Source organism: Microbacterium shaanxiense (genome assembly GCF_054779995.1).
In genome coordinates, this window is sequence record NZ_BAAGXE010000001.1 from 850,640 (window position 1) to 962,549 (window position 111,910).

At 67.5% G+C, this 111,910-nt stretch carries 113 protein-coding genes, 2 tRNA genes and 1 pseudogene (2 of these 116 cut by a window edge); 49 read left to right on the forward strand and 67 right to left on the reverse strand.

The features are described 5' to 3' along the window. A protein-coding gene (ffh, locus tag ACYVG2_RS03975; RefSeq protein WP_460779776.1) for a signal recognition particle protein crosses the window boundary here: on the forward strand, positions 1–7 show its 3' end. Its footprint begins 1,544 nt before the window's first position; only the last 7 of its 1,551 coding nucleotides appear in the window; its start codon lies off the left edge, out of view; its stop codon occupies positions 5–7. 22 nt (positions 8–29) lie between these two features. On the opposite strand, the gene ACYVG2_RS03980 is transcribed toward ffh, so the two are convergent. After that, positions 30–1,742: a glycerol-3-phosphate dehydrogenase/oxidase gene (locus tag ACYVG2_RS03980; protein ID WP_460779777.1), complete on the reverse strand. Its 1,713-nt coding sequence runs from the start codon at positions 1,740–1,742 to the stop codon at positions 30–32. An 88-nt stretch (positions 1,743–1,830) separates the two neighbouring features. Between ACYVG2_RS03980 and ACYVG2_RS03985 the strand changes: the two genes are divergently transcribed. Beyond that, a complete protein-coding gene (locus ACYVG2_RS03985; RefSeq protein WP_460779778.1) occupies positions 1,831–2,796 on the forward strand; it encodes a sugar-binding transcriptional regulator in 966 nt (321 codons plus the stop codon). A gap of 106 nt (positions 2,797–2,902) precedes the next feature. Continuing rightward, a complete protein-coding gene (glpK, locus tag ACYVG2_RS03990) occupies positions 2,903–4,402 on the forward strand; it encodes a glycerol kinase GlpK (protein ID WP_460779779.1) in 1,500 nt (499 codons plus the stop codon). A 2-nt stretch (positions 4,403–4,404) separates the two neighbouring features. On the opposite strand, the gene ACYVG2_RS03995 is transcribed toward glpK, so the two are convergent. Then, positions 4,405–5,550, reverse strand: a complete 1,146-nt coding sequence (locus tag ACYVG2_RS03995) for a glutamate--cysteine ligase (RefSeq protein WP_460779780.1) — start codon at positions 5,548–5,550, stop codon at positions 4,405–4,407. Positions 5,551–5,758: 208 nt separating this feature from the next. Here ACYVG2_RS03995 and rpsP point away from each other — a divergent pair, with 208 nt between their 5' ends. Genes rpsP through trmD form a run of 4 tightly spaced genes read left to right on the forward strand, consistent with a single transcriptional unit; the run spans position 5,759 to position 7,764 of the window. Then, positions 5,759–6,190 carry a 30S ribosomal protein S16 gene (rpsP, locus tag ACYVG2_RS04000; RefSeq protein WP_460779781.1) on the forward strand — a complete coding sequence of 144 codons (432 nt, stop codon included), beginning with the start codon at positions 5,759–5,761 and terminating at the stop codon, positions 6,188–6,190. 5 nt (positions 6,191–6,195) lie between these two features. Beyond that, positions 6,196–6,426 (forward strand): RNA-binding protein, encoded by a 231-nt coding sequence (locus ACYVG2_RS04005; RefSeq protein ID WP_460779782.1) that lies wholly within the window; start codon positions 6,196–6,198, stop codon positions 6,424–6,426. Beyond that, complete coding sequence (rimM, locus tag ACYVG2_RS04010; RefSeq protein ID WP_448965465.1) at positions 6,410–7,057, forward strand: ribosome maturation factor RimM; 648 nt, start codon at positions 6,410–6,412, stop codon at positions 7,055–7,057. The genes ACYVG2_RS04005 and rimM overlap by 17 nt, the downstream gene beginning before the upstream one ends. 20 nt (positions 7,058–7,077) lie before the next feature. Next, positions 7,078–7,764, forward strand: a complete 687-nt coding sequence (gene trmD, locus ACYVG2_RS04015; protein ID WP_460779783.1) for a tRNA (guanosine(37)-N1)-methyltransferase TrmD — start codon at positions 7,078–7,080, stop codon at positions 7,762–7,764. Between the two features lie 31 nt (positions 7,765–7,795). Here the strand turns inward: trmD and ACYVG2_RS04020 are convergent, their stop codons facing one another. The 4 genes from ACYVG2_RS04020 to ACYVG2_RS04035 form a co-directional block, all read right to left on the reverse strand. Beyond that, on the reverse strand, positions 7,796–8,620 hold the full coding sequence (locus ACYVG2_RS04020; protein WP_460779785.1) for an SURF1 family cytochrome oxidase biogenesis protein: 825 nt from the start codon (positions 8,618–8,620) through the stop codon (positions 7,796–7,798). Further along, positions 8,617–8,814, reverse strand: a complete 198-nt coding sequence (locus tag ACYVG2_RS04025; protein ID WP_460779786.1) for a hypothetical protein — start codon at positions 8,812–8,814, stop codon at positions 8,617–8,619. The genes ACYVG2_RS04020 and ACYVG2_RS04025 overlap by 4 nt, the downstream gene beginning before the upstream one ends. Next, positions 8,811–9,236, reverse strand: a complete 426-nt coding sequence (locus ACYVG2_RS04030; protein ID WP_460779787.1) for a DUF3099 domain-containing protein — start codon at positions 9,234–9,236, stop codon at positions 8,811–8,813. The genes ACYVG2_RS04025 and ACYVG2_RS04030 overlap by 4 nt, the downstream gene beginning before the upstream one ends. 88 nt (positions 9,237–9,324) lie before the next feature. Next, the gene (locus ACYVG2_RS04035; RefSeq protein WP_460779788.1) at positions 9,325–9,933 is read right to left on the reverse strand and encodes a DUF4190 domain-containing protein; all 609 of its coding nucleotides are present in this window, start codon (positions 9,931–9,933) and stop codon (positions 9,325–9,327) included. Between the two features lie 130 nt (positions 9,934–10,063). On the opposite strand from ACYVG2_RS04035, the gene ACYVG2_RS04040 reads away from it, so the two are divergent. Then, positions 10,064–10,774: a beta-ketoacyl-ACP reductase gene (locus ACYVG2_RS04040; RefSeq protein WP_460779789.1), complete on the forward strand. Its 711-nt coding sequence runs from the start codon at positions 10,064–10,066 to the stop codon at positions 10,772–10,774. A gap of 63 nt (positions 10,775–10,837) precedes the next feature. Here the strand turns inward: ACYVG2_RS04040 and ACYVG2_RS04045 are convergent, their stop codons facing one another. The 3 genes from ACYVG2_RS04045 to glgC all read right to left on the reverse strand — a co-directional run bounded on the left by ACYVG2_RS04045 (position 10,838) and on the right by glgC (position 13,499). Beyond that, positions 10,838–11,530 (reverse strand): alpha/beta fold hydrolase, encoded by a 693-nt coding sequence (locus ACYVG2_RS04045; RefSeq protein WP_460779790.1) that lies wholly within the window; start codon positions 11,528–11,530, stop codon positions 10,838–10,840. Positions 11,531–11,598: 68 nt separating this feature from the next. Then, positions 11,599–12,234, reverse strand: coding sequence for a phosphoserine phosphatase SerB (serB, locus tag ACYVG2_RS04050; RefSeq protein ID WP_460779792.1), 636 nt, complete (start codon positions 12,232–12,234; stop codon positions 11,599–11,601). A gap of 20 nt (positions 12,235–12,254) precedes the next feature. Continuing rightward, positions 12,255–13,499 (reverse strand): glucose-1-phosphate adenylyltransferase, encoded by a 1,245-nt coding sequence (gene glgC, locus ACYVG2_RS04055; protein WP_460779793.1) that lies wholly within the window; start codon positions 13,497–13,499, stop codon positions 12,255–12,257. A gap of 46 nt (positions 13,500–13,545) precedes the next feature. Here glgC and glgA point away from each other — a divergent pair, with 46 nt between their 5' ends. The 3 genes from glgA to ACYVG2_RS04070 all read left to right on the forward strand — a co-directional run bounded on the left by glgA (position 13,546) and on the right by ACYVG2_RS04070 (position 15,873). Next, positions 13,546–14,730, forward strand: coding sequence for a glycogen synthase (gene glgA, locus ACYVG2_RS04060; protein WP_460779794.1), 1,185 nt, complete (start codon positions 13,546–13,548; stop codon positions 14,728–14,730). A gap of 17 nt (positions 14,731–14,747) precedes the next feature. Beyond that, entirely contained in the window at positions 14,748–15,533 is a 786-nt protein-coding gene (locus ACYVG2_RS04065) for an ABC transporter ATP-binding protein (RefSeq protein WP_460779795.1), read from the forward strand. 85 nt (positions 15,534–15,618) lie between these two features. Then, a complete protein-coding gene (locus tag ACYVG2_RS04070) occupies positions 15,619–15,873 on the forward strand; it encodes a type B 50S ribosomal protein L31 (RefSeq protein ID WP_120776192.1) in 255 nt (84 codons plus the stop codon). Positions 15,874–15,936: 63 nt separating this feature from the next. Here ACYVG2_RS04070 and ACYVG2_RS04075 read toward each other — a convergent pair whose 3' ends face one another. Beyond that, positions 15,937–16,221 (reverse strand): hypothetical protein, encoded by a 285-nt coding sequence (locus tag ACYVG2_RS04075; protein ID WP_460779796.1) that lies wholly within the window; start codon positions 16,219–16,221, stop codon positions 15,937–15,939. A 42-nt stretch (positions 16,222–16,263) separates the two neighbouring features. Further along, a complete protein-coding gene (locus ACYVG2_RS04080) occupies positions 16,264–16,989 on the reverse strand; it encodes an exonuclease domain-containing protein (RefSeq protein ID WP_460779797.1) in 726 nt (241 codons plus the stop codon). A 60-nt stretch (positions 16,990–17,049) separates the two neighbouring features. On the opposite strand from ACYVG2_RS04080, the gene ACYVG2_RS04085 reads away from it, so the two are divergent. Further along, positions 17,050–17,967: an alpha/beta fold hydrolase gene (locus ACYVG2_RS04085; protein WP_460779798.1), complete on the forward strand. Its 918-nt coding sequence runs from the start codon at positions 17,050–17,052 to the stop codon at positions 17,965–17,967. Here ACYVG2_RS04085 and ACYVG2_RS04090 read toward each other — a convergent pair. Next, positions 17,939–18,412, reverse strand: a complete 474-nt coding sequence (locus ACYVG2_RS04090) for an Lrp/AsnC family transcriptional regulator (protein WP_448965480.1) — start codon at positions 18,410–18,412, stop codon at positions 17,939–17,941. The genes ACYVG2_RS04085 and ACYVG2_RS04090 overlap by 29 nt on opposite strands. A 168-nt stretch (positions 18,413–18,580) precedes the next feature. Between ACYVG2_RS04090 and pdhA the strand changes: the two genes are divergently transcribed. The 3 genes from pdhA to ACYVG2_RS04105 are packed head-to-tail and all read left to right on the forward strand — an operon-like array spanning position 18,581 to position 22,057. Continuing rightward, complete coding sequence (gene pdhA, locus ACYVG2_RS04095) at positions 18,581–19,693, forward strand: pyruvate dehydrogenase (acetyl-transferring) E1 component subunit alpha (RefSeq protein WP_460779799.1); 1,113 nt, start codon at positions 18,581–18,583, stop codon at positions 19,691–19,693. 1 nt (position 19,694) lies between these two features. After that, the gene (locus tag ACYVG2_RS04100; RefSeq protein ID WP_460779800.1) at positions 19,695–20,705 is read left to right on the forward strand and encodes an alpha-ketoacid dehydrogenase subunit beta; all 1,011 of its coding nucleotides are present in this window, start codon (positions 19,695–19,697) and stop codon (positions 20,703–20,705) included. Then, positions 20,702–22,057, forward strand: a complete 1,356-nt coding sequence (locus tag ACYVG2_RS04105; RefSeq protein ID WP_460779801.1) for a dihydrolipoamide acetyltransferase family protein — start codon at positions 20,702–20,704, stop codon at positions 22,055–22,057. Before ACYVG2_RS04100 ends, ACYVG2_RS04105 begins: the two co-directional genes overlap by 4 nt. 62 nt (positions 22,058–22,119) lie before the next feature. Here the strand turns inward: ACYVG2_RS04105 and ACYVG2_RS04110 are convergent, their stop codons facing one another. Further along, a complete protein-coding gene (locus ACYVG2_RS04110; RefSeq protein ID WP_460779802.1) occupies positions 22,120–22,707 on the reverse strand; it encodes a TetR/AcrR family transcriptional regulator in 588 nt (195 codons plus the stop codon). Between the two features lie 94 nt (positions 22,708–22,801). On the opposite strand from ACYVG2_RS04110, the gene ACYVG2_RS04115 reads away from it, so the two are divergent. The 5 genes from ACYVG2_RS04115 to ACYVG2_RS04135 are packed head-to-tail and all read left to right on the forward strand — an operon-like array spanning position 22,802 to position 28,761. Continuing rightward, positions 22,802–24,355, forward strand: coding sequence for a carboxyl transferase domain-containing protein (locus tag ACYVG2_RS04115; RefSeq protein WP_460779803.1), 1,554 nt, complete (start codon positions 22,802–22,804; stop codon positions 24,353–24,355). A gap of 5 nt (positions 24,356–24,360) precedes the next feature. Next, positions 24,361–26,319 carry an acetyl/propionyl/methylcrotonyl-CoA carboxylase subunit alpha gene (locus tag ACYVG2_RS04120; protein WP_460779804.1) on the forward strand — a complete coding sequence of 653 codons (1,959 nt, stop codon included), beginning with the start codon at positions 24,361–24,363 and terminating at the stop codon, positions 26,317–26,319. Continuing rightward, positions 26,316–27,467 carry an acyl-CoA dehydrogenase family protein gene (locus tag ACYVG2_RS04125; RefSeq protein ID WP_460779805.1) on the forward strand — a complete coding sequence of 384 codons (1,152 nt, stop codon included), beginning with the start codon at positions 26,316–26,318 and terminating at the stop codon, positions 27,465–27,467. Before ACYVG2_RS04120 ends, ACYVG2_RS04125 begins: the two co-directional genes overlap by 4 nt. A gap of 9 nt (positions 27,468–27,476) precedes the next feature. Further along, positions 27,477–27,962 (forward strand): MaoC family dehydratase, encoded by a 486-nt coding sequence (locus tag ACYVG2_RS04130; protein ID WP_460779806.1) that lies wholly within the window; start codon positions 27,477–27,479, stop codon positions 27,960–27,962. Further along, on the forward strand, positions 27,952–28,761 hold the full coding sequence (locus ACYVG2_RS04135; protein WP_460779807.1) for an HpcH/HpaI aldolase/citrate lyase family protein: 810 nt from the start codon (positions 27,952–27,954) through the stop codon (positions 28,759–28,761). Before ACYVG2_RS04130 ends, ACYVG2_RS04135 begins: the two co-directional genes overlap by 11 nt. Positions 28,762–28,770: 9 nt before the next feature. On the opposite strand, the gene ACYVG2_RS04140 is transcribed toward ACYVG2_RS04135, so the two are convergent. Both ACYVG2_RS04140 and ACYVG2_RS04145 read right to left on the reverse strand, forming a co-directional pair. Continuing rightward, the gene (locus ACYVG2_RS04140; protein ID WP_460779808.1) at positions 28,771–29,355 is read right to left on the reverse strand and encodes a histidine phosphatase family protein; all 585 of its coding nucleotides are present in this window, start codon (positions 29,353–29,355) and stop codon (positions 28,771–28,773) included. Further along, entirely contained in the window at positions 29,352–30,191 is an 840-nt protein-coding gene (locus ACYVG2_RS04145) for a Sir2 family NAD-dependent protein deacetylase (RefSeq protein ID WP_460779809.1), read from the reverse strand. Before ACYVG2_RS04145 ends, ACYVG2_RS04140 begins: the two co-directional genes overlap by 4 nt. An 88-nt stretch (positions 30,192–30,279) precedes the next feature. On the opposite strand from ACYVG2_RS04145, the gene ACYVG2_RS04150 reads away from it, so the two are divergent. Beyond that, positions 30,280–31,095 carry a TrmH family RNA methyltransferase gene (locus tag ACYVG2_RS04150; protein ID WP_460779810.1) on the forward strand — a complete coding sequence of 272 codons (816 nt, stop codon included), beginning with the start codon at positions 30,280–30,282 and terminating at the stop codon, positions 31,093–31,095. A 7-nt stretch (positions 31,096–31,102) separates the two neighbouring features. On the opposite strand, the gene ACYVG2_RS04155 is transcribed toward ACYVG2_RS04150, so the two are convergent. Together ACYVG2_RS04155 and ACYVG2_RS04160 are read right to left on the reverse strand one after the other, a co-directional pair. Continuing rightward, complete coding sequence (locus tag ACYVG2_RS04155) at positions 31,103–31,480, reverse strand: hypothetical protein (protein ID WP_460779811.1); 378 nt, start codon at positions 31,478–31,480, stop codon at positions 31,103–31,105. A 73-nt stretch (positions 31,481–31,553) separates the two neighbouring features. Beyond that, positions 31,554–32,381, reverse strand: a complete 828-nt coding sequence (locus ACYVG2_RS04160) for an SGNH/GDSL hydrolase family protein (protein WP_460779812.1) — start codon at positions 32,379–32,381, stop codon at positions 31,554–31,556. Between the two features lie 115 nt (positions 32,382–32,496). Between ACYVG2_RS04160 and ACYVG2_RS04165 the strand changes: the two genes are divergently transcribed. The 3 genes from ACYVG2_RS04165 to ACYVG2_RS04175 all read left to right on the forward strand — a co-directional run bounded on the left by ACYVG2_RS04165 (position 32,497) and on the right by ACYVG2_RS04175 (position 36,815). After that, positions 32,497–34,239 (forward strand): DEAD/DEAH box helicase, encoded by a 1,743-nt coding sequence (locus ACYVG2_RS04165; protein ID WP_448965499.1) that lies wholly within the window; start codon positions 32,497–32,499, stop codon positions 34,237–34,239. A 144-nt stretch (positions 34,240–34,383) separates the two neighbouring features. Beyond that, entirely contained in the window at positions 34,384–35,481 is a 1,098-nt protein-coding gene (locus ACYVG2_RS04170; protein ID WP_460779813.1) for a VIT1/CCC1 transporter family protein, read from the forward strand. Positions 35,482–35,513: 32 nt separating this feature from the next. Continuing rightward, positions 35,514–36,815: an MFS transporter gene (locus ACYVG2_RS04175; RefSeq protein WP_460779814.1), complete on the forward strand. Its 1,302-nt coding sequence runs from the start codon at positions 35,514–35,516 to the stop codon at positions 36,813–36,815. A gap of 67 nt (positions 36,816–36,882) precedes the next feature. Here the strand turns inward: ACYVG2_RS04175 and ACYVG2_RS04180 are convergent. Then, positions 36,883–36,965 (reverse strand) — tRNA-Leu (locus tag ACYVG2_RS04180). Between the two features lie 110 nt (positions 36,966–37,075). On the opposite strand from ACYVG2_RS04180, the gene ACYVG2_RS04185 reads away from it, so the two are divergent. Together ACYVG2_RS04185 and ACYVG2_RS04190 are read left to right on the forward strand one after the other, a co-directional pair. Continuing rightward, on the forward strand, positions 37,076–38,371 hold the full coding sequence (locus tag ACYVG2_RS04185; RefSeq protein ID WP_460779815.1) for a M20/M25/M40 family metallo-hydrolase: 1,296 nt from the start codon (positions 37,076–37,078) through the stop codon (positions 38,369–38,371). Positions 38,372–38,399: 28 nt separating this feature from the next. Further along, positions 38,400–39,227, forward strand: coding sequence for an undecaprenyl-diphosphate phosphatase (locus ACYVG2_RS04190; protein WP_460779816.1), 828 nt, complete (start codon positions 38,400–38,402; stop codon positions 39,225–39,227). Here ACYVG2_RS04190 and ACYVG2_RS04195 read toward each other — a convergent pair. Then, positions 39,224–40,078 (reverse strand): PAC2 family protein, encoded by an 855-nt coding sequence (locus ACYVG2_RS04195; RefSeq protein WP_460779817.1) that lies wholly within the window; start codon positions 40,076–40,078, stop codon positions 39,224–39,226. The genes ACYVG2_RS04190 and ACYVG2_RS04195 overlap by 4 nt on opposite strands. 122 nt (positions 40,079–40,200) lie before the next feature. Between ACYVG2_RS04195 and ACYVG2_RS04200 the strand changes: the two are divergent. The 9 genes and pseudogenes from ACYVG2_RS04200 (at position 40,201) to lnt (ending at position 49,986) form a co-directional block, all read left to right on the forward strand. After that, positions 40,201–40,859 (forward strand): annotated as a pseudogene (locus ACYVG2_RS04200) (HAD family hydrolase). Continuing rightward, positions 40,856–41,872, forward strand: coding sequence for a tRNA (adenine-N1)-methyltransferase (locus tag ACYVG2_RS04205; protein ID WP_448965505.1), 1,017 nt, complete (start codon positions 40,856–40,858; stop codon positions 41,870–41,872). Before ACYVG2_RS04200 ends, ACYVG2_RS04205 begins: the two are co-directional and overlap by 4 nt. Before the next feature lie 10 nt (positions 41,873–41,882). Next, entirely contained in the window at positions 41,883–42,857 is a 975-nt protein-coding gene (locus tag ACYVG2_RS04210) for an FKBP-type peptidyl-prolyl cis-trans isomerase (protein ID WP_448965506.1), read from the forward strand. Next, complete coding sequence (locus ACYVG2_RS04215; protein ID WP_460779819.1) at positions 42,857–43,855, forward strand: helix-turn-helix transcriptional regulator; 999 nt, start codon at positions 42,857–42,859, stop codon at positions 43,853–43,855. Before ACYVG2_RS04210 ends, ACYVG2_RS04215 begins: the two co-directional genes overlap by 1 nt. Beyond that, the gene (locus tag ACYVG2_RS04220; protein WP_460779820.1) at positions 43,855–44,826 is read left to right on the forward strand and encodes a helix-turn-helix transcriptional regulator; all 972 of its coding nucleotides are present in this window, start codon (positions 43,855–43,857) and stop codon (positions 44,824–44,826) included. The genes ACYVG2_RS04215 and ACYVG2_RS04220 overlap by 1 nt, the downstream gene beginning before the upstream one ends. Before the next feature lie 48 nt (positions 44,827–44,874). Beyond that, positions 44,875–45,126, forward strand: coding sequence for a Sec-independent protein translocase subunit TatA (gene tatA, locus ACYVG2_RS04225; RefSeq protein ID WP_460779934.1), 252 nt, complete (start codon positions 44,875–44,877; stop codon positions 45,124–45,126). A 62-nt stretch (positions 45,127–45,188) separates the two neighbouring features. Beyond that, on the forward strand, positions 45,189–45,950 hold the full coding sequence (tatC, locus tag ACYVG2_RS04230; protein ID WP_448966145.1) for a twin-arginine translocase subunit TatC: 762 nt from the start codon (positions 45,189–45,191) through the stop codon (positions 45,948–45,950). Further along, positions 45,947–48,421 carry a DEAD/DEAH box helicase gene (locus ACYVG2_RS04235; RefSeq protein ID WP_460779821.1) on the forward strand — a complete coding sequence of 825 codons (2,475 nt, stop codon included), beginning with the start codon at positions 45,947–45,949 and terminating at the stop codon, positions 48,419–48,421. Before tatC ends, ACYVG2_RS04235 begins: the two co-directional genes overlap by 4 nt. Positions 48,422–48,432: 11 nt before the next feature. Then, on the forward strand, positions 48,433–49,986 hold the full coding sequence (lnt, locus tag ACYVG2_RS04240; RefSeq protein WP_460779822.1) for an apolipoprotein N-acyltransferase: 1,554 nt from the start codon (positions 48,433–48,435) through the stop codon (positions 49,984–49,986). Here lnt and ACYVG2_RS04245 read toward each other — a convergent pair. The 4 genes from ACYVG2_RS04245 to ACYVG2_RS04260 all read right to left on the reverse strand — a co-directional run bounded on the left by ACYVG2_RS04245 (position 49,983) and on the right by ACYVG2_RS04260 (position 52,670). Next, on the reverse strand, positions 49,983–50,366 hold the full coding sequence (locus tag ACYVG2_RS04245) for an RNA polymerase-binding protein RbpA (protein ID WP_259061815.1): 384 nt from the start codon (positions 50,364–50,366) through the stop codon (positions 49,983–49,985). The two genes, lnt and ACYVG2_RS04245, sit on opposite strands and share 4 nt — an antisense overlap. Before the next feature lie 113 nt (positions 50,367–50,479). Further along, a complete protein-coding gene (locus tag ACYVG2_RS04250) occupies positions 50,480–51,259 on the reverse strand; it encodes a glycerophosphodiester phosphodiesterase family protein (protein WP_460779823.1) in 780 nt (259 codons plus the stop codon). After that, entirely contained in the window at positions 51,256–52,188 is a 933-nt protein-coding gene (locus ACYVG2_RS04255; RefSeq protein WP_448965512.1) for an SPFH domain-containing protein, read from the reverse strand. Before ACYVG2_RS04255 ends, ACYVG2_RS04250 begins: the two co-directional genes overlap by 4 nt. A gap of 8 nt (positions 52,189–52,196) precedes the next feature. Further along, positions 52,197–52,670, reverse strand: coding sequence for an NfeD family protein (locus ACYVG2_RS04260; protein WP_460779824.1), 474 nt, complete (start codon positions 52,668–52,670; stop codon positions 52,197–52,199). A 122-nt stretch (positions 52,671–52,792) separates the two neighbouring features. On the opposite strand from ACYVG2_RS04260, the gene ACYVG2_RS04265 reads away from it, so the two are divergent. After that, positions 52,793–53,557, forward strand: coding sequence for an SDR family oxidoreductase (locus ACYVG2_RS04265; RefSeq protein ID WP_460779825.1), 765 nt, complete (start codon positions 52,793–52,795; stop codon positions 53,555–53,557). Positions 53,558–53,622: 65 nt separating this feature from the next. Here ACYVG2_RS04265 and ACYVG2_RS04270 read toward each other — a convergent pair whose 3' ends face one another. Beyond that, on the reverse strand, positions 53,623–54,225 hold the full coding sequence (locus ACYVG2_RS04270) for an HdeD family acid-resistance protein (RefSeq protein WP_448965515.1): 603 nt from the start codon (positions 54,223–54,225) through the stop codon (positions 53,623–53,625). Positions 54,226–54,367: 142 nt separating this feature from the next. On the opposite strand from ACYVG2_RS04270, the gene ACYVG2_RS04275 reads away from it, so the two are divergent. Genes ACYVG2_RS04275 through ACYVG2_RS04285 form a run of 3 tightly spaced genes read left to right on the forward strand, consistent with a single transcriptional unit; the run spans position 54,368 to position 57,581 of the window. Beyond that, positions 54,368–54,775, forward strand: a complete 408-nt coding sequence (locus ACYVG2_RS04275) for a helix-turn-helix transcriptional regulator (protein ID WP_448966146.1) — start codon at positions 54,368–54,370, stop codon at positions 54,773–54,775. Beyond that, positions 54,772–55,182 carry a VOC family protein gene (locus ACYVG2_RS04280; protein WP_448965516.1) on the forward strand — a complete coding sequence of 137 codons (411 nt, stop codon included), beginning with the start codon at positions 54,772–54,774 and terminating at the stop codon, positions 55,180–55,182. The genes ACYVG2_RS04275 and ACYVG2_RS04280 overlap by 4 nt, the downstream gene beginning before the upstream one ends. A gap of 41 nt (positions 55,183–55,223) precedes the next feature. Further along, complete coding sequence (locus ACYVG2_RS04285; RefSeq protein ID WP_460779827.1) at positions 55,224–57,581, forward strand: ATP-binding cassette domain-containing protein; 2,358 nt, start codon at positions 55,224–55,226, stop codon at positions 57,579–57,581. 35 nt (positions 57,582–57,616) lie between these two features. Here ACYVG2_RS04285 and ACYVG2_RS04290 read toward each other — a convergent pair whose 3' ends face one another. Continuing rightward, a complete protein-coding gene (locus tag ACYVG2_RS04290) occupies positions 57,617–57,925 on the reverse strand; it encodes a hypothetical protein (protein WP_460779828.1) in 309 nt (102 codons plus the stop codon). 402 nt (positions 57,926–58,327) lie between these two features. Beyond that, positions 58,328–58,951: a TetR/AcrR family transcriptional regulator gene (locus tag ACYVG2_RS04295; protein ID WP_460779829.1), complete on the reverse strand. Its 624-nt coding sequence runs from the start codon at positions 58,949–58,951 to the stop codon at positions 58,328–58,330. A 77-nt stretch (positions 58,952–59,028) separates the two neighbouring features. Between ACYVG2_RS04295 and ACYVG2_RS04300 the strand changes: the two genes are divergently transcribed. From ACYVG2_RS04300 to ACYVG2_RS04310, 3 genes are read left to right on the forward strand one after another with little or no spacing between them, the layout of a single operon-like run. Next, positions 59,029–59,409 (forward strand): DUF1761 domain-containing protein, encoded by a 381-nt coding sequence (locus tag ACYVG2_RS04300; protein WP_460779830.1) that lies wholly within the window; start codon positions 59,029–59,031, stop codon positions 59,407–59,409. Positions 59,410–59,434: 25 nt separating this feature from the next. Beyond that, the gene (locus ACYVG2_RS04305; RefSeq protein ID WP_460779831.1) at positions 59,435–59,728 is read left to right on the forward strand and encodes a DUF1905 domain-containing protein; all 294 of its coding nucleotides are present in this window, start codon (positions 59,435–59,437) and stop codon (positions 59,726–59,728) included. Between the two features lie 25 nt (positions 59,729–59,753). Then, positions 59,754–60,671 carry a phosphotransferase gene (locus ACYVG2_RS04310; protein ID WP_460779832.1) on the forward strand — a complete coding sequence of 306 codons (918 nt, stop codon included), beginning with the start codon at positions 59,754–59,756 and terminating at the stop codon, positions 60,669–60,671. Here ACYVG2_RS04310 and ACYVG2_RS04315 read toward each other — a convergent pair. Further along, complete coding sequence (locus ACYVG2_RS04315) at positions 60,649–61,167, reverse strand: GNAT family N-acetyltransferase (RefSeq protein WP_460779833.1); 519 nt, start codon at positions 61,165–61,167, stop codon at positions 60,649–60,651. The two genes, ACYVG2_RS04310 and ACYVG2_RS04315, sit on opposite strands and share 23 nt — an antisense overlap. A 120-nt stretch (positions 61,168–61,287) precedes the next feature. Continuing rightward, positions 61,288–61,608 carry a hypothetical protein gene (locus tag ACYVG2_RS04320; protein WP_460779834.1) on the reverse strand — a complete coding sequence of 107 codons (321 nt, stop codon included), beginning with the start codon at positions 61,606–61,608 and terminating at the stop codon, positions 61,288–61,290. 77 nt (positions 61,609–61,685) lie between these two features. Between ACYVG2_RS04320 and ACYVG2_RS04325 the strand changes: the two genes are divergently transcribed. Both ACYVG2_RS04325 and ACYVG2_RS04330 read left to right on the forward strand, forming a co-directional pair. Beyond that, the gene (locus tag ACYVG2_RS04325; protein ID WP_460779835.1) at positions 61,686–63,017 is read left to right on the forward strand and encodes an MFS transporter; all 1,332 of its coding nucleotides are present in this window, start codon (positions 61,686–61,688) and stop codon (positions 63,015–63,017) included. Next, on the forward strand, positions 63,014–63,433 hold the full coding sequence (locus tag ACYVG2_RS04330; protein WP_460779836.1) for a GNAT family N-acetyltransferase: 420 nt from the start codon (positions 63,014–63,016) through the stop codon (positions 63,431–63,433). The genes ACYVG2_RS04325 and ACYVG2_RS04330 overlap by 4 nt, the downstream gene beginning before the upstream one ends. 10 nt (positions 63,434–63,443) lie before the next feature. Here the strand turns inward: ACYVG2_RS04330 and ACYVG2_RS04335 are convergent, their stop codons facing one another. From ACYVG2_RS04335 to polA, 8 genes are all read right to left on the reverse strand, one after another. Beyond that, on the reverse strand, positions 63,444–63,644 hold the full coding sequence (locus ACYVG2_RS04335; protein WP_448965528.1) for a DUF6458 family protein: 201 nt from the start codon (positions 63,642–63,644) through the stop codon (positions 63,444–63,446). Positions 63,645–63,747: 103 nt separating this feature from the next. Then, positions 63,748–64,494 (reverse strand): formylglycine-generating enzyme family protein, encoded by a 747-nt coding sequence (locus tag ACYVG2_RS04340; RefSeq protein ID WP_460779837.1) that lies wholly within the window; start codon positions 64,492–64,494, stop codon positions 63,748–63,750. Continuing rightward, positions 64,491–65,120 carry a membrane protein YczE gene (gene yczE / locus ACYVG2_RS04345; RefSeq protein WP_460779838.1) on the reverse strand — a complete coding sequence of 210 codons (630 nt, stop codon included), beginning with the start codon at positions 65,118–65,120 and terminating at the stop codon, positions 64,491–64,493. Before yczE ends, ACYVG2_RS04340 begins: the two co-directional genes overlap by 4 nt. Then, positions 65,117–65,872, reverse strand: coding sequence for an SGNH/GDSL hydrolase family protein (locus ACYVG2_RS04350; protein ID WP_460779839.1), 756 nt, complete (start codon positions 65,870–65,872; stop codon positions 65,117–65,119). Before ACYVG2_RS04350 ends, yczE begins: the two co-directional genes overlap by 4 nt. A gap of 35 nt (positions 65,873–65,907) precedes the next feature. Beyond that, on the reverse strand, positions 65,908–67,260 hold the full coding sequence (locus ACYVG2_RS04355; RefSeq protein WP_460779841.1) for an MFS transporter: 1,353 nt from the start codon (positions 67,258–67,260) through the stop codon (positions 65,908–65,910). Continuing rightward, positions 67,257–68,282 (reverse strand): LLM class flavin-dependent oxidoreductase, encoded by a 1,026-nt coding sequence (locus tag ACYVG2_RS04360; protein ID WP_460779842.1) that lies wholly within the window; start codon positions 68,280–68,282, stop codon positions 67,257–67,259. The genes ACYVG2_RS04355 and ACYVG2_RS04360 overlap by 4 nt, the downstream gene beginning before the upstream one ends. 8 nt (positions 68,283–68,290) lie before the next feature. Further along, positions 68,291–69,967 carry a DUF885 domain-containing protein gene (locus tag ACYVG2_RS04365; protein WP_460779843.1) on the reverse strand — a complete coding sequence of 559 codons (1,677 nt, stop codon included), beginning with the start codon at positions 69,965–69,967 and terminating at the stop codon, positions 68,291–68,293. 48 nt (positions 69,968–70,015) lie between these two features. Next, complete coding sequence (polA, locus tag ACYVG2_RS04370; RefSeq protein WP_460779844.1) at positions 70,016–72,649, reverse strand: DNA polymerase I; 2,634 nt, start codon at positions 72,647–72,649, stop codon at positions 70,016–70,018. Between the two features lie 84 nt (positions 72,650–72,733). Between polA and ACYVG2_RS04375 the strand changes: the two genes are divergently transcribed. Beyond that, a complete protein-coding gene (locus ACYVG2_RS04375) occupies positions 72,734–73,120 on the forward strand; it encodes a hotdog fold thioesterase (protein ID WP_448966147.1) in 387 nt (128 codons plus the stop codon). A gap of 18 nt (positions 73,121–73,138) precedes the next feature. Here ACYVG2_RS04375 and ACYVG2_RS04380 read toward each other — a convergent pair whose 3' ends face one another. Both ACYVG2_RS04380 and ACYVG2_RS04385 read right to left on the reverse strand, forming a co-directional pair. Further along, positions 73,139–73,681: a GNAT family N-acetyltransferase gene (locus ACYVG2_RS04380; RefSeq protein ID WP_460779845.1), complete on the reverse strand. Its 543-nt coding sequence runs from the start codon at positions 73,679–73,681 to the stop codon at positions 73,139–73,141. Beyond that, positions 73,678–74,304: an ANTAR domain-containing response regulator gene (locus ACYVG2_RS04385; protein ID WP_033107049.1), complete on the reverse strand. Its 627-nt coding sequence runs from the start codon at positions 74,302–74,304 to the stop codon at positions 73,678–73,680. Before ACYVG2_RS04385 ends, ACYVG2_RS04380 begins: the two co-directional genes overlap by 4 nt. 101 nt (positions 74,305–74,405) lie before the next feature. Between ACYVG2_RS04385 and ACYVG2_RS04390 the strand changes: the two genes are divergently transcribed. From ACYVG2_RS04390 to ACYVG2_RS04405, 4 genes are all read left to right on the forward strand, one after another. After that, positions 74,406–74,488, forward strand: a tRNA-Leu gene (locus ACYVG2_RS04390). 59 nt (positions 74,489–74,547) lie between these two features. Further along, a complete protein-coding gene (locus tag ACYVG2_RS04395; RefSeq protein ID WP_460779846.1) occupies positions 74,548–75,663 on the forward strand; it encodes a sensor histidine kinase in 1,116 nt (371 codons plus the stop codon). Beyond that, a complete protein-coding gene (locus tag ACYVG2_RS04400) occupies positions 75,660–76,349 on the forward strand; it encodes a response regulator (RefSeq protein ID WP_448965538.1) in 690 nt (229 codons plus the stop codon). The genes ACYVG2_RS04395 and ACYVG2_RS04400 overlap by 4 nt, the downstream gene beginning before the upstream one ends. Positions 76,350–76,535: 186 nt before the next feature. Continuing rightward, positions 76,536–77,327 (forward strand): lysostaphin resistance A-like protein, encoded by a 792-nt coding sequence (locus ACYVG2_RS04405; RefSeq protein ID WP_460779847.1) that lies wholly within the window; start codon positions 76,536–76,538, stop codon positions 77,325–77,327. Positions 77,328–77,384: 57 nt separating this feature from the next. Here the strand turns inward: ACYVG2_RS04405 and pyk are convergent, their stop codons facing one another. The 29 genes from pyk to ACYVG2_RS04550 all read right to left on the reverse strand — a co-directional run. Beyond that, complete coding sequence (gene pyk / locus ACYVG2_RS04410) at positions 77,385–78,833, reverse strand: pyruvate kinase (RefSeq protein ID WP_460779848.1); 1,449 nt, start codon at positions 78,831–78,833, stop codon at positions 77,385–77,387. 60 nt (positions 78,834–78,893) lie between these two features. Beyond that, entirely contained in the window at positions 78,894–80,360 is a 1,467-nt protein-coding gene (locus tag ACYVG2_RS04415; RefSeq protein WP_460779849.1) for a glutamate synthase subunit beta, read from the reverse strand. After that, on the reverse strand, positions 80,353–84,921 hold the full coding sequence (gene gltB, locus ACYVG2_RS04420; RefSeq protein ID WP_460779851.1) for a glutamate synthase large subunit: 4,569 nt from the start codon (positions 84,919–84,921) through the stop codon (positions 80,353–80,355). The genes ACYVG2_RS04415 and gltB overlap by 8 nt, the downstream gene beginning before the upstream one ends. Before the next feature lie 89 nt (positions 84,922–85,010). Then, positions 85,011–86,036, reverse strand: coding sequence for a prolipoprotein diacylglyceryl transferase (lgt, locus tag ACYVG2_RS04425; RefSeq protein WP_460779852.1), 1,026 nt, complete (start codon positions 86,034–86,036; stop codon positions 85,011–85,013). A gap of 10 nt (positions 86,037–86,046) precedes the next feature. Beyond that, positions 86,047–86,850: a tryptophan synthase subunit alpha gene (gene trpA / locus ACYVG2_RS04430; RefSeq protein WP_448965544.1), complete on the reverse strand. Its 804-nt coding sequence runs from the start codon at positions 86,848–86,850 to the stop codon at positions 86,047–86,049. Continuing rightward, positions 86,847–88,115, reverse strand: coding sequence for a tryptophan synthase subunit beta (trpB, locus tag ACYVG2_RS04435; protein ID WP_448965545.1), 1,269 nt, complete (start codon positions 88,113–88,115; stop codon positions 86,847–86,849). Before trpB ends, trpA begins: the two co-directional genes overlap by 4 nt. Then, the gene (gene trpC, locus ACYVG2_RS04440; RefSeq protein WP_460779853.1) at positions 88,112–88,891 is read right to left on the reverse strand and encodes an indole-3-glycerol phosphate synthase TrpC; all 780 of its coding nucleotides are present in this window, start codon (positions 88,889–88,891) and stop codon (positions 88,112–88,114) included. Before trpC ends, trpB begins: the two co-directional genes overlap by 4 nt. Beyond that, positions 88,891–89,136, reverse strand: a complete 246-nt coding sequence (locus ACYVG2_RS04445; RefSeq protein ID WP_448965547.1) for a DUF6704 family protein — start codon at positions 89,134–89,136, stop codon at positions 88,891–88,893. The genes trpC and ACYVG2_RS04445 overlap by 1 nt, the downstream gene beginning before the upstream one ends. Positions 89,137–89,183: 47 nt before the next feature. Beyond that, the gene (locus tag ACYVG2_RS04450) at positions 89,184–89,774 is read right to left on the reverse strand and encodes a Trp biosynthesis-associated membrane protein (RefSeq protein WP_460779854.1); all 591 of its coding nucleotides are present in this window, start codon (positions 89,772–89,774) and stop codon (positions 89,184–89,186) included. Then, positions 89,771–90,145, reverse strand: a complete 375-nt coding sequence (gene hisI, locus ACYVG2_RS04455; protein WP_460779855.1) for a phosphoribosyl-AMP cyclohydrolase — start codon at positions 90,143–90,145, stop codon at positions 89,771–89,773. Before hisI ends, ACYVG2_RS04450 begins: the two co-directional genes overlap by 4 nt. Continuing rightward, positions 90,142–90,903 (reverse strand): imidazole glycerol phosphate synthase subunit HisF, encoded by a 762-nt coding sequence (gene hisF / locus ACYVG2_RS04460; protein WP_448965550.1) that lies wholly within the window; start codon positions 90,901–90,903, stop codon positions 90,142–90,144. The genes hisI and hisF overlap by 4 nt, the downstream gene beginning before the upstream one ends. A gap of 13 nt (positions 90,904–90,916) precedes the next feature. Further along, a complete protein-coding gene (gene hisG / locus ACYVG2_RS04465; protein WP_460779856.1) occupies positions 90,917–91,756 on the reverse strand; it encodes an ATP phosphoribosyltransferase in 840 nt (279 codons plus the stop codon). Positions 91,757–91,793: 37 nt separating this feature from the next. Then, the gene (locus ACYVG2_RS04470; protein ID WP_448965552.1) at positions 91,794–92,057 is read right to left on the reverse strand and encodes a phosphoribosyl-ATP diphosphatase; all 264 of its coding nucleotides are present in this window, start codon (positions 92,055–92,057) and stop codon (positions 91,794–91,796) included. Further along, positions 92,054–92,734, reverse strand: coding sequence for a ribulose-phosphate 3-epimerase (gene rpe, locus ACYVG2_RS04475; RefSeq protein WP_448965553.1), 681 nt, complete (start codon positions 92,732–92,734; stop codon positions 92,054–92,056). The genes ACYVG2_RS04470 and rpe overlap by 4 nt, the downstream gene beginning before the upstream one ends. 4 nt (positions 92,735–92,738) lie before the next feature. Next, a complete protein-coding gene (locus ACYVG2_RS04480; protein ID WP_460779857.1) occupies positions 92,739–94,208 on the reverse strand; it encodes an RsmB/NOP family class I SAM-dependent RNA methyltransferase in 1,470 nt (489 codons plus the stop codon). Beyond that, positions 94,205–95,140: a methionyl-tRNA formyltransferase gene (fmt, locus tag ACYVG2_RS04485; protein WP_460779858.1), complete on the reverse strand. Its 936-nt coding sequence runs from the start codon at positions 95,138–95,140 to the stop codon at positions 94,205–94,207. Before fmt ends, ACYVG2_RS04480 begins: the two co-directional genes overlap by 4 nt. A 26-nt stretch (positions 95,141–95,166) precedes the next feature. After that, entirely contained in the window at positions 95,167–97,107 is a 1,941-nt protein-coding gene (locus ACYVG2_RS04490) for a primosomal protein N' family DNA-binding protein (RefSeq protein WP_460779859.1), read from the reverse strand. A 43-nt stretch (positions 97,108–97,150) separates the two neighbouring features. Continuing rightward, positions 97,151–98,347, reverse strand: a complete 1,197-nt coding sequence (gene metK / locus ACYVG2_RS04495) for a methionine adenosyltransferase (RefSeq protein WP_460779860.1) — start codon at positions 98,345–98,347, stop codon at positions 97,151–97,153. 14 nt (positions 98,348–98,361) lie between these two features. Next, complete coding sequence (gene rpoZ / locus ACYVG2_RS04500; RefSeq protein WP_033107065.1) at positions 98,362–98,619, reverse strand: DNA-directed RNA polymerase subunit omega; 258 nt, start codon at positions 98,617–98,619, stop codon at positions 98,362–98,364. Positions 98,620–98,684: 65 nt separating this feature from the next. Next, on the reverse strand, positions 98,685–99,590 hold the full coding sequence (gene gmk / locus ACYVG2_RS04505; protein ID WP_460779861.1) for a guanylate kinase: 906 nt from the start codon (positions 99,588–99,590) through the stop codon (positions 98,685–98,687). After that, positions 99,583–100,428 (reverse strand): orotidine-5'-phosphate decarboxylase, encoded by an 846-nt coding sequence (pyrF, locus tag ACYVG2_RS04510; protein WP_460779862.1) that lies wholly within the window; start codon positions 100,426–100,428, stop codon positions 99,583–99,585. The genes gmk and pyrF overlap by 8 nt, the downstream gene beginning before the upstream one ends. Next, positions 100,425–103,712, reverse strand: coding sequence for a carbamoyl-phosphate synthase large subunit (carB, locus tag ACYVG2_RS04515; protein ID WP_460779864.1), 3,288 nt, complete (start codon positions 103,710–103,712; stop codon positions 100,425–100,427). The genes pyrF and carB overlap by 4 nt, the downstream gene beginning before the upstream one ends. Then, entirely contained in the window at positions 103,712–104,854 is a 1,143-nt protein-coding gene (gene carA, locus ACYVG2_RS04520; protein WP_460779865.1) for a glutamine-hydrolyzing carbamoyl-phosphate synthase small subunit, read from the reverse strand. The genes carB and carA overlap by 1 nt, the downstream gene beginning before the upstream one ends. Beyond that, positions 104,851–105,360: a PH-like domain-containing protein gene (locus ACYVG2_RS04525; protein WP_460779866.1), complete on the reverse strand. Its 510-nt coding sequence runs from the start codon at positions 105,358–105,360 to the stop codon at positions 104,851–104,853. The genes carA and ACYVG2_RS04525 overlap by 4 nt, the downstream gene beginning before the upstream one ends. Further along, positions 105,357–106,658, reverse strand: coding sequence for a dihydroorotase (locus ACYVG2_RS04530; protein ID WP_460779868.1), 1,302 nt, complete (start codon positions 106,656–106,658; stop codon positions 105,357–105,359). The genes ACYVG2_RS04525 and ACYVG2_RS04530 overlap by 4 nt, the downstream gene beginning before the upstream one ends. Continuing rightward, the gene (locus ACYVG2_RS04535) at positions 106,658–107,623 is read right to left on the reverse strand and encodes an aspartate carbamoyltransferase catalytic subunit (protein WP_460779869.1); all 966 of its coding nucleotides are present in this window, start codon (positions 107,621–107,623) and stop codon (positions 106,658–106,660) included. Before ACYVG2_RS04535 ends, ACYVG2_RS04530 begins: the two co-directional genes overlap by 1 nt. Further along, on the reverse strand, positions 107,620–108,150 hold the full coding sequence (gene pyrR, locus ACYVG2_RS04540) for a bifunctional pyr operon transcriptional regulator/uracil phosphoribosyltransferase PyrR (RefSeq protein WP_448965565.1): 531 nt from the start codon (positions 108,148–108,150) through the stop codon (positions 107,620–107,622). The genes ACYVG2_RS04535 and pyrR overlap by 4 nt, the downstream gene beginning before the upstream one ends. A 70-nt stretch (positions 108,151–108,220) precedes the next feature. Beyond that, positions 108,221–109,798, reverse strand: a complete 1,578-nt coding sequence (locus ACYVG2_RS04545) for a Rieske 2Fe-2S domain-containing protein (protein WP_460779870.1) — start codon at positions 109,796–109,798, stop codon at positions 108,221–108,223. A 93-nt stretch (positions 109,799–109,891) separates the two neighbouring features. Continuing rightward, positions 109,892–111,910, reverse strand: partial view of a molybdopterin oxidoreductase family protein gene (locus ACYVG2_RS04550; protein WP_460779871.1) — the 3' portion only. It continues 84 nt past the right edge of the window; only the last 2,019 of its 2,103 coding nucleotides appear in the window; its start codon lies beyond the right edge, outside the window — the gene reads right to left on this strand; the stop codon is at positions 109,892–109,894.

The following is a 111,910-nucleotide window of genomic DNA, read 5'->3' on the forward strand; positions in this document are numbered from 1 at the left end:
GAGCTGAGGCCCGGCCGAGCCGGAACGAATCAGCTCGAGGCCACGGACACGTCGAGATCGACGCCGTGGGCGTCGCGCAGCTGTGCCGACGTGTCGGCGATCTCCGTCCCGATCCGCGCGGCATCCCAGTCGAGCAGGGGAGCGAGAGCCTCGGCGATGGCGCGCACGGCCGGGGCGTCTGCGTCTCCGGTGAACGCGAGGCTCGTGCGCCGGAAGATCACGTCCGCCACGTGGCACACCTGCTCGCGCTCGACCATCCACTCGAGCTCGCGGGTCGACAGCGCATCGCCCACGACGGGTGCATCGTGCCCGTCGGCGATGAAGGCCGCAACGTCTGCGGCTCGGGTGCCGTAGCGGACGAAGAGCGTGCGACCCCGTTCCGTGTCGCCGACGTTCTGGCCGAGCCACTCCATCCGACGCCGTGGCGTACGCGGGTATCCGTTTCCGCCACCGATGCGCACTCCGACCGTGCTCGCGACGCGCTGGCGTCCGAGTTCTTCGAGGACATGATCGGCGAGGTTCTCGCCGAGAGCGCGGAACGTCGTCCACTTGCCCCCGACGAGACTGAAGACGGCGGGTGCATCGGCGTCCTTGCGTCGCTCGATCCGATAGTCGCGCGACACGAAACCGGGGGCGGTGTCGTCGTGGTGGGGAAGCGGACGAATGCCGGAGTAGCGGTACACGATCTGAGCGCGGTCGACGGTGATCGTGGGGAACACATGCCCGATCAGGTCGAAGAAGTACTCGACCTCCTCCTCGGTGCAGCGCGCCGGTTCATGCGGATCGGCCTCGAGATCAGTGGTGCCGACGAGGACCCGGCCTTTGAGGGGGTAGATGAGCACGATGCGGCCATCGGAGTGCTCGAAGAAGATCTCCCGACCCCCTGTGGCGTCGAGCAGTTCGGGGTGGTCGAGCACGATGTGCGATCCCTTGGTGCCTCCCATGAACGCCGTGTCGGTGCCGAGCGCCTCGTTCGTGAGATCGGTCCATGGACCGGACGCATTCACCACGACATCGGCGTCGATGTGGAACTCGGCGCCGGTCTCCCGATCACGCAGGCGCACACCGTCGTCATCCATCCCGACGGCCTCGACGTAGTTGAGCGCGTGCGCACCCGCGTGGGCGGACTCGCCGTCGCGCAGCACGTCGAGCGCGAGGCGCTCTGGGTCATGCACCGAGGCGTCGTAGTAGGTCGCGGTGTACTTGATCTTCGGGTCGAGCTTCGGCAGCTGGGCCAGGGACTTCTTGCGTCCGAGGAAGCGGTGCCGGGGGACGCTGCCGCCGTCGCGGGAGAACGTGTCGTAGAGCGTCAGCCCGATCTTGATGAGGAAGGCGCCTCGCTCCTGCGGCTTTCCCTGCTTGTGCGTGAGGAAGCGCAGCGGGGCGGCGAAGACTCCGGAGAAGGTCGAGTAGATCGGGATCGTCGTCTCGAGCGGCTTGACGTAGTGGGGTGCGATCTTGAGTAGACCGTTGCGCTCCTGCACCGACTCCTTCACGAGTCGGAACTCACCGTTCTCGAGATATCGGATGCCGCCATGGATCATGTGACTCGAGGCCGCGGTCGCGCCGGACGCGAAGTCCGCCCGCTCGACCAGTAGGACGTCCACTCCCTGCATCGCGAGGTCGCGGAACGTCGAGATGCCGTTGATCCCTGCGCCGATGATCACGACGCTGGTGCGACCGCTCTCGCGTGCTCGGCGCACATTCTCTCGTTCGACATGGGCGGCGTTCGCAGTGCTCATCGTCTCTCCTTGCTGGGCCTACACGGTATATCCTGATTCCGTCAGCACAACTGCGCAAGCGAGATGCACGAACGTGCAAGGAGGCCCGATGAGCAATCCGTCTCTGAGCGACCCCCGGGCCGGGACCGCACTGCGTGCTGCGCAGATGTACTACCTGCAGGACATGACGATGGATGCGATCGCCAGTGAGCTCGCGACCTCGCGGTCATCCGTCTCGCGCCTGCTCAGCCATGCCCGTGCCACGGGGCTCGTGGAGATCCAGATCCATCAGCCCCAGGGGCAGGAGCTGCGCCTCGAGGAGGCCATCCGTGCACGCTTCGGCATCGCGGCGCACGTCGTGCCCACACCGAAGAACTTGTCCGACGTGGAGCGCTTCGAGCGGGTCGCCATGAGCGCGGCACGTCTGCTGCCGCTCTACTTCGACTCGAACATGACCCTCGGCATCGCCTGGGGGTCGACGCTGGACGCGATCAGCAGGCATCTGCCGAAGAAGGAGACGCACAACTCCACCGTCGTGCAGCTCAACGGTGCGGGCAACACCTTCACGAGCGGCGTGGACTACGCCAGTGAGATCCTCCACCGGTTCGGTCAGGCCTTCGGTGCCGGCATCCAGCAGTTCCCGGTGCCGGCGTTCTTCGACGATCCGCGGACGAAGGAGGCGATGTGGCGCGAACGCAGCACGCGGCGGGTGCTCGATCTGCAGGCCCGCGCCGATGTCATCCTCTTCGGCCTGGGGTCTCCCTTCGCCGAGGTGCCGAGCAGGGTGTACATCGGCGGCTATCTCGATCGGGATGACTACCGCAGTCTGCGCGAGGAGAAGATCGTCGGCGACATCGCCACGGTGTTCTACCGATCGGACGGCAGCTGGAAGGACATCGAGCTGAACAACCGGGCGACCGGTCCGACGTTCCCGGTGCTGTCGAGGGCGTCCAGGCGCATCTGCGTCGTCGCCGGCGTGCAGAAGCTGCCGAGCCTGCGCGGCGCGATCGCGACGCGTCTGATCACCGACCTCGTCCTCGACGAGCATCTCGCCGAACAGCTCGTCGACTCGTGACGAAAGGCGGCTGCACGTTCGTGCAGCGGGACTGAGTCGCGCAACCAAGGTCTTCTAGTGTGGATCCCAGAGCAGACAACGCCGTCACCGGCTGGAGAGAACACCTATGCACATCGTCGCCATAGACCAGGGCACCACGAGCACACGAGCGATCGTCTTCGACGACAGCGGGGCGATCGTCGCCACGGGGCAGCGTGAACACGAGCAGATCTTCCCTCAGGCGGGGTGGGTCGAGCACGACGCCGCCGAGATCTGGTCGAACACCACCGCGGTGATCGACATCGCCGTGCGCAACGCCGGTGTGAAGGCATCCGATGTCGCAGCGATCGGCATCACCAATCAGCGCGAGACCGTCGTCGTGTGGGACAGACTGACCGGTGAGCCCGTGCACAACGCGATCGTCTGGCAGGACACCCGCACCCAGCCGCTCATCGACGCCCTCGCGGCCGACGGGGGAGTCCGCCGCTTCGCTGACACCACCGGGCTGCCGCTGGCCACGTACTTCTCCGCATCCAAGATCGCCTGGATCCTCGACAACGTCGACGGAGCCCGTGAGCGTGCGGAGAGGGGCGACCTGCTGTTCGGCACCACCGACACCTGGCTGCTGTGGAATCTGACGGGCGGTGTCGACGGGGGAGTGCACGCCACCGACGTCACCAACGCCAGCCGCACGCTGCTGATGGACCTTCGTACGCTCGACTGGGATGACGCCCTGCTGGAGGCGTTCGATGTTCCCCGCGCGATGCTGCCCGTCGTGCTGTCCTCCTCCGAGGTGTACGGCGAAGCGGTCGGTACGGTGCTCGACGGCACCCCGATCGCCGGCATCCTCGGCGACCAGCAGGCGGCGACCTTCGGTCAGGTCGCCTTCGACGCCGGTGAGTCGAAGAACACCTACGGCACCGGCAACTTCCTCATCGTCAACACCGGTGAGGAGATCGTCGAGAGCAACAACGGCCTCATCACGACCGTCGCCTACCGCCTCGGAGACGATGCTCCTCGCTACGCGCTGGAAGGATCGATCGCGGTCACCGGGTCATTGGTGCAGTGGTTGCGCGACAATCTGGGCATCATCAAGGACTCGCCGGAGGTCGAAGAGCTCGCACTCACCGTGGAGGACAACGGCGGCGTCTACATCGTGCCTGCGTTCTCCGGACTGTTCGCCCCGCACTGGCGTCCCGACGCGCGCGGTGCGATCCTCGGCCTCACCCGCTTCGCGAACAAGGGCCACATCGCTCGGGCCGCGCTGGAGGCGGTCGCGTTTCAGACGCGCGAGGTGCTGGACGCCGTCATCGCCGACACGAACGTGCCCCTGGAAGAGCTTCGCGTGGACGGGGGCATGGTCGGCAACTCGGCGCTGATGCAGTTCCAGGCGGACGTGCTCGGTGTTCCAGTGATCCGACCTGCCATCATCGAGACGACTGCGCTCGGCGCGGCCTATGCCGCTGGACTGGCCGTCGGAGTCTGGGCCGATCTCGACGAACTCCGCGCCATGTGGCACGAGGACGAGCGCTGGACTCCGCAGATCGACGGGGAAGAGCGCGAGCGACGCATGGCGCGTTGGCGCAAGGCCGTCACGCGCACCTTCGACTGGGTCGACGAGGACTGAGCTCAGATCACCGGCGCGCCAGGACCGGAGCGGAACTCGCGGATGAGATGTTGCACGACCGCCGGGAGGTCTGCGTCGGTGGCCTCGGCGACAGCCAACTGGCGTTCATAGCTCGCGCCGCCGTCCAGGATCGTGCTGATCCCGTCGAACTCGCTCTCGCAGCCCAGATCGACCGCGATCGGCGCGAGTTCCGCCACTGTCTCGGCGAGGTGCTCACGAACCTGCCGCTGCGTGCCGGCGGCGTCCACGATCACCTTCGCGTCCAGGCCGTACCGCGCCGCGCGCCACTTGTTCTCGCGGTGGAACCATGGCGGCATCATGGGCAGCGTCTCGCCGGCATCCAGTCTGCGTGAGAGGTGCTCGACCAGCACCTGGACGAGAGCGGCGACAGAGGCGAGCTCCGACAGCGTCGAGAGCCCGTCGCACGCGCGCACCTCGATCGTGCCCCAGCGCGGAGCCGGCCGGATGTCCCAGCGCACCTCGGTGGCGTCGGCCATCACGCCGGTGCGGACCATGTCCTCGAGGTAGTGCTCGAACTCCGCCCACGAGTGCAGGGCCCACGGCAGCCCGGCTGTCGGCAGCTGCTGGAACACCAGGGCTCTGTTGGATGCGTAGCCGGTGCGCTCGCCCGCCCAGAACGGACTCGATGCGGAGAGCGACTGCAGATGCGGCAGATAGGCGGTCAGGGTGTTGATGATGGGGAAGACCTTGTCGCGGTCCTCGACGCCGACGTGCACGTGGATGCCCCAGATCATCATGTTGCGGCCCCACCACTGCGTCCGTTCGATGAGGTGGTGATAGCGGGTCTTGTCGGTGACCTGCTGATCGAACCATTGGGCGAAGGGATGACTGCCGGCGGACAGCAGCTCTATCCCGGCGGGATCGGTGGCCGCACGCACCGCGGCGATCGCGTTGGCGATGTCGCCGATGGCGTGGGCCACGGATTCGCCGATCCCGCTCGTGACCTCGATGGTGTTCGTGAGCAGCTCGCCCGTGACGGTGTGGCGCTCGGGCGCGCTTTCGTCCTCGAGAGCATCCAACAGTTCTGGGGCGCGTCCGACGAGGTCGCCCGTCTCCGGATCGGCGAGCATGATCTCCCATTCCAGTCCCACTGTGGACCGGGGGGAATCAGTGAATTCTTGCGTCACGTGCACAGTCTGACACGCACCCGGCACGACACGGATGAGCGCGTGTCGCCCCGTTTCGCGACTCGCCTCCGAATCTGGCAGAATAGAAGGTCGGACGACGTACTCGACCCTCTATCCAGAACGCGTCCACTCATTTGAGCTTCCGCCGGGTGTGCACCCCACTCTCCAGGCGACCGGTTCGTTTCCTTCCACACAATTCAGGAGAATCGTGGCTGTCAAGATTCGTCTCAAGCGCATGGGCAAGATCCGCGCGCCTTACTACCGCATCGTCGTCGCCGACTCGCGCACCAAGCGCGACGGTCGAGTGATCGAGGAGATCGGCAAGTACCACCCCACCGAGCAGCCCTCGTTCATCGAGGTCGACTCCGAGCGTGCGCAGTACTGGCTCTCGGTCGGCGCGCAGCCGTCCGAGCAGGTCACCGCCATCCTCAAGCTCACGGGCGACTGGGGCAAGTTCAAGGGCGACAAGGACGCCGTCTCGACCGTTCAGGTCAAGGCGCCCAAGGAGCCGTTCGAGATCGACGGTTCCAAGAAGTCCGTCGTCAAGCCGAAGGCGGAGAAGAAGGAGGCTCCCGCTGAGGAGGCTCCGGCCGCTGCCGACGCGGAGGCCGCTGAGGCCCCCGCAGCAGACGTCGAGTAATCGCCGTGCTCGCCGCCGCGCTCGAACACATCGTCAAGGGGATCGTCGATCACCGTGACGATGTGCAGATCAACGCCTCCACGTCGCCGAGAGGCGACCTGCTCGAGGTGCGCGTGCACCCCGACGACCGGGGGCGCGTGATCGGGCGCGGCGGCCGCACCGCGAAGGCACTGCGCACGCTCATCACCGCTCTGGCGGACGGGCGTCGCGTTCGCGTCGATGTCGCGGACGACTGACGTGGTGTCGAAAGACCGTAACCAGGGCAAGAACCAGCTGCGCGTAGGGCGCCTCGTCAAGGCCCATGGCCTCAAGGGCGCGCTCAAGCTCGAGCTGTACACCGACAATCCCGAACGTCGTTTCGTGACGGGAGCCGAGTTCACGTTGCAGGTGCCTGAGGCATCTCCGTGGCACGGCAAGAGCGTGACGGTGCGCGAGTACCGGGTCATGAACGGCAACCCTGTCGTGTTCTTCGAGGACATCGACGACCGTGAAGCGGCAGAGGGTCTCGTACGCGCCATCCTGTGGATCGACCAGGATGTCGACGAAGTCGAGGACGACGCCTGGTACGACCATCAGCTGGTCGGTCTCGACGTGGTCCGTGATGACGAGGTCATCGGCAAGGTCTCTCGCGTCGAGCACATGCCGGCGCAGGATCTTCTGATCGTGCGCCCCACGGGTGCCGGTGCGGACGGCGACGTCATGGTCCCGTTCGTCAAGGCCATCGTCCCTGCCGTCGACGTGGCCGGAGGTCGCGTGATCGTCACTCCGCCGGCCGGGCTGTTCGAAGAACTCCCGGACGCCGGTGCTGCCGCCGACGGCGGAGAGAGCCCGGCATCCGCCCCTGAGGGCGACGCAGCGGTCGACTGATCGATCGCTACGATCAACGCATGCGGATAGACGTCGTCTCCATCTTCCCCTCGTACTTCGACGGGCTGACGCTGTCGCTGGTCGGCAAGGCGCGCCAGAGCGGCATTCTCGATCTGCGCATCCATGATCTCCGCGACTGGACGAGCGATCGTCATCGCACGGTCGATGACACGCCGTACGGTGGCGGCGCGGGCATGGTCATGAAGCCGGAGCCGTGGGCGCTCGCGCTCGACGAGCTCTCCGCGGACTCCGACCGTCCGACCATCATCTTCCCGTCTCCTGCCGGCGAGGTGTTCCACCAGACGACGGCGCGCGAGTTCTCCGAGCGCACGCACCTGATCATCGGGTGCGGACGCTATGAAGGCATCGACGAGCGCGTGTTCGAGTACGCCGCGTCGCTCGGCGAGGTGCGTCTTGTCAGCCTCGGCGACTACGTGCTCAACGGGGGAGAGGTGGCAGCGATGGCGATGATCGAGGCTGTCGGTCGCCTGATACCCGGCGTCGTCGGCAACCCTGAAAGTCTGGTCGAGGAATCGCACGAGGACGGACTGCTGGAGTACCCGTCATACACGAAACCGTCGATATGGCGTGACCGTGCTGTGCCGGACGTGCTGCTCAGCGGAAATCACGCGGTGATCGAAGCGTGGCGTCACGACCAGCAGATCGCGCGCACCCGGAGCCGTCGCCCCGACCTGCTGAGCGACTGACGACTCTCCGGTTGATCGTGCAGCCGGCGGATCAGACGCGGGCGTCGATGTCGTCGAGCAGCTCGTCTTCCGTCTCCGCATCGTGATCGCGTCGACGGCGTTGCTTCGCGGGGGCCGGGCGGCCCTCGACCTCTTCGCGATGCTTCTGGATCTCGGTGCGGATCATGTACCCGATGAAGATGAAGCCCATCAGCGCGAAAAGGATCCACTGGATCGCGTATGACAGATGGGGTCCTGGGTCCTCCGTGGGCGAGTCGAACGCGCCGAGCGGCGTCTCGGGTGCGGGGTCCTCGCTCACCAGCAGACCGTATGCGCTCGTGATGACCTCGCCCGACGAGGTCGCGGCGATGCTCGGCAGATGGATCGTCGGCACCTGGCCCTCAGGGGCGCTGCGACCTGACGCCGGCAGCGGCTCGCCCGGTCGCAGTCGCACGATGACCTCGACGGTGCCCGTCGGTGCGGCAGGGACGGCGTCCGGGGTCGCCTCTTCGCCGGGAGGCACCCACCCGCGGTTGACGATGAACACGCGCCCGTCCACATCCTGGAAGGGGACGAGCACTTCGAAGGCGCTCGTCCCGCCGTGCGGGCGATTGCGCACGAGCACCTGCTCGTCGGAGAGGTACTCGCCCTGCAGCAGGACGGGGTGCCACTCGTCCTGCGGATCGAGCGCGCCGTCCGCGGCGAACGCCTCTGACAGGGGGATCGGCTGCGCATCGTAGTTCTGCGCCACGAGCGCGAGCTGCTCCGACTTGCTCTCGTTGCGGTCGAACTGCCAGTCGGCGAGGAACGCGCAGGCCACGGCGAAGGCGATGGCGATGAGCACGTACACGCCCCAGCGAACCAGACGGTTGTTCATGCGGGCAGCCCGTCGCGCACGGTCACCGGGAAGTCGCGGGCCGCGAGGTAGTCGTGCAGGAATGCGAAGTGCTCGTCGCACGCGAGCCAGATCTTCTCGCGGTCAGGGGCGTGGATACGCGGATTGCGCCAGACGACCTGCCGGGTCGCCCGCGCGCGGCAACCGGCTCGCGCGCATTCGAGTTCCTCTGTCACGCCTTGCCGTCCTCGTTGCGCTCGTCGCGTTCGTGCGCGTGCTCGGTGCTGTCGTCGTCCGGGGCGGGGCCTTCCGGCGAAGCGCCCGGCGTCGGCGTGCTCGGGCTGCGTCGATTCTCATGGATCGTGATCGTGCTCTGATCAGAGGTGTCGTCGACCTGCTCCGCGGTACGGACCGGAGCGGACAGCTGCTGCGTCGGCGACTCGGCGCCGGGCGTGGCGGTCGGGCTGATCGCGTTGGCGAAGACGACCGCGATGTAGGGGAGCACTGCGGTGGCGATCGCGAACACCCAGGTGTACCAGCCGTACGGCGTCACGAAGATCGTGAGCCCGAAACAGACCATCCGGATCACCATGGTGAGCACGTATCGACGCACACGGCCCGTCGCCTCATCCTGCGGCGCCTGCGGCAGGGAGGTCACGGCGGGAGCATGACGAGAGCGATTCACAGTGGTACAAGCCTACGCCGCGTGCGGGGTGCCGGAACGCCGCGATGCGCCGGTGATCGCGTCAGGCGAGGAGGAACGGAAGGAACCCGATCGACCCGATGAACAGGAACGAGAAGACCGACACGACGACGACGAGCGCGAGGATCGCCAGGCCGACGTAGCCGAGGATGAGCCCTGCGATCGCCATCCCCCGACCGCCGAGCGCCGAACCCGGACGCGTCTGCTTCAGCGCCATGTGACCGGTGATGATCGCAGCCAGCGAGGCCAGCAGTGGGAAGACGGCGAAGCTCAGCACGATTCCGGCGATCCCGGTGATGAGCGACGCGACGGCGAGCCCGCTGGTCGGCAGGGGAGCGGCGTACGGCTGCGCTGGTGCGTACGACTGTGCGTACGGGTGGGGCTGCTGCGCCGCGTAGGGCTGCTGCTGGGCCGCGTAGGGCTGCTGCTGGGCCGCGTATGCCTGCTGCTGCGCCGCGTAGGGCTGCTGTTGTGCGGCTCCGTAGGGGGCAGCCGGTTGCGGTTGCACGCTGTGGGCCGGCGCGACCGGATGCCCCTGCGACCCTGAGTACGGCTGAGCGGGCGCCCCGGGATACTGCTGAGGCTGACCGTAGGCGGAAGGACCGGGGATCGCGTGACCGGCCGGAGGTGTCGTGCTGCTGTCGTCGCTCATCGCGCCGCCTTTCGTCTTCACCACAGTTCCAGCCACGCCGGACGGTGTCAATCCGGCGTCGCCGGAATCGGATGCTGCGGCCCCGATAGGATGGCTCGGGCCGACCGAGCGCCAGTGGGAGTGAGAGATCATGAGTTCAGAACGAGTCGTCCTCGTCACAGGAGGCAATCGCGGCATCGGCCGTTCGATCGCGGAGCGGTTCGTCCGCGACGGCTACCGTGTCGCCGTCACCGCGCGCAGCGGTGAAGGTCCGGAGGGCGCTCTCACCGTTCGCGCAGACGTGACCGACGCTGCATCCATCGACGCCGCGTTCAGCGAGGTCGAGGAGAAGCTCGGTCCTGTCGAGATCGTGGTGGCCAACGCCGGCATCACCAAAGACACGCTTCTCATGCGGATGAGCGAAGACGACTTCGACAGCGTCGTCTCGACGAATCTCGGAGGAGCCTTCCGCGTCGTCAAGCGCGCCTCGAAGGGCATGCTGCGGGCACGCTTCGGCCGCGTCATCCTGATCTCGAGCGTCGTCGGCCTCTATGGGTCGGCAGGGCAGGTGAACTACTCCGCATCGAAGAGCGGTCTGGTCGGCTTCGCCCGATCATTGACGCGCGAACTCGGCGGGCGCGGGATCACCGCCAACGTCGTCGCGCCGGGATTCATCGAGACCGACATGACAGCCGAGCTCCCCGAAGACACGCAGAAGCAGTACAAGGCGAGCATTCCGGCTGGCCGCTTCGCAACGCCCGATGAAGTGGCCGGCGTCGTCACCTGGCTGGCCGGCGACGACGCCGCCTACATCTCCGGCGCTGTCATCCCCGTCGACGGCGGCCTCGGAATGGGGCACTGAGCGACCGCACTGGGCGGTCGCCGCGACCTCACAGCGGCGATCAACGTGACTTCACAGCGGCGATCACTGCGATGACGCGGCGCTGATCAGTTCGGCGAGGTGCGCGGGCCGCGTGAACTGCGGCCAATGCCCCGAGCCGATCCTGGTCACGGTCACATCTCCGAGTGCGCGGTACTCGTCCGCGTACGGACCCCACTGATCGAGCTGCGCCTCGAGCTCGTTCTGGTCGATCGACCCCATCAGCATCGTGACGGGGATGCGGTGACGGTCACCGGAGAGCATGAGAGGGTCGGTGGGGACGCGAGCGGGCACGGACCTCGTCAGCGGCAGCGTGCGCGCGCGAGTCGCGTCGTCGATGTCGTACACATCCTCATCGGGGAAGAAATCCCACCCGGGGAACGGGATGACGCCGTCCACCACGGGGAACTCGGAGATCGCCGAGTCGGGCGGTGGAGGCACAGTGTCGACGAAGATCACGCGGGCGATCCGATCAGGGCGCGCATCCGCCGCGCCCCACGCGACGTTGCCGCCGCCGCTGTGCCCGACGAGCACGACCGGTTCGTCACTCGCGTCGATCTGCGCGACGACCGCGCGCACCCAATCGTCGATCCCCACGTCGGCCGATGAGTCGGCGGACGCGCCGACGCCGGGCAGAGTGAGGGCGCGAACGCGATGGCCGGCTTCTTCGAGAGGAGGAACCACGTCATCCCACGAGGACGCGTCGAGCCAGAGGCCGGGTATGAGGATGATGTCCATACGGTGACGCTACGCGCGGGCACGGACATCCGCCACAGGTGCGCAGTTGTCGCGCTACGCGGCGGCGGTCAGGGCAGCAGCGCGACGACGGCGCTGAGATCGTGCGGACCGATGACCAGACTCGCGGCCTCCCGCACCGCGGGCTTCGCGTTGAACGCAAGGCCGAGGCCGGCGACGGACATCATCTTCAGGTCGTTCGCACCGTCGCCGATCGCGACGGTGGCGTGCAGGGGCACGTCGAGCTCGGCGGCCCACTCGGTGAGCGCATGCGCCTTGGCCTCGGCATCCACGATCTCGCCGTCGACGAATCCCGTCAGGAGGCCATCGGCGACGTCGAGGCGGTTCGCGCGCCACCGATCGACCCCGAGTTCGGGCGCGATGTGATCGAGGATCTCGTGGAAGCCACCGGAGACCACCCCGACGACCCCGCCGCGTTCGTGCACCGCCGCGGTCAACTCGCGGACGCCCTGGGTCGGCTCGACACGCGCGCGAACCCTGGCGAACGCGGTCGTCGGAACTCCGGTGAGCTCTCTGACGCGCGAGCGCAGGCTCGCGGCGAAGTCGACCTCTCCGCGCATGGCGGCCTCCGTCGCACGCTGTACTTCCTCACGTCGGCCGGCCTCGTCGGCGAGAAGCTCGATCACCTCGTTGCGGATCAGGGTGGAATCGGCATCGAGGACGACGAGGAAACGCGCTGTGGTCACACGCTCGAGCGTAGCGCGCGTCAGCGTTCGATCTGCACGCCCTTGCCGACCACCGTGATGCCGGAATCGGTGACGGTGAACCCGCGCTCGAGATCGCGCTCGCGATCGACGCCGACGGTGGCACCGTCGAGCAGGACGACGTTCTTGTCGAGCACGGCGCGGTGGATCCGAGCACCCTGCCCGACGTGGACATGGTCGAAGAGGACCGAGTCGGTGATGGTCGAACCACCGCCGGCGAGAGTGCCAGGACCGACCACGCTGCGTTCCAGATGCGTGCCAGACAGCACCGAACCGAGTGAGACGATCGAGTCGATCGCGTTGCCGATGCGGCCGACCGCATCCCGGACGAACTTCGCCGGCGGTGCGTTCACGCTCTGCGTGCGGATCGGCCATAGCGTGTTGTACAGGTTGAACACGGGCAGTGTGGAGATGAGATCCATGTGCGCATCGAAGAACGAGTCGATCGTCCCCACGTCGCGCCAGTACGCACGATCGCGCGGTGACGACCCTGGCACGTCGTTCTGCTTCATGTCGTAGTACCCGGCTTCGCCGCGTTCGACGAAGTAGGGAATGATGTCTCCGCCCATGTCGTGCGCCGAGGTCGGCAGCTCGCCGTCGGATTCGACGGCCTCGACGAGCGCATCGGTGTCGAAGATGTAATTGCCCATCGACGCGAGCACCTCGTGCGGCGAATCGACGAGCCCCTCGATCTCGGTCGGCTTCTCCAGGAACGCACGGATGCGGCCGGAGCCGTCGGGATCCGCATCGATCACGCCGAACTGATTCGCCATCGCGAGCGGCTGACGGATGCCGGCGACCGTGGCCTTCGCGCCCGAGGCGATGTGCGCCTTGACCATCTGACGGAAGTCCATCCGGTACACGTGGTCGGCGCCGATCACCACCACGATGTCCGGCTTCTCGTCGTTGATGAGGTTGAGGCTCTGCAGGATGGCGTCCGCGGAGCCGGAGAACCAGCGCTTTCCGAGCCGCTGCTGCGCCGGCACCGACGTGACGTACGAGTCGAGCAGTGCCGACATCCGCCACGTCTGCGAGATGTGGCGGTCGAGGCTGTGGGATTTGTACTGCGTCAGCACGACGACCTGGCGCAGGCCCGAGTTGATGAGGTTCGAGATCGCGAAGTCGATCAATCGGTACTGCCCGCCGAAGGGCACCGCCGGTTTCGCTCGGTCGGCCGTCAGAGGCATGAGACGCTTGCCCTCGCCGCCGGCGAGGATGATGCCGAAAACCTTCTTGGGGACCGCCATGGCTCCACCATAGATCCCGAATGCTCCGCTGTACTAGCGTTCAGACATGCGCGTCGACATGATCACGAAGGAATACCCGCCGGAGATCTACGGCGGGGCCGGTGTGCACGTCGCAGAACTCGTCTCAGCGCTGCGCCGGTCGATCGACGTGCAGGTGCGCGCGTTCGGTTCCGACCGCGAAGAGGGCGGCACGAAGGCCTATCGGACACCGGCGGAGCTGATCGATGCCAACGCCGCTGTGCAGACGCTCGGGACCGACCTCACGATGGTCGGCGACATCGCCGGCGCGGACGTGGTGCACAGTCACACCTGGTACGCGAATTTCGCCGGACACATCGCCTCGCAGCTGCACGGCATCCCGCACGTCCTCACGGCGCACAGCCTTGAGCCGCTGCGTCCGTGGAAGGCCGAGCAGCTCGGCGGCGGCTATGCCGTCTCGAGCGGGATCGAGAAGCTCGCCTACGAGAACGCCGCGGCGATCGTCGCGGTCTCCGGCGGGATGCGGGCGGACATCCTGCGCAGTTACCCCGCTGTGGACCCTGCGCGGGTGAGGGTGATCCACAACGGCATCGATGTCGAGCAATGGCGTCCCATCACGGACGCCGCCTTCCTCGCGGGCATCGGTATGGATCCGGATCGTCCTTCTGTGGTGTTCGTCGGTCGGATCACCCGGCAGAAGGGGTTGCCGTACCTGCTGCGCGCCGCAGCGGAGCTCCCGCCGGAGGTCCAGCTGGTGCTGTGCGCCGGCGCACCTGACACCCCCGAGATCATGGCCGAGGTGCAGGAGGGCGTGCGCCGGCTGCAGCAGACGCGCGAGGGCGTCATCTGGATCGAACGGATGCTGCCGCGAGGCGAGCTCTCGGCGATCCTCACCGCGGCGACGACGTTCGTGTGCCCGTCCGTCTACGAACCGCTCGGGATCGTGAACCTCGAGGCGATGGCATGCGGCGCCGCCGTGGTGGGCACGGCGACAGGCGGGATTCCCGAGGTCGTGGACGACGGAGTGACCGGACGCCTCGTGCCGATCGAGCAGCTGACGGACGGGACGGGCACCCCGGTCGACCCCGACCGCTACGTCGCCGATCTCGCGCGCATCCTCACCGAGGTCGCCATGGATCCGGAGCGTGCGGCGGGATACGGAGAAGCCGGAAGGGAGCGTGCGGCGCGCGAGTTCAGCTGGGCCGCGATTGCCGACACCACGCGGGCGCTCTACGCAGACCTCACGAATTGAGCCGATAGGCTGGAAGCATGCCGAGCGCTCTTGATTTCACCGATGTCGTCGTGCGCCGTGACGGGCGCAACATCGTCGATCATGTGACCTGGCAGGTCGCAGACGACCAACGATGGGTGGTGCTCGGGCCGAACGGCGCAGGCAAGACCACGCTCCTGCAACTGGCGGACACGCTGATGCACCCGTCGGCCGGTGCAGTGACGATCCTGGGGGAGACACTCGGTCGCACAGACGTGTTCGAGCTGCGCCCGCGGATCGGCTTCGCCTCCTCGGCGATGGCGAAGCGCATCCCACGGGACGAGAGCGTGCTCAACGTGGTGCTCACTGCCGCGTACTCCGTGACCGGACGTTGGAACGAGCAGTACGAGAACATCGACGAGCGCCGCGCCCTGCGCGTGCTGGGGGAGTGGAAGCTCGATCACCTCGCCGATCGCACATTCGGCACCCTCAGCGACGGAGAGCAGAAGCGCGTGCAGATCGCCCGTGCCGTCATGACCGATCCGGAGCTGCTGCTGCTCGACGAGCCGACCGCGTCGCTCGATCTCGGCGCCCGCGAGGAGCTGCTGGGCCTTCTGAGCGGCTACGCGTCATCACCCACGACCCCCGCGATGGTCATGGTCACCCACCACGTCGAAGAGATTCCGGTGGGATTCACCCACGTGCTCCTGATCCGCGACGGCCGCGTCACGGCTGCCGGTCCCATCGCCGAGACGCTGACGGCTGAGGCTCTCACCGAGGCCTTCGGCATGCCGATCGTCCTCAGCGCGGAAGACGGCAGGTACGCGGCGCGCGCCATGTCCTGAGCATCGATCTGCTAGACTCGACCCTTGGTGCATATGCACCCTCCGACTTTCTTCCCATTCGTATCCGCAAGCCAAGGAATCAGCAATGAAGACTGACATTCACCCCGACTACCAGGCCGTCGTGTTCCGCGACCTCGGCTCGGGCGAGACGTTCCTCACCCGCTCCACCGTCTCCAGCGACAAGAAGATCGAGCTGGACGGCGTGGAGTACCCCGTCATCGACGTCGAGATCTCCTCGGCCTCGCACCCGTTCTACACGGGCAAGCAGCGCATCATGGACTCGGCCGGTCGTGTCGAGAAGTTCAACCAGCGCTTCAAGGGCTTCGGCGGCAGCAAGTAACCGCCGCGCACGAGAAAGGCCCCGCTTCGGCGGGGCCTTTCTCGTTTTCGGTGGGTCTCGAGGTCAGTCGACCTCTATGACGATGCGGCCGTCGACGTCCATCCGGCCTCCGTCGGGCGTCGGCGCGGGGGCGGATGCGCGGTGCTGACGACCGCGTTCATCGGCCGCTTCGTGCGCGGTGGGCGACCAGACGGCGTCGAAGACGCCGACGAGTCCGCCGCCCGCCATGCCGCGGTACTTCTCCTCGACGCTCCTGCGTGAGAACACATGGCGCGCACTGACGATGATCAGGACCGGGATCGTCGCGAGCACCGCCCCGATCGTCAGCCAACCCCACACGTCGCTCATGCCCCCAGCCTAGAGAAGGGGACGAGGAGACGGCATCCGTCTTCAGAGGGACGCCGCATCCGCCTGCCGTACCGGCCAGCTGCCGTCGAGAGCGTCCTCGGCATCGAGTCGGCCTATCCGGATGAAGTACTCGGTCAGGCTCTCGGCCTGCGTGCGTGCCCATCCGATCTGCTGCGTGTGCAGCTCCTGCGCCGAGGTCGCGAGCGGGAAGCTGCGCGCGATCGCCTGCGCGACGCGGCCGGCGGCGATCGCATCCGCTGCCGCCTCGTGCGCCCCGTCGAGCTGCACGGCGTAGTGCTCTGCGACGACCTCGAGGGTGCGCTTGCCCTTGCGATAGCGATCGACGGCCTTGTCGATGACATGAGGATCGATGATGGGACCGGGGGAGTCGAGCGGGGCGATGCCGTGCCGCAGGCATTCGTGAGTGAGCAGCGAGAAGTCGTACGACGCGTTGTACGCCACCACCGGCATTCCCTGGGCGAAGAGCGCGCGCAGCGACGACGTGATCTCGGCGACCACCTCATGAGCGGGCCGCCCCTGAGCGCGCGCCTGTTCGGTGCTGATCCCGTGCACGGCTGCCGCGCCTTCCGGAATCGGGATGCCGGGATCGGCCAGCCACGAACGCGCGGCGATCTCACGTCCCTTCGCATCGAGCACGCCCACGTGCGCGGTGACGATCCTGTCGGACGTGACATCGACACCGGTGGTCTCAAGATCGAAGACGCCGATGCGGCTGAGCCAGCCGGGGAGTTCGAGATCGATTGCCATGACCCCACGCTAGGGAGGGGATCGGACAACGCGCTGCAGGCACGCCCGTAGACTGGTCGCATGCCCGTTCCCTCGCCCTACGCCGAGCGATTGAGTCGCCTTCCGGTCGAACGTCACGAGGTCGACGTGGCAGGCGGCACCACCGCGTACTGGGTGTACGGGCCCTCGGCAGGTCCGAGTGCGGAACGCGATCCGATCACGGTCATCGCCGTGCACGGCTTCCGCGGAGAGCATCATGGACTGGAACCCGTGCTCGCCTATCTCCCAGAGGTGAGGGTGATCGCTCCCGACCTGCCTGGTTTCGGCGAGACCCCTCCTCTGCCCGGTCGCACCCATGATCTCGCTGCGTACGCGGATTGGCTGCGGGAGTTCGCCGACGCCGTCGCTCCCGGCGCCGTCATCCTGGGGCATTCCTTCGGCTCGATCGTGACCTCAGCCGCAGTCGCCGGCGGACTCGAGACGCCGCGGCTCATCCTGATCAACCCGATCGGCGCACCTGCACTCGAAGGCCCCAAGGGCGTTATGACCCGACTCGCCGTCTGGTACTACGACCTCGGTGCGGCGCTCCCGTCGAGGATCGGCACCGCGCTCCTGCGCAACAGGCTGATCGTCCGCGTCATGAGCATCACGATGGCGAAGACGAACGACCGCGCGCTGCGCCGTTTCATCCACGACCAGCACGACACGTACTTCTCCGACTTCGCTGATCGCGATGTGCTGCGCGATGCATTCGTGGCGAGCGTCTCGCACGATGTCCGCGCGTTCGCACCTCGGATCGCCGTGCCCACGCTGATGGTGGCTGCGCAGAAGGACGACATCACGCCGATCGAGGCCGAACGCCACCTCGCCACGCTCTTCCCCGATGCGTCTCTCGTGGAGATCGCCGACGTCGGCCATCTCATCCACTACGAGGCGCCTGCGGAAGCGGCCGGGGCGATCCGCCGGTTCCTCAGGGTTCCCGTCGCGCGAGGCCGATGAGTCCGGCCACTCGGTAGGGGATGACCTCTCCCATCGCGAGCGACGTCTCGGTGCGGTCGACGCCTTCGATCGAGAGGATCCTGGCATCCGTGTCGAACAGGTGACGCGCGTCGCGACAGGCCACCCGCGCCAGCAGATCGATGGAACCGCTGAGACCGTGCACTTGCAGTACCTCGGGGATGCGTGCGAGCTCGGCGGTGATCCGCGGGAGCTCCGTCTGCCGCAGACCGATGCTGACGAACGCCTGCAGAGGGAAGCCGAGGACTTCCGGTGAGAACGAGCGCTCGTACGACAGGAAGACGCCTGTCTGCTCGAGCCGCGCCATGCGCGCCTGGATCGTGTTGCGCGACAGGCCGAGCGTCTCGGCGAGCGACACGATGGTCGTACGGGGGTCTTCGGCGAGGACGGCGAGCAGATCGAGGTCGACGCGATCGAGAGCGGGCATAGTGCCAAACCATAGCAGGGGCGATGCCTCCGTACTGGGCAACATGCTCAAGCCATCTCCGAATGCTTGAGCGTGCTGATCACCGGACGTACCCTCGAAGCATCCGATTACGTTGTCGGTGCACGCGTGCAGCTCCTCACGAGGGAGGCACACGACAGGAGGACGATGATGTCACCGCAGACCACCCCGATAGCAGACTCCACGCAGGACCTGGAGCTCTCCGAGAGAATCCTCGCGCCTGACGGCAACCGTCAGAAGAACCCCGATCTGGACCCCTTCGTCGCCGACGTCGACGCCGCGCAGCTGCGCGCACTGCTGCGCGACATGATCATCCTGCGGCGCATCGATGCCGAGGGCGTCGCACTGCAGCGTCAGGGCCAGTTGGGCCTGTGGGCTCCGTGCAACGGGCAAGAGGCCGCGCAGATCGGCACCGCACGTGCACTCGACCCGATCGACTTCGTCTTCCCCAGCTATCGGGAGACCGGCGTCATCTACGCGCGCGGCGCGCAGCCCGGCGACTTCGTGCGGGTATGGCGCGGCGAGGAGGGGGCGCCCTTCGACCCCGCAGCGATGCGCGTCGCTCCGCTGCAGATCATCATCGGCGCGCAGACGCTGCATGCGGTCGGCTACGCCATGGGCATCAAGCACGAGAAGGCTCCGGAAGTCGCCGTCACGTACTTCGGCGACGGCGCCACCAGCCAGGGCGACGTGAACGAGGCGATGGTGTTCGCCGCGTCGTATCAGGCACCCGTCGTGTTCGTGTGCCAGAACAACCACTGGGCGATCTCGGAGCCGGTCGCGCTGCAGTCGCAGTATCCCATCGCCGGGCGCGCCCCCGGATTCGGCATCCCCAGTCTCCGTGTCGACGGAAACGACGTGCTCGCCTGCATGGCTGCGATGCGCTGGGCGCTCGCGCACGCACGGGCGGGCAAGGGGCCGGCCTTCATCGAGGCCGTGACCTACCGCATGGGCCCGCACACCACCTCCGACGATCCCACCCGGTACCGTGACCCCGCCGAACTCGAGGCATGGCGCACGCGTGACCCGATCGCACGGCTGGAGGCGCATCTGCGTGCCTCCGGCGAACTCGACGACGACCACGTGGCCGCGGCGCAGGCCGATGCCGACAGCATGGCGCGGGAGATGCGCGCTGCGTGCCTGGGCATGGTCACGCGCGAGCCGCTCGCGGTGTTCGACAACGTCTACGCCGAGCCGCACTGCGGGATCGACCGTCAGCGGGACGAGTACTCCGCGTACGTCTCATCGTTCGAGGAGGCCTGAGATGACGGAGATGACTCTGGGCAAGGCCCTCAACGCCGGGCTGCGCAAGGCGATGGGTGACGACGACAAGGTCGTGCTCATGGGCGAGGACATCGGCAAGCTCGGCGGAGTGTTCCGCATCACCGACGGCCTGCTGAACGAGTTCGGCGCCACGCGGGTGATCGACACACCGCTCGCGGAATCGGGGATCGTCGGCGCGGCCGTCGGCCTCGCCTACCGCGGATACCGGCCCGTCGTGGAGATCCAGTTCGACGGGTTCGTGTACCCGGCCTTCGATCAGATCGTGTCGCAGGTGGCGAAACTGCACTATCGCACACAGGGACGCGTGAAGATGCCGATCACGATCCGCATCCCCTGGGCGGGCGGTATCGGTGCGGCCGAGCATCACTCCGAATCGCCGGAGGCGTACTTCGTGCACACCGCGGGCCTCCGCGTCATCACGGTCTCGAATCCGCAGGACGCCTACCGTTGCCTGCAGCAGGCCATCGCCTCGGACGATCCGGTGATCTTCTTCGAGCCGAAGCGGCTGTACCACCACAAGGGCGACGTCGACCTGCAGGCCTCACTCGCCGACGCGCCGCCGATGGGTGTCGCACGGGTACTGCGCGAGGGGTCGGACGCCACGATCATCACGTACGGCGCGATGGTGTCGACGGCGTTGGATGCGGCGTCCGCCGCAGAGGACGACGGGGTGTCTCTCGAGGTCATCGATCTCCGCTCGATCTCGCCGGTCGACTACGACACGGTCTCGGCATCCGTGCGCCGCACGGGACGGGTCGTCGTCGCGCATGAGGCGTCGCGCGAAGCAGGTGTCGCCGCGGAGGTCATCGCGAGCATCACGGAGCAGTGCTTCGAGTACCTCGAGGCCCCGCCACTGCGGGTGACAGGACACGATGTGCCCTATCCGCCGGCGAAGCTCGAGAAGTTCCACCTTCCCGACCTCGACCGGATCCTCGACGCGGTGGACCGTGTGCTCGACCGTCCCAACAGCCTGACAGGAGCCGAGTCATGATCGAGGAGTTCCACCTTCCCGATCTCGGCGAGGGTCTCGCCGAGGCGGAGGTCGTGCAGTGGCTCGTCGCACCAGGCGACACGGTGACGTTGAATCAGACGCTCGCCGAAGTCGAGACGGCGAAGGCCGTCGTCGAGCTGCCGTCGCCGTTCGAGGGTGTCGTATCGACCCTGCACGCCGAGGCGGGCGAGACGGTCGCCGTCGGGGCGCCGCTGATCGCGTTCGACGTCGCCGGACCGGACGCACCCGAGGCGGGTGACACGGACGCCGCATCGTCGGCAGAGGAGAAGACGCCGCCCAACCTCGTCGGATACGGGGCTGCTCCCGCCAAGGGCGGCCGCCCGGCTCGGCGCTCGCGCAGGAGCGGCCGCGTCGACGCCGTGGCCGACACGGCGGTGCTCGAAGCGGCGCCGCACGACGTGCTGACCGAGTCGCCGGCTGCCACGCGAGTGGGGGAGCGGCCTCGTTCCACGCCCCCAGTACGCGCCTATGCCAAGCGATCGGGCGTGGACATCGTCCTGGTCGCCGCAGAGGTCGGAGACCGCGTGATCACGCGGGACGACATCGATGCGTATCTGGAGCGGGTCGGCGGACGAGTCGAGGCTGAAGCGCCCCGCACGCCCGCCACCGCAGCGGCTGTGTCCGCCGGCGAGCGCGAGACGCGCATACCGATCAGGGGTGTCCGCAAGCACACGGCGGCTGCGATGGTCCAGAGCGCCTTCACGGCCCCTCATGTCACCACCTTCCACACCGTCGACGTCACGGCGACGATGGACCTGATCGCGAGTCTGCGCGATGACCGATCGCTCGCAGAGCACCGCATCGGTCCGCTCGTGATCGTGGCGAAGGCGGTGTGCCTCGCACTCACTCGCACGCCGGGACTCAACTCGCGATGGGACGAGCAGGCCGGCGAGATCGTGCAACCGCACTACGTCGACCTCGGCATCGCCGCGGCGACCGAGCGCGGTCTGATCGTGCCGAACATCCGCGATGCCGATCAGATGACCCTGCCGCAGCTCGCCGACGCCCTGCGTGCGCTCACGGACACGGCGCGTTCGGGGCGCACGTCACCGGCAGAACTCGCGGGCGGGACGTTCTCGATCACCAACATCGGCGTGTTCGGGATCGACGCGGGAACGCCGATACTTCCCCCTGGACAATCCGGGATACTCGCGGTCGGGGCGGTGCGTCGCATGCCATGGGAGTACAAGGGCGAGATCGCTCTGCGGCAGGTGATGACCCTGAGCCTCTCCTTCGATCATCGGATCGTCGACGGCGCGGAAGGAGCACGGTTCGTCAAGGACGTCGCCGACATCCTCAAGGAGCCGGGACGCGCGATGCTGCTGCGTTGACCACGCAGGTCGGGCTCGGCGGCGCGAGGGCGCGGTCGAGTCCTGCGGGGCGTCCCGACGCTTCAGGAGGTCACGGCGGCGTGCGCCATCGCGGAGAGGATCTTCGCCGTCGACTTGTTCGAGCGGGTCGCGCTGCGCGTGCTGTGCGGGGTGGAGTTGATGAGTCCGAAGCACGCCTGCACGCGCAGCCGCAGTTCATCGGCCGGCGCCTCGTGCAGCGGGACGAGAGCGGAGATCCACAGGTCGATGTAGATCCGTTGCAGTCGGCGCACCTCGGCACGGTCCTCGTCGCTCAGATGGGCGAGGTCCCGATCCTGCACGCGGATGACATCGGCGTGCGTGAGCGCGAAGTCGACGTGGAAGCCGATGAGGGCGAGCATCCTGCCCTCGTCATCCGACGCTGCCGCGGCGACGCTGCTCCCACCGGAGACGAGATCTTCACTGACCTTGATGAGCACGGCGCCCAGCAGCGCCTGCTTGCCCGCGAAGTGACGGTACACGGCAGGGCCGGACACTCCCACAGCCGCGCCGATGTCCTCGAGGCTCACACCCGAATAGCCGCGCTCGGCGAAAAGACGTGCGGCCTCGTGAAGCAGGGAGTCCGCGCGTTCGGCCTTGGCGCGATCACGCGCGGTCGGAGGGGTTGCCATCTCAGTTAATGCTCGCTAACCTAAATTGACTGGTTAGTGAACAGTAACCGAAAAGTGTTGTTCGATGCCACCGCGAGTCGAGGAGGATGCCGCGATGCCCGCCACCCAGGAGATGCTGGCCACTGAGCTGCGCGAGCGTCTCGCGACCGCCGCAAGGGGCGGATCCGAGGCGTCCCGCAGCCGTCACGTCGCCCGTGGCAAGCTGCTGCCCAGGGAGAGGATCACGAGGCTGCTGGATGAGGGCAGCCCGTTCCTCGAGGTGTCGCCGCTCGCAGCAGACGGCATGTACGGGGGAGAGGCGCCGGGCGCTGGCGTGATCGCGGGCATCGGTCTCGTGCACGGCCGGCATGTCATGGTCGTCTGCAACGACGCCACGGTCAAGGGCGGAAGCTATCTGCCGCTGACCGTGAAGAAGCACCTTCGCGCGCAGGAGATCGCGCTCGAGAACCGGCTTCCCTGCATCTACCTCGTCGACTCGGGTGGAGCGTTCCTGCCGAAGCAGGATGAGGTCTTCCCCGACCGCGAGCATTTCGGGCGGATCTTCTTCAATCAGGCCCGGATGAGCGCGGAGCGCATCCCGCAGCTCGCTGCGGTGCTCGGATCCTGCACGGCGGGTGGCGCCTACGTGCCCGCGATGAGCGACGAGACCGTGATCGTCCGTGGCCAAGGGACGATCTTTCTCGGCGGACCGCCCCTGGTGAAGGCCGCCATCGGCGAGATCGTCACGGCCGAGGACCTCGGTGGAGGCGAATTGCACGCCAGGCGCTCGGGCGTCGTGGATCATCTGGCCGAGAACGACGAGCACGCTCTTGAGATCCTGCGTGACATCGTCGCGACGCTGCCGTCCCCGCACGCGCCCGAGTGGGAGGTGGCAGCATCGCGCCCGCCCGCAGAGCAGTCCAGCCTCTACGACGTGGTCCCCGTCGATGTGAACGCCGCGTACGACGTGCACGAGGTGATCGACCGGCTGATCGACGCCGACTCCTTCCGCGAGTTCAAATCCGAGTACGGCACGACGCTGGTGACCGGATTCGCAAGGCTGCACGGCCACCCGGTCGGCATCGTCGCGAACAACGGCGTCCTCTTCAGCGAGTCCGCGCTCAAGGGCGCGCATTTCATCGAACTGTGCGATCAGCGCGGCATCCCGTTGCTCTTCCTGCAGAACATCACCGGATTCATGGTCGGATCCGACGCCGAGGCCGGTGGCATCGCGAAGGACGGCGCCAAGATGGTCACCGCGGTCGCCACCACGCGGGTGCCCAAGCTCACGGTCATCATCGGCGGCTCATTCGGCGCGGGCAACTACTCGATGTGCGGACGGGCGTACTCGCCGCGATTCCTGTGGACCTGGCCCGCCAGCCGCATCTCGGTGATGGGCGGCAACCAGGCGGCCTCGGTGCTCGCCACGGTCAAGGAGGACCAGTTGACGGCTCGCGGTGAGAACTGGAGCACCGATGAGCGCAGCGCGTTCGAGGCGCCGATCCGCGCGCAGTACGAGACGCAGGGCGAGCCCTACTACGCCACGGCGCGGCTCTGGGACGACGGGATCGTGGATCCGGATGAGACGCGCGATCTGCTCGGCCTCGCCCTCGATGTCGTCGCCCGCAGCCCGCTGCCAGAGCCGCGCTTCGGCGTATTCAGGATGTGATGAGGATGAACGACGCCCTTTCGATCAGCACCGTGCTCGTCGCCAATCGTGGCGAGATCGCGCGCCGCATCATCCGCACCCTGCGGGAGCGGGGCCTGCGCAGCGTCGCCGTCTACAGCGAGGCTGATGCGGACGCCCCCCATGTCCGCGAGGCGGATGAGGCCGTCCTGATCGGCCCTGCGCCGGCGGCGGAGTCGTATCTCGACGTGGACGCCGTGATCGATGCGGCGAGACGCGCCGGTGCGGATGCGATCCACCCCGGCTACGGTTTCCTCTCCGAGAGCGTCGCTCTTGCACAGGCATGCGGGCGCGCGGGCATCGTCTTCGTAGGTCCGTCCACCGACGCGCTCGAGATCATGGGCGACAAGGCGAAGGCGCGCGAGCACGTCGCCGCGCGGGGCGTCCCGGTCGTGCCGGGTTTCACCGCGGCGGGATTGACCGATGCGGACATCGCAGTGCGTGCGGACGAGATCGGGTATCCGCTGCTGGTCAAGCCGAGCGCCGGCGGCGGCGGCAAGGGCATGGAATCGGTGTCCGATCCCGACAGCCTCGCGTCGGCGCTGGCATCCGCGCGCCGCATCGCCAGGGCCGCGTTCGGAGACGATGCGCTCGTACTGGAGCGGCTGATCCGCCGCCCTAGACACATCGAGGTGCAGGTGTTCGGGGACACCCACGGCAACGTGATCGCGCTCGGCGAGCGCGAATGCACGCTGCAGCGACGCCATCAGAAGGTCATCGAGGAGGCGCCGTCCGCGGGTCTTCCCGATGGACTCACCGCGCGTCTGTTCGACGCCGCCGTGCGCGCTGCGCAGAGCGTGTCGTACGTGGGAGCGGGGACAGTGGAGTTCCTCGTCGACGCGGACTCGCCGGAGGACTTCTTCTTCATCGAGATGAACACGCGTCTGCAGGTGGAGCATCCGGTCACGGAAGCCGTCACCGGGCTCGACCTCGTCGCCCAGCAGCTCGTCGTCGCCGCCGGTGGCGAAGTGCCGGAGCCGCCGAGGCCGCGCGGGCACGCTATCGAGGCCCGCATCTACGCGGAGGCACCCGAGCGGGACTTCCTTCCGTCCACGGGGCGCGTCCTGCGCTTCCGCGCTCCTCGGGGCGTGCGGGTGGATGCAGCGATCGAGACGGGCAGCGAGGTCACGGGCTTCTACGATCCGATGATCGCGAAGGTGATCGCCTACGCACCTGATCGCGAAGCAGCCATCGCCCGTCTCGACAGGGCGCTCGCGGAGACGGTGGTGCTCGGCGTCGACACGAACATCGCCTTCCTGCGGCAGCTGCTCGCGAACGAGCGCGTAGTCGGCGGCGACCTCGAAACCGGCCTGATCGAGACGCTGCTGCCCGTTGTGCCGGCCGAGGTGTCCGACGCGATGATCGCCGCCGCGAAACAGGAAGTGCGCCATGAGGCCGAGCGTGCTGAAGCACGTCTCACGCTGGAGAATCCGTCTCGCCGTTCGGGCGGTGTGTGGGCGGCACTCACCGATTCCGATGCGCAGGCCATCGCATTCCTCACGGATGCGGACGAGATCGTCGACGGCGCAGGAGCAGGCGCGGCCGCGGCAGACGCAACCGCCGCGATGGATGCCGAAGGCTCGGTCTGGGTGAGTGAGAGCGGCCGTACCGCACGTCTTCGCCCGCTGGACCGTCGGGAGAGGATGCTGCGCCGTCTCGCCGCGCAGCATCCGGTCGATGCGGAGACCCACCCTGAGGCTCGGGCACCGATGCCGGGGAGCATCGTCGCCGTGCACGTCGAGGACGGCATGAACGTGACTGCAGGGCAGCCTCTCGTCTCGATCGAGGCGATGAAGATGGAGCATCCGGTGCCGGCACCGCACGACGGCGTCGTGCGTCTGCTGGTCGCGGCCGGCGACCAGGCGAAACGTGGTCAGGCAGTCGCAGTGGTGACACCCACCGCCGCGAGCCCGACGAAGGACATCCCAGAAGGAGCAATCGCATGACCGAAGATCTCACCGCTGAAGAGGTCGAACTCGCGGCGATGGTGCGCGAGTTCGCCGACACAGTCGTCGCACCGCAGTCGTACGAGGCCGATCGCACGCACACCCTGTCGATGGACGTCGTCCGGCAGATGGGGGATCTGGGCCTGTTCGGCCTGCCGTTCCCCGAGGAGGTGGGCGGTCAGGGCGGCGACTACATGGCGCTCGGTCTCGCGATCGAGGCGCTGGCCAGGGTCGACCAGTCGATCGCCATCACCCTGGAGGCCGGCGTCAGCCTCGGCGCGATGCCGATCTTCCGCTTCGGCGACGATGCGCAGAAGTCCGAATATCTTCCCGACCTCCTCGCAGGGCGGGCGCTGGCGGGCTTCGGGCTCACAGAACCGGAAGCCGGCAGCGATGCGGGCGCGACGCGCACGATCGCGCGTCGCGAAGGCGATGAGTGGGTCATTGACGGGACCAAGCAGTTCATCACGAACTCGGGAACCCCGATCACCCGTTTCGTGACGGTCACGGCTGTCACCGGCGTCCGCGACGGTCGCAAGGACATCTCGACCATCATCGTGCCCAACGGCACGCCGGGCTTCACCGTGGAAGCCCCGTACGACAAGGTCGGCTGGCGCGCATCCGACACGCACCCGCTCACGTTCGACGGGGTCAGGGTTCCAGCGGAGAACCTGCTCGGTGAGGAGGGTCGCGGGTTCGGCAACTTCCTCAGCATCCTCGACGAAGGACGCATCGCGATCGCCGCACTCTCGACCGGCGCGGCAGAGGGCTGCCTCGAGGACGCGGTCGAGTACGCGAAGAGCCGCACCGTGTTCGGCAGCGCGCTGAGCACCCGCCAGAACGCCCAGTTCACGCTGGCACGGATGCGTGCGCGCGTGCACACGGCGCGTCTGGCGTGGCATCATGCCGCACGGCTCCGTGATGCGGGCAAGCCGTTCGCCGAGGCATCCGCGATCGCGAAGCTCGTGGCGGGAGACGCGGCGATGGACAACGCCAGGGACGCGACGCAGATCTTCGGCGGCAACGGGTTCATGAATGAGTTCTCGGTCGCGCGGCACTACCGCGACTCTAAGATCCTCGAGATCGGCGAGGGGACGACCGAGGTGCAGCTGCTCGTGATCGCGCGGGCGCTGGGGCTCACCCGATAGCGTGGCAGCATGACCGATATCCTCCAGCGCGGGCTCTACTTCGAGGAGTTCGAGGTCGGCGCTCGCTACCTGCATCGCCCAGGTCGCACGGCGACCGAGGCCGACAACGTGCTGTTCACCACGCTGACGATGAACACGCAGGCGCTGCATCTGGACGCCGCATTCGCCGGCGAGCAGGAGTTCGGGCAGCGGCTGATGAATTCCATGTGGACGCTGTCGACGATGGTGGGCGCCTCGGTCGCCCAGCTGACGCAGGGCACGCTCGTCGCGCAGCTCGGGTTGGGGGAGATCGCATTCCCGCATCCGCTGTTCGCCGGCGACACGCTGTACACCGAGAGCATCGTGACCGAGAAGCGGCTGTCATCGTCGCGACCGGGGCAGGGCATCTGCACGATCGCCCACACCGGGCGCAATCAGGACGGTGTGGTGGTCGCTGAAGCTCGACGGACGGTGCTCGTGCACTGCCTGCCGGACGGAGGCCACGATGACGTTTGAGCTCGGACCCGCGCTGCTGTTCTGCCCGGCGGATCGACCGGAACGCTTCGAGAAGGCGCTCGCCCGCGCCGATGCGGTGATCCTCGACCTCGAGGATGCCGTGGCCCCCGTGGACAAGGAGGCCGCGCGCCACAACCTGCGCAGCGCAGCGGTCGACCCGCAGCGCGTGATCGTCCGGGTCAACGCGCCGGGGACGAGCGACTTCGCGAGCGACCTCGCAGTGCTGGCGGAGACCGGGTTCCGCACGGTGATGGTGGCGAAGGCGGAGGATCCCTCTGCGCTGGATGCCTTCGACAACCGGTTCTCATTGGTCGCGCTCTGCGAGACCGCCCGAGGAATCGCAGCGGCCGACCGGCTCGCCGAGCACCCCGGGGTGGTCGCGCTCATGTGGGGTGCTGAAGACCTGGTGGCGTCGCTCGGCGGGACCTCGAGCAGGGATGCGAGTGGCCGATACCGGGACGTGGCCCGGTACGCGCGGTCACGGGTTCTCGTGGAAGCCGGTGCCAGGGGCAAGACGGCGATCGACGCCGTGCACATCGACATCGACGACGCGGAAGGTCTGAGACGGGAAGCCGCGGATGCTGTGGCATCCGGGTTCGGTGCGACGGCGTGCATCCACCCCGGTCAGGTGCAGATCATCAGGGACGCGTATCTTCCCGATGAGGAGACCGCATCGTGGGCGCACGCCGTGCTCGCAGCGGCCGAGGGGGAGCGCGGCGTCTTCAGGTTCGGCGGGCAGATGGTCGACGAACCGGTGCTGCGGCACGCACGAGCGGTGATCCTGCGCGCCGGGCGCTGATCCGCCTGCTCACGCCGGAGTGGTCTCCAGCAGCCGCAGGACGCCGGGAGCCGCCTCGAAGCGATGCACCGAGCCGTTCGGGAGCGGCACTCCCACGGCCGGCATCGTCCCTCCGGACGCGTGATCGAGCAGGGCGCGGATGACGCCGCCGTGCGCGACGACGATCACCGATTCGGCGATCGGCGCCGACCGCCGACGAGACGCGCGGGCGATGAGGTCGAGCGCACCTATCGCCCGCTGTGCCACCTGATCGAAGCTCTCAGCCCTGGGGACATCGGCGTGCCAGTCCCCGTAGCGGTCGATGTAGTCGGCGACCAGCATTCCCTCCGCCTCGCCGAACTCGCGCTCACGAAGATCGGGGACGAGCTCCGGTTCCGCCAAGCCGATCGTCTGGGCGATGATCCGCGCAGTCTCGTGCGCACGCACGAGCGGGCTCGCGTAGATCGCATGGTGGGCGGTGCCTGTGAGGAGCGCGGCGGCATCCCGGGCGTGGCCGCGGCCCGTCTCATTGAGCGGGATGTCCGTCGAACCCTGGATCCGGCGGTCCAGGTTCCAGTCGGTCTGACCGTGGCGGACGAGCGTGATGAAGGTCACGTGAGGAGCTCCTGAAGTGCGGGGAGGACGTCGCTCGTGCCGCCCGCGAGGGTCACGTGCGCCCAGGCATCGGCCCTGGTCGGTTCTCGATTGACGATGATGAGCGGGATGCTGCGGCGACGAGCGCGTTCGATCAACCGCACGCCCGAGTTCACGACGAGCGACGAGCCGGCGACGATGAGGGCATCGCTGGCGCGCAGCAGCGACTCGGCAGCGCGGAAGCGGTCAGCGGGCACGTACTCGCCGAAGAACACCACATCCGGCTTCAGCATCCCGCCGCACACCGTGCACGTCGGAACCACGAAATCCTCAGTGCTCTCGGGAGCGACGTCGCCATCCGGATTCAGGACGATGTTCTCCGGCACGGTGATCCAGGGGTTGAGCTGTTCGATCTGCGTCGCGATGTCGCGTCGATCGAAGACCTGTCCGCACTGCAGGCAGACGACCCGGCGCATGGTGCCGTGCACCTCGATGACGCGGCTGCTGCCCGCGCGCAGATGCAGGCCGTCGACGTTCTGCGTGATCACGCCTGAGGCGATGCCGTCACGCTCCATCTCGGCCAGTGCGATGTGTCCGGCGTTGGGCTCGGCCCGGGCGAACGCGCGCCAGCCGAGGTGGCCGCCGACCCAGTACCGTCGGCGCGCTGCCTCGTCTGCGAGGTAGCGCTGCCCGGTCATCGGGTCGGCGCGAGTCCGAGCGCCCTCGCCGCGATAGGCGGGGATGCCGGAGTCGGTCGATATCCCCGCGCCGGTGAGAAAGGCGATCCTGCGACCGTCCAGAAGGTCGGCTGACTTCTCGATGCCTTCTGACAGCTCAGCACTGATCGTCGCGCTCACGAAACCTCCCTCAGCGAGTCTACGGCGCGCCGCCGACCTCGGGCGCCGCGGTGCATCGACGTGGGGGCGCGGTGGCAGAGTTGTCTGCATGCACATCGAACGCGTCGAGGATCCGTCCGACCCGAGACTCGACGACTACCGCAACCTCACCGACACGACGCTCCGCCTGGTGCAGGAGCCCCTGGGCGGGCTCTACATCGCCGAATCGATCACGGTCATCGAACGCGCACTGGCGGCCGGTCACGCACCACGCTCGCTGCTCACGCAGGAGCGCCGGTTGGCCCGGATCACGGAGATCCTCGGCGATCGGGACGTGCGGGTATACGTCGTACCCGACCGCGTCGCGGAGGAAGTCACGGGATACGCGGTGCATCGTGGTGCGCTCGCGTCGATGCACCGGCCGATGGCCCCGAGCGTCGCCTCGCTGCTTCGCAGTGCGGGTTCGCGGGGCGGCCGAGCGCGCATCGCGATATTGGAGGACCTGTTCGACCATGCCAACGTCGGTTCGGCGTTCAGATCCGCTGCCGCCTTCGGAGTCGACGCGGTGCTCGTCAGCCCGAACTGCGCAGACCCGCTGTACCGTCGGTCCATCCGCGTCTCGATGGGCACGGTTTTCCAGATCCCGTGGACCCGTATCGAATCCTGGCCGGCGACGATCCGTACCCTGCAGGACGACGGCTACGTCGTCGCAGGGATGACGCTTGGAGCGGGCGCCATCACTCTGGACGCTCTCGTCGATGAAGATCATGACAGGCTCGCGCTCGTGTTCGGGAATGAGGGAGCCGGCCTGATGCCCACCACGGAGTCCCTGGTCGATCGCCGGGTCACGATCCCGATGATGGGCGGTGTGGACTCGTTGAACGTCGCAGCGTCGTCGGCGGTGACCTTCCACGCCACGCGGTGACCGGCGATCAGGTGAGGTCCATCCAGGTGTCGTGAACGAGGAAATGGTCGAGATTCGCCAGGATGGTCGCGATGCCTGCGTCTGGCGACTGCTCACGGGTGTTGACGATGGTGTCGGTGATGTAGCCCGCGTACGGACAGAACGTCACGAGACGCTCCGCGACGACGAGTGCCGGGAGCACCTCCTCCAGATCGTCCGTCACCAGGATGAGATCGTCCAGGACGCATAGCGGGTCGCTGGTCGCTCGTGCATCGGGATCGACGGCGTACACCGCGTAGTCCTCCGCATCCACGTCGCCGCGGTCGATCGCCATGACGATTCGACTCAGTGGTACCGCAACGCGCACGATGCTGCTGTCCGCGGGCTCGGGATCGTGTTCAGACATTATTGCGCCCTTCGTCCGTTGAGACATTGGCACGCGAACCGTCCCTCCCGATCACGCGAACTCACCGAATCGACTACTCGGCGTCAGGGAAGACGATCGGACCGGGCTCCGGCCGCTTCGCGGTGATGAGATCGCCGGAGGACTGGTGCCGAAGCCGCCTCAGCACCCACGGCACCAGATGTTCGCGGGCCCAGCCGAGATCCTCCGCACGGGCCTCGCGCCAGGTGCGGGGCGGACGCGGTTCGGGTCGCATGGGCTGCAGGTCGTTGGGGACGTTGAGCGCGCGCAGCACCATGCGGGCAACCTCGTGGTGGCCGAGCGCGTTGAAGTGCAACCTGTCGTCATCGAAGAACCGGGTGTCCTGCACGGACTTCAGCGCCCATTGATCGGCCACGATGCAGTCGTGCCGTTCGGCGACCGCGCGGATGTTCTCGTTGTAGATCGCCACCTTGCCGCGGAACCGTCGGAAGACCGGGGTGAAGCCCGTGTCGATGCCGGTGAAGAGGAGGATCGCCGCGCCGGTCGATGCCAATCGGGCCACCGCATCCTCGAGCTGCTCGGCGATCATGTCCGGGTCGGTCCCCGGCCGGATGACGTCGTTGCCGCCGGCGCAGATCGAGATGAGATCGGGTCGCAGCGCGACGGCGGGCTCCACCTGGTCGGCGACGATCTGCGCGATGAGCTTGCCGCGCACCGCGAGGTTCGCGTAGGCGAAGCCGTCGACCTGCCGCGCGAGCACTTCGGCGACGCGATCCGCCCAGCCACGGTGCCCGTCCGGCACCGCCGGGTCGGGGTCTCCTATGCCTTCGGTGAATGAATCGCCGATGGCCACGAACCTCCGCCAAGGGTGGGGGTTCTCGTTCGCGACATAAGGCGTTCGGGACGATTCCTCGTCGACCATGGATACTCCTTCACTGCCTCGCGGAGGGAACTGGGACCGCGCAGTGATCGAGCCTACTTCGTCGTGGGGCGGTTACGGGGGAGAAGTGTCTGCGGCACCGATTATCCTGGAGGCGATGCTCTCTCCGTCCTTTCCCCAGCGCGCCCCGTGGGGAACGGCGGACAAGCTGCGTGCGTGGCAGCGTGAGGCCCTGGACATCTACTTCCAGCGGGATCAGCGCGATTTCCTCGTCGCCGCGACGCCGGGTGCAGGCAAGACGACCTTCGCGCTGACGCTGGCAGTCGAACTGCTGCGCATGGGCGAGGTGAACCGGATCATCGTGGTCGCGCCGACCGAGCATCTGAAGACGCAGTGGGCCGATGCCGCAGCACGTGTGCACATCCGTCTCGATCCCCGTTTCCGCAACAGTCATTGGGCGCCGTCTCGCCAGTACCACGGTGTCGTCGTCACCTATGCCCAGGTCGCCGCGAAGTCGTCGGTGCATCGTCATCTGACCGAGGACGCGAAGACCCTCGTCATCCTGGACGAGGTGCATCACGGCGGTGATGCGCTCAGTTGGGGTGACGCGATCCGCGACGCCTACGGCCCCGCGAAGCGGCGCCTCTCCCTCTCCGGCACGCCGTTCCGCAGCGACACCGCGCCGATCCCGTTCGTCACGTACGCGCCCGACGAGAGCGGCGGGCGGGTCTCGTCGACCGACTACGCGTACGGCTACGGCCGCGCCCTCGCCGACGGTGTCGTGCGACCGGTGCTGTTCCACATGTATTCGGGGAAGATGCGGTGGCGCACGAGCGCCGGCGACGAGCTCGAGGCCCATCTCGGGCAGGACAACACCAAGGACGTCAACTCGCAGGCGTGGCGGACCGCGCTCGATCCCGAGGGCGAGTGGATGCCGGCGGTGCTGTCCGCTGCCGACCGACGCCTCACCGAGATCCGCCATCACGTCCCGGATGCCGGCGGACTCGTGATCGCGACGGATCAGACCGTCGCACGCGCCTACGCGAAGATCCTGCACAGCCTCACGGGTCAGCGTCCGACCGTCGTGCTCTCCGATGAAGCCGCGGCCTCCGAGCGCATCGAGAAGTTCAGCGCCGACACCAGCCGGTGGATGGTGGCGGTGCGCATGGTGTCGGAGGGCGTCGACGTGCCCCGCCTCGCCGTGGGGGTCTATGCGACGTCGTCGTCGACACCGCTGTTCTTCGCCCAGGCCATCGGCCGCTTCGTCCGCGCCAGACGGCGCGGCGAGGCGGCGAGCGTGTTCCTGCCGAACGTGCCGGTGCTCATGGGACTCGCGAACGAACTGGAGAAGCAGCGCGATCACGCCCTGGATCGTCAGAGCAAGGACGATGACGGCCTCGACGACTCCCTCCTGGAGAGCGCGAATCGCGAGGAAGAGGCCTCCGACGCTCTCACGCAGGAGTTCAGCTACCAGGCGATCTCGTCGCTCGCGCACTTCGATCGCGTCGTGTTCGAAGGGCAGGAGTTCGGTCAGCTGGCCGAACCGGGCACGCCGGAGGAGGAGGAGTTCATCGGGATTCCCGGCCTCCTCGAGCCCGAGCATGTGCACGAACTCCTCATGCAGCGTCAGACGCGTCAGTCCAAGCTGCGTGAGGCACGGGAGGCGGAAGCCGGCCCGGAGGCGGTGACCACCCTGCCCCCGCCTCTGCACCGCACGATGCGCGAGCAGCGACAGCTGCTCAACAGCCTCGTGGGGCTGTACGCGCGTCAGGCAGGCGAGCCCCACGGCGCCGTGCACGCCGAACTGCGCCGCATCTGCGGCGGCCCTGCCGTCGCGCAGGCGACCGTGACGCAACTGCAGGCGCGCATCGAGGTGCTGCGCAAGCGCGTGCGCAAGTAGTAACAGGCCGGTCGGCGCCACCGAGTCGTGCTCGAGCATCGGCGGGTTCGGAGCCCCGAAATGCTGGCAATCCCTGGTTTCCGGGAGTTCGGGCGTCATCGTCTGGATACCGTTGAAGCTGCCCGAACACGCACTGGAGGACCCATGACAGCGCCTGCTGCCGCCGAGCCGACCGCGGCCGATCGCCGCCGCTGGGCCCGATACCTCGTGGAGGAGCGCGCCGAGGGGATGGTCTATCAGAAGCTCGCGGCGCGCAAGACGGGGGAGGAGCGGGACATCCTGCAGAGCCTCGCCGATGCGGAGCGTCGCCATGAGCAGCACTGGCTGGATCTGCTCGACGGTGAGCCCAGCAGGCTTCCCAAGGCGGGTATCCGCTCCCGGCTGCTCGCCTGGATGGCAGGGCGATTCGGGTCGATCTTCGTTCTCGTGCTGGCCCAGAGCGCGGAAGCGCGCTCCCCGTACGACACCGAGCAGTACGCGACACCGGCCATGCGCGCCGATGAGAAGATCCACCACGAGGTCGTCCGCGGTCTCGCGGCGAGAGGCCGACGACGCCTCTCGGGATCGTTCCGCGCTGCCGTGTTCGGCGCGAACGACGGGCTTGTCAGCAACCTGGCGCTCGTGCTCGGCATAGGTGCGACGGGAGTCGGTTCGAGTTTCGTGCTGTTCAGCGGGATCGCCGGCCTTCTCGCCGGCGCGCTGTCGATGGGGGCAGGCGAGTTCGTCTCGGTGCGGTCGCAGCGCGAGCTGCTCGCATCCACGGAGGCCAACGACGATGCGGCGCATTCGGCGGGAGATCTCGACATCGACGTGAACGAGCTGGCCCTCGTGTACCGGGCGCGCGGTATCGATGAGGGAGAGGCCCTCGAGCGGTCGCGCCGTATCATCACCGCCGCGCAGGAGGGCGTGCGTCGTGCGGCCACGGCACCGGTGCGTACGCACGCCGGCTCCGACCACGACATCGTCGGAAGCGACTGGACAGCCGCGATCTCCAGTTTCCTGCTCTTCGCCTCAGGGGCGATCATCCCCGTACTGCCGTGGATCTTCGGGCTGGAGGGTGTGACCGCCGTCATCGTCGCCCTCATCCTGGTCGGCATCGCACTGCTGACGACCGGGGCGATGGTCGGCATCCTGTCCGGTGGGCCGCCTCTGCGCCGCGCACTGCGCCAACTCGCCATCGGATTCGGCGCCGCAGCCATCACCTACCTGCTCGGACTGGTCTTCGGCGTCGGCGCCGTCTGATCCCTCTGCTCAGCCGCCCGTACACTGGGCGCGTGAGCGATGCGGCCGGCCGACCCGAGCGCGGTGACGGCGGTCGTCCGCGCGAGGTGCTGCTGATCCGCGCCTTCGCCCTGTTCTGGAGCGCGACGACGATGCGCGCCCTCGGCGGCACCATCGCCGGCGTCGCCTTCCAGGTGCTGATCGTCAGCGCGATCGGTGCGTCCGCGTTCGAGATCGGGGTGCTGAGCTCACTGAGCGTCGTCCCGTATCTGTTCCTCGGGCTGATCGTCGGCGCACTCATGGATCGATGGCGGCGGCAGCGGACTCTGGTCGTCACGAGTGTCGGGCGCGCCGTCGTCCTCGGTACGGTCCCCGTGCTGCTGCTCCTCGATGCGCTCGGGTTCTGGTCACTCGCGGCCGTGATCCTGGTACTCGGCACCCTGACCTTGTTCGCCGACTCCGCCTCTCAGCCGTTCCTTCCCCATATCGTCCCTCGGGGTTCTCTCGTGATGGCGAACGCGAGACTCGGCCAGAGCGAGACGGTCGCCGGTACGGCCGGGCCGGCGCTGGGCGGGGTTCTGCTCAACCTTCTGGGTGCGCCGTTGCTGTTCGCCTTCGACGCCGCGATGAACGCTGTGTCGGCCGTTCTCCAGTCCCGGATCGCGGTCGACGAAGCTCCACGGTCAGCGCGTGCGCACGGACGGCACATCGGCCACGACATCCTCGAGGGGATGAGGTACACGTATCGGCATCGCACGCTGCGCCCGCTCGCGCTGTCCGTGCACGTCTGGTTCCTCGGCAACAGCATCGTGGCGACCGTGTTCGCCGTCTTCGTCCTGCGTGAACTGCGTCTCGAGCCGTGGGCGTTCGGTCTCGCCCTCGCCTGCGGCGGCGTCGGAGGGTTCGTCGGCGCACTGCTCGCCCCTGCCCTGGGGCGGCGGATGGGCGCAGGGCATGCGATCCTGCTCGGCCGGATGCTCGTCGTCGTACCGTGGGCAGCAGTGGCGCTCAGCCCCGTATCCGCCTCGACCGATCCCGTCGTGCTCCTGTTGCTGATCTCTTCGGCGCAGTTCGTCCACGGGCTCTCGATGGGTGTCGAGGACGCGAACGAGATGGGGTACCGGCAGGCGGCCGCCCCTGACGCGATGCAGGGCAGGATGAACTCGACCATCCGCACGATGAACAGGGCGATCTTCTTCTTCGGCGCGCTGCTCGCCGGTGCCCTGGCGACCTTCTGGGGATACTCGCTGACGCTCGGAGCCGCTGCAGTGATCTTCGCGGCGGCCGCGGCGGTTGTCGCGTTCTCGCCGCTGCGGCTCGCACGTCATGACGATGCGGTGAGTCTCGACACGTGATCTCGAGCCGGAACAAAGAGGCTCCGGGAGCCCCTGGCCGAACCAGGGAACTTCCGGAGCTGATCTGTGCGCGGAGGGGGACTTGAACCCCCACGCCCTTACGGGCACTACGACCTCAACGTAGCGCGTCTACCATTCCGCCACCCGCGCAGGTGATGAAAAGTCGTTGCCGACCGAAGAGAAACGTTACCAGATCTCGCAGGTGCCGACGAACCGGGGCGCACCTCGGGCGTGCCGCAGCCGTTCGATAGTCTGAGGGCATGTCTGACGCTGAACTGCCCGAGGTCGTCCGCGTCGCGCGTGACCTGATCCGGATCGACACCTCGAATTTCGGCGGGGGCAATGCCAAGGGAGAGCGTGAGGCGGCCGAGTACGTCGGCGCGTATCTGGAGAGTCTCGGCCTGACGCCCGAGTACTACGAGCCGATCCCACGGCGCACCAACGTCATGGCGCGCGTCGCCGGTCGCGATCGGAGCAAACCCGCCCTCGTGGTGCACGGCCATCTCGACGTCGTACCGGCCATGGCCGAGGACTGGAGCGTCGATCCGTTCGCGGGGGAGGTGCGCGACGGGATGCTGTGGGGCCGCGGTGCCGTGGACATGAAGAACATGGACGCCATGATCCTCACGTCGGTCGCGGACATCCTGCGGTCGGGGCAGCAACCGGAACGCGACCTCGTGCTGGTGTTCTTCGCCGACGAGGAGAACGGCGGCGTCGAGGGTTCTGCTCTCGTCGTGAAGGACCGCCCCGAATGGTTCGCCGGTGCGACAGAGGCCATCAGCGAGGTCGGCGGCTACTCCATCACGGTGGACGATCGTCGTGCATATCTGCTGCAGGTGGGCGAGAAGGCACTGATCTGGATCCGCCTCATCGCGAAGGGGCGCGCGGGTCACGGCAGCCGCCTTCACGACGACAACGCCGTGGTCAAGCTCGCCGAGGCCGTCGCCGCGATCGGACGCACGCGGTGGCCGATCCGGCTCACCTCGACGACACGAGCGCTGCTCCAGGGGCTCGGCGAGCTCACCGGTCGCCCCGTCGACGATCCGGATGCCCTCGCCGCGGCATCCGGTCCTGCTGAAGCCTTCCTGAGCTCGACCTTCCGCACGACGACCAACCCGACGGCGCTCACCGCCGGTTACAAGCACAACGTGATCCCCGAGCGCGCCGAGGCGCTGATCGATGTGCGCGTGCTGCCCGGCACCGAGGACGAGGTGCTCGCGGAGTTGCAGCAGATCGTCGGCGAGGACATCCTCATCGAGACCGTCGTGCGCGACATCGGCATGGAGACACCGTTCGAAGGGGCGCTGGTGGAGGCGATGGTGCACAGCCTCGCCGTTCACGACCCCGGCGTGCCGGTGATCCCGTATCTCCTCGGCGCTGGTACCGACAACAAGGCGCTCTCCACGCTCAGAATCACCGGGTATGGTTTTGCACCGCTCCGTCTGCCGGCGGATCTCGACTTCACCGGGATGTTCCACGGTGTCGACGAGCGTGTCCCCATAGAATCACTTGTCTTCGGTCAGCAGGTTCTGACCGGTCTCCTGCGCACATACTGACGCGCGCCCCTGAATCAGAAGGCCATCCATGCACCTGCTCGAAGCGCTGTTCCTCGGCGTCATCCAGGGACTCACAGAGTTCCTGCCGATCTCCTCCAGCGCCCACTTGCGCATCGTGGGCACCTTCACCGGCTCCGGAGAGGACCCGGGGGCCGCGTTCACCGCGATCACCCAGATCGGCACCGAGGCGGCCGTCGTGGTGTTCTTCTGGCGCGACATCACGCGCATCATCGGTCATTGGTTCCGCTCGTTGACTGGCTCACTTCCCCGCAACGACCCTGACGCCAGGATGGGGTGGCTGATCATCATCGGCAGCATCCCGATCGTCGTGCTCGGGCTGCTGTTCCAGGATCAGATCGAGACGGTGCTGCGATCGATGTGGATCGTGGCGATCATGCTGATCGTGTTCGGCATCCTGCTCGGGATCGCCGACTACTTCGGCGCGAAGCGCCGCAAGCTCGACCAGATCACGTATCCGCACGGCATCCTGTTCGGATTCGCCCAGGCGCTCGCACTCATCCCCGGCGTCTCGCGCTCCGGCGGAACGATCACGATGGGATTGTTCCTCGGATACGAGCGCGCCGCTGCGGCCCGCTACGCGTTCCTGCTCGCCATCCCGGCCGTGTTCGGCAGCGGCTTCTTCCAGCTGTTCAAGAGCTGGGATGCCCCGGATCAGTACTTCTCCCTCGGCGAGACGGTCGCGGCGACGGGGATCGCCTTCGTCGTCGCACTCGGCGTCATCGCCTTCTTCATGAGCTGGATCTCCAAGCGCAGCTTCCTGCCGTTCGTGATCTACCGCATCCTGCTCGGCATCACGCTGCTGGTGCTGCTGAGCATGGGCGTGATCTCGGGCTAGCGCTTGTGGTCGCCGGGGCCGTCGCCCCGGCGGCGCAGGTAGCGCTCGAACGCCTGCGCGATCGCGTCTCCGGACGCCTCGGGCGAGTCCCAGGTGTCGCGCGTGCGCTCGAGCTGATGGATGTACTCGGTCATCTCCTCGTCGTCGGCCGCTGCGGCGTCGATCGACGCCTCCCAGGTCGCGGCATCCGTGCGCAGTCGCTCACGGGGCATGTCGATGCCGGTGAGCTCCTCCAGACGGTCGAGCAGGGCGAGAGTGGCCTTCGGGGAAGGGGCGGCGGATGCGACGTAGTGCGGCACGCTCGCCCAGAGATTGGCCGTCGGGATGCCGGCGCGCTCAGCGAAGTGCTCGATAACGCTGAGGATGCCCACCGGCCCCTCGTAGAGGGAGCGTTCGAGACCGAGCGCCTCGCGCACGTGCTCGTTCGCGCTCGAGGCGAAGATCGAGATCGGTCGCGTGTGCGGCACGTCGGACAGCATCGCGCCGAGCGTGATGAATCCCGTGACGTCGTCACGAAGCGCGATGTCGATGAACTCGTTCGCGAACGCCTGCCAGGTGCGGGCTGGTTCGACCCCTGTGAGGAGCCAGAACTCCGGTGCGCCGTCGCCCGACGGTGCCGCAGGACGCCACAGTGCAGCCTCCGGCCAGCGCAGGTCCCGATGTCCGGTGGCGTCCATCTTGGTCGACGGGCGAGTGTACTGGTAGTCGAAGTACAGCTCGGGATCGACGGTGTGCACGAGCTCGTACTCGGTGCTCTCACGCAGCATCTCGATCGCGCCGCTCGCCGCCTCACCGGCATCGTTCCAGCCATCGAACGCGACGACGACGATGCGGTTTCCGAGTGCATCCATCGAATTCTCCTTCCATCGCGAACGCAGGTATCCCTCCAGGCTAGTCCGCGTCAGACGGTATGGGACACCGGCCGGGCTAGCATGGAGAAGTGAGTCAAAAGCCGCGCGCGGTCCTCTGGGACATGGATGGAACACTGGTCGACACCGAGCCGTACTGGATGGCGGCGGAGACGGCGATGGTGCAGTCCTTCGGCGGAACCTGGTCGCACGAGCAGGCGCTGCAGCTGGTCGGGAACGGTCTGCTCGACAGCGCCATGCTGCTCAGGGAGGCAGGGGCGTCGACATGGAGCCGGACGCGATCGTCGACCGGCTCACGGATGACGTGCGCACCGCACTGGCGACGCAGGGCGTGCCCTTCCGTCCCGGTGCCAAAGCGCTGCTGCGCGATCTCCACGCCAACGGCATCCGCACCGCGCTCGTGACGATGTCGCTGCGACGCATGGCACTCAGCGTCGTCGAACTCATCGAGTTCGAGGCCTTCGAGGAGGTCGTCGCCGGTGACGACGTCGAACAGCCCAAGCCTCATCCGGAGCCGTATCTGAAGGCGGCCGGTCTGCTCGACATCGACATCGAGGAGACCCTCGTGATCGAGGACTCCCCGACGGGCCTGCGAGCCGGTCTCGCCTCCGGTGCCGTCACCCTCGGCGTCCCGCACATGGTGTCGCTCGAGACGGTGGGTGCGCACGCGCTCTGGCCCACGCTTGAGGACAGGACCGCGCAGGACATCATCGACCTGTACTCGTCGGTCAGGGCCGATCTGACCCAGGACGTGGTGCGATGAGCGTCGCTTCCGCGCGGCAGAGCGGCCCGTTCCGCGACGGCGATCGCGTGCAGCTGACGGGTCCGAAGAACCGGCTCCACACGGTCACTCTCAGCGAGGACGGCGAGCTCCACACCCACCACGGCGTGCTCAGGCACCGTGACCTGATCGGGCTGCCGGACGGTTCGGTGGTCGCCAACAGCTCAGGGCACGAGTACCTCGCGCTGCGCCCTCTGCTGCGTGACTTCGCCATGTCGATGCCGCGCGGTGCGGCGATCGTGTATCCGAAGGACGCCGCACAGATCGTCATGCAGGCGGACATCTTCCCCGGCGCGACGGTCGTCGAGGCCGGGGTCGGTTCCGGGGCGCTCTCGCTGTCGCTGCTGCGCGCTGTCGGCCCGACGGGCACCCTGGTCTCGTTCGAGCGCAGGGACGACTTCGCCGACGTGGCGAGAGCCAATGTCGAGACGTTCTTCGGAGAGACGCCAGACACGTGGCGGGTCGTGGTGGGCGATCTTCTCGAGGCACTGCCCGCCGAACTCGCAGCGGGGACCGTGGATCGCGTCGTGCTCGACATGCTCGCGCCGTGGGAGGTCATGGACGTCGTCGCGGATGCGTTGACCCCTGGTGGTGTGGTGCTCTGCTACGTCGCCACGGCCACGCAGCTCTCGCGTGTCGCGGAGTACATCCGCGGCACCGGCCTGTTCACCGACCCTGATGCCTCCGAGACCATGGTGCGCGGCTGGCACGTCGAGGGACTCGCGGTGCGACCGGATCACCGCATGGTCGCGCACACCGGATTCCTGCTCACCGCACGCCGCCTCGCTCCTGGCACGATCGCGCCCGAGGTGAAGCGTCGCGCGTCGAAATCGAGCTACGGGGATGCGGACGTCGAGACGTGGACGCCCGGTGCGGTGGGGGACCGCGAGATCACCGACAAAAACCTGCGCAAGCGTGTCCGAGAGGCCACGAAGGCCGCAGACGGAGCGCGCCGGGCATCGGCTTCGCGCGATTCCGAAGAGCGATCGCAATAGACTGGAGAGCGTGCGTAAAACGTCTGCCGCTCTGGCCACACTCAGTCTCGCCCTCGTCGCCCTGACCGGGTGCGCCACGGCGCCCGCTTCCGGCGGCGCCGCGTGCGATCGCGCAGCGTCGACGAGCGGTATCGACGACATCGCGACGATCACGGGCGAAGTGGGCGAGAAGCCCGAGGTCGAGCTGTTCACGCCGGTCGGAGCGGAGAAGACCTCGTTCAGCGACGTCGTCGTCGGCGACGGACCGGCGCTCACTTCGCCGACGCAGAGCGTGGTGCTCGAGTTCGCCCTCTATTCCGGCGAGACAGGCGAAGCCGTCGCAGGAACCGCGTTCGACGAGGATCAGGCGCAGCTCGTGAGCATCGACTACTGGGCGCAGAGGGTTCCCGCATTCGGCGAGGCGCTGGAATGCGCCACGGAGGGCACCCGAGTGCTCTCGGTGATCTCCGCCGAGGACTTCGGGGCGCAGAACCTGGCCAGCTTCCAGCTCGGCGAGGACGAGTCCGTCGTCGCGGTCTTCGACGTCGTGAAGGTCTTCCCCTCGAAGGCCGAAGGGGCTCCGCAGTACAACGACGCAGCGGGGATGCCCACCGTGGTGCGTGCGGCCGACGGACGTCCTGGGATCATCGTGCCGGACAGCGCGGCGCCGACCGAGCTCGTGACGCAGACCCTCATCAAGGGCGACGGCGAGAAGGTCGCAGAGGACGACACCGTGCTCGTCAACTACACCGGAGTGACGTGGGCGGACAAGACCGTCTTCGATTCGTCGTGGGATCGCGGCGCGACGGCATTCGACCTCGCCGCGCTGATCCCCGGTATGACGCAGGGACTCGCGGGGCAGACGGTCGGATCGCAGGTGCTCATCGTGATCCCGCCGGAGCTCGGCTACGGGGAAGCGGGCGGCGGGGCGGTACCGCCGAACTCCACGCTCGTCTTCGTCGTCGACATCCTCGGCATCGATCCGCCCGCGGCGCCCGCGCAGTGATGGCCGCCCGGATCCCGCCCGAAGAGCGCCAGACGAACCTCGTCGTGGCGTTGATGGCCACGGAGATCGGGCTCACGAAACAGCAGATCCTCGACAACATCTCCGGATACCGGCAGCGTGCCGATGCCGGCACGCGCGCTGACGCGCTGGAGAAGATGTTCGAGCGCGACAAGGACGAGTTGCGCTCGCTCGGCGTCCCGATCGAGACGATCGGCGACCCTGGTGATCCCAATGACCTCCGCGAGGCCAGGTACCGGATCCCGAAGGCGGAGTACGACCTGCCGGAGGACATCGAGTTCAGCGCGGCAGAACTCGCCGTGCTGACCCTGGCAGGCAGCGTCTGGAGCGCGGAGTCCTCATCCGCCGACGCCCAGGCAGGTGTGCGCAAGATCAGGGCCCTCGGAATCGACGGCGACGAGCCGATCATCGGTTTCGCGCCGCGCATCACCGTGCGCGATGCCAGTTTCGCACCGCTGCAGAGTGCGATCGAGGACTGCCGCGTCGTCAGCTTCGACTACCTCAAGCCGGGTGAGCAGTCGCCGCGTCGACGGCGGGTCGAGCCGCTGGCCCTGCTCGACTACGAGGCGCGCTGGCATGTGTACGGGATCGATCTCGATGCGGACGACGAACGCACGTTCCTGCTCAGCCGCATCGTCGGGGATGTCACCTTGACCAGGCAGAGTTTCGACGCGGGACTCAGAGAAGGTGCGGGGGAGCGCGCGCTGGCCGGTCTCGAAGCGGTCGCCTCCCGCAACTCCGCGCTGCTCGAGATCACTCCGGGTACCGAGGCGGCCCTGCGGCTCGGCAGACGCGCGACCCCGCAGGTGCAGGGTTTCAGTGTGCCGTTCGTCGATGTGCACATCTTCGCCGATGAACTCGCCTCGTACGGCCCGGAGGTGCGCGTGGTCGAGCCTGCCGTGCTGCGCGACGCCGTGATCGCCAGACTCGAAGCGACGATCGCCGCGCACGATGCTGTTCACGACGAGGGGGGACGCTGATGGCCGCGAAATCGAAGCCGGTGCTCGCGTCGGATCGCGTGCGCGCCTACCTCACGCTCGTGCCGTACCTGCTCGAGCGTGGCCAGGTCTCGCTCGACGAAGCAGCAGGCGAGTTCGGCGTGACCGTCGACGAGATGCGCGCGATGGTCGAGAAGCTCACGGTCATTGGGCTCCCCGGCGACGCCGGCTACTGGCAGCAGCCCCACGAGATGTTCGACATCAACTGGGACCTCCTCGATGAGGAAGGCGTCATCGAGATCACCAACGACGTCGGACTCCGCCGGGTGCCGCGGTTCACTGCGCGCGAAGCCGCTGCGCTGCTCGCCGGCCTGCAGGTCGTCGCGGCGGTGCCGGCCGTGTCGAACTCGGGTCTCGTGGCGGGGCTCCTGGCGAAGCTCTCCCGAGCGTCGGCGAACGCTCCAGCCGAGGTCGTCATCGCGCCTGATGCCGTCGATGAGGTGCGCGACGCGGTGTCGAACGCGTTGAGCCGTGGCGTCGCGGTGTCGTTCCGCTATCAGGCACCGGATGCTCCAGCCACGACCCGCACCGTCGACCCCGTGCAGGTGCTGATCACCGGCGGGCAGTGGTACCTGCAGGGCTGGTGCCACCTGCGCGAGGCGATGCGCACCTTCCACCTCGATCGCGTCAGCGAGCCCGAACTGACCGACATCCCCATCACGCACGCCGACGAGCTGCTGCCTGACGCCTTCGGGACGATCAGCGATGACGATGAGGTGACGATCAGGCTTCCCGAGCGACTGGTGCCCCTCCTCGGGGACTACGTGCGCGCGGAGAACTCAGAGCTGCAGCGCGGTTTCGTCACGGCGCAGGTGCCCATCGCCGATCCTCGGAGCATCAAACGGGTCGCCGGTCGCTTCGGCGGACACCTGGAGGTGCTCCAGCCCGAGGCCGCCCGCACGGCCACGCGCGAGTGGGCCGCAGACGGACTCGCTCTCTACCGTCACCCATAACACCCGATCCGCAGGTAGACTGCACGAAGACTTCGATCCCTGGAGGGAATCATGGCTGGATTGACCGGTTGGCATCTGCTCGTACTCGTGCTCGTCATCCTATTGTTGTTCGGAGCAGCGAAGCTCCCGGCACTTGCGAAGAGCATGGGACAGTCCGCGCGACTGTTCAAGGGCGAGATGAAGGCGATGAAGGACGACGACGGCAAGGCCGATCAGGCACCTGCCGACGCCACCAACACGTCGACGGCATCGGACCAGGGCACCGTTTCGCCCAGGTCTGACAGCGGCACCACCACCTGACGACTGTGACCGCGATCGACAAGCAGTCGGCCGCGAGTGACAAGCCACGCAATGAACGCCGAATGTCGCTCGGCGGCCACCTCGTGGAGTTGCGCCGACGGCTGATGATCTCTGCGGCGGCACTCGTGGTCGCCATGATCCTTGGCTTCTTCCTCTCCGACCCTGTGATCGCGTTCATCACAGAACCGGTGCAGAAGATCGCGGAGGCGCGCGGCGACGACCTGGTCGGGCTGACGTTCTCCTCCGTGACGTCACCGTTCGATCTCCGGATGCGTATCGCGTTCTCCCTGGGGATCTTCCTGGCGGCACCGGTGTGGTTGTGGCAGATCTGGGCGTTCATCATGCCCGGTCTCACCCGCAAGGAGATCAAGTACACGGTCGGGTTCGTCGCGTCCGCGGTTCCGCTGTTCTTCATCGGATGCTACGTCGGCGCGCTCGTCGTCCCTCATGTGATCGAGCTGATGGCGACCTTCACCCCGGAAGGCGCCAACAACCTCTTCGAGGCCAAGCAGTTCTACGACTTCAGCCTCAAGCTGATGCTCGTGGTCGGTGTCTCGTTCGTGCTCCCTGTCTTCCTCGTCGCGCTGAATGTCGCCGGGGTGATGTCGGGACGCGCGATCCTCAAGGGATGGCGAGTGGCGATCCTCATCGCGACCGTGTTCGCCGCTCTCGCGACGCCGGCAGCTGACGTGGTCAGCATGCTGATGCTCGCCGGGATCCTCGTCGTGCTGTTCTTCGCCGCTGCAGGTCTGTCCATGCTCTTCGATCGTCGCAAGACCAAGCGAGCGAAGTCAGAGGGCCTGCTCCCGGACGTCGAGGTATGACCTCTCCCGCAGAGCGATACGCCGCTGCCAGGGACGCAGCATCCCACCCCGAGACCGCTGCGTTCGCCGCTCGTCAGAGCTTCGATCTGGACGAGTTCCAGGTCGAGGGCTGTCACGCGCTCGAGCGCGGCAACAGCGTCCTCGTGGCGGCGCCCACCGGCGCGGGCAAGACGATCGTCGGCGAGTTCGCCATCCACCTGGCGATGCAGACGCCGAAGGACAAGGCGTTCTACACCACGCCGATGAAGGCGCTGTCGAATCAGAAGTTCCGCGAGCTCGTCGACGTGTACGGCGCCGACCAGGTGGGCCTGCTCACGGGCGACACGAACATCAACGGCAACGCCAGGATCGTCGTGATGACGACCGAGGTGCTGCGGAACATGATCTACGCCGATTCGGCAGCACTGGCCGATCTGCGGTACGTGATCATGGACGAGGTGCACTACCTGGCCGACCGCTTCCGCGGGGCCGTCTGGGAAGAGGTCATCATCCACCTGCCGGCGCAGGTGCGGTTGGTGTCGCTCAGCGCGACGGTGTCGAACGCCGAGGAGTTCGGGGACTGGCTCGACACCGTGCGCGGCGACACCGAGGTGATCGTCTCGGAGACCCGTCCCGTGCCGCTCGAACAGCATGTGTTGGTGCGAGACGACCTGCTGCCCCTGTTCGATGATCGTGCCGGGATCGCCACAGCGACCGTGAATCAGGAGCTGATGCGCATCCGCTCCTTCACCGGGTCGCGCTACGACAGCAACAAGCAGGCCCAGTCGTACGTCAGCGGCAAGCACGCAGGGCGTCAGAGTCCGCGCCCGCAACGCGGCGGACGTCGTCCGGTGCGGGCCGCGAACGCGCAGCGCATCGAACGGATGGACCGACCCGAAGTCATCCGGCTCCTGGAGCGCACGAACCTGCTGCCTGCGATCTTCTTCATCTTCAGCAGGGTCGGCTGCGACGCGGCGGTTCAGCAGGTGCGTCGCTCTGGCCTGCGCCTGACGTCAGCAGAGGAGCGCGCGGAGATACGCGAACTCGTGGAGGAGAGCACCCGGTCGCTGCAGGACGAAGACCTCGGTGTGCTCGGGTACTTCGAGTGGGTCGAGAACCTCGAGCGGGGGATCGCCTCGCACCATGCCGGGCTCCTGCCCGCGTTCAAAGAGGTCGTCGAGGAGCTCTACCGCCGCAAGCTCGTCAAAGTCGTCTTCGCGACCGAGACTCTCGCGCTCGGCATCAACATGCCCGCCAGGACCGTGGTCCTGGAGAAGATGGAGAAGTTCAACGGCGAGGCCCGAGTCGCGATCACGTCGGGGGAATACACCCAGCTGACCGGCCGTGCCGGCCGACGGGGCATCGACGTCGAAGGGCACGCCGTCGTGCAGTGGACAGAGGGCATGGATCCTCAGGCGGTCGCCGCTCTCGCGTCCAGGCGCACCTACCCGCTGAACTCCAGTTTCCGCCCCACGTACAACATGGCGGTCAACCTGATCGACATGTTCGGTCGTCCTCGTGCCCGCCAGATCCTCGAGTCGTCCTTCGCGCAGTTCCAGGCCGATCGCGCCGTGGTGGGCCTCGCCAGGCAGGTGCGCGAGGCCGAGGAGTCGCTCGCGGGTTACGTCACGGCGATGACGTGCGAGCACGGCGATTTCCTCGAGTACGCCGGGATCCGACGTGAGCTCAGCGACCTGGAGAAGAAGAACCGCCAGGACTCTCACGCACCGCGCACCGCGCGGGACAAGCGGATGAAGCGCATCCACTCCCTGCGGACGAAGATGCAGCGCCACGGCTGCCACGGATGCCCCGACCGCGAGGCGCATGCCCGCTGGGCGGAGCGCTATTGGAAACTCAAGCGGCAGACCGACCGCACGCGTGCGCAGATCGAGACGCGCACCGGTACGGTCGCGCGGGTCTTCGACCGGGTGGTCGAGGTGCTCGCGACGCTGGATTACGTCACCGGCACGGGAGATGACACCGCCCTCACCGAGGCGGGGCGCACAATGAGGCGCATCTACGGTGAGCGCGATCTGCTGGTGGCCGAGTCGCTGCGCCAGGGATTGTGGAAGGGCCTCGATGCGCCTTCGCTGGCCGCGATGGCATGCTGCCTGGTCTACGAGCCTCGTCGAGACGAGGCGAATTCCGGTGAGCGCGGACTGCCGCGCGGCGCGTTCCGCAGCGCATACGAGAAGACGACCGCGCTGTGGTCGGAGCTCGACGACCTCGAGCAGGACCATCACCTGCCCGGCTCCGAGCCGCTCGCCGCCGGCCTCGCCGGTGCGATGCACGCCTGGGCACGCGGGGCGCTGCTGGATCGGGTGCTGGTCGACGCGGACATGGCCGCCGGTGATTTCGTGCGTTGGGCGAAGCAGACGATCGACCTGCTCGACCAGTTGTCGATCGTCGCGGAGGATGCCGAGGTCGCCCGCACTGCGCGTCAGGCGCTCGACGGGGTGCGGCGCGGCATCGTCTCGTACTCGTCGATGTGAGAATGCAACGGATGCCTTCACCCGCCGTCGACCGTACCGATCGCGCCCGACCCGCGCTGCGACGCCCCCTTCTGCCGCTGTGGCTCGCGGCGGTGGTCGCGGCTGCCGCTGGTTTCGTCATGAACCTGTCCTACCCTGAGGCGAGCATCTGGCCCCTGGCTTTCGTCGCCGTCGGCCTACTGCTCATCTCGCTGATCGGACGAAGGGCCGGCGGCGCGCTGCTGGTCGGCCTGATCTACGGCGCCGTGTTCTTCTTCCTGCTGGTCTCGTGGACATCCCGCTATCTCGGTGTCATCCCATGGGCTGCACTGGCATCGCTCGAGGCGGCGCTGACGGCCGTTGCGGTCGTCCCCATCGCGCTCGCCTACCGATGGATGCCCCGGGCCTTTCCCGGGCCCCTAGGGCGCCTTGTGGGCCTTCCTGCGGTGATCGGAGCGCTGTGGGTGGGGCGAGAGCTCCTCCTGGGCTCGTGGCCGTACACGGGCTTTCCCTGGGCGCGTATCGGTATGACGCAGTCGGAGAGCCCGTTGGGGGCGCTGTCGTCGTGGGTGGGGGTGAGCGGGCTGAGCTTCCTCATCGTGTTCGCGGTGGCGATGCTCGTGGAGACGGTCCGGCTGCGGCTGTGGCGCAGGCCACCCGCTTTGCTCGTCCCTGCCGCTGTCGTCCTCGTCCTGTTCGCGACGCCGCTCTTCCCGACGACCTCCTCGGGCACCATGCGGATCGGTGCTGTGCAGGGCAACGGTCCGACCGGCTATTTCGACGACCGCGATCCCTATGCGGTCATCCAGGCGCAGACGGAGGCGACCGAGCCGTTGTTCGGCGAGGAGATGGATCTTCTCGTCTGGCCGGAAGGCGGCCTCGACTACGACCCGTTCCAGGATGCCGCGCTCGCGCGACGGATGACGATGATCGCCACGCGCGTGGATGCGCCGCTGCTCGCCAATGCCGCGACGGGTCGCGGCGACGAGTTCTTCAACACGACGATGCTGTGGACTCAGGAGGGGAAAGCCGCCCAGACGCACGACAAGCGCTTCCCCGTCCCGTTCGGCGAGTACGTGCCGGACCGCGATTTCTACAACGCGATCGTCCCGGACCTCATCGGACTGATCGGACGCGAGTACACGCACGGCACGAACGCGCCTCTGGTCGAGGTCGGCGACGTTCCCGTGGGGCTGGCGATCTGCTTCGACGTGATCTACGACGAGGTGATCACCGAGGGCATCCACGGCGGTGCTCAGGTGCTGGTGTTCCAGACGAACAACGCGGACTTCCGCGGGACCGACGAGAACCTGCAACAACTCGCGTTCGCGCGCATGCGCGCGATCGAGACCGGACGCAGCGTGGTGAACATCTCGACCGTCGGCCGCAGTCAGATCATCCGTTCCGATGGAACGACGGTGGCCGCACTGGACGCGGATGAGGCCGGTGCGCTGCTCGAGGATGTCGAGCTGCGCACCGGCCTCACCGCTGGTGTCGTCCTTGGGCCCTGGGTGCAGCAGGTGCTGCTGTGGGGCGGACTGGGCGCGCTGTTGTTCGGGTGGTGGCGCGCCCGTCGTCGGCGTTAGGCGCCGATCTTCTCGCGGGTCGGGTCCTCACCGGCGCCACGGCGGGCACGGATGAATGCGAGGCGCTCCTCGAGGAGCTCTTCCAGCTCGGCGCGTGAACGGCGCTCGAGCAGCATGTCCCAGTGGGTGCGCGCGACCTTCTCGTCGGTGGCGTCGGGGGTGATGGTCTGGCCATCGACCCGCAGCACGGCCTCGGCACCGCAGGAGCGGCACTCCCAGGTCTGGGGCGGCTCGGCGTCGGCCGAGAACATCAGCGTGGTCACGTGATCACACGTGTCGCACTTGTACGTGGTCTCGCGGCGTTCCATGAAAACGACGCCCTCTTCGCTCTGTAGGCTCTGGGCGCCGAGTCGGATGCCGCGCAGGCTGCGATCTGCCATTTTGTGGTCCTCTCGTCGCTGTCAGGTATAGCGCTCCAGTCTGTGCGCGCGCTCAACGCAGGCGGATTCCCGGCGCTATTCACAGCCGAATCCCAGTCCGCCGTGCAATCGGCTCAGAACAGCGTCTTCAGCGCCACATCCGCCCGGTCCGTGACGATGCCGTCGATGCCCTGTCCGATGAGACGTCTCATCTCGTCCGGATCGTTGACGGTCCACACGTGCACCTCGACGTCGTGGCGGTGCGCCGCCCTCAGAAGAGAGGGCGTGAGCACACGGATCGGCCCGTACCGCTCGGGTATCTGGAGCGCGTCGATGTCGCGCAGCACGCGCGAGCCGGGAAGGCGCAGAGCGCTGAGCAGGCGCACCAGCCCCATCGTGCCTCGGCCAGCGGACGTCGCGGGGCGCATCTCGGCACCTGCGGCGAGGACCGCATCGACCGCGCGCCGGCGGCGAGCGTCGGAGAAGCTCGTCAAGAGCACTCGGTGCGCGTGCGGGGCGATGATCCGGCCCAGGGGAGCGGTCGCGGCATCCGTCTTCACGTCGATGTTGAAGCGGGTCTCCGGGAGCGTGTCGAGCATCTCGGCGACGGTGAGCAACCCGCCGTGCGGCGCGAGGAGTTCTGCGAGTTCACCGGTGCGGACATCCTCGACGCGGCGATCGTCGGACAGCAGGCGCGTCAGCGTCTCGTCGTGGAACAGCACCACGTCGCCGTCCGCCGTGACCTGGCAATCCGTTTCGATGTATTCCGCACCGGCGGCCTGTGCGGCGGCGAAGGACGCCGCCGTGTTCTCCCAGACGGCATCCGACGGGGAGTCCCCGCCCGCGACGGTCGGCAGACCGCGATGGGCGAGGACTCGGGGATGCCGTGCCTTGAGGAAGTACGGGTGCGTCACGCGCCGGGGGTGCCTGCAGGCGGCTGGCCGGCACCGGGGCGCGGGGTGAAGGCGCTGCCGATGCCCTTGAGCGCCTCGGTGAGCTCGCTCGGGATGATCCAGAGCTTACTGGACTCGCTGTCGGCGATCTTCGGGAGCATCTGCAGGTACTGGTAGGCGAGGAGCTTGTCGTCCGGGGCGCCCTGGTGAATGGATGCGAAGACGTTCTGGATCGCCTCGGCCTCACCCTGCGCACGCAGGACGGCGGCCTGCTTGTCACCCTCGGCTCGGAGTATCTCAGCCTGACGCGCACCCTCCGCCTCGAGGATCGCCGACTGCTTCGTGCCCTCGGCGGTCAGGATCGCCGCGCGGCGATCCCGCTCTGCGCGCATCTGCTTCTCCATCGAGTCCTGGATCGACAGGGGCGGGTCGATGGCCTTCAGCTCGACGCGTCCGACGCGGATGCCCCACTTGCCGGTGGCCTCGTCGAGCACGACGCGCAACTGCCCGTTGATGTTGTCACGACTGGTGAGCGCCTCTTCGAGGTTGAGCCCACCGACGACGTTGCGCAGCGTGGTGGTCGTGAGCTGCTCGACGGCGCCGAGGTAGTTCGCGATCTCATACGTCGCTGCGCGGGCGTCGGTGACCTGGAAGTACACGACCGTGTCGATCGAGACGACGAGGTTGTCCTCGGTGATGACGGGCTGCGGCGGGAACGACACCACCTGTTCGCGCATGTCGATGAGCGGGCGCAGGCGGTCGATGAAGGGCACCAGGATGTTGAGACCGGGCATGAGGGTCTTGTGGTACCTGCCGAGGCGCTCCACCACGCCGGCCGTGGCCTGGGGGATGATGCGGATCGAGCGCGCGACGGTGACCACCACGAAGATGATGACGGCTATCGCGAGGATCCAGCCGATCGCGGTCGGGATGAACGAGGAGTCGTTCACGATTTCTCCTAGTCGTTGACGGGACGGACGATGGCGGTCGCACCGTTGATCGCGGCGATGGCGACAGGGGCTCCCTCGGGGATGGGGACGGCCGTCTCCGTGCGGGCGGTCCACGTGTCGCCGTTGCTGACCTTCACCTGCCCGGAGACGCGCGTGATGTCGGCCAGCGCTGTGCCGCGCAGTCCGATGAGCGCGTCGACGTTGGACTTCGTCGGATCCTCACCACGGTGCAGCCGCTTGAGCAGCGGAGGACGGATGACGAGGATGAACAGCGCGGCCGCGGCCGCGGCGACGATCAGCTGCGCCCACACCGGCAGCCCGAACACGCCGGTGAGGAGTCCGATCCCGCTGCCGAGGGCGAGCATAAGGAATGTGAAGTCGAGAGTCAGCATCTCGATCACGAGGAACACGGCGATCAGCACCAGCCAGCCGATCCACGCCCATTCCGTGACCAGTTCGATGAAGACGGATACGTCGTCCATGTGCCCTCCTCCTGTCGTCAACCTACCACGGTGGAGGGGAGCGATCCGGGCGGGAGAGAGCGGATTGATAGGGTGAATGTGCCGCGCTGTTCGCGGCGTTCCCCGCATCGCTAGGAGTCACCGTGACCGACGTTCTGCCCGCAGGTTCTCTCGCCGGAAAGGTCGCCCTCGTCACCGGCTCGTCGCGGGGCATCGGTGCCGACACCGTCCGATACTTCGCCGAGGCGGGTGCGGACGTCGTCATCAACTTCCGCAACAAGGCGCCGCGGGCCGAGAAGCTCGCCGCGCAGCTGCGCGAACTCGGCGGTCGTGCGCTCGTCGTCGGCGCCGATCTCACGGATCCGGCATCCGTCGCCGACATGTTCGAGCAGGTGCGCTCGGAGTACGGCCGACTCGACGTGCTCGTCCTGAACGCATCAGGGGGCATGGAATCAGGGATGGCCGAGGACTACGCGCTCACGCTGAATCGTGATGCGCAGCTGAGCGTGCTGAACGCGGCGCTGCCGCTGCTCGGCGAGGGATCGCGCGTCGTCTTCGTGACGAGCCACCAGGCGCACTTCATCCGCACCACCCCGACGATGCCGGAGTACGAGCCCGTCGCGCGCTCGAAGCGCGCCGGCGAGGACGCGCTCCGCGAACTGATCCCCGCTCTCGAGGCGAAGGGCATCGGCTTCACCGTCGTGTCAGGCGACATGATCGAAGGCACCATCACGGCCACGCTCCTCGAGCGCGCGAACCCCGGCGCGATCGCCGAGCGCCGCGGGTCTGCGGGCAAGCTCTACAACGTCTCGGAGTTCGCCGCCGAGGTGGCTCTGGCCGCTGTCGAGCCCGTCCCGGCGGACAACACCCGCCTGGTCGGCGACACGAGCGGATTCGCCGCCGAGTAGCACTCCGCAACGTCGAACGGCCGGCCCCGCGTACGCAGGGTCGGCCGTTCGACGTTCTCGTGAACTCACTCGACGGGCGCAGTGCTCTCGGTGTATGCGGCGGCAGCGGCCTTCTCGTCCCGTCCGAGCGTGATCGCGCGGACGATCTGGATGACTCCGAGCACGACGAGCGTGATCCCGAGGATCCACCAGAGGGCGACCACGGCGAGCAACGGCGAGAAGATCACGATGACACCCGCGACGATACTGAGGATCGCGTAGATGATGGTCCACGCCCTCGAGCCGTCCTTGTGGAGCAGCGTGAGCGAGACGATGCCGTCGACGATCCAGCTGATGCCGATGAAGATGACGGTGATGTAGGCGAGCGTGACCGTCACAGCGGTGAGGTTCGTGAACGCGATGACGCCCGCAGCGATGTAGAGCACGCCCAGCACGATGTGCCCGGCTCTGGCCCAGCCGCCCTTCTTCCCGGAGAAGATTCCGAGCCCGACGTAGACGATGCCGGCGAGGATCAGGTACGCGGCGATGATGCCGGTCACGAGCACCGCTGTCTTCAGCGGCCATACGAGGATGACGATGCCGGCGATGAGTGCGATCGCGCCGGAGATCGCGAGCGTGATGCGGATCGATTTGAACAGTGACTTCGCTTCGGCGAACGTTTCAGACATGGGGGAGTGCCTTTCTGGGAAGCTCCTGTGAGGATTCGATCAGCGTAGCGTGCAGGGCGGTCGAAATGTCCCTGGTCCGTGGGAGTATCGGAATGTGCCGACACATGCCATCGATCACGAGCGCCTGCGCGAACTGGTGGTCATGCGTCACGTCCGCGACCGCATCGATCGTGAGTACGCGAAACCGCTCGATGTCGAGGCGTTGGCGCGTGGCGTGCACATGTCAGCAGGGCATCTGAGCCGGCAGTTCAAGACGGCATACGGCGAATCGCCGTACTCGTATCTGATGACACGGAGGGTCGAACGGGCGATGGCGCTCCTGCGCCGCGGCGATCTCAGCGTGACCGAGGTCTGCTTCGAAGTCGGTTCGTCTTCGCTGGGCACCTTCAGCACGCGTTTCACCGAGCTGGTCGGTGTGCCGCCGAGCGTGTACAGGGAGCGGGCGGCCGACATCTCCGGCATCCCGAACTTCCAGATCAAGCACGTCACCAGACCGATCAGGAATCAAGAAGCGCCCCGCACCGGCGCCAACCTAATCTGGGCATCATGAACATCACCATCCACTACGCGTTCCTGCCCCACACGGATGCGGAAGCCGCGCTCGGCTTCTACCGCGACGTGCTCGGTTTCGAGTTGCGCAAGGACGTCGGATACGACGGCATGCGCTGGCTGACGGTCGGCCCTGTCGGTCAGCCGCAGACCTCGGTAGTCCTGCATCCGCCGGCCACGGACCCGGGGATCAGCGATGACGAGCGTCGCACGATCCTCGAGCTCATCGCGAAGGGCAGCTACGGTGCGCTCACGCTCGCGAGCGACGACCTCGACGGGCTCTTCGACCGACTCGTCGCGCGCGGCGCGGACATCGTGCAGGAGCCGATGGATCAGCCCTACGGCGAGAGGGACTGTGCTGTGCGCGATCCCGCCGGTAACCTGCTCCGCATCAACCAGACCGCCTGAACACCCCGCCACCAGCACTGACACCCCGCCGAAGGATGACGATGGCCGACGTTTCGCACACCGCCGATTCCCATGACCTGATCCGCGTGCAGGGAGCACGGGAGAACAACCTCAAGGAAGTCAGCGTCGACATCCCGAAACGGCGGCTCACCGTCTTCACCGGCGTGTCCGGCTCGGGGAAGAGTTCATTGGTGTTCGACACGATCGCGGCGGAGTCCCGTCGCATGATCGACGAGACCTACAGCGCCTTCGTGCAGGGGTTCATGCCGTCGGTCCCGCGTCCCGACGTCGATGTGCTCGAGGGCCTCACGACGTCGATCATCGTCGATCAGGAGCGGCTCGGAGCGAACCCGCGGTCCACGGTGGGCACGGTCACCGACGCGAACGCGATGCTGCGCATCCTGTTCAGCAAACTCGGGCAGCCGTACATCGGCGGACCGACCGCGTTCTCGTTCAACATCCCCACGCAGAAGGCCAGTGGAGTGATGACCGGTCCAGGTGGCGAGAAGAAGATCGTCAAGGATGCCATCTATCTCGGCGGCATGTGCCCGAGATGCGAGGGCAGGGGAGCGGTCTCCGACCTGGATCTCGCGCAAATCGTGGACGAGTCCAAGTCGCTGGACGAGGGCGCGATCATGGTGCCGGGCTACACCGCCGACGGCTGGATGGTGAAGGGCTTCTCGCAGTCAGGCTTCTACCCCGCGGACAAGCCGGTCGCGGACTTCACCGACAAGCAGCGGCACCTCTTCCTCTACGGAGAGGTCACGAAGGTGAAGATCTCGGGCATCAATATGACCTATGAAGGGCTCATCCCGAAGATCACCAAATCGATGCTGTCGAAGGATCTCGATGCATTGCAGCCGCACATCCGTGCCTTCGTCGAGCGGGTGGCGACGTTCGCGACCTGTCCGGAGTGCGAGGGCACGCGCCTCACCGAGGGGGCGCGGTCCTCGAAGATCGCCGGTGTGAGCATCGCGGATGCGTGCCGGATGCAGGTGACCGATCTCGCGGCGTGGGTCGGTGGTCTGGACATCCCGGAGGCCGGGCCGTTGCTGACCGCGCTCCGTGCGAACCTGGACGCCTTCGTCACGCTCGGGCTCGGGTATCTGAGCCTGGATCGTCCCTCTGGCACCCTGTCCGGGGGAGAGGCGCAGCGCATCAAGATGCTGCGGCATCTCGGTTCCTCCCTCACCGACGTCACGTACGTCTTCGACGAGCCCACCGTCGGGCTGCATCCGCACGACATCCAGCGTATGAACTCTCTACTGCTGCAGTTGCGGGACAAGGGCAACACGGTTCTCGTGGTCGAGCACAAGCCCGAGACCATCGCCATCGCCGACCACGTCGTCGATCTCGGGCCTGGTGCCGGTTCGGCCGGTGGCGAGATCTGCTTCGAGGGCACTCTCGAGCGGTTGCGTGCGAGCGGCACGCTCACCGGAGCACATCTCGACGATCGTGCGTCGCTGAAGTCTGCAGTTCGCGAGAAGAGCGGTGCGATCGAAGTACGCGGGGCGAACGAGAACAACCTGCAGGACGTCGACGTCGACATCCCGACCGGAGTTCTGACCGTGGTCACAGGTGTCGCGGGTTCCGGCAAGAGCTCGTTGATCCATGGCTCCGTCACAGGCCGCGAGGGTGTCGTGGCGATCGATCAGAGCGCGATCAAAGGCTCGCGTCGCAGCAATCCGGCCACGTACACCGGCATGCTCGAACCGATCAGAAAGGCCTTCGCGAAGGCGAACGGGGTGAAGCCCGCGCTGTTCAGCGCGAACTCCGAAGGCGCCTGCCCGTCATGCAAGGGCGCCGGAGTGATCGTCACCCAGCTCGGCTTCATGGACACGATCGAGACTCCGTGCGAGGACTGCGGAGGCAAGCGCTTCCAGGCCACCGTCCTGGACTACAAGCTCGCGGGTAAGGACATCACCGAAGTCCTGGATCTGCCGGTGTCCGAGGCGCGGCAGTTCTTCTCGGATGGCGAAGCGAAGATTCCTGCGGTGGTCGCGGTCCTGGGAAGGCTCGAGGATGTCGGTCTCGGGTATCTGTCGCTCGGGCAGCCGTTGTCGACGTTGTCAGGTGGCGAGCGTCAGCGTGTGAAACTGGCGATCCAGATGGGGGAGAAGGGCGATGTCTATGTGCTCGATGAGCCGACGACCGGTCTGCATCTCGCTGACGTCGACAAGATCCTCGGCCTGCTCGACCGCCTCGTGGATGCCGGCAAGACGGTCATCGTGATCGAGCACCATCAGGCCGTCATGGCCCATGCCGACTGGATCATCGACATCGGTCCTGGCGCCGGGCACGACGGCGGCCGCGTGGTGTTCGAGGGAGTGCCCGCGGAGCTGGTCTCGTCGAAGTCGACGGTGACGGGTGAGCACCTCGCTCAGTACGTCGGCGTCTAGTCAGAGAATGTCGTCGGGCCGACTTCGCTGATCGCTCAGTGCGTGATCGAGTGCACCGGGAAGAGTTCGGTTCGCTCGATCACACGCTCACGCTCGGAAGCGAGTTCCTGTCGCCGCGGGTCTGCGAGGAAGTCGTCGAACGCACGCTGGTCGGGAAAACGATACAACTGAACTTCGTCAGGCTGCCCGTCAGCACCGTCGCTTGCCACGCGCTGCACGATCTCGGCTCCGTGATCCATGAGCAACGCGATCACAGCATCCTCAAAGCGCGCCATCTCAGCCGCTCGTCCAGGGCGGGCCCAGAGAAGGCAGCACAGCAACAATGCGGAAGAGTTCTCAGGCATTGGTTCAGCATAGGGTCCTCAGCGAGCGGTTCATATTATGTCAGTTTCGAAGGTCGGTTCTCGAGGTTGGGTCCACCCGAACGCGAGGAGTGAATGTTGGGCGGCTAAGAACCAGTGCGGCAGCGCGGTCTCGGATGTGAGCGCGACTCTACGAGGCGTGCGGCTGACGACATCTGTCGTCGCTCAGATGTGTGGGCGTTCCTGTGGGCACGTGCAGCGCGGCGGTTCCGGCTGCGCCAGCCGCGAGTGCTGGAACAGTGCAACGGCTGTTCTTCCCGCGGTGGTGCACCACTCTCGATATATGCCGATAATGTGCATTATGTCAGATCGAACGGCGAGAGCCCTCTCCCGTGTGGCGGTCATCGTGCGCGTGGCGCTCGTGGAGGTCGGCACCGCCAGTCCTCACTCGGCGGCGTAGCCGGCGAGGAACAGATCGACCGCACCGTCCACCGGCGCGCTCACGGGTGTGTCTTCATCTGTGAGCAGCTTCGCGTTCAGCGGCGCACCGATGACCAGCCAGGTGAACTGCTCTGCTGCGGCATGAGCGTCCAGGATTCGCAGGCGCCCGTGCGCCGAAACGTCCTGAAGGGCCTCGGCGAGATTCCGGATGTTCGTCTGCCAGCTCTCCTCGAGGTACATGGCCGCGACCTGCGGCTGCGTGAGCGCTTCGCCCGTGACCAATCTGCGCATGCGCAGCACCGGTGGGCTCAGAATGCCTGCGCGCATCGTCTCGGCGAGTTCGATGAGCCCTGCGCGGATGTCCCTCGCTGAGACGAGGCGTTCCAGTGCGGGCCGCATCGAGCCCCTCCCCGCGGCCGCCCATTGGCTCACGACTGCGGCGTACAGTTCCTGCTTCGACGGGTGCTCACGGTACAGCGATGCCTTCGAGATCTTCGCGCGTCTCGCGACCTCGTCCATGGACGCGCCTGCATAGCCGTGCTCGAGGAACACCGCCCGTGCGACGCCGAGCAGCTCCTCCCCCGTCATGCCTGCCGGTCGTCCTGCTGCTCGAAGCGCTGTTGACATGCCGATCAGTTTAGTACTTGACAGTACGTAAGTCACATCCTACTCTTTAGTACGCATCCGTACTGAAGGAGAATGTCATGGTCGTCCTGGCAATCGTCACCGCCACTGTCGCGTCATTCCTCGCCAGCGCGATCCTGTACGCGATCCCCGCGGTGTCAACGCTGGTGGCGAGGACGAGCACTGCACGCCCTGGCCTGTCCACCGCGGTGCAGATGGGCTCCGTCGTCCTGCGCAGTCTTATCGCGTCCGGCCTCATTGCGGGGTTGATGATCGCCGCGGGGTGGAGTGACGCGGGCAGCGGAGCCTTGCTCGGATTGTCGTTGGTCACCCTCCCTGCAATTCTGCTGATGGGCGGCGTCGTGCACGAGAACACCGCGATCCCGACCGCTGGTGTGCATCTGCTGGATTGGACGATCAAACTCGTCCTCATCGGTACGATCATCGGGCTGTTCGTCTGATGAGACTTGAGAACGGAGATCTGGCATGAATCCCACCTCCGGCCCAGGCCCGTTGGACATCACATTCACCGCGACGCTCGGCAAAGTTCGTGAGGGCGACACCTGGACGTGCGTCCAGCTCCACGATTCCTCGAGCATCTTCGGCACGCGCGGTCTGGTCAAGGTCGTGGGCACGGTCGATGGTGAACCGTTCCGAGGCTCATTCATGGCTCTCGGCGACGGCACCCACAAGCTGCCGATCGCCGCCGTGATCCGCAGAGCCATCGACAAGACCGACGGCGACGATGTGACCGTCCACCTCACGGAACGGCTCAACTGAAGCGGCTCCTACTAACGTCGATGCTATGAAGATGCACGCGGGACAACTGCACGTCGATGAAGAGATCGCTCGTCGACTGATCGCAGAACAGTTCCCGCAGTGGCGGGAAGAGGGCGTCGTCCACATCGACGGTGGCGGCACTGTCAACGCGATCTTCAGGATCGGTGATGGCCTTGCCGCGCGGTTCCCCCTGAACTCCAGCGACCCCGTCGAAGCGCTGACGCTGCTTCGCAAGGACGCGGCGGCGATGCAGGAGCTCGCCGCAGCCTGCCCGGTGGACACGCCGTTGCACATCGCGCTCGGGATGCCGGCGCATGACTACCCGTTGCCCTGGTCGGTGCAGACGTGGATCCCCGGCGATGTCGCCACGCCGGACGGAGTCGCAGACTCCCTCGACTTCACCCGGGATCTGATCACCCTCCTGCACGTGCTGCGCAACGCGGACACCGGCGGACGAGGCTTCGCCGGCACGGGCCGCGGTGGTGATCTGCGGGATTCCGACTCCTGGATCGAGACCTGCCTGCACGAGAGCACGGAGATGCTCCCGGTCGAGGAGCTCGGCGCACTGTGGGAGCGATTGCGCATCCTCCCGTCGTCGGGACCGGATCGGATGACGCATGGCGATCTGATTCCCGCGAATCTCCTCGTGGACGAGGACAGGCTGATCGGAGTGCTCGACGGCGGCGGCTTCGGCCCGGCGGATCCCGCACTCGACCTGGTGGCCGCGTGGCATCTGCTGGACGGCGACATGCGCGATGTGCTCCGGGGTGAGCTGAGGATCGGCGCGATCGAGTGGCAACGCGGCGCCGCATGGGCATTCCAACAGTCGATGGGCCTGGTCTGGTACTACTCGGAGTCGAATCCTCGGATGAGTGCGCTCGGCCGCAGCACGCTGCACCGGATCCTGTCCGATCCCGAGATCACCTCGACGGCGGCGTCCTGACTTCGGACAGGTCGAAGACCCACTCGTTCATATTGAGCATGGCGCCGCGGAACTCTTCCGTCCGCTGCCCCGCGAGTTCGAACCCCGCCTTGCGGCACAGAGCATCGGACGGCCCGTTCGCCCTGTCGGGAAACGCGACGAGCAGCCTTCGCCCGCCCGCGAAGGCGCGCGCGTCGTCGACGACGAGCGAGAGCGCAGCAGAGCCCACTCCCCTGCCCTGACTCTCAGGGACGATGAACCACCCCGCTTCGAATACGTCCTCTCCCCTCCACGTCGTCTTCCAGAAGCAGATCGCTCCCACCGACTCGGTGCCGTCGACGATCACGAACGGTCGGGCTTCACCCTCTGCCAAGAGGCGCAGATACCGTTCATGACGCGCGTCCACCTGCGCATCCGTCTCAGGACCACCGATGTGCACGGTCATCTCAGGGGTGTTTCCCCGCCGGAGCAGTGGGGCGTCATGCTCGGACCACAGACGCAGCTCGATGTCGCTCATGCGGCCACCATGGCATGACCCTCCGACATCGCCGATGGCCTACGAACTGCACCGTCTGCTATTGACTACGCGCACTCACCCCGCGAGGAGAGGATGTCGCGGGCTCATCTCCGATCGAGCTCAGTGGTGTTCGCCTGCTGCCTCGAGAATGCTGCGCAGAGTCGCGAGATCGATCTGCGAGATCTCGCCGCCGTACGTCTCTTCGATCCTGAACGCGAGATCGTTCCGCACGCAGAACTCGGCGGTCTTCTCCAGTCGTGGCACCACGTCCACATGGTCGTTGCCGAACAGCCCGGCGGCGTAGACATCTCTGCCGGCGTCGATCGCTGCCGCCAACTCCACGGACGAGCGGCGGGTGATGCCGTAGAGCTCTTTGAGAAGCGGTGGAGCGAGGGGCGGTCGACCCTCGATGAAGATCGCGATCGACGGAGATTCAGCCATGCTCCATTTCACCACGCGATCGGCGTGAGCGCCGTACGGCGTCGGTTCGTGCGCGCCCCGAGAGTAAGCTGAAGCGGATGAGCACCACCCCCGCCTCCCCCGGTTCCACGATCGGGTGGAGAGCGTGGTCGATCTGGTCGGTCGGCGTGGCGGCGTACATGCTCGCGATCACCAATCGGACGTCGCTCGGCGCTGTCGGTGTGGATGCGGCGGAGAGATTCCAGGCGGATGCCTCGACGCTGTCCCTTTTCGCCGTCGTGCAACTCGCCGTGTACGGCGGCATGCAGATTCCCATCGGCGTACTTCTCGACAAGCACGGTGCGCGCCCGATCATCACGATCGGGATGATCCTGATGGCGTTCGGCCAGCTCACGATCGCGATCTCGCCCAGCATCGGCATCGCCATCGTCGCACGCATCCTCCTCGGCGCCGGCGATGCCGCGGTGTTCCCGGCGGTGCTTCGACTCATCGCGATCTGGTTCCCGGCGCAGCGTGGGCCTGTGATGGTGCAGCTCACCGGTGTGCTCGGACAGGCGGGTCAGCTGATCGCGCTGATCCCGCTCGCCGCTCTCCTGCATTCGACGAGCTGGACGATCACGTTCGGCAGCGTCGCCGGTCTGGGCGTCCTCTTCGCGATCCTCGTGTGGGTCGTGATCCGCAATCGCCCGCCCGAACTGCACGCCGACGTCACCGTCAACACGGACACCGGGGTCGTGCGCGTCGTGACATCGGCGATCGACACCGGTGTCGGCATCCGTGCGGCGTGGGCCCATCCGGGTACGCGCCTGGCGTTCTGGTCGCATTTCACGACGCCTTTCGCCGGCACCGCATTCGTGCTGCTGTGGGGCATGCCGTTCCTCACAGCAGGTGAGGGTGTCACGACGGCGCAGGCCGCCACCATCATCTCCGTGTATGTCGTCGCCGGGATGCTGCTCGGGCCGATCATCGGCAACCTCTCCGGACGCATGCCGAACCGGCGCTCGCTCGCCCTCGTGCTGCCGGCGATCGGGATGCAGATGCTCGCCTGGATCGTCGTCCTGCTGCTGCCGGGCCCGGCGCCGATCTGGCTGCTGTACGTCCTGGCGGTCGCACTAGCGACCGGTGGACCGGCGTCGATGATCGCTTTCGACCACGCCAGGACGCACAACCCCGCCCATCGGTTGAGCACTGCCACCGGGCTGACCAACGGCGGCGGATTCATCTCAGCCCTCATCGTCATCTTCCTCATCGGCCTCGCACTCGACCTTCAGGGTGCAGGCAGCCCGGAGACCTACTCGTTGGACGCGTTCCGCGTCGCGTTCCTCGCCCAGGTGCCGGTCTGGCTCGTGGGAACGACGTTCATCCTCATCGAACGCAAGCGCACGCGGATCCGCATCGGACTCGACCCCGAACGAAAGAGGAGACGATGACCGGAGCCTTCACCTTCCTCCAGGCCGACGACCGGATCGACCGCGCGCGCGTTCATCGCTGGATCAGCGAGCAATCGTACTGGGCGAAGGGACGCACCCGCGCGGTGCAGGACGCAGCGATCGACGCATCCCGCAACTACGGAGTGTGGGATGCGTCGAGCGGCGATCAGGTCGCATACGCGCGCGTCGTGACCGATGGAGTGACGTTCGCCTGGTTGTGCGACGTGTTCGTCTCGTCCGACGTCCGAGCGCGCGGGATCGGGAAGATGCTGATCAACGGCGTGATCGCCGATCTGGAACCGCTCGGACTGACGCGGATGCTGCTGGCGACGGCCGACGCCCACGGGCTGTATGCGCAATACGGATTCGAGAACCCCGACGATCCGACCCGCTACATGGTGCGGAGCATGTCCTGAAGCGCAGCGGTCACAGCACAGTGTCGTCTGCCGAGGCATCCCTCCGACGACGGGAAGCGAGAAGGATCAGGCCGATGACGAAGATGACCGCGCCGGCGCCCATCAGGATGTAGCCGATCAGGTCGAGATTCGCCCACTCGACCTCCACGTTCACCGCGAACGTGAGAATGGCTCCGATGACGAACAACGCGATTCCTGTGCCGATGCTCATTCGAGATCCTTCCCGATGTCTGTCGCGACACCTGTGTCGACGAGCACACCATTGCTGTTCGTTCTGACGATGCCAGCAATCGCCGTGGGAGGCAAGGGGTTGATCAGCGCCGGCGCGGGGTCCAGCCGACCGACAGCGCGTCATCCGACGTCGACCGCTCGAGGTCGACAGCCGCTGACCATCCCTGCGCGGCGTCCACGCCGTCGAATCCGCCGCGGGCCACCCGCATCCCGACGTCCTCGTGATGCATCCGCGGCGCTCCCCCACGCCTGACCGAGGCGCGCACACTCCACGCATCATCGGCGTACCCACCACCGCGGAAGACTCTGTAGTCGCCGTAGCGTGCGGGATCGAGCAGATCCCAGCACCACTCCCACACGTTGCCGAGCGTGTCGAAGAGACCGTTGAGGTTGGGCATCTTGCCACCGACGTCCTGGGGGGCTGTCACGCCGTCCGCGGCAGTCCACGCGATGTCGGTGAGCGCACCGTAGTGCGGACCTGTGGAGCCGGCGCGGCATGCATGCTCCCACTCCGCCTCCGTCGGCAGCCGGTACCCGTCGCTGTCCACGTGCCACGTCACGTCCTCGCCGTCGAACGTGTACGCGGGATCGAGCCCCTCCCACTCGGAGGCCGCGTTGCAGAAGCGCACCGCGCGCAGCCAGCTGAGATCCGCAGCCGGACGCCTCGGGTGCCGAGAGGCGATTCCGACGATCTCGGCCATCTGCTCCTCGGTGACGGCGAACACCCCGATCTCGAAGCTCTCGAGCTCCACCGTGCGCACCAGGTCCCGCCGGGCGTCATGAAGCGTCACGACGCCCGCAGGCACTGACGTCATCTCCACATCGCTCATGCCGGGACACGCTTCTCGGGGTGGGTGTGAGTCGGGATCGCGAACACCCGCATGAAGTACTGGCAGAGCGGCCCGACCAAGAGGGCGAATGCGACCGTGCCGACGCCGACGTTTCCGCCGAGCGCCCAGCCGACGGCGACCACGACGACCTCGATCCCCGTTCGCACGATCCAGATCCGCCACCCGGTCTTCTTGTGCAGGCCGGTCATCAGCCCGTCGCGCGGGCCTGGACCGAAGTTGGCACCGATGTAGAGTCCCGTGGCAGCCGAGAGGACGAGCAGTCCGATCACGAAGAAGCACACGCGCAGCCACAGCGGCTGATCCGCGGGGATCAGCGCGAGCCCGACGTCGGCGGACGGACCTACGAGAAGGGCGTTGAGGACGGTGCCGATGCCGAGTCTCTGACGCAGCGGGATCCACAGCAGGAGCACCACGATGCTCACCAGGATCGTGACGATCCCGAACGACAGCGGGACGTGGTTGGTGATCCCCTGCGAGAGCACATCCCACGGTGCGGCGCCGATCTGTCCGCGCACCATGAACGCGATGCCGACGCCGTAGAGGAAGAGACCGATCAGCAGTTGCACCGAACGACGCGGGAGCCTGCGGCCGCGCAGCGACCTCACTGCGGAGCTCGTTCGACCCACGACGCGTACTTGGCCGCGCGCCCATCGCCCGAAGAAGTACGTGTCAGCCGACGCTTCACCCACGGACCGACGTGCTCGCGATAGTAGGCGAGACCGACCGCTCCCCCGGTTCGCAGTTCGCTCGCGGCCCACCATTCGACGGGAGGCTCATAACCGAGCGCCTCCAGCACCCTGGCCGCGACCCGGTGGTGACCGGACGAATTCATGTGAAGCCGGTCCTCCGACCAGTAGGCACTGCGCGCGAGCTCACGGTCGGGCCAGTTCAAGGCACGGACGACGTCGGGGCGCTCCGCGATCCGCCGCAGCACTGCCGCAGAGAGCTCGTCGCCGCGGCGTTGGATCATCGACCCCATGGGCAGCTGCCCTGCGGGGTTCGCGCCGGACAGCACGATGAGCGTGACACCCTGTTCGTCGCATCGACGGAGAACCCGCGAGAAGGCATCGGCGATGTGCTCGAGATCGCTACGAGGACGGAGCATGTCGTTGCCTCCCCCGTTGAACGACAGATGCGTGGGGTTGAGCGCCAACGCCGGTTCGAGCTGCTCCTGCACGATCGGCCACGCGAGCTTTCCGCGGATCGCGAGGTTCGCGTACTGGATGGGATGGCCGACCGCATCCGCCCAGCCCTGCGCGGCGATGTCGGCCCATCCCCGTACGCGGCCGTCCGGCAGCTCGTCGCCGACGCCCTCAGTGAACGAGTCGCCGATCGCCACGAATCTCACATCACTCACCGAACCAGCCTATGCCCGCGGACGGGCACGTCGGATCATCGATCGTCGAGCGCCTGGCCCCGTCGATCGACGAGGCCCCACGTCACGATCGCGGCGACGATGAAGAAACCAGCGAAGATGGCGAACAGCAGCGGCGCTCCCCCTGCGGCGAGCAGGAGCGGCACCATCAGCGGAGCGACGATCGATGCGATCCTGCCGACGCCGGCAGCCCACCCTGCTCCCGTGCCGCGCAACGACGTCGGGTAGATCTCCGGTGTCACCGCGTACAGCGCGCCCCATGCGCCGAGGTTGAAGAACGACAGCGCCATGCCTGTCGCGATGATCGGCCCGATGCCGGTGGCTGTGCCGAACAGCACGGCCGAGACCGCGGAGCCGGCGAGGAAGACGGAAAGGGTCGTTCGGCGCCCCCACACCTCGATGAGCCACGCAGCCACGGCGTAACCTGGCAGCTGCGCGAGCGTGATGAGCAGCGTGAAGCCGAAGGAGCGGACCAGGTCGTAGCCGGCGTCGACGAGGATGCTGGGGATCCAGATGAATGCACCGTAGTAGGCGAAGTTCACGCAGAACCAGATCAGCCAGATGCACAGCGTCCGCAGCCTGAACTCGGGATACCAGAGCGTACCGAGGCGTGTCGCGGCGTCGTCGGCGATGGCGCGAGACACCGGTGTCTTCTGGACGAGCGGGCCAGCGGTGATGCCGGCATCCGCCTCGAAGGCTGCGACAATCCGCTCCGCCTGCGACAGTCTGCCGCGTGAGGCCAGCCATCGAGGCGATTCAGGCAGGCCCCAGCGCACGATGATGGCGTAGACGGCGGGCACGGCACCGAGCGCGAACGCCCAGCGCCATCCGGAATCGGATGCCGGGATGACGAAGTAGCCGATCAGCGCGGCCGCGGTCCAGCCGACCGCCCAGAACGCCTCGAGGACGACGATGAGACGGCCCCGGATGCGGCGCGGCGCGAACTCGCTCACGTACGTCGACGCGACAGGAAGCTCCGCACCGAGGCCGAGCCCGACGAAGAATCGCAGCACCAGCAGCATCGCGAGCCCGCCGACGAGTGCGCTGGCGCCGGTGGCGACGCCGTACACCAGCAGGGTGATCGCGAAGACCTGCCGCCGGCCGAGGCGATCAGCGAGCAGGCCGCCGAGAGTCGCGCCGATCGCCATGCCGATGAACCCGACGGAGGCGATCCACCCGGTCTCGGTCTTGGACAGATCCCACTGCTGCGCGAGCGCGGCGATGACGAACGAGATGAGGCCGACGTCCATCGCATCCAGTGCCCACCCGACGCCGGAGCCCGTGAGCACCCGGAAGTGCCGACGCGTGAACGGCAGTGTGTCGAGGCGTTCCGCCAGCGATGCGCGGCTCGGGATGCCTGGGTTGCTCATTTCAGCAGATCTCTGACTCGAGGGATCACCTCGGTGCCGTAGAGCTCGATGCTGCGCATCATCTGCTCATGCCCCAAGGTGCCGGTGGCGTACTTCAGATCGAACCGTCCGATTCCCAGAGTCCTGACGGTGTCTGCGATCTTCTGAGCGACGCGCTCGGGCGAACCGGAGTAGATCGCGCCTGCCGGTCCGACATCGTTCTGGAAGCGCGCACGGCTGTATTCGGGCCATCCTCGCTCCTTGCCGATGGTGTTGTTCATGGCCTCGAACCCCGTGTACGCGGCGTCCCATGCCTCTTCATCCGTGGCGGCGATGTGCCCCGGGGAGTGCACCGCGACCGGGTGCTCCGGCGTGCCGAATGAGGCGATCGAGCGGTGGTACAGGTCGACGAAGGGAGCGAACCGAGCGGCAGGGCCCCCGATGATCGCCAGCATCAGTCCGACACCGTGTCGCGCGACGCGCACGACGGATTCCGGGCTGCCTCCGACGCCGACCCAGGTGCGAAGGCCGCTCTCGGTCTTCGGGAACACGTCGGCGTCGACGAGCGCGGGACGCACGGTACCCGACCACGTGACGGGCTTCTCCTTGGCGAGTTCGACGAACAGTTCGAGCTTCTCCTCGAACAGCGCCTCGTAATCGCGGAGGTCGAAGCCGAACAGGGGGAACGACTCGGTGAAGGAGCCACGCCCCAGCACGACCTCCGCACGACCGCCCGACAACGCGTCCAGCGTCGCGAACCGCTCGTACACCCGCACGGGGTCGTCGGAGGACAGCACGGTGACCGCCGTGCCCAGCCTGATCCGCTGCGTGCGCGACGCGATCGCGGCGAGCACCATCTCCGGCGCCGAGACGGCGAACTCCTGACGATGATGCTCGCCCACTCCGAAGAAGTCGACACCGACGCTGTCGGCGAGGACGGCCTGCTCGACGACGTTGCGGATCGTGTGCGCCCCGCTCAGCAGCCTCCCGTCGGAATCACGAGTGATGTCGCCGAACGTGTCCAGCCCGAACTCGAGTTCCATCTGTGCGACTACCTGTTCACGAGCGACGTGCGCAGCGTGTCGAGACCGACCCCGCCGAGATCGAGCGCTCGCTTGTGGAACTGCTTGATGTCGAACGCATCGCCCTGCTGCGCCTGATACGCGTCGCGCACCTGTTCCCAGATCCGCTGGCCGACCTTGTAGGAAGGCGCCTGTCCTGGCCAGCCGAGGTAGCGGTTCACCTCGAACCGGACGAACTCATCCGACATGTTGACGTTGCGGCGCATGAAGTCGAGTGCGTAGTCGGCATCCCAGGTCCCGCTGCCGTCGAGTCGCGGCTTGCCCAGGTGCACTCCGATGTCGAGAACAACGCGCGCAGCGCGCATGCGCTGGCCGTCGAGCATGCCGAGTCGGTCGGCAGGGTCGTCGAGATATCCGAGCTGCTGCATGAGTCGCTCTGCGTAGAGCGCCCATCCCTCGGCATGCCCTGAGGTACCGGCGAGCAGCCGTCGCCAGGAGTTCAGCTCGGCACGGTTGTAGACGGCCTGGCCGATCTGGAGGTGATGGCCGGGAATGCCCTCGTGATACACCGTGGTGAGTTCGCGCCAGGTGTCGAACTCGGTGACGCCCTCCGGCACCGACCACCACATCCTGCCGGGGCGCGAGAAGTCGTCGGTCGGACCGGTGTAGTAGATCCCGCCCTCCTGCGTCGGCGCGATCATGCATTCGAGCGTGCGGATCTGCTCCGGAATGTCGAAGTGCGTCGCGCCCAGCTCGGTGACCGCACGGTCGCTGGTCTCCTGCATCCAGCGCTGCAGCGCCTCGGTGCCGTGCAGCTTCCGCGAGGGGTCGGCCTCCAGATGCGCGACCGCCTCTTCGACGGTGGCACCGGGGAGGATCTCGTTCGCGATCGCCGTCTGCTCGGCGACCATGCGCGCGAGTTCCTCACGGCCCCATTCGTAGGTCTCATCCAGGTCGATCTCCGCGCCGAGGAAGCGACGGGAGTTGAGCGCGTAGAGTTCACGGCCGACGGCATCCACCTCGCTCGCGGCCGGCGCGAGGGTACCGGTCAGGAAGTTCTTGAGCTCGTCGTAGGCGACGCGCGCCGCAGATGCGCTGTCGGCGAGTTCGCGGGCGAGGGATGCCGGCAGTTCGCCCTCATCGGGAGTCGCAGCCGCGACGAAGGAGGCGAAGAACCCGTCATCGGCCGTGTAGCGGACGATCTGATCGGCCACTTCGGTGACCTGCCGGCGTGCGGGAACGACGCCCTGCGCGATGCCTTCCGCCAGAGTGGCCGTGTATCCGCGAAGCGTCGTCGGGACGGCGGCCAGTCGTTTCACGATGACTGACCAGTCCTCGGCCGTCGCGGTGGGCATGAGGTCGTACACCTGACGGATGTCCTGCGCTGCCGAAGCGATCACGTTGAGGTCGCGCAGGTGCCACTTGGCGTCGTGGAACTCGAGGTCGAGCGTCAGCTCGCTTTCGAGGTCGGCCTTGGTGACCTCGTCCACGGCGTCTGCCGGAGTCAAATCGCGTAGCGAACCGAGCGTCCTGCGCACCTCGGTCGCGTACTGCTCCTGGCCGTCGGGGCTCAGGTCGCCGTAGCGGTCGTTCGCGTCATTGCGACCGATGTAAGTGCCGAGCGTGGGCGCGAGGTTCACGAGGGTGTCGACCCAGTCTTCTGCGACCTGGTCGATCGCTGAGGGCGTGCGAGGGGTAGTCGTCATCCCCTCAGCGTAGCGCCGCGACCGACTCGGCAGCGTGCGCTGCGAGCCTCAGTGCGCGGCTTCGTTCCAGTCGTGCCCCCGACCGACCTGGACGTCCAGGGGAACGGACAGATCGGCCGCATCCGCCATGCGGGTGCGCACGATCTTCTCCGTCGCGTCCCACTCCCCCGGGGCGACCTCGACAACGAGCTCGTCGTGGATCTGCAGGAGAACCCGGGAACGGAGGTCGGCGGCGGTCAGGTCGGCGTGGATCTCGTACAGCGCGATCTTCATGATGTCGGCGGCGCTGCCCTGGATGGGGGCATTGAGTGCGGCGCGTTCGGCGTTCTCGCGAAGCACGCGGTTGGGGCTGCTGAGGTCGGGGAACGGACGACGGCGGCCGAAGATCGTCTCGGTGTAACCGACCTCCTTCGCCTTCACGACCGAGGCACGCAGGTAGTCGCGTACGGCGCCGAACCGGGCGAAGTACTCGAGCATCAGCTGCTTCGCCTCCGACTGCTCGATGCGCAACTGCTTCGACAGACCGAACGCGGACAGGCCGTAGACGAGTCCGTACGACATGGCCTTGACCTTCGTGCGCATCGCGGAGGTGACCTCGGACGGATCGACGCCGAAGACACGGGCGCCGACGAACCGGTGGAGGTCCTCACCGCTGTTGAACGCCTCGATCAGACCTTCATCGCCGGAGAGGTGCGCCATGATGCGCATCTCGATCTGCGAATAGTCGGCCGTGAGCAGCGTCTCGTACCCCTCACCCACCTGGAACGCGCTGCGGATGCGCCGGGACTCCTCGGTGCGCACAGGGATGTTCTGCAGGTTCGGGTCGGTGCTGGAGAGCCGGCCGGTCTGGCTGCCGGTCTGCACGTACGTCGTGTGGACGCGGTGATCGTCACGGATCGCGGTGTCGAGGGACTCGATGATCTGGCGGAGCTTGGTGGCCTCGCGGTGCTGCAGCAGCAGATCGAGGAACGGATGCGGGTTGCTCTCCTGCAGATCGGCGAGCACAGCGGCATCGGTGGAGTACCCGGTCTTGGTCTTGCGGGTCTTCGGCAGTTGCAGGTCTTCGAACAGCACCTCCTGCAGCTGCTTCGGCGACCCGAGGTTGAACTCGCGGCCCACCAGAGCGAAGGCATCGGCGGCGAGGCCGTCGGTGCGCGCGGCGAGCTCGCCCGAGAACGTGGAGAGCACCTCGTGCGACACGGCGACACCGGAGATCTCCATGTCGGCGAGGGCGAGCAGCGTGGGCAGTTCGATGTCGGTGAGCACCTTCGCCACCGATTCCGGGATGTCTTCGCGCAGTGCCGCCGCGGCGCGAAGCGTGAACCACGCCTCCTGCGACGGCGTCGCTCCGTCGGTCTCGGGAACGAGCTGGGTGGGATCGGCCACCGGCAGCTTCTCGTCCAGGTAGCGGTCCACGAGGTGGGCGAGGGTCTTGTCGGGGAAGCTCGGCCGCAGCAGCCACCCGGCCAGCAGCGTGTCGTAGGCGAGACCACCGAGCCGGATGCCCGCGCGGTGCAGGGCCTTCACCTGAGGCTTGGCGTCGTTGAGCACCTTCTTCGCGTCGGACTCCAGCCAGGATCGCAATGCATCCGCCGTCGCATCGCTCCAGTCGGTCTCGCGGAGCTCGGTGAGGCTCGAGACACCGATGCGCGATATCGCGCCTCCGTTCGTCACGAGCGCGACCGCCAGTTCGTCGTTCTGGGCGGCGATCCATGCGGCGAGTTCGGTGACCGACGCCTCGACCGGCGCGGGCATCGGAACCGCGGGCTCATCGTGCACGGCCTCATCGCCAGCGCCGACCGCGTCGAACACCCGTGGGAGCAGGGTGCGGAACTCGAGCCGCGCGAAGATGTCGCGCACCGCCTGGGCGTCGATCGGGGCGACGGCGAGGTCGGCCGGCACGACGGTCAGCTCGACGTCGGTGAGGAGGCGGTTGAGCTGCCGGTTGCGCCGGACGGCGTCCATGTTCTCACGCAGATTGCCGCCGACCACGCCCTTGATCTCGTCGGCGCGCTCGAGCAGCTCGTCGAGTCCGCCGAACTGCGTGAGCCACTTCACCGCGGTCTTCTCGCCCACCTTCGGCACACCGGGCAGGTTGTCGCTCGTCTCGCCCACGAGGGCGGCGATGTCGGGGTACTGTTCCGGACGCACGCCGTAGCGCTCCTGCACGGTCGCAGGGTCGTAGCGCTTGAGCTGCGACACGCCCTGCACGGAGGGGTACAACAGAGTGACCTTGTCGTTCACGAGCTGGATCGTGTCGCGGTCGCCCGAGACGAGGAGCACGTCGTAGCCCTGCTCGGCGCCCTGCACCGACAGCGTGGCGAGGATGTCGTCGGCCTCGATGCCCTCCTTCGTGAGGACGGGGATCGACATGGCTGCCAGTACGTCCTGCAGCAGCGGCACCTGTCCGCGGAACTCCTGCGGCGACTCGGATCGCGTCGCCTTGTACTCGGGGTAGACATCGGTGCGGAACGAGTGCCGCGACGTGTCGAACGCGATCGCCATATGGGTCGGCTTCTCGGCCTTGATCAGGTTCACGAGCATCGACAGGAAGCCGTAGATGGCGTTCGTGTGCTGATGATCCTTCGTCGTGAAGTTCTCGACCGGCAGCGCGAAGAACGCGCGATAGGCGAGCGAATGGCCGTCGACGACCATGAGGGTAGGCTTTGCGGAGTCCGTCACCCTGTCAGCCTAACGAGGACGACGGACATGCGCTGAGGAGGACACGTGAGCGAGACCACCCTGACACCGGGATTGAAGTGGGTCATGGAGCGAGGCATGGGAACTCTGGCCGAACGGATGGGCATCGAGTTCACCGAGTTCACGATCGAGCGCAGCGTCGCGACCATGCCCGTCGAGGGCAACACTCAGCCGGTCGGGCTCCTGCACGGAGGCGCCTACGTCGTGCTCGGGGAATCGCTCGGCTCGATGGCCGCGAATCTGCATGCCGGGCCCGGCCGCCTGGCAGTGGGCGTCGACATCAACGCCACGCACACGAGATCGGCCACCTCAGGTGTCGTGACCGGCGTCTGCACGCCGATCCATCTGGGCCGCAGCGTCGCCGTTCACGAGATCGTCGTGAGCGACGAGCAGGGTCGTCGTTGTTCGACGATCCGCATCACGAACATGATCAAGGACATGCCAGCGCGCTGACCCGGCACGCTCCGGCGCTCAGTCGTCCGAGAGGATCCGCTGGAACAGCAGGTGATCCTGCCACTGCCCCGCGATACGCAGATACCGCGGAGCCAGACCGATCTGCGCGAAGCCGTTGCGCATCAGCACGCGCTGCGATGCCGCATTCTCGACCAGAGTGGCCGCCTGCAGACGGTGCAGGCCCAGCTGATCCCTGGCGTGACCGATCACGAGGGCCACGGCGCGGCTCATCACTCCGCGGCCGACGAGGGACGCATCCACCCAGTAACCGAGATCCGCGTTGTGGAACGCGCCCCTGACGATGTTGACGACATTCGTGATCCCGACGATGCGGCCGTCGTCATGGGCGAGCACGAATCGGGCCGCTCGTCCGTCCGCGTGGTCGCGCAGATACTGCGCCACCAGCCCGTCCTGCCACGCGACGGTGTAGAAGCTCTCATCACGAACCGGATCCCAGCGGGCGAGATGCGCGCGGTTCGCGTCGTAGGCGGCAGCGTACGCCGCGGCGTCACCCGATCCGACCGGACGAAGGCGGATGCCGTCGCCGAGGTCGAACGTCACTTCTTGGGTGCGAGCTGCTCGATGATCGCCTTGGCGACATCCTGCATCGTCAGACGACGGTCCATGGATGCCTTCTGGATCCAGCGGAACGCCTCGGGCTCGCTGAGGCCCATCTTCTCGTTGAGCAGGCCCTTGGCACGGTCGACGAGCTTGCGGGTCTCGAAGCGCTCGACCATGTCGGCGACCTCGGCCTCGAGCGTGATGATCTGCTCATGACGGGCGAGGGCGATCTCTATCGCCGGAAGAAGGTCGTTGGGAGTGAACGGCTTGACCACGTACGCGAGTGCGCCGGCCTCACTCGCACGCTCGACGAGCTCCTTCTGGCTGAATGCCGTGAGAAGCACGACGGGCGCGATGTTGCCCTTGTGGAGCTTCTCTGCGGCGCTGATGCCGTCGAGCTGCGGCATCTTGACGTCCATGATGACCAGGTCGGGGCGAAGCTCGGTGGCCAGCGCCACTGCCGTCTCTCCGTCACCTGCCTCACCGACGACGTCGAATCCGTTGTCGCGGAGGATCTCGACGATGTCGAGACGGATCAGCGATTCGTCTTCGGCGACGACGACCCGTCGCGGGGCGGATGCCGTGGGCTGCTCAGCCGGTTCTGCCTGTTCTTGCTCGGTCACGAATCCATTCTAGTGGAGAGCAGGCCGTGACCAGTCCCAGGAACCCGCCGAACGCACCGGAGTGGTCGTCCTCCTGCGCTAAAGTCGTAGACGCACCACGCGCCGGCGTGGCGGAATGGTAGACGCGGAGCACTCAAAATGCTTTGTTCGAAAGGACGTGCGGGTTCGAGTCCCGCCGCCGGCACTCTCGTGGCGAAGGCGCTCATGCCGTCACCCCGTTGATTCGGATGAAGGGCCGTTCCCATGGATGAACGCCTGTCGTCCGTGTGGCGGCACTGGGACATCCTGACGGCTGCCGCACTCGTGGGGTTGTCCTTCGTCCCCGGTGTGGAACGTCAGGGCGTGGACCTCGCGGAGCTTCCCGACGGTGCGATGGACGCATGGGGATGGGTGCTCCTGATCGCACAGGGCGCGGCGGTGGCACTGCTGCGCAGCAGGCCCGCCCTCTGCCTTGCCCTCGTCGGCACGGCATTCGCCGCCTATCAGCTGCTCGGATACCCGACCACGTTCGCCGCATTGGGGCTTCTGGTCGCCGTCGTGGGAGCCGGGGCGCTCGTACGACGGCATCGGCGGTCGGTCGCTCTCACGGCAGCGGCCGGATACGTGCTGCTGTGCATCGCGCTGGGAGGCGTCGGATCGCCGACGCGGATACTGGATCACATCGTCTTCGGGCTGCTGCTCGCGTCGCTGTGGGTGGTGGGCGCATGGACGCGCAATCGCGTGCAGACCCAGCGACGCCGAAGCGCGGAGGCGGAGCGGGTCGCGGTCGAACTCGAGCGCGCGCGTCTCGCCAGGGAACTGCACGATGTGATCACGCATCACGTGACGGCGATGGTCGTCCAAGCCGATGCCGCGCAGTACGGCACGGACGACGCCACGAGGACCAGCGCGTCGCTCGCCATGATCGGCGACACCGGAAGGGCGGCGCTGACGGATCTGCGCGGCCTCCTCGGTGCCCTGGACGGTACTGTCGACGATGCGGTTCGGACACCGGCGATCACGGACGTGCAGGACCTGGTGGACCGCGCACGCGCAGGAGGTCAACCGGTCGAGTTCGACCGAGAGGGCGAACCTCGCACCCTCGATGCCGCCCGAGAGCTCGCGGTGGTCAGAGTCGTGCAGGAGAGCCTGACGAACGCGATCAAGCACGCCAACGGCGCCCCCACCCGCGTGCGGATTCGCTACGACGAGACGGAGATCGACGTGACGGTGACGAACGAGACCGCCGGTGCAGTGGGCCTGGGAGGGGGCGGGCACGGACTCGCCGGCCTGCGTGAGCGCATCGCTCTTCTCGGCGGGGAGTTCACCGCCGGGCCTTCGGCAGACGGATTCGCCGTGCGCGCTCGGATCTCCGCATGATCGCCGATCCCGATTCGGACGCGGCGCCCATCAGGGTGATCGTGTGCGATGACCAGGACCTCGTGCGCACCGGTTTCGTCACGATCATCGACGCCCAACAGGATCTGCAGGTCGTCGGCGAGGCGTCCGACGGTCGGACAGCGCTCCGGTTGGTGGAGCAGGAGAAGCCGGACGTCGTGGTGATGGACATCCGGATGCCGCGGATGGACGGCATCGAGGCCACGCGGCTGATGGCCGGGCCCGGAGTCGTCGATCCGGTCAAGATCCTGATCGTCACGACGTTCAACCTCGACGCGCTCGTTCTCGACGCGCTTCGCGCCGGCGCGAGCGGCTTCCTGCTGAAGGATGCCAGACCCGCCGAACTCCTCCACGCTATCCGAACGGTGGCGGCCGGCGAATCACTGCTCTCCCCCACCGTGACCAGGGCGCTGATCGGCCGTCATGCCGAGCGGGTGCGCCCTGCGGAGCGCGATCGCAGCGAGCTGGATGTGTTGACAGCGCGGGAGCTGGAGGTGCTCCGCCTCATCGCCGAGGGGCTGTCGAATGCGGAGATCGCCCTCGCACTCGTCATCAGCCACGAGACCGTGAAGACGTACGTCTCCCGCATCCTCGGCAAGCTCGGTCTACGCGATCGCGTGCAAGCGGTGGTCCTCGCCCATCGGCTCGGCCTCATCGGCGACGCCTGACACGCATCCCTCTGCAGAGCTACCGGAAGTGTCCTCTCCCGCGTGATGCCAGGGCGCAGGGCCGTCCGTAGCGTGTTCCTCGACCCCACCGAAAGCATCGAGGAGATGAATCCGATGAACATCGCACCACAGACCACCCCGCCGGCACCGGCCACAGGGCGCACAGGCATACTGTCCAGGAGATGGGTGCCTGGAGCAACCATGATCATCGGATTCGCGCTCGTGATGATCGTGTCCAACTCGATCGCCTCAGCGTTCGAGAATCCGGTCGCCGCGCTGCTGATCGGCGCTCTGCTCGCCGTCCTGGTCCTGTGGGTGTACCGCCTTGCAGTCCTGCGCATCGAACGACGCCCGGCCGTCGAGCTCGCCCCGGCGAACGCGAAGCGGATGATCGTGCTCGGCTTCGCGGGCGGACTTCTGCTGTCGGCGGCGACGATCGGAATCCTCGCCCTGTTCGGCGGCTATCGGATCACCGGCTGGGGCTCCCTCAGCGGCGCGCTCACCGTCATCGGGATGATGTGCGCGATCGCCGTCGCAGAGGAGGTGCTCTTCCGCGGCGTGATCTTCGGACTCGTCCAGAAGCGCGCCGGCACGTGGCTCGCCCTTGCCGTCTCCGCAGTCCTGTTCGGCCTCGCGCACCTGGTGAATCCCGGTGCGACAGTGTGGGGAGCGGTCGCGATCGCGATCGAGGCCGGTCTCATGCTCGGTGCCGCATATGTCGCCACCGGCTCGCTGTGGTTGCCGATCGGGCTTCACCTCGGGTGGAACATCGCCACGGTCGCGGTGTTCGGCACCGTGACTTCCGGCAGCGCGTCGAGGGGTGCGATCGTGACCGCGACCACGTCAGGGCCGGACTGGTTGACCGGTGGCTCGTTCGGGCCGGAGGCGAGCGTCATCGCGGTCGTCGTCTGCTCCGCGGCCACCGCGATCCTGCTCGCGATCGCACGCCGCAGGGGACGCTTCGTGGGCCGCGCCTGACGGTTCGTGAAACGAAAGAGGGGCGGAGCCGCGGCTCCGCCCCTCTTCATCGTCGTCTCAGACGCCGTCCTTGTAGATCGGCGCTGCGCCGTTGACGGCGTCCCCGACCTTGTGGACGCGGATGTCGTTCGTCGAACCGATGATCCCGGGAGGGGAACCCGAGATCACGACGACCTTGTCCCCTTCCTTGGCCAGGTCGTTCTTCAGCAGGTAGTCATCGACCTGCAGGAACATCAGGTCGGTGTGCTGCACGTTCTCGACGAGCTTGGAGCGGATGCCCCAGGTCAGCGCCATGCGACGGCGGATGGTCGGTTCCGGTGTGAACGCGATCATCGGAATGCGCGAGCGCAGACGCGACAGGCGACGAGCGGAGTCACCCGACTGCGTGAAGACGCACAGGAACTTCGCTTCGACGAAGTCGGCGACCTCGAGGGCGGCGAGCGTGATCGCTCCACCCTGGGTGCGCGGCTTGGCCGTGAGCGGCGCGATGCGCTCGAGACCGTGCTCCTCGGTCGACTCCACGATGCGGGCCATGGTCTCGACGACCACGATCGGGTACTCCCCCACACTGGTCTCGCCCGAGAGCATGACGGCGTCCGCGCCGTCGAGCACGGCGTTCGCGACATCCGACGTCTCGGCGCGCGTCGGCACGGGGCTGGAGATCATCGACTCGAGCATCTGCGTCGCGACGATCACGGGCTTGGCGTTGCGACGAGCGAGCTCGACCGCGCGCTTCTGCACGATCGGCACGGCCTCGAGCGGAAGCTCGACGCCCAGGTCGCCACGGGCGACCATGATGCCGTCGAACGCGTCGACGATCTCCTCGAGGGCATCGACGGCCTGCGGCTTCTCGATCTTGGCGATCACGGGCACCTTGACGCCCTCTTCGGCCATGATCTCGTGCACGCGCACGACGTCGGACGCATTGCGCACGAACGAGAGCGCGATGAGGTCGGCGCCGATCTTCAGGCCCCAGCGGAGGTCCGCTTCATCCTTCTCGCTGAGCGCGGGCACGTTGACGGCGACGCCGGGCAGGTTGATGCCCTTGTTGTTCGACACCGCGCCGGCGACGATGACACGGGTGGTGACGACGGTGCCGTCGGTCTCGACGACCTCGACGCGCACCTTTCCGTCGTCGATGAGCAGGAAGTCGCCGGGCTTGACGTCCTGCGGCAGCCCCTTGAAGGTCGTGCCGCAGATCTCACGGTTGCCGATGATGTCTTCCGTGGTGATCTTGAAGATGTCACCGGCGGCCAGCTCGTACGGTCCGTCCTCGAACTTGCCGAGGCGGATCTTCGGTCCCTGCAGGTCGACGAGCACGGCGACGGCCTTGCCCGCGTCATCCGCAGCGCGGCGGACGTTGGCGTAGTTGGCGTCATGGACGGAGTAGTCGCCGTGGCTGAGGTTCAGCCGGGCGACGTCGACCCCCGCTTCGATGATCGCTCGAACGTTCTCGTAACTCGAGGTGGCCGGGCCCAGCGTGGCGACGATTTTCGCGCGTCTCAACAGATTCTCCAGGGTGAGAGTGGGGGGTGATACAGAACTGGCGACGATGCCTCCGCCAGCCTACGCGGGCTGCAGGCCGATCGCGACATCGGTGGGACGCACGGGTGCGGGCAGCACCGTCTCTCCCATGAGGAAGCGGTCGACTCCGGCAGCGGCCGCGCGGCCCTCTGCGATCGCCCACACGATGAGCGACTGCCCACGACCGGCATCGCCGGCGACGAAGACGCCCGGCTCGGTCGACTCGTAGGAGTCATCGCGCTGGAACGCGCCGCGGTCGGTGGCCAGCGGGCGCAGGTCGTCGGTGAAGCCGTCCTGCTCAGGACCCGTGAAGCCCATCGCGATCAGCACGAGGTCGGCGGGGATCTCGCGCTCGGTGCCGCTCTTGGGCACGCGGCGACCGTCGACGTACTCGGTCTCAGCCACGCGCAGCGCACGCACCTCGCCCGCCTCGTTCGAGAGGAACTCGACCGTCGAGGCGAGGTAGTGGCGCTCTCCGCCCTCTTCATGCGCGGAGGAGACCTCGAACAGGGTGGGCATCATGGGCCAGGGCTGGTGCTCGGGTCGATCGACGCCGGGCTGCGTGCCGATGGCCAGGTTCGTCACGCTCAGCGCGCCCTGACGGTGCGCGGTGCCGATGCAGTCCGCACCCGTGTCGCCGCCGCCGATGACGATGACGTGCTTGCCCTCAGCGGTGATCTGGTTGTGCACGACGTCGCCGGCGACCGCATGGTTCGACTCGACGAGGTACTCCATGGCGAAGTGCACGCCGTCCAGGTCGCGACCGGGGATCTTCAGGTCGCGCGGCACCGTGGAACCCGTGCAGATCACGACCGCGTCGTAGCGCGCCCTGAGATCGGCCCAGCTGATGTCCTTGCCGATCTCGACGCCGGCACGGAAGCGCGTTCCCTCTTCCTGCATCTGCCGCAGGCGCGATTCGAGGTGGCTCTTCTCCATCTTGAAATCCGGGATGCCGTAACGCAGCAGTCCGCCGATGCGGTCGTCGCGCTCGAAGACCGCCACCGTGTGCCCCGCGCGCGTCAGCTGCTGCGCCGCGGCGAGCCCGGCGGGCCCTGAGCCCACGACCGCGACGGTCTTGCCGGTGAGCCGCTCGGGCGGTTCCGGCTCGACCCAGCCCTTCGAGAAGGCCTCGTCGATGATCGACACCTCGACCTGCTTGATGGTCACGGCCGGCTGGTTGATGCCGAGCACGCACGAGCTCTCGCACGGCGCAGGGCACAGTCGCCCGGTGAACTCGGGGAAGTTGTTCGTCGCATGCAGACGCTCGATCGCCGAACGGTCCTCGCCTCGCCACGTGAGGTCGTTCCATTCCGGGATCAGGTTGCCCAGGGGGCAGCCCTGGTGGCAGAAGGGCACGCCGCAGTCCATGCACCGTCCGGCCTGACGGCGCAGAACGGTCTTGTCCCCCGGCTCGTAGACCTCTTTCCAGTCCATGATCCGCACGGGGACGGGACGGCGAGCGGGAAGCTCGCGCTGCGTCACCTTCAAGAAGCCCTTGGGGTCAGCCACCGGTCACCTCCAGGATCCGGCTCCAGACGACGTCGCCGTCCGGGTCGAGCCCGTCCGCCTCCGCCTCCTGACGCATTGTCTGCACCGCAGCGAAGTCGCGCGGCAGCACCTTCACGAACTCGGACGCGACGGTCTCGAAGTCTTCCAGCATCCCCGCCGCCAGCGGAGACGCGGTGCGCTCCACGTGCTCGGTGAGCAGGCTGCGAAGCACCTCGAGGTCGGCCCTGTCCAATGTCTCCAGTCGCAGTTCGCCGCTGTCGCGGGACTGCAGGTTCACCTTCTCGGTGGACAACGCGTGGACATACGCGATGCCGCCCGACATGCCGGCTCCGAGATTGCGTCCGGTCGAACCGAGGATCACCGCGAGACCGCCAGTCATGTACTCGAGGGCGTGGTCCCCCACTCCCTCCACGACGGCGGTCGCGCCCGAGTTGCGCACCAGGAAGCGCTCTCCGACCACTCCGGAGATGAACATCGTCCCCGATGTCGCGCCGTAGCCGATCACGTTGCCCGCGATCACGTTCTCGTGCGGGGCGATGCTCGAGCCGCGCGCCGGACGGATGGTGATGTCGCCACCCGAGAGGCCCTTGCCGACGTAGTCGTTCGCGTCGCCCTCGAGCCGAAGGACGATGCCCGATGGCAGGAACGCGCCGAGCGACTGGCCGGCGGTGCCGTGCAGTGTGACGTCGATCGTCTCGCGAGCGAGTCCGGCCTCGCCGAATCGCGCGGTGACTTCGTGGCCGAGCATCGTGCCGACCGCCCGTTCCGTGTTGCGGATGGGCAGCTCCACGATGGTCGGGGCCATGTCGTTGAGCGTGCTCTGAGCCATCTCGATCAGCGGCACGTCGAAGTGCTTGTCGAGCTCGTGCTCCTGCTCGCGACCGCTGCGACGCGGCTCGGATGCCGGGAACACCGGACCTTCCAGCACGGGTGTGAGGTCGAGACCGTCTGTCTTCCAGTGCTCGATCGCGTCGTTCGCCTCGATCAGGTCGGCGCGGCCGATGACCTCGTCGAGCGAGCGGAAGCCCAGCTCTGCGAGGATCTCGCGCACCTCCTCGGCGATGAACTCCATGAAGTTCACGACGAACTCCGGCTTGCCGGTGAAGCGCTCGCGCAGGGCGGGGTTCTGCGTCGCGACGCCGACCGGGCAGGTGTCCAGATGGCACACGCGCATCATGATGCAGCCGCTGACGACGAGCGGAGCCGTCGCGAAACCGAACTCCTCGGCTCCGAGCAGCGCGCCGATGATGACGTCGCGCCCGGTCTTGAGTTGGCCGTCGACCTGCACGACCACGCGGTCGCGCATCCCGTTGAGCATGAGCGTCTGCTGCGTCTCGGCAAGGCCGAGCTCCCACGGGGTGCCGGCGTGCTTGAGCGAGTTCAGCGGGCTCGCGCCGGTGCCGCCGTCGTGGCCTGAGACCAGGATGACGTCACTGAGCGCCTTCGCGACTCCTGCCGAGACCGCGCCGATCCCCGACTGACTGACGAGCTTGGTGTGGATGCGCGCGGACGGATTGGCCCGCTTGAGGTCGAAGATGAGCTGCTTGAGGTCTTCGATCGAGTAGATGTCGTGGTGCGGCGGCGGCGAGATCAGCCCGACGCCCGCCGTCGCGTGACGGGTCCGTGCCACCCACGGGTAGACCTTGGTCGGCGGCAACTGGCCGCCCTCCCCCGGTTTCGCGCCCTGGGCGAGCTTGATCTGGATGTCATCCGACTCGGTCAGGTACAGGCTCGTGACGCCGAAACGACCGGAGGCGACCTGCTTGATCGAGCTGCGGCGCTCGGGGTCGAGCAGACGATCGACGTCTTCCCCGCCCTCGCCCGTGTTCGACTTCGCCCCGATGCTGTTCATCGCGATCGCGAGGGTCTCGTGTGCCTCGCGGGAGATGGAGCCGTAGCTCATCGCACCGGTCGAGAAGCGCTTCACGATCGCGCTCACGGGCTCGACCTCGTCGAGCGGCACCGCAGGACGCGTGCCGGTGCGCAGAGTGAACAGTCCGCGCAGGGTCTTCAGCTCCGCAGCCTGATCGTCGACGAGCTTGGTGTACTCGCGGAAGATGTCGTAGCGGCGGTTGCGGGTGGAGTGCTGCAGACGGAACACCGTCTCCGGGTTGAACAGGTGCGGAGAACCGTCGCGTCGCCACTGGTACTCGCCGCCCGTCCACAGGCGCTCGTGGGCGCGAGCCGCGGCATCCTCGGGATACGCGTAGTCGTGGCGCGCCTGGTTCTCGGCGAAGAGGTCCTCGATGTCGATACCACCGAGCTTCGTCTCGGTACCGGTGAAGTAGGCGTCGATCAGCTTCTGGCTGAGGCCGACGGCCTCGAACACCTGGGCGCCCGCATACGAAGACACGGTCGAGATGCCCATCTTCGACATGATCTTGAGCACGCCCTTGCCGAGCGCGTAGATCAGGTTCTTGACGGCCTTCTCCGGAGTGATGCCGGTGATGAAACCGGTGCGCACGAGGTGCTCGACGGTCTCCATCGCCAGATAGGGGTTCACCGCGGAAGCACCGTAGCCGATCAGCGTCGCGACGTGGTGCACCTCGCGGACGTCTCCGGCCTCCACGATCAGTCCGACCTTCATGCGGTTCTCGCGTCGGATCAGGTGGTGGTGGATCGCCGACACCATGAGCAGGGACGGGATCGGGACGAGGTCCTTGTTGGAGTCGCGGTCCGAGAGGATGATGAACTCCGCGCCGTCGGCGATGGCCTCATCGACCTCGGTGCACATCTCCTCGAGACGCTCCTGCATCGTGTGGGCGCCGGCGTCGAAGTGGTACAGCCCGCGGATCGTCACGGATGAGCGCCCTTCGAGCGCCTTGTCGATGTGACGGATCTTCGCCAGCTCGTCGTTGTCGATCACCGGGAAATCGAGGGTCACGGTGCGCGTGTGCTCCGGGCCCCAACTGAGCAGGTTCCGCTCTGGCCCGAGTCCCAGCTTCAGGCTCGTGACGACCTCTTCGCGGATGGAGTCCAGCGGCGGGTTCGTCACCTGCGCGAACTGCTGCGTGAAGTAGTCGAACAGCAGTCGGGGACGCTCACTGAGAACAGCGATCGGCGTGTCGGAACCCATGGCACCGAGCGGCTCCGCACCGGTCTGCCCCATCGGGGTCAGCAGGATGCGCACTTCCTCCTCGGTGTACCCGAAGGTGCGCTGACGGCGGGTGATGGATGCCGGCGGATGAACGATGTGCTCGCGCTCCGGCAGATCTGCCAGGCGCACGGCGCCGTCGTCCAGCCACTGCTGCCAGGGGTGCATGGTGGCGAGATCCTGCTTGATCTCCTCATCCTCGACGATGCGTCCGGCGGAGGTGTCGACGAGGAACATCTTGCCGGGCTGCAGGCGTCCGCGGCGCTTGATGCGCTCCGGTGCGAACTCGAGGACGCCGGTCTCGGAGCCGATGACGACGAGTCCGTCGGTGGTCTCGGTCCAGCGGCCGGGGCGCAGTCCGTTGCGGTCCAGCGTCGCGCCGACGAGAGTGCCGTCCGTGAAGATGAGTGCGGCCGGGCCGTCCCACGGCTCCATCTGGTTCGAGTGGTACTCGTAGAACGCGCGGAGCTCGGGCGAGATGTCCGCCTGCTTCTCGTACGCCTCCGGCACCATCATCATGATGGCGTGCGGCAGGCTGCGTCCGGTGAGCGTGAGCAGTTCGAGCACCTCGTCGAACGAGGCCGAGTCGCTGGCGCCCGGCGTGCAGATCGGAAGCAGAGGGCGCACATCGCCGAGCAGCTCCGATTCGAGCTGCGACTGGCGGGCGCGCATCCAGTTGCGGTTGCCGCCGACGGTGTTGATCTCGCCGTTGTGCGCGAGCATGCGCAGCGGCTGCGCGAGCGGCCATGAGGGGAAGGTGTTGGTCGAGTATCGCGAGTGGACCACGGCGAGTTCAGAGGCGAACCGCTCGTCCTGCAGGTCGGGGTAGAACGGCTCGAGCTGCAGCGTGGTGACCATGCCCTTGTAGCCGAGTGTGCGACTGGACAGCGAGACGAAGTATGCGCCGATCTCATGTCCTGCGCGCTTGCGCAGGCGGTAGGCGACGCGGTCGAGCGCGATCCCTGAGAGGGCGTCGCGGCCGGGCGCGGAGGCGACGAAGAGCTGTTCGAACGCGGGACGCGCCTCGTCCGCGAGTTTGCCGAGGTTCTCGTTCGCCGTGGGCACGACGCGCCAGCCGAGGACGGTGAGTCCCTCTTCGCGGGCGATCTTCTCGACCCCGGCCTTCTGGGTGCGGCGTTCGGCGGCCTGCAGCGGGAGGAAGGCGAGCCCGGCGGCGTAGTGGCCGGCATCGGGCAGTTCGAATGCGGTGACTTCACGCAGGAACTGGTCTGGCATCTGGGTGAGGATGCCCGCACCGTCTCCGGTGCCGGCATCCGAACCGATCGCACCGCGGTGCTCAAGGTTTCGCAGGGCTTCGAGCGCCAGCTGGATGATGTCATGTCCGGCTGTGCCCCGCAGGGTCGCGACCATGGCGAGGCCGCAGGCATCCTTCTCGAATGCCGGGTTGTACATGCCCTGCTTCGGGGGGTAGGCGCCGGAGGCACCGTACGGAGGCTGGAAGTACATGGGTTACCGTCCTCAGGTAATCACGTGACACCGGGGACGACGTCGGCCCGCTCGTTCAATGCAATGGATTCCTCACTCGATGAGGAGGCTTATCGGGAGCTGTCCTCACTCGCGGGAGCAGCGGTGCTTGTGGCGGTGGCTCCGGCGGCGACTTCGACCGGAGGCGCGCTCACGTCTACGAAGTCGTCGGTGATGTCCTGCGATTCTACATCAGCGTCGGAGTCCTTCCGCGTGCGCCCTGGCGCGTACGGACCGGCCTCGCGTCCGGTGTGCCTGCGGGTCTGCACGATGAGGATGACGATGCCGACGACGATGCCGAGGATCGATGCCCACACGTTGCTGCGCAGTCCGAAGTAGATCTCGCTCGGATCGATGCGGATCGATTCCCAGACCACGCGACCGGCGCTGTACCAGATGAGGTACACGGCGAAGAGCTTGCCCCACTGCAGCTGCAGTCGACGGCCGATCCAGAGCAGGAAGAGCACGCCGAGGCTGTTCCAGACGACCTCGTAGAGGAACGTCGGGTGGAACAGGGTGCCCTCTGCGAGCCCTGGGGGGAAGGCGACGTTGTCGGATTCGATCTCCAGGCCCCACGGCAGATCGGTGGGAAGACCGAACAGCTCGTGGTTGAACCAGTTTCCGAAGCGGCCCAATGCCTGCGCCAGCAGCAGTCCTGGTGCCAGGGCGTCGGCGAAGGTCCAGAATCGGATGCCGGTCCACTTGCAGCCGAGATACGCACCGACGGCGCCGCCGATGAGGGCGCCGAAGATGGCGATGCCGCCCTCCCAGATCGCCCAGACAGAGCCCGGCTCGAAGGGGTTCCAGGTGTTCTTGCCCTCGCCGAAGTAGAAGTTCGGGTGCGTGAGCACGTGGAAGATGCGTGCGCCGATGATCGCGAGCGGCACGGCGAGGATCGCGATGTCGATGACGACCCACGGCTCCGCCCCGCGCTTGGTCAGGCGGTGATTGGTCAGCAGCGTGGCCGCGATGATGCCGGCGATGATGCAGAGCGCGTAGAAGTGGATCCGCAGCGGCCCGAGGTCGATGTAGCTGACGGGAGGGCTCGGGATGCTGGTGAGCACGCCGCTGATGGCGGTGTGAAGCGCGAGGGACATGAGTGCGATTCTAGTTCTCGTGTGAGGTGGCTGCCGACGGCGTGCCTGCGGCAAGGGACTTTGTGACGGCGGCGAGGGCCTCGAGGCCTCCGTCGCGGAGCGCGCGCACCAGGGCGGTGCCGACGATGGCGCCGTCGGCGTACTCGGTGATGCCGGCGATCTGCTCGGCGGTGGAGATGCCGATTCCGACGCACGCGCGCACGGCACCGCGCTCACGCAGGCGCGAGACCAGGGTGCGCGCGGCCTTGTCGAGCTCGGCGCGCTCCCCCGTGATTCCCATCGTGGAGACGGTGTAGACGAACCCGGTGGAGGATGCCACGACGAGGTCGAGGCGCTCGTCGGTGGAGGTGGGCGCGGCGAGGAAGATGCGGTCGAGTCCGGTGCGCTCGCTGGCGGCGATCCAGTCCTCGGCGGCATCCGGGGTGATGTCCGGTGTGATGAGACCAGCACCGCCGGCGGCGAGCAGGTCATCGGCGTAGCGGTCGACCCCGTACTGCATCACGGGATTCCAGTACGTCATGACGACGACCGGGACGTCGGTGGCCGCAGTGATCTCCCGAACCGCCGTGAACAGGTCGCGCATGCGGAAACCCGCGGCGAGGGCCGCCTGGGTGGCCTCCTGGATCACCAGGCCGTCCATCACCGGGTCGCTGTATGGCGGCCCGAGTTCGATGACGTCGACGCCGTTCTCGGCGAGCGTGATCGCAGCCTGGATGCTGGTCTGCAGATCGGGGAACCCCACGGGCAGATAGCCGATGAAGGCACCACGGCCCTCATCGTGCGCCTTCTGGATCGCGGCTTCGACGCGGCTCATCGCGCAGTCCCCGCATCCGCTGCCGCCTGTGTCACGGCGTCCTTGTCGGCGGCATCGCGTTCGGCCGCCTCCCGGTCGTAGAGATCGAAGTAGCGCGCTGCCGTGTCCATGTCCTTGTCCCCACGGCCGGACAGGCACACAGCGAGGATGGCTCCCGGCCCCATCTCGCGGCCGATGCGCAATGCGCCGGCGAGTGCGTGAGCGGACTCGATCGCGGGGATGATCCCCTCGGTACGGCTCAGCAGGCGCAGCGCCTGCATGGCCTCGTCATCCGTGGCGGGTATGTAGTCGGCCCTGCCGATGTCGGCGAGCCAGGAGTGCTCGGGCCCGACGCCGGGATAGTCGAGTCCTGCCGAGATCGAATGCGACTCGATGGTCTGGCCGTCCTCGTCCTGGAGGACGTACGTCTTCGCACCGTGCAGAACCCCGGGGCGGCCGCGCTCGATCGACGCGGCGTGCTGCTCGGTGTCGACGCCGTCGCCGGCCGCCTCCACTCCGTACAGTTTCACGTCGGCATCGTCGAGGAACGCATCGAACATCCCGATCGCGTTGGATCCTCCGCCGACGCACGCGATGACCGCGTCCGGAAGCCGTCCGGTCTCGTCGAGCAATTGCTGACGGGCCTCTTCACCGATGATCTTCTGGAAGTCGCGCACCATCGCGGGGAACGGATGAGGGCCGGCGGCTGTTCCGAAGATGTAGTTGGTGCTCTCGACCGTGGCCACCCAGTCGCGGTACGCGTCGTTGATCGCGTCCTTCAGCGTGCGCGAGCCGGTGGTCACCGGAACGACCTCTGCGCCGAGCAACCGCATGCGGGCGACGTTCAGTGCCTGACGCTCGGTGTCGACCTCGCCCATGTAGATGGTGCAGTCCAGACCGAACAGTGCGGCCGCGGTCGCGGTGGCGACGCCGTGCTGCCCCGCGCCGGTCTCCGCGATGACCCGTGTCTTGCCCAGGCGCTTCGTGAGCAGAGCCTGCCCGAGGACATTGTTGATCTTGTGGCTGCCGGTATGGTTGAGGTCTTCGCGCTTCAGGAAGATCCGGGCGCCCCCTGCATGCGCAGCGAACCGCTGAACCTCGGTGAGTGCGGACGGGCGGCCGGCGTAGGAGCTGAGCAGGCCGGCGAGCTCCGCGCGGAAGTCAGGATCCGCGATGGCCTCCTCGTACGCGACGGTGAGCTCGTCGATCGCCGCGATGAGGGATTCCGGCATGTACCTGCCGCCGAACTCGCCGTAGAACGGCCCCGGCTGGTCTCGAAGACTCATGCGTCCACCTCCAGGAAGCTCTTCAACGTGGCGACCGGATCGCCGGTGACCAGCGCTTCGCCGATCAGGACGACATCGGCGCCCGCCGAACGGTAATGGGCGACATCGGCGGGGCTCAGCACCGCGGACTCGGCGATCTTCACGGCATCGGACGGGATGCGGTCGACGAGCCTGCAGAACAGGTCGCGGTCGAGTTCGAGGGTCTTCAGGTCGCGGGCGTTCACGCCGATCAGTCGTGAACCAAGATCGATCGCTGCCTCCAGTTCATCCGCGGAGTGCGTCTCGACGAGCGCGGTCATCCCGAGCTCTCCGATGAGGACGAACAGTTCCTGGAGCACCTTGGGCTCGAGGCCGGCGACGATCAGCAGCGCGAGGTCGGCTCCCGCCGCACGTGCCTCCAGCACCTGATACGGCGTGGCGATGAAGTCCTTGCGCAGAACGGGCAGCGACACACGTGCGGTGACTGCCTCGAGGTCGGCGAGGCTGCCTCCGAATCGTCGTTCCTCGGTGAGGACGCTGATCGCGGATGCTCCACCGGTCTCGTAGAGCGATGCCTGATGCGCGGGATCGGGGATGTCGGCGAGGGCACCGCGCGAGGGGCTCGCACGCTTGACCTCTGCGATGATCTTGACGCGCTCGGACGGGGCGAGCGCGGCGAGTGCGTCCTTGGCCGCTGGACGCGCCAGGGCGGCGCGTTCGACCTCGGCGAGCGGGCGCGTCCGCGCACGGCGTTCGGCGTCTTCGACTGCGCCGGCCGTCAGGTCGGCGAGAACCACTAGTGCCCCTTCGGCGAGTACTTGGGGCCCTTCACGCCGTAGCCGGCCTTGGCCAGGATCCAGCCGAGCAGCATGCCGACGACGATGATGCCGACCGAGACCCAGACGATGGGGGGCCAGATCGGGCTGAACTCCGCGAGGCAGAACGCGACGGTGCCCAGCGTGAAGCCGAACAGCATGACCACCACAGCGGTCCACGCCGCAGGTGAGTGTCCGTGGCCGGGGTCAGCGATCGGGTTGGTCATGGTCTCCTCCGAAGCGGTCGTTGATAAGCGCATTCAGTCTATCGGGGTCACCGGGTCGGATCCGTGCCGCGCGACAGGTCGTCCCATGAATCGATCGCATCGACGGTGCCATCGGTCTCGCCATGCGCGGCCGTATCGGTGCGGAAACGCTTCCCTCCGGTCTTCCAGCGGTTCGCGGTGACGAGCGTGAACCCGGCTGCCACGATCAGCAGCACCCACCCGATCAGTGCCAGCACCGGCCAGAAGGTCACGGTGATGGAGGCGATGACATCTGTCACCGCGGTACCGCCCGCGAGTCCAGTGGTCTCCGTGACGGTCGCGGCGACCGCCGACACGGGCGCTGTGAACACGATCTCCGCTGTCCACCAGGCCAGGAGCGCACCGCCCAGCAGCGCCAGCGTCGCGAACACATGACGCAGAGTCCGTCCGACCAGTGAGAGCGCCGCTCCCAGGGCGAGGACGGCGAGGCTCAACGGGGCGAGCAGGGCCAGGGCATCGGCACCGGGAACCAGGATCGGTTCTCCGGCGTCCGCCCTGGTGACGCTCAACCATGTCTGCGTGGACGAGATGATGCCGATGCCGCCCGCGAGCAGGAATGCGACGACGGCTGTGCTGCGCCCGCGGCGGAGGAACGTCATTGCGCTCCCGACTCCGCGGCGAGCACGCCGTCGACGGCCCCGAGATCAGCGGCGTCGAAGCACGTACGGGTCCCGGTGTGGCAGGCGGGGCCGGTCTGATCGACCAGCAGCAGGATCGCGTCGCCGTCGCAGTCCAGCCGCGCTTCGCGGACGCGCTGGATGTTCCCGGAGGTGTCGCCCTTGCGCCAGTACTCCTGGCGCGATCGCGACCAGTACGTCGCCCGACCGGAGGTGAGCGTGCGGCGCAGCGCCTCGGCATCCACCCAGGCGAGCATCAGCACCTCGCGGGTGTCCCATTGCTGCACGATCGCAGGGGTGAGTCCGTCGGCGTTCCAGGCCACCTGTGCGATCCGTGTCTCGACCTCGCTCATCGCACCAGGATCCCTTCTGCACTCATCGCTTGCTTGACCTCGCCGACGGTCAGCGCGCCCGAGTGGAACACACTCGCCGCGAGGACCGCGTCCGCTCCTGCGTGGATCGCAGGTGCGAAGTCGTTCACGTCACCGGCACCGCCGGAGGCGATGACCGGTACGGACGACACCTCCCGCATGAGACGGACGAGTTCGAGGTCGAAGCCGTCACGTGTGCCGTCGGCGTCGATCGAGTTGACGAGCAGTTCGCCTGCTCCGCGTTCGATCGCCTCCCGCGCCCACTCCACGGCATCGAGCGACGTCTCCGTGCGACCGCCGTGCGTCGTGACCACGAAACCGGAGGCCGTGGTCTGCGCGCGTTTGACGTCGAGCGAGAGAACCAGCACCTGGGCGCCGAAACGATCGGCGATCTCCCCGATGAGCTCGGGACGGGCGATCGCCGCGGAGTTCACGCCCACCTTGTCGGCGCCGACGCCCTGCAGCCTCGCGACGTCATCGACGCTGCGCACACCCCCGCCGACGGTGAGCGGCACGAAGACGTGCTCGGCGGTGCGCTGCACCACGTCGTACGTGGTGGCGCGCGCGTCGACCGTGGCTGTCACATCGAGGAAGGTGATCTCGTCGGCACCCTGGGCGGCGTAGTGCGCCGCCAGCTCGACCGGATCGCCCATGTCTCGCAGGTTCTCGAAGTTCACCCCCTTGACGACGCGCCCTGCGGCGACATCGAGGCACGGGATGACACGACTCGTGAGAGTCATCTGAATCCCCCGATCACAATCTCGCGGCGTGGATGGCGGTGACCAGGAGCGCGCGGGCTCCGATGGCGTACAGGTCGTCCATCACCTGATTGATGCCGGTGCGCGGCAGCATCACGCGCACCGCGACCCACTTCGGATCCTGCAGCGGCGAGATCGTCGGCGACTCACGGCCGGATGCGATCGCCGTCGCCTTGTCGATCAGCTCGACGGGAAGGTCGTAGTCGAGCAGCACGTACTGGCGGGCCACGATGACGCCCCGGAGCCGGCGCAGCAGCCGCTCGGTGCCCTCGGCATCGCCTGGGCGGCTGATCAGCACGGCCTCCGACTCGATGATGACCGGTCCGAAGATCTCGAGGCCGGCCTGCCTGAGCGTGGTGCCGGTCTCGACGACGTCGGCGATCGCGTCGGCGACGCCGAGCTGCACGGCGGACTCCACCGCGCCGTCGAGCGGCACGAGCGTCGCCTCGACGCCGTGCTCACGCAGGAACGCGTCGACGAGGCCGGGGTACGCGGATGCGACCCGCACACCGGCCAGATCCTCGATCGTGCTGTAGCGGCCGGCCGGCGCCGCGAAGCGGAAGGTCGAGCGGGCGAAGCCGAGTGGCTGCACCTCGCGCGCCTGCTCGGGGGCGTCGCGCAGCAGATCACGGCCGGTGATCCCGACGTCGAGGGCGCCGGAGGCGACGTAGATCGCGATGTCGCGCGGGCGGAGGAAGAAGAACTCGACGTCGTTGCCGGCGTCGATCACGTGCAGGGTCTTGGAGTCTCGGCGACCGGCGTATCCGGCTTCGGCGAGCATCTCGGCGGCGGTCTCGGCGAGCGAGCCCTTGTTGGGAACGGCAATGCGCAGCATGGGGAGCTTTCAGATCAGAGGAACAGGACGGCGCGCATCAGAGATGTCGGTACACGTCCTCGAGGCTCAGCCCCTTCGCGATCATCATCACCTGCACGTGGTAGAGCAGCTGGGAGATCTCTTCTGCCGCCTCGGCGTCGGATTCGTATTCGGAGGCCATCCACACTTCGGCGGCCTCCTCCACGATCTTCTTCCCGATCGTGTGCACGCCGGCGTCGAGCTCTGCGACCGTGCCGGAACCTGCGGGGCGGGTCTCGGCTTTGACGCTGAGCTCAGCGAACAGCTCGTCGAAAGTCTTCACGCTTCAAGGCTAGCGGCTCGCGCGCGCTCTCGAAGCCCGACGATCGCGGCTTCGACGTCAGCGGCCCCGTAGACCGCGGAACCTGCGACGAAGGTGTCGGCGCCGGCTGCAGCGGCCTGCGCGATCGTGTCATCCGCGATGCCGCCGTCGACCTGGAACCAGACGTCGGATCCGCGCCGTCGCGCCTCGTCGGAGAGTGCACGCAGCTTCGGCATGGTCTCGGTCATGAAGCTCTGGCCGCCGAAGCCCGGCTCGACGGTCATCACGAGTATCTGGTCGAACTCGTCGAACAGCTCGTAAAGGCTCTCCCCCGCCGTGCCCGGCTTGAGCGCCACTCCGGCGCGCGCACCGATCGAGCGCAGACGTCGGGCGAGCGCGACAGGATCGTCGGCGGCCTCCAGGTGGAAGGTGACGCTGGCCACGCCGAGTTCGGCGTAGCCGGGCGCCCACCGATCAGGGTCCGTGATCATCAGATGCACATCGAGCGGTATCGGACTCGTCGCCTGGATGCGCTCGACCATCTGCGGACCGAATGTCAGGTTCGGCACGAAATGGTTGTCCATGACGTCGATGTGCGCGAAGTCCGCGGTCCGGATGCGGGCGAGATCCGCCTGCATGTTGACGAAGTCGGCTGACAGGACGCTCGGGTTGATGCGCGGTGCCGCTGGAAGGCTCATGTGATCATTCTCCCGTCTCAGTGGTGGTCTTCGCCTCGTCCGAGCGCTGGAGCAGAGCGAGGAACATGGCGTCGGTGCCGTGGCGGTGCGGCCACAGCTGCACCCTGCCGCTGCCGTCGGATGCGAGGTCGATGGGGCTCTGCGCGAGCGCCGACAGCACGGCCGCGGCATCCAGCTCGATCACGTCGTCGCGACCGCGCACCACCGTCGACACCACGCCCGACGTCTCGGCGAGGTGCGGCGAGCATGTGACGTAGGCGACGATGCCTCCCGGCGCGAGCGCGTCCAGCGCCCCGGTGAGCAGCTCCTCCTGCAGCGGGACGAGATCGGCGACGTCGGCCGGAGTCTTGCGCCATCGCGCCTCAGGGCGCCTGCGCAGTGCGCCGAGGCCGGTGCACGGCGCATCGACAAGGATGCGGTCGTAACGTCCGTGATTGGCGGCGGTGAGACCGCGGCCGTCCTCTTCGTGGACGGTGACCTCACCGGGTACTGCCTTCAGGGCGTTGCGCACCAGGCGGGCGCGCGTCGGCACGACCTCGTTCGCCTCGAGGGTCACGTCCTGCTGCCGGGCGATCGCGGCGAGCAGCGCCGTCTTGCCGCCTGGGCCGGCGCACAGATCGAGCCACTGCTCACCCGCGCGGATCGGCGCGGCGCCGGCGAGTGCGAGCGCGACGAGCTGAGACCCCTCATCCTGCACGCGGACCGTGCCGCCGGACGCGTCGACGACGGTGTGCGGGTCACCGCCGGGCGAACCGAACGCTGTCGCGGCGTACGGCCTGGCCGGAGTGCCGCGTTCGGACAGGCCTGGCAGCGCGACCAGAGTGACCTCCGGCGACACGTTGTCGGCCTCGAGCAGAGCTTCGAGCTCATCTTCCCTGTCCTCTGCCGCCAGGGCGCGCCGCAGAGCGCGGACGATCCACACCGGATGCGCGGTTCGCAGACCGAGGCGTTCGTCGTCCGAGCGCGCTTCGCGCTCGATGCGCTCCTGCCACTGCCCCGGTGTGTCGCGCGAGATGCGACGGAGGACGGCGTTCGCGAACCCCGACGGTCCTCTTCCTGCTTCGGCTGCGACGAGATTCACCGACTCGTTGACGGCCGCGTGCGATGCGACCCTGGTCGCGAGCAGCTGATGCGTCGCGAGTCGCAGCGCATCGAGCACGGTCTCGTCGATATCGTCGATCGGTCGTCCAGCGGCCGACGCGATGATCGCGTCGTAGGTGCCACGACGACGCAGCGTGCCGTACGTCAGTTCGGTGGCGAGAGCCGCATCCTGGGGGTTCAGCGCGGCGTCGGCGATCGCGGTCGGCAGCAGCAGATTCGCGTACGCGTCCGATCCGCTCACCGCGCGCAGAACGTCATAGGCGACCCTGCGTGCCGGCTGCACGTTGCGTGCACTGCGCGCGGAGTTCTGCCGGGGCGCGGCGCCGCGGCGCTGAGCCCCCGTGTGCGGCCGCGCGCGTCTCTCATCGCTCATGCGCCGGCCCGGATCGTGTCGTCGCCGTTCAGCGCGGCGCCTCTGAATCCGCGCCACCAGTCGGTCGCGCTCATCGCCGCCTTGCCCGCCGGCTGCACGCGCCGCACTTCCAGGGGCGTCGTCGCGGTGCCGATCAGCAACGACTGCTTGGTCGCGGTGATCTCCCCCGCGGCCGACAGCTCGGCGTCCTCCGCCGGGCGCGCGTCCAGGATCTTCACCCGCAGCCCCGCGACCGTGGTGTGGGCACCGGGTTCCGGCGTGACTCCGCGGAACCGCGCGTAGACCGCCTCGACGGGAAGCGTCCAGTCCAGCACGCCGTCGTCGATCGTGAGCTTCGGCGCCAGCGACACCTCGCCCACTTGTGCCACGGCGACCGCGGTGCCGTCGGCGATGCCCGCGACGACGTCCGCCGTGAGAGCGGCGCCGTCCTGCGCGAGGATCTCGAGCGCGTTGTCCGCCGTGGCGTCCGCCGGGATCGGCACGACCCGCGAGGCGAACACGTCTCCGGCATCCAGCGCAGCGACGAGTCGGAAGACGCTGGCGCCCAGCTCGGGATCTCCGGCCATGAGTGCGCGCTGCACGGGTGCGGCGCCTCGCCAGGCCGGCAGGAGTGAGAAGTGCAGGTTGATCCAACCGTGATCGGGGGTCGACAGCAGGGGCTCCCGGACGAGTCCTCCGTAGGCGACGATCACGCCGAGCTCCGGCCGCAGCGCGGCGATCCGGCCGGTGGCCTCGTCGTCCAGCCGTGCGGCCTTGATGGTGGGCAGCCCGAGCTCCGCCGCCGCCTGCGCGACGGGAGACGGCGTCAGGACGCGCTTGCGCCCCAGTGGCGCATCCGGTCGCGTGACGACCGCCACTATCTCGTGGGATCGCGCGAGTGCGCGCAGTGTGGGAATGGCGGCGGCGGGTGTGCCGGCGAAGACGAGTCGCATGAAATGTTCTCCGGATGGAATGGGTGTCACAGCTCAGGATCGAGGATATCGAGGCGAAGCGAGAGCGGGCTGCGGTTGCTCTGCCCTCGGCCACGGCGACGCTTCACGGCCTCCGCGACGACGGCGGCGCGAAGGCTCGTCGCGACGGCGTTGCCCGCAGCGTATTCGAAGCGCACCAGGGCACGCACGCGCCCTTCGTCGCTCTCGATGGGAACGGGACCGAGGATCGCGTCCGTCGGCAACGGCAGCGCGCGAAGATCTGCCATGGCGCGCTCCACGGATGCCGGGAGACCTTCGACCAGCGCGACGCGGGTGGCCGGAGGCATGTGCAACGGCGCGCGCTCCTCGAGCTCCGAGCGGGCGTACCCGGCCTGGTTCCACGTCGCCAACGCCCGTCCAACGGGTCCGTCCACACCGACGAGATGCACGGGAGCACCAGGGGCCGCGAGAGCGGCGGCGTTGGACCACCACCGCAGACATGACTCGCCGACGCGCAGATCGGGTGCCTGCAGCATCCTGGAGCCGTCGAGGAGCACGACGGCGCGGTAGCCGCCGTCGGCGATCGGCTCCGCTCCGCGCGTCGCGACAACCAGTGCCGGCTTGTCCGAGACCTGCTCGACCGGGTGAGCGCCGTCCGCGACGATCACGCGCACGCCGGGGAAGGCGCGCCCGAGCTCGTCGGCTGTCCGCTCGCTCCCGGAGGAGGCGAGGCGCAGCTTCGTCGAAGAGCACGCGGGGCACGTCCATGCGCGCGCAGATCGTCCGCACCATCCGCACACCGGCACGGCCCCGCGGTGCCTGGCCCCGAGGGGACCGCCGCACGGTCCGCAGCGCGCCGGCGCACGGCAGTCGGCGCAGACGAGCGTCGGTGAGAACCCAGGGCGCGACACCTGCACCAGCACCGGGCCCTCCTCCGTCGCCCTGCGCGCACTCGCGAACGCACTGGAGTGCACGCGCTGCGTGGGCTGCTCCATCTCCTGAGGAGTGCTCAGCACGACCTTGGGCAGTACGCGGCGTGCGGCCCGGACATCCTTCAGCCACCCGCGCGCCACGAGCCGCTCGACGTCGGTCGTGCGGGTGTGCCCCGCCAGGATCAGCGCGGAGCCCTCCTGCTCCTGTCGCAGCAGCGCGGCGTCGCGCGAATGCACGTACGGGGCGAGCGGCTCGCCGAGAAGCGGGTCGCCGTCATCCCAGATCGCGACCAGGCCTGCCTGCACCGGCGAGTACACGGCGGATCGATTGCCGACCACGACGCAGGGAGCGTCGTCGAGCGTGCGCAGGAAGGCCCGATAGCGGTCGGGGTTCGTCTGCCGGGAGTCGTGGCGCACGATCGCCTCGGCGGGCAGGAACGATTCCAGCGTCGTCAGCAGCCGGTCGAGGTCTCGGTGATCAGGCACGACGACGATGGCGGAGCGTCCGGAGGCCAGCATCCGCGTCGCAGCCGCGGCGAGAAGCTCTGTCCATCGCAGCACACCGTCGCGGATGCCGGGTATCGCCTCGACGGCGCCCCGCTCACCGTCATCGAGCACGGCCGCGAGGGCGTCGTACTCGGCGAGCACGGCGTCCGCGCGCTCGATCGCATCGGCGGCCGGCATCGGCGCCGCGGCATCGCGCTTCCACGCCTTCTCGACCCGCACCTGCCGCTTGGGGATGACGAGGCGGAGGATGTCGCTCGCCGATCCCGCCGCGCGGTCCGCCGTCCGTCGAGCGAGTCGGTAGAGACGCTCCGGAAGCACGGGTGCGGTGGAGACGACGGTCTCGACCGTCGAGAGCGGCCGCTCGGCGTCATCCTCCTCGGCCACCTCGACCACGTACGCGTCGATCATCCGACCGGCGGTGCGCAGCGGCACGCGCACGCGCACGCCTACCGGCACGTCGCCGAGCTCGTCGGGCAGCGCGTAGTCGAACAGGCGATCCAGCTGAGGCAGCGGGGAGTCCAAGAGCACCCGAGCGATGCGCCGGCTCACGGTCGGGCTCCGCGCAGGGGCACCCGCGCCCCGCGCCCGCGCATCAGAGTCCGGCTGCGCGGCGGAGCTCGTCGGCGCGGTCCGTGCGCTCCCAGGTGAAGTCCGCGAGTTCGCGCCCGAAGTGGCCGTACGCGGCCGTCTGGCGATAGATCGGGCGCAGCAGGTCGAGCTGCTCGATGATCGCCTGCGGGCGCAGATCGAACACCTGGCGGATCGCTTCGGTGATGACCTCGTTCGAGACCTTGCCCGTGCCGAACGTCTCGACGTACAGGCCGACGGGGCGAGCGACGCCGATCGCGTACGCCACCTGCACTTCAAGCCGGTCCGCGAGACCGGCGGCGACGGCGTTCTTGGCCACCCATCGCATGGCATAGGCGCCGGAGCGGTCGACCTTCGACGGGTCCTTGCCGCTGAATGCGCCTCCGCCGTGCCGTGCGGCGCCGCCGTAGGTGTCGATGATGATCTTGCGGCCCGTCAGACCGGCGTCGCCCTTCGGCCCACCGGTGACGAACGGGCCGGCGGGGTTGATGAAGTAGCGGTCGTCGGCCGGCATCTCGAGCCCTGTGCCCTCGAGCACAGGGTCGATGACGAGGCGCCTGACCTGCTCCTTGAGCTCGTCCTGCGAGATGTCAGGGTGATGCTGCGTCGAGAGCACGACGGCATCGACGGTCTTGGGCGTGAAGCCCTCGTAGCCGAGCGTCACCTGCGTCTTGCCGTCGGGCCGCAGATACGCCAGCTCGCCGGAGCGTCGCACTTCGGTGAGGCGCTCCGCGATGCGATGCGCTGTATGCCCGGCCATCGGCATGAGTTCGGGCGTCTCGATCGTCGCGAACCCGAACATGATGCCCTGGTCGCCGGCGCCGAGACTGTCGAGCTCATCGACGGAACTGCCGTCGCGCTGCTCCTGAGCCTGGTCGACACCGTGCGCGATGTCGCTCGACTGCTCCCCCACTGAGACGCTGACGCCGCAGGAGTCGCCGTCGAAGCCCGTCTCACTCGATGTGTAGCCGATCCCGTTGACGACCTGACGGACGATCGTGGGGATGTCGACGTACGCCTCGGTGCGGATCTCACCCGCGACGTGCACGAGTCCCGTCGTGACGAGGGTCTCCACGGCGACGCGGGAACCGGTGTCCTGGGCGATCAGGCCGTCGAGGATGCTGTCCGAGATCTGATCGCAGATCTTGTCGGGGTGCCCCTCGGTGACGGATTCAGAGGTGAAAAGGCGCAGTGCGCTCATCGAGGAAGCCGCCTTCACTCAGCGTGGCGAAGGCGCAGCTTGTCCTCGTTGATCTCGTGGAGCGCGATGGTGAGCGGCTTGTCCTCGACAGACGAGTCCACCAGCGGTCCGACGTTGTCGAACAGGTTGCCCTCGTGGAGGTCTGCGTAGTAGTCGTTGATCTGGCGCGCGCGCTTGGACGCGTAGATGACCAGTTCGTACTTCGACTCGACGCGGTCGAGCAGGTTGTCGATCGGCGGGTCGATGATGCCCTTGGTGTGGTGTCCGGCCATGGTGGGACCTCCAGATCAGGCGACGGGTTCGTCGCGAAGTCGAAACGGCGGGCGCGCGAATACCCTCAGCGCGCAGTCGCCTCAGACAATTCTACGACCTCGCGAGCGGCAGTGGCGACGTCCTCGTTCACAATGCGGTAATCGAACTCGCTCTGGGCGGCCAATTCGACCTTGGCGGTGCGCAGTCTGCGAGCCCGTTCCTCCTCGTCCTCGGTGCCGCGGCCGACCAGCCGGTGGACCAGTTCGTCCCATGAGGGCGGCAGCAGGAAGATGAGTGTGGCCGAGGGCTCGGCGGTGCGCACCTGCCGCGCTCCCTGCAGATCGATCTCGAGGAGCACGGTCTTGCCTTCGGCGAGAGCCTTGTCGATCGGCGCGCGCGGCGTGCCGTAACGCGAACGGTTGTGCACGATCGCGTGCTCCAGCAGCGCGTCTTCGGCGATGAGCCTGTCGAACTCGGCGTCGTCGACGAAGAAGTAGTGCACCCCGTCGATCTCGCCGGGGCGCGGCGGACGCGTGGTGGCCGAGATGGACAGGTGGATCTCCGGATGATTCTCGCGGATGTGCGCGGCCACAGTGCCCTTGCCCACGGCCGTCGGGCCCGCCAGCACCAGCAGACGGCTTCGTCCTGAACGCGGCCCCTGCACCGGGAACCGCTCGTCGAGCCAGCGCTGAAGGCTGACCCGCTGGCGCACGCCGAGGCCGCCGAGGCGCTTCACCGGTGAGATGTCCAGTTCGACGAGGATGCGGTCGCGCTTGCCGACGCCGATCGCGGGCAGCGCGAGCAGGAAGTCGGTGATGCGCATGGACCCTGCGACGGAGTCGGCATCGTCGAACGCGCGCGCGGCGACGTCCTGCGGTGCGACGACGCGCATCGTCAGGTCGCGCTTGAGCGCGGCTCTCGCTCGACGACGTTCGACAGCACGTCGCGCCGCGGCGGCGCGGTCGACCTCTGGCACACGGCGTTCAGACATTCAGGGCCTCCCGGTACTCGGCTGCGCGCGCATCGATCGTGGCGGCGAGTCGGTCAGGACCTGCCGACAGGATGCTGCGGCTCTCGGATGCGATCACCGTGGCGACGTGTCCGCCGAACCGGGCGGGAAGATCTGCGGGACCGGCGCCCTGTGCGCCGAAACCGGGCCCGAGGATGGGAGCGGCCGGCGCGAACGGGATGATCCCGGCATCCGTCCAGTCGACGGTCGCTCCGATCACGAACCCCAGACTGGCCCACTGCCCGTCGGGCGTCGAGAGCGCGTTGCGGGCGCTGACCTCGTCGATGACCGACGCGGACACCGTGGCATCGGCACTCGCACGTGCGCGCTGCACGGATGCCGCCTCCGGGTTGCTGGTCGCGGCGAGCACGAAGACGCCCTTGCCGGCATCCTCGGCGAGGGCGAAGGTGCTCTCGAGAGCGCCGACACCGAGGAAGGGGCTCACCGTGAGCGCATCCGCCTCGAGGGACGATCCTGCGGTGAGCCACGCGGCGGCGTACGCGTCCATCGTCGTGCCGATGTCACCGCGCTTCGCGTCGGCGATCACGATCAGCCCGGCCGCGCGCGCAGCTGCGAGCACATCTTCCAGGGCGGCGAATCCCGCCGAGCCGAATCGCTCGAAGAACGACACCTGCGCCTTGACGGTCCCCACTCGTCCTGCCGCGGCATCCACTGTGCGCAGACCGAACTCGCGCACACCGGCCGCGGAGTCGCCCAATCCCCACGAGGCGAGCAGCCCCTGGTGCGGATCGATGCCGACGCAGAGGGGTCCATGGGCGCTGAGCGCCGCCCTGACCCGCTCCCCGAAGCGTTCGCTCACAGGGCGGCCTTCCGGTCGATCGCGTACTCCTGCAGGCTCTTGACCTCGAAGCCCTCGTCCGCGGCGTCCATACCGCTCACCGCGGCGCCGAGAACAGCCATCGTGGTGAACAGCGCCTTGTCCGCGGCGACGGCCGCGGCCCGGATCTCGTAGCCGTCCGCACGCGCGGCCCCGCCCGACGGGGTGTTCACGATGATGTCGATCTCACCGGCGTTGATGAGGTCGACGATGTTCTGCTCGCCGCTGTCGAGTGTCTCGCTGTACTTCGACACCACGGTGACGGCGATGCCGTTGCGCGACAGGATCTCGGCGGTGCCCTCGGTGGCCACCAGGTGGAACCCGAGTTGCTGCAGACGGTGCGCCGGCAGGATCACCGCGCGCTTGTCGGCATCGGCGACCGAGATGAACACCGTTCCCGACGTCGGCATACCGCCGTAGGCTGCGGCCTGGCTCTTCGCGAACGCGGTCGGGAAGTCCTTGTCGATGCCCATGACCTCGCCGGTCGAACGCATCTCAGGGCCGAGGACGGAATCGACGATCTTGCCGTCCCTGGTGCGGAAGCGCTTGAACGGGAGGACGGCCTCCTTGACCGCGACCGGCGCACCCAGGGGCACGCGGGAGCCGTCGGAGACCGGCAGCAGACCCTCGCGCTTGAGCTCGTCGATCGTCGCACCGACCATGATGCGGCTCGCGGCCTTCGCGAGAGGGATGCCGAGCGCCTTCGACACGAACGGCACCGTGCGGCTGGCGCGCGGGTTCGCCTCGATCACGTAGAGCACGCCGGCGCTGATCGCGAACTGCACGTTCAGCAGGCCCCGCACGCCCACGCCCTCGGCGATCGCGAGGGTCGCGATGCGGATGCGGTCGATGTCGCTGCGTCCGAGCGAGATGGGAGGCAGCGTGCAGCTGGAGTCGCCGGAGTGGATGCCCGCCTCCTCCAGGTGCTCCATCACTCCGCCGATGTACAGCTCGTCGCCGTCGTACAGGGCGTCGACGTCGAGCTCGATCGCGTCGTCGAGGAATCTGTCGACGAGCAGCGGCGTGCCTGGTCCGACGATGACCTCGCCGGCGGTGCGCACGAAGTAGTCGCGCAGGCTCGGCGTGTCGTAGACGATCTCCATGCCGCGTCCGCCGAGCACGAAGCTCGGGCGCACGAGCACGGGGTAGCCGATGTCCTCGGCGATCGCGACGGCGCCCTCGACGTCGACCGCCGTACCATGACGCGGGGCGACGAGGCCGGCGGAGTTCAGCAGCTGCGAGAACAACTCGCGCTCCTCGGCGATGTCGATCGCCTCCGGGCTCGTGCCGAGCACGGTGTAGCCGGCCGCTTCGATGCCCTTGGCGAGTCCGAGCGGGGTCTGACCGCCGAGCTGGCAGACGACACCGAGGATCGTGCCGCTCGCGGCTTCGGCGTCGAGCACCTCGAGGACATCCTCGAGCGTGAGCGGTTCGAAGTACAGCCGGTCCGAGGTGTCGTAGTCGGTCGAGACCGTCTCGGGGTTGCAGTTGACCATCACGGTCTCGTAGCCGGCGTCCGACAGCGCGAACGACGCGTGCACGCAGGAGTAGTCGAACTCGACGCCCTGACCGATGCGGTTCGGGCCGGATCCGATGATGACGACCTTGGTGCGCTCGGAGGGTGCGACCTCGGTCTCGAAGTCGTAGCTCGAGTAGTGGTACGGCGTGAGCGCGGGGAACTCTCCCGCGCACGTGTCGACCGTCTTGTACACCGGGCGGATGCCGAGGCCGCGACGGGCGCTGCGCACCTCTACCTCGCCCGTGCCGCGGATCTCGGCCAGCTGCGCATCGGAGAAGCCGTGCTCCTTGGCGTAGCGGAGCGTGTCGGCGTCCAGCTCGTCGGCCGTGCGCACGGTCTCTGCGACCTCGTTGATCAGCACGATCTGGTCGAGGAACCACGGATCGATGGCCGTGGCGTCGAATGCCTGCTCGATCGTCGCGCCCTTGCGCAGCGCCTGCTGCAGCACGACGATGCGTCCGTCGGTCGGGGTCTTCGAGATCTCGAGCAGCTCGTCCACCGTGCGCGTCTCCTCGCCCCAGTGGAAGCTGGAGCCGCGCTTCTCGAGCGAGCGGAGAGCCTTCTGCAGGGCGGTGGCGTAGTTGCGGCCGATCGCCATCGCCTCGCCCACCGACTTCATGGTCGTGGTCAGCGTCGGATCCGCCGCCGGGAACTTCTCGAAAGCGAAGCGCGGCACCTTGACGACCACGTAGTCGAGCGTCGGCTCGAAGCTCGCAGGTGTGACACCGGTGATGTCGTTCGGGATCTCGTCAAGGCGATAGCCGAGTGCGAGCTTCGCCGCCAGCTTCGCGATCGGGAAGCCGGTGGCCTTCGACGCCAGCGCACTGGAGCGCGAGACACGCGGGTTCATCTCGATCACGATGATGCGACCGTCCGCCGGATCGATCGCGAACTGGATGTTGCAGCCGCCCGTGTCCACGCCGACGGCGCGGATGATGTCGATGCCGATGTCGCGGAGTTTCTGGTACTCGCGGTCGGTGAGGGTCAGCGCCGGCGCGACCGTGATGGAGTCGCCGGTGTGCACTCCGACGGGGTCGACGTTCTCGATCGAGCAGACGACGACCGTATTGTCGGCGGTATCGCGCATGAGCTCGAGTTCGTACTCCTTCCAGCCGAGGATCGACTCCTCCAGGAGCACCTCGCTGGTCGGCGAGTCGTGAAGACCCGCTCCCGCCATACGGCGGAGGTCCTTCTCGTCGTAGGCGAAACCGGAACCGAGGCCACCCATCGTGAAGCTCGGACGCACCACCAGCGGGTAGCCGAGCTCGTCCGCCGCGGCGAGCACCTCGTCCATCGTGTGCGCGATGCGGCTCTTCGCCACGTCGGCGCCGGCGTCGAGCACCAGCTGCTTGAAGATCTGGCGGTCCTCGCCCTTGTTGATGGCCTCGAAGCTCGCGCCGATCAGCTCGACGTCGTACTTCTCGAGGATGCCGTGGTTGTGCAGCTCGATCGCGGCATTGAGCGCCGTCTGGCCACCCAGCGTCGGAAGGATCGCGTCGGGCTTCTCCTTCGCGATGATCGTCTCGATGACCTGCCAGGTGATCGGCTCGATGTAGGTCGCATCGGCGAAGTCCGGGTCGGTCATGATCGTGGCGGGGTTGGAGTTGACGAGGATGACCCGCACGCCCTCCTCGCGCAGCACGCGGCAGGCCTGGGTGCCGGAGTAGTCGAACTCGCAGGCCTGGCCGATGACGATCGGGCCGGATCCGATGACGAGGACGGAATTGATGTCGTCGCGCTTGGGCATTACTTCTTGTCTCCCTGGGTGGCGATGACCAGATCACGGAACCGGTCGAAGAGGTAGTTGGCGTCGTGCGGGCCTGCGGCCGCTTCGGGGTGGTACTGCACCGAGAACGCGGGGATGTCGAGGGCGCGAAGGCCCTCGACGACGTTGTCGTTGAGGCCGATGTGACTGACCTCGACCTTGCCGTAGCCGTTCGGGCTGTCGAAGGCGCCATCCAGCGGCGCCTCGACCGCGAAACCGTGGTTGTGCGCGGTGATCTCGACCTTGCCGGTGCTCTTGTCGAGCACGGGCTGGTTGATGCCGCGGTGGCCGAAGGGCAGCTTGTAGGTGCCGAGACCCAGCGCGCGCCCGAGCAGCTGGTTGCCGAAGCAGATGCCGAAGAAGGGCAATCCCTGGTCGAGCACGTCGCGCAGCAACGCAACGTGGTCGCCTGATGCGGCCGGGTCACCTGGACCGTTGGAGTAGAACACAGCGACCGGCTCTACCGCGAGGATGTCCTGGATCGTGGCGGACTGCGGCAGAACGTGCACGTCGAAGCCGCGGGCGGCCAGGTTGTCGATCGTGGCCTGCTTCACGCCGAGGTCGAGCACGGCGAGATTGCCGATGCGCTCCCCCACCGCCGCCGTGACCTCGGCGAGCTCGACCGAGACCTGGGCGGACAGGTTCTGACCGCTCATCTCGGGTGCCTGCTGCACGATCCGCAGCTGCTCGTCAGCATCCTTCGCCGCATCCGGACCGGAGAAGATGCCGCCTCGCATGGAACCGTCGGAGCGGATGTGGCGGGTGACCGCACGCGTGTCGATGCCGCTGATGCCGATGATGCCGTCGCGGACGAGGATCTCGTCCAGCGAGGCGTTCGCTCGCCAGTTCGACACGACGCGGGAGGGGTCGCGGACGATGTAGCCGGACACCCAGATGCGCCGGGACTCGGTGTCCTCGTCGTTCATGCCGGTGTTGCCGATGTGGGGTGCGGTCTGCAGCACGATCTGACCGGCGTACGAGGGGTCGGTCAGCGTCTCCTGGTACCCGCTCATGCCTGTCGAGAAGACGACCTCGCCGAGCGTCGTGCCCTGTGCGCCGTACGCGCGACCGGTGTATCGGGTGCCGTCTTCGAGGACGAGGACGGCGGGGGCTGGGAGTGTCATGATTCGGCTCCTGTGTCTGTCGCGGGGATGAGCCGCTGAAGTTCTGAGATGAGGTTCTGGGGGTCGCCGGTCGTGACGCGCAGGTAGGAATCGACGATCGTGTCGTCGGACACCTTCCAGGCGAGTCGCACGAGACCGTTCGGCTCGACCACTCGATCGATCGTGACCGTGGCGCGGTCGACCTGCACGAGCTTCGCGGAGGCGAGGAACACGGTCGGCGCGCCGTCGAGGCAGAGGGCGGCGCCGCGATCCGTCACCGCCACCTCGCCACGGGCCCGATATGCGAGCGGCGTGAGAGCCAGGCGTTCGAGCGGCTGATCGTGACGAGTGGTCGAGACGTACAGCACCTCGTGCCTGGTGAGGACCTCGGCGTGCTCCGGAACGCCCAGCGGGGCCGTGTGCACGCCGTCGCGGCGCAGACGTCGTCGCCATGCGAGATACATGGACAGGAGTATCAGCACCGCCACCACGATCGTGATGGCGACCGCGATGTCACGCATGCTCATGCGGTGAGCTCTTCGACGACGGCGCCTGCGGCGACGGTGACGACGCCTCCGTGGATCGTCCACTCGACGCGCCCTGGCAGGTCACGCCCGAGGTACGGCGAGTTGTGGCTGCGTCCGTGCAGGTCGGCGGCGGTGAAAGTGCCTTCGCGCGAGGCGTCGTACAGCGCGATGTGCGCCGGCCGACCCACCTCGAGCGGGGTGCCGTGACCGTCGAGCAGACCGATGCGCGCCGGCGTCGCACTCATGACCCTCGCGACGTCCGACCACCCGATCAGTCCGGTCTGCACCATCGACTGGTGCACGACGCGCAGAGCGCTCTCGAGACCCACCATCCCGTTCGCGGCCGCCTGCCACTCGCATGCCTTGTTCTCGCTCGGGTGCGGCGCGTGGTCGGTGGCGACGATGTCGATCGTGCCGTCGGCGAGGCCCTCCCGGACCGCGAGCACATCCTCTTCGCGACGAAGCGGCGGGTTGACCTTGTACTTCGCGTCATAGCCGCGGACCAGTTCGTCCGTGAGCAGCAGGTGGTGCGGGGTGACCTCCGCGGTCACGTCGATCCCCCGCTTCTTGGCCCAGCGGATGATGTCGACCGAGCCCGCTGTGGACAGGTGGCAGACGTGCAGGCGGGAGCCGACATGCTCGGCGAGGAGCACATCGCGCGCGATGATCGACTCCTCGGCCACGGCCGGCCATCCGGCGAGTCCCAGCTCCGCGGAGACGACGCCCTCATTCATCTGGGCGCCCTCGGTCAGCCGGGGGTCCTGCGCGTGCTGCGCGATGACACCGCCGAAGGACTTCACGTACTCGAGGGCGCGGCGCATGATCAGCGGATCGAAGACGCAGAAGCCGTCGTCGCTGAAGACGCGCACCTTGGCGCGCGAGGTGGCCATCGCGCCCAGCTCTGCGAGCCGCTCGCCCTTCTGCCCTACGGTGACGGCGCCGATGGGCTGCACCGTGGCATAGCCGGCGGCCTCGCCGAGCGCGAGCTCCTGCTCGACGACGCCGGCCGAGTCGGCCACCGGCGAGGTGTTCGGCATCGCGAAGACGGCGGTGAAGCCGCCGGCAGCGGCCGCGCGCGTTCCCGTGAGGATCGTCTCGGATGCCTCATAGCCGGGCTCGCGCAGATGAGTGTGGAGGTCGACGAGTCCAGGGAGTGCCACGAGTCCGTCCGCGTCGATGACGCGCGCGCCGGTGCGGCTGAGCCCCGTGCCGATCTCGGCGATGACGCCGTTCTCCACCACGATGTCGGCGGCCCTGTCTCCCAGAAGCTGCGCCCCGGTGATCACGAGGGTGTCCATCAACTGCCTTCTCCTCGTTCGTCGTCTCGTTCTCCTGCCAGCAGCAGGTAAAGCACCGCCATGCGCACTGACACTCCGTTGGTGACCTGTTCCAGCACTGTCGAGCGCGGCGAGTCCGCGGCTTCGGCGGAGATCTCCAGGCCGCGATTCATGGGTCCGGGGTGCATCACAATGCTATCGCCAGGAAGGGTCGCTGCACGCATCGCATCCAGCCCCCATCGCCGGGAATACTCCCGCTCACTCGGGAAATACGCGGCGTTCATGCGTTCGAGCTGGATGCGCAGCATCATCACGGCATCCGGACCGTCCGCTAGTGCCTCGTCGAGGTCGTACAGCACGCGGACCGGCCACTGCGAGACGTTCTGCGGCACCAGCGTCGGCGGCGACACCAGGGTGACCTCTGCGCCGAGCGTCGTGAGCAGCCAGACGTTCGAGCGCGCGACCCTGGAGTGCAGCACGTCGCCCACGATCACGACACGGGTGCCGGAGAGATCACGGCCCCGGCTGTCGGCGCCGAATCGGCGCTTGCGAATGGTGAAGGCGTCGAGCAGCGCCTGGGTCGGATGCTCGTGCGTGCCGTCGCCCGCATTGACCACGCCGGCTGAGATCCAGCCGCTGGTCGCGAGCGTGCGCGGCGCGCCTGAGGCGTGGTGACGGATGACGACGGCATCCGCTCCCATCGCCTGAAGTGTCTGCGCGGTGTCCTTGAGGCTCTCGCCCTTGGAGACGCTGGAACCCTTCGCGGCGAAGTTGATGACGTCGGCGGACAGCCGCTTGGCTGCGGCCTCGAACGAGATGCGCGTGCGCGTCGAGTCCTCGAAGAACAGGTTCACCACGGTCTTGCCGCGCAGCGTCGGCAGCTTCCGGTTCTCGCGGGACTGCGTGTCGGAAATGTCCTCTGCGACGTCGAGGATGCGCAGGGCGCCCTCACGATCGAGGGTGTGGGTGTCGAGGAGGTGTCTCATTCTCCGATCGTCACCTCCTCGGCGCCGTCGTAGTCGAACAGGCGCACATTGACGCGCTCCTGCCTGGATGACGGGATGTTCTTGCCGACGAAGTCGGGACGGATGGGCAATTCACGGTGCCCGCGGTCGACGAGGATCGCCAGGCGCACGATCGCCGGACGTCCGATCGATTGGATCGCGTCGAGGGCGGCACGGATGCTTCGCCCGGAGAAGAGCACGTCGTCGACGAGCACGACGGTCTTGCCGTCGATGCCGCCGGCGGGGATGTCGGTGGGGTGCGGCGACCTGGTCGGCTGTTTCGCGAGGTCATCGCGGAACAGCGTCACATCGAGCGAGCCGGTCGCGACCGAGGTCTGCGAGATGCTGCTGATCAGTGCGCCGAGACGATGAGCGAGAGCGACGCCCCTGGTCGGTATGCCCAGCAGGACGAGGTCGTCGGCGCCGCGGTTGGATTCCAGGATCTCGTGCGCGATACGGGTCAGAGCCCGCGAGATATCGGCTTCGTGCAGCACAGTGCGTGCGCTCATCCACCGCTCCCTTCTCCGCCTCTCTGGACGGTGTTAAAGGTTGCTTGCAGGATTCAGTCTAGCGTGCGCCTCAGGCGCCCAGTCGAAGGGCCGCGTCCGTGACCTCGTCGGCCTTCGCCGCCCTGATCGGGTGCCCGGTGGTTGTGAGGCACTTCCCGGTCTTCAGGTCCCACTTCCAATCGTGCATGCTGCACGTGAGGACGCCTTCCTCGTCGACCTTGCCCGTCTTGGTGAGGTCGGCGCGCAGGTGAGGGCAACGGCGTTGCACGACCCAGTCGCCGATCTCGGCGTCCTCGGTCTGATCGGTCTGCTCCGAGTACCAGTTCTCGACGTACTCGATGCGGTCGACCGAGAGGCACTTGAGGAATGTCGTCAGGAACTCGTTGAACTTGCCGCTGCGGCCCACGTGGAACTGCATCGACAGGAAGATCGAGTTCGACCAGTCGATCTCGTGATCGCGGATGTTGGTCGAGACCAGGTCGGCGGGGATCGTGTACCAGTAGATGCACTCCTCCCCCGCGTACTCGCGCACTTTCGCCCGCGGGAAGTCGACCACCATGTCGAGGTCGCCGATGCGGAACCGCACGCAGCCGCCGACGCCGAGGCGGATGGTGCGCGACTTCTTGAGCAGCGGCTCCCACCACGCCTTGATCGTGGCGAGCATCTCGTCCGGCGGGATGATCTCGGCACGAGAGGCTTCCTCGTCGCGGATCTCCTGCTGCCGACTCGCGCGCTGCGATTCGAGGTACTCCCACTTGTCGTCGAAGATGTGGGCGATCTCCGCATCCGTGTAGAGCGTCTGAGTGATCGTCATGTCGGCGTGGTCCAGTTCGACCACCGTGCCGGGCACGAACAGCTGACCGTCGTACTGCGGCGCCTGCTCCTCGAGATGCGCCAGGAACTGCTTCTGATCCGTGAAGATCGAGTCGTCGTCGAGCCCGAAGCCGTTGTACTTGAACAGCTCGTCGCGCAGGAACATCGGCGGACCGGCCATCGGGAACACGTGCGGCGCGTCGACCTTCTCGATGTAGAACATCGCCCGCTTGTTCTGCGCCTCGCGCTTGAGGCGGGCGAAGTTCTGCTTCGCGTCCTGCGGCAGGTCGTAGACCATGGGCCACCAGATCGCTCCGGAGGTCTGCGTGAAGTACGCGTCGGGCTTGCCGAAGCTCAGCAGCTTCTCGAGATCCAGCGGATGCGAATCGTTCTGGTTGAGCACGGATGCCGTGCCGTCGTCGACGCTGAGGGAGGAGTCGCCGATCGGGCCGTCGCTGGGGGCGCGCAGCGGGGTGATCATGATCTTGAGCTCACCGCGCCGGATGACCTCACCGGCGGGTGCGTAGGTGATGTTCTCGTACCCGAGCGCCCTGATGTCCTTCTCGAGGTCGTCGATCGGATAGTCGGGAAGCAGCACTTCGATGTCCTTGCGGATGTAGCGCTCGAGAAGCGCGGGATCGAAGTGATCGCGGTGACGGTGCGAGATGTAGAGGAAGTCGGCCTCACGGCCGAGCCTCTCCCAGTCGAGTCCGCGATTGTCGGGGAACGGGAACCAGGAGCCGTAGAAGGAAGGGCCCATGACCGGGTCGCAGATGATGTTTCCGCCGACCGTCTCGATGAACATTCCGGCGTGGCCGAGCCCCGTGATCCGCATTGCGCTCCTTCTGAGATTGACCTCACGATTGTACCCGGGGGCCACTGAGCGCACGCCGAGGCTCGGCCGGGCGGCGGCACTGCGATCGACGCGTCAGAGGGTCGGCACTGCGCTCACGCGCACGACGGCCGATTTGAACTCCGGCATGCCGGAGACCGGATCGGTGGCATCGATCGTCAGCAGATTCGCGCTGTGCGCGTCGGCGAAATGGAACGGCAGGAACACGGTGTCAGGACGGATGGCCACCGTCGTCGAGACCTTCGCCGTCACCGTGCCGCGGCTGTTCTCGAGAACTGCGTCGTCGCCGTCCCTGAGGCCGCGGTCGGCGGCGGTCGACGGATGCATCGTCACCTCGAGGACGCTGCGCGCGGCCATCAGCTCCGGCACCCTTCGCGTCTGCGCACCGGACTGGTAGTGCTCCAGCAGACGGCCGGTGATGAGAGTGAGCTGGTCACCGGCCGGCGCGTTCTCCGGGCGTGCGGCGACGGAGACCGGAACGATGCGTGCGCGCCCGTCCGGATGCCGGTATCCGTCGGCGAGGGGCCGCGGCGTGCCGTCGCTGCCGCTCGGATACGGCCAGTACGCCTCACGACCGTCATCGAGCAGCTCATGGCTGAGTCCGGAGTAGTCGGCGACGCCACCCGCCGACGCGCGCGCCAATTCGTCGAACACCAGAGCCGGATCGAGGTCGAAGCGCCCTGGGGCACCCAGTCGACGTGCGAGCTCGGAGAAGATCCACAGCTCGCTGCGCACACCGGCAGGCGGTTCGACCGCACGCCTGCGTCGGATCACCCTGCCTTCGAGATTCGTCATCGTGCCCTCCTCCTCGGCCCACTGCGTGACCGGCAGGACGATGTCGGCCATCGCGGCGGTCTCCGAGAGGAAGAAGTCGCAGACCACGAGAAGGTCGAGTCTCCCGAGTCGCCGACGTACCGCTCCCGCATCGGGTGCGGAGATGACGGGGTTGGACCCGTGCACCAGCAGCGCACGGATGCCGTCCGCCTCGTCGATGGAGGCCAGCATCTGCACGGCAGGCAGACCGGGTCCCGGCAGGTCCTCCGCCGGCACGCCCCACACTGCGGCGACATGGGCTCGTGCGACCGGATCCGTGATCTTGCGGTACCCGGGCAGTTGATCGCATTTCTGACCGTGCTCCCGTCCTCCTTGACCGTTGCCCTGCCCGGTGAGCGTGCCGTAGCCGCTGCCGGCTCGCGTCGGCAATCCGAGGATCAGCGCGAGGTTGATCGCGGCGGTCGCCGTGTCGGTGCCGTTCGCGTGCTGCTCGACTCCGCGCCCGGTGAGGATGAAGGTCTCCGACTCGGATGAGAGGCGCCGCGCCACATCTCGCAGCACGGCGACCGGCACCCCCGTCACCTGCTGCACTCGGGCCGGCCACCACGCCGCCACGCTGCGGCGCAGATCGTCGAATCCCCTGGTGCGCTGCTCGACGCCGTCGGCGTCGTACAGGTGCTCCGCGATCACGATGTGCGTGAGACCCAGCAGCAGCTCGAGATCTGTACCGGGGGCGGGTGCCACGTGAATCCCCTGCCCCTCTTCGGTCAGCCGCGCGGTCGCACTGCGACGAGGATCGACCACGATGAGGCCACCTGCACCGCGCGCTCCGGCGAGGTGCGACAGGAACGGCGGCATGGTCGCAGCGACATTCGAGCCCAGCAGGAGTACGGTCTTCGCGGCATCGAGATCGGCGACCGGGAAGGGCAGCCCCCGGTCGATCCCGAACGCGCGGTTCGCCGCCGCTGCTGCGGACGACATGCAGAAGCGTCCGTTGTAGTCGATGCGGGATGTGCCGAGCGCGACTCGCGCGAACTTGCCCAGTTGATAGGCCTTCTCGTTGGTGAGGCCGCCACCGCCGAACACGCCGATGCTGTCCCGTCCGCGTTCGACCTGCAGCGCGCGGATGCGCTGAGCGAGGATGTCGAGCGCGGTGGTCCACCCCACCGGTACGAGGTCGCCGTTCTCGTCACGGATGAGAGGGGTGCGGATGCGCTCGACCGAGTCGAGCAGGGTCGAGGAGGTCCAACCCTTCCTGCACAGACCGCCGCGATTGGTCGGGAAGGATCGCCCGCTGACCGTCAGGGCCGGTTCGTCGAT

Coding starts and splice junctions, on each gene's coding strand:
- ACYVG2_RS04525 (WP_460779866.1), bottom strand. CDS start 105,360: ATGAGCATGCGTGACATCGCGGTCGCCATCACGATCGTGGTGGCGGTG.
- ACYVG2_RS03980 (WP_460779777.1), bottom strand. CDS start 1,742: ATGAGCACTGCGAACGCCGCCCATGTCGAACGAGAGAATGTGCGCCGA.
- ACYVG2_RS04375 (WP_448966147.1), top strand. CDS start 72,734: ATGGAGCGAGGCATGGGAACTCTGGCCGAACGGATGGGCATCGAGTTC.
- ACYVG2_RS04360 (WP_460779842.1), bottom strand. CDS start 68,282: ATGGAACTCGAGTTCGGGCTGGACACGTTCGGCGACATCACTCGTGAT.
- rpe (WP_448965553.1), bottom strand. CDS start 92,734: ATGAGCCTTCCAGCGGCACCGCGCATCAACCCGAGCGTCCTGTCAGCC.
- ACYVG2_RS04315 (WP_460779833.1), bottom strand. CDS start 61,167: ATGAGCGACATCGAGCTGCGTCTGTGGTCCGAGCATGACGCCCCACTG.
- lgt (WP_460779852.1), bottom strand. CDS start 86,036: ATGTCCCTCGCGCTTCACACCGCCATCAGCGGCGTGCTCACCAGCATC.
- ACYVG2_RS04125 (WP_460779805.1), top strand. CDS start 26,316: ATGACCGAAGATCTCACCGCTGAAGAGGTCGAACTCGCGGCGATGGTG.
- tatC (WP_448966145.1), top strand. CDS start 45,189: ATGTCGCTCGGCGGCCACCTCGTGGAGTTGCGCCGACGGCTGATGATC.
- ACYVG2_RS04150 (WP_460779810.1), top strand. CDS start 30,280: ATGCACATCGAACGCGTCGAGGATCCGTCCGACCCGAGACTCGACGAC.
- ACYVG2_RS04105 (WP_460779801.1), top strand. CDS start 20,702: ATGATCGAGGAGTTCCACCTTCCCGATCTCGGCGAGGGTCTCGCCGAG.
- ACYVG2_RS04320 (WP_460779834.1), bottom strand. CDS start 61,608: ATGGCTGAATCTCCGTCGATCGCGATCTTCATCGAGGGTCGACCGCCC.
- ACYVG2_RS04355 (WP_460779841.1), bottom strand. CDS start 67,260: ATGAGCAACCCAGGCATCCCGAGCCGCGCATCGCTGGCGGAACGCCTC.
- ACYVG2_RS04160 (WP_460779812.1), bottom strand. CDS start 32,381: ATGGTCGACGAGGAATCGTCCCGAACGCCTTATGTCGCGAACGAGAAC.
- glgC (WP_460779793.1), bottom strand. CDS start 13,499: ATGGCGGTCCCCAAGAAGGTTTTCGGCATCATCCTCGCCGGCGGCGAG.
- ACYVG2_RS04450 (WP_460779854.1), bottom strand. CDS start 89,774: ATGACGTTCCTCCGCCGCGGGCGCAGCACAGCCGTCGTCGCATTCCTG.
- ACYVG2_RS04325 (WP_460779835.1), top strand. CDS start 61,686: ATGAGCACCACCCCCGCCTCCCCCGGTTCCACGATCGGGTGGAGAGCG.
- glpK (WP_460779779.1), top strand. CDS start 2,903: ATGCACATCGTCGCCATAGACCAGGGCACCACGAGCACACGAGCGATC.
- ACYVG2_RS04195 (WP_460779817.1), bottom strand. CDS start 40,078: ATGGATGCACTCGGAAACCGCATCGTCGTCGTCGCGTTCGATGGCTGG.
- ACYVG2_RS04110 (WP_460779802.1), bottom strand. CDS start 22,707: ATGGCAACCCCTCCGACCGCGCGTGATCGCGCCAAGGCCGAACGCGCG.
- ACYVG2_RS04310 (WP_460779832.1), top strand. CDS start 59,754: ATGAAGATGCACGCGGGACAACTGCACGTCGATGAAGAGATCGCTCGT.
- gmk (WP_460779861.1), bottom strand. CDS start 99,590: ATGTCTGAACGCCGTGTGCCAGAGGTCGACCGCGCCGCCGCGGCGCGA.
- ACYVG2_RS04290 (WP_460779828.1), bottom strand. CDS start 57,925: ATGCCTGAGAACTCTTCCGCATTGTTGCTGTGCTGCCTTCTCTGGGCC.
- carA (WP_460779865.1), bottom strand. CDS start 104,854: ATGACACTCCCAGCCCCCGCCGTCCTCGTCCTCGAAGACGGCACCCGA.
- lnt (WP_460779822.1), top strand. CDS start 48,433: ATGCCTTCACCCGCCGTCGACCGTACCGATCGCGCCCGACCCGCGCTG.
- ACYVG2_RS04300 (WP_460779830.1), top strand. CDS start 59,029: ATGGTCGTCCTGGCAATCGTCACCGCCACTGTCGCGTCATTCCTCGCC.
- ACYVG2_RS04215 (WP_460779819.1), top strand. CDS start 42,857: ATGGCCGCCCGGATCCCGCCCGAAGAGCGCCAGACGAACCTCGTCGTG.
- ACYVG2_RS04305 (WP_460779831.1), top strand. CDS start 59,435: ATGAATCCCACCTCCGGCCCAGGCCCGTTGGACATCACATTCACCGCG.
- glgA (WP_460779794.1), top strand. CDS start 13,546: ATGCGCGTCGACATGATCACGAAGGAATACCCGCCGGAGATCTACGGC.
- trpA (WP_448965544.1), bottom strand. CDS start 86,850: ATGAGCCGCGTCGAAGCCGCGATCCAGAAGGCGCACGATGAGGGCCGT.
- ACYVG2_RS04235 (WP_460779821.1), top strand. CDS start 45,947: ATGACCTCTCCCGCAGAGCGATACGCCGCTGCCAGGGACGCAGCATCC.
- ACYVG2_RS04205 (WP_448965505.1), top strand. CDS start 40,856: ATGAGCGTCGCTTCCGCGCGGCAGAGCGGCCCGTTCCGCGACGGCGAT.
- ACYVG2_RS04085 (WP_460779798.1), top strand. CDS start 17,050: ATGCCCGTTCCCTCGCCCTACGCCGAGCGATTGAGTCGCCTTCCGGTC.
- carB (WP_460779864.1), bottom strand. CDS start 103,712: ATGCCCAAGCGCGACGACATCAATTCCGTCCTCGTCATCGGATCCGGC.
- ACYVG2_RS04285 (WP_460779827.1), top strand. CDS start 55,224: ATGGCCGACGTTTCGCACACCGCCGATTCCCATGACCTGATCCGCGTG.
- pdhA (WP_460779799.1), top strand. CDS start 18,581: ATGTCACCGCAGACCACCCCGATAGCAGACTCCACGCAGGACCTGGAG.
- ACYVG2_RS04155 (WP_460779811.1), bottom strand. CDS start 31,480: ATGTCTGAACACGATCCCGAGCCCGCGGACAGCAGCATCGTGCGCGTT.
- ACYVG2_RS04070 (WP_120776192.1), top strand. CDS start 15,619: ATGAAGACTGACATTCACCCCGACTACCAGGCCGTCGTGTTCCGCGAC.
- ACYVG2_RS04545 (WP_460779870.1), bottom strand. CDS start 109,798: ATGCGGATCACGGGGCTCGGCCACGCCGGAATGTTCATCGAGACGGTC.
- ACYVG2_RS04040 (WP_460779789.1), top strand. CDS start 10,064: ATGAGTTCAGAACGAGTCGTCCTCGTCACAGGAGGCAATCGCGGCATC.
- ACYVG2_RS03985 (WP_460779778.1), top strand. CDS start 1,831: ATGAGCAATCCGTCTCTGAGCGACCCCCGGGCCGGGACCGCACTGCGT.
- ACYVG2_RS04130 (WP_460779806.1), top strand. CDS start 27,477: ATGACCGATATCCTCCAGCGCGGGCTCTACTTCGAGGAGTTCGAGGTC.
- rimM (WP_448965465.1), top strand. CDS start 6,410: ATGTCGCGGACGACTGACGTGGTGTCGAAAGACCGTAACCAGGGCAAG.
- ACYVG2_RS04535 (WP_460779869.1), bottom strand. CDS start 107,623: ATGAGACACCTCCTCGACACCCACACCCTCGATCGTGAGGGCGCCCTG.
- pyrR (WP_448965565.1), bottom strand. CDS start 108,150: ATGAGCGCACGCACTGTGCTGCACGAAGCCGATATCTCGCGGGCTCTG.
- ACYVG2_RS04270 (WP_448965515.1), bottom strand. CDS start 54,225: ATGTCTGAAACGTTCGCCGAAGCGAAGTCACTGTTCAAATCGATCCGC.
- ACYVG2_RS04170 (WP_460779813.1), top strand. CDS start 34,384: ATGACAGCGCCTGCTGCCGCCGAGCCGACCGCGGCCGATCGCCGCCGC.
- ACYVG2_RS04165 (WP_448965499.1), top strand. CDS start 32,497: ATGCTCTCTCCGTCCTTTCCCCAGCGCGCCCCGTGGGGAACGGCGGAC.
- hisG (WP_460779856.1), bottom strand. CDS start 91,756: ATGCTGCGCATTGCCGTTCCCAACAAGGGCTCGCTCGCCGAGACCGCC.
- ACYVG2_RS04530 (WP_460779868.1), bottom strand. CDS start 106,658: ATGGACACCCTCGTGATCACCGGGGCGCAGCTTCTGGGAGACAGGGCC.
- ACYVG2_RS04075 (WP_460779796.1), bottom strand. CDS start 16,221: ATGAGCGACGTGTGGGGTTGGCTGACGATCGGGGCGGTGCTCGCGACG.
- ACYVG2_RS04220 (WP_460779820.1), top strand. CDS start 43,855: ATGGCCGCGAAATCGAAGCCGGTGCTCGCGTCGGATCGCGTGCGCGCC.
- ACYVG2_RS04135 (WP_460779807.1), top strand. CDS start 27,952: ATGACGTTTGAGCTCGGACCCGCGCTGCTGTTCTGCCCGGCGGATCGA.
- ACYVG2_RS04395 (WP_460779846.1), top strand. CDS start 74,548: ATGGATGAACGCCTGTCGTCCGTGTGGCGGCACTGGGACATCCTGACG.
- trpB (WP_448965545.1), bottom strand. CDS start 88,115: ATGAGTCTTCGAGACCAGCCGGGGCCGTTCTACGGCGAGTTCGGCGGC.
- ACYVG2_RS04330 (WP_460779836.1), top strand. CDS start 63,014: ATGACCGGAGCCTTCACCTTCCTCCAGGCCGACGACCGGATCGACCGC.
- ACYVG2_RS04340 (WP_460779837.1), bottom strand. CDS start 64,494: ATGAGCGATGTGGAGATGACGTCAGTGCCTGCGGGCGTCGTGACGCTT.
- ACYVG2_RS04080 (WP_460779797.1), bottom strand. CDS start 16,989: ATGGCAATCGATCTCGAACTCCCCGGCTGGCTCAGCCGCATCGGCGTC.
- ACYVG2_RS04185 (WP_460779815.1), top strand. CDS start 37,076: ATGTCTGACGCTGAACTGCCCGAGGTCGTCCGCGTCGCGCGTGACCTG.
- ACYVG2_RS04245 (WP_259061815.1), bottom strand. CDS start 50,366: ATGGCAGATCGCAGCCTGCGCGGCATCCGACTCGGCGCCCAGAGCCTA.
- metK (WP_460779860.1), bottom strand. CDS start 98,347: ATGAGCGCACTGCGCCTTTTCACCTCTGAATCCGTCACCGAGGGGCAC.
- ACYVG2_RS04400 (WP_448965538.1), top strand. CDS start 75,660: ATGATCGCCGATCCCGATTCGGACGCGGCGCCCATCAGGGTGATCGTG.
- hisF (WP_448965550.1), bottom strand. CDS start 90,903: ATGACTCTCACGAGTCGTGTCATCCCGTGCCTCGATGTCGCCGCAGGG.
- ACYVG2_RS04365 (WP_460779843.1), bottom strand. CDS start 69,967: ATGACGACTACCCCTCGCACGCCCTCAGCGATCGACCAGGTCGCAGAA.
- rpoZ (WP_033107065.1), bottom strand. CDS start 98,619: ATGGCCGGACACCACACCAAGGGCATCATCGACCCGCCGATCGACAAC.
- fmt (WP_460779858.1), bottom strand. CDS start 95,140: ATGCGACTCGTCTTCGCCGGCACACCCGCCGCCGCCATTCCCACACTG.
- ACYVG2_RS04445 (WP_448965547.1), bottom strand. CDS start 89,136: ATGACCAACCCGATCGCTGACCCCGGCCACGGACACTCACCTGCGGCG.
- gltB (WP_460779851.1), bottom strand. CDS start 84,921: ATGTACTTCCAGCCTCCGTACGGTGCCTCCGGCGCCTACCCCCCGAAG.
- ACYVG2_RS04035 (WP_460779788.1), bottom strand. CDS start 9,933: ATGAGCGACGACAGCAGCACGACACCTCCGGCCGGTCACGCGATCCCC.
- ACYVG2_RS04190 (WP_460779816.1), top strand. CDS start 38,400: ATGCACCTGCTCGAAGCGCTGTTCCTCGGCGTCATCCAGGGACTCACA.
- ACYVG2_RS04480 (WP_460779857.1), bottom strand. CDS start 94,208: ATGAGCGATGAGAGACGCGCGCGGCCGCACACGGGGGCTCAGCGCCGC.
- ACYVG2_RS04260 (WP_460779824.1), bottom strand. CDS start 52,670: ATGGACGACGTATCCGTCTTCATCGAACTGGTCACGGAATGGGCGTGG.
- trmD (WP_460779783.1), top strand. CDS start 7,078: ATGCGGATAGACGTCGTCTCCATCTTCCCCTCGTACTTCGACGGGCTG.
- hisI (WP_460779855.1), bottom strand. CDS start 90,145: ATGAGCGAGGTCGAGACACGGATCGCACAGGTGGCCTGGAACGCCGAC.
- ACYVG2_RS04090 (WP_448965480.1), bottom strand. CDS start 18,412: ATGCCCGCTCTCGATCGCGTCGACCTCGATCTGCTCGCCGTCCTCGCC.
- ACYVG2_RS04280 (WP_448965516.1), top strand. CDS start 54,772: ATGAACATCACCATCCACTACGCGTTCCTGCCCCACACGGATGCGGAA.
- ACYVG2_RS04100 (WP_460779800.1), top strand. CDS start 19,695: ATGACGGAGATGACTCTGGGCAAGGCCCTCAACGCCGGGCTGCGCAAG.
- ACYVG2_RS04335 (WP_448965528.1), bottom strand. CDS start 63,644: ATGAGCATCGGCACAGGAATCGCGTTGTTCGTCATCGGAGCCATTCTC.
- ACYVG2_RS04115 (WP_460779803.1), top strand. CDS start 22,802: ATGCCCGCCACCCAGGAGATGCTGGCCACTGAGCTGCGCGAGCGTCTC.
- ACYVG2_RS04275 (WP_448966146.1), top strand. CDS start 54,368: ATGCGTCACGTCCGCGACCGCATCGATCGTGAGTACGCGAAACCGCTC.
- ACYVG2_RS04065 (WP_460779795.1), top strand. CDS start 14,748: ATGCCGAGCGCTCTTGATTTCACCGATGTCGTCGTGCGCCGTGACGGG.
- ACYVG2_RS04020 (WP_460779785.1), bottom strand. CDS start 8,620: ATGAACAACCGTCTGGTTCGCTGGGGCGTGTACGTGCTCATCGCCATC.
- ACYVG2_RS04045 (WP_460779790.1), bottom strand. CDS start 11,530: ATGGACATCATCCTCATACCCGGCCTCTGGCTCGACGCGTCCTCGTGG.
- ACYVG2_RS04295 (WP_460779829.1), bottom strand. CDS start 58,951: ATGTCAACAGCGCTTCGAGCAGCAGGACGACCGGCAGGCATGACGGGG.
- ACYVG2_RS04120 (WP_460779804.1), top strand. CDS start 24,361: ATGAACGACGCCCTTTCGATCAGCACCGTGCTCGTCGCCAATCGTGGC.